Annotated in this window: 110 protein-coding genes, 1 pseudogene and 1 riboswitch (2 of these 112 cut by a window edge); of the genes and pseudogenes, 61 read left to right on the forward strand and 50 right to left on the reverse strand. The window is 72.1% G+C overall.

Annotated elements, in window-relative coordinates:
• Positions 1-1,116: the 3' end of a glycoside hydrolase family 3 N-terminal domain-containing protein gene (locus tag FF096_RS18435; RefSeq protein ID WP_155220173.1), read on the forward strand. 1,221 nt of this gene lie to the left of the window's left edge; only the last 1,116 of its 2,337 coding nucleotides appear in the window; its start codon lies beyond the left edge, outside the window; its stop codon occupies positions 1,114-1,116.
• 106 nt (positions 1,117-1,222) lie between these two features.
• Here FF096_RS18435 and yidC read toward each other — a convergent pair whose 3' ends face one another.
• The 20 genes from yidC to FF096_RS18535 form a co-directional block, all read right to left on the reverse strand.
• Positions 1,223-2,176 carry a membrane protein insertase YidC gene (yidC, locus tag FF096_RS18440; protein ID WP_155220375.1) on the reverse strand — a complete coding sequence of 318 codons (954 nt, stop codon included), beginning with the start codon at positions 2,174-2,176 and terminating at the stop codon, positions 1,223-1,225.
• Between the two features lie 253 nt (positions 2,177-2,429).
• A complete protein-coding gene (locus FF096_RS18445; protein ID WP_309223552.1) occupies positions 2,430-2,714 on the reverse strand; it encodes a DUF6412 domain-containing protein in 285 nt (94 codons plus the stop codon).
• A gap of 138 nt (positions 2,715-2,852) precedes the next feature.
• Complete coding sequence (locus FF096_RS18450) at positions 2,853-3,290, reverse strand: hypothetical protein (protein ID WP_155220174.1); 438 nt, start codon at positions 3,288-3,290, stop codon at positions 2,853-2,855.
• A 145-nt stretch (positions 3,291-3,435) separates the two neighbouring features.
• On the reverse strand, positions 3,436-4,206 hold the full coding sequence (locus FF096_RS18455) for a hypothetical protein (RefSeq protein WP_155220176.1): 771 nt from the start codon (positions 4,204-4,206) through the stop codon (positions 3,436-3,438).
• Positions 4,207-4,209: 3 nt separating this feature from the next.
• The gene (locus FF096_RS18460) at positions 4,210-4,665 is read right to left on the reverse strand and encodes a hypothetical protein (RefSeq protein ID WP_155220178.1); all 456 of its coding nucleotides are present in this window, start codon (positions 4,663-4,665) and stop codon (positions 4,210-4,212) included.
• A 61-nt stretch (positions 4,666-4,726) separates the two neighbouring features.
• The gene (locus FF096_RS18465) at positions 4,727-5,650 is read right to left on the reverse strand and encodes a hypothetical protein (RefSeq protein WP_155220180.1); all 924 of its coding nucleotides are present in this window, start codon (positions 5,648-5,650) and stop codon (positions 4,727-4,729) included.
• Positions 5,647-6,252 carry a phage tail protein gene (locus FF096_RS18470; RefSeq protein WP_155220182.1) on the reverse strand — a complete coding sequence of 202 codons (606 nt, stop codon included), beginning with the start codon at positions 6,250-6,252 and terminating at the stop codon, positions 5,647-5,649. The genes FF096_RS18465 and FF096_RS18470 overlap by 4 nt, the downstream gene beginning before the upstream one ends.
• Complete coding sequence (locus tag FF096_RS18475) at positions 6,233-8,830, reverse strand: putative baseplate assembly protein (protein WP_155220184.1); 2,598 nt, start codon at positions 8,828-8,830, stop codon at positions 6,233-6,235. Before FF096_RS18475 ends, FF096_RS18470 begins: the two co-directional genes overlap by 20 nt.
• A complete protein-coding gene (locus FF096_RS18480; RefSeq protein WP_309223553.1) occupies positions 8,827-9,303 on the reverse strand; it encodes a GPW/gp25 family protein in 477 nt (158 codons plus the stop codon). Before FF096_RS18480 ends, FF096_RS18475 begins: the two co-directional genes overlap by 4 nt.
• On the reverse strand, positions 9,300-9,638 hold the full coding sequence (locus FF096_RS18485) for a hypothetical protein (RefSeq protein ID WP_155220187.1): 339 nt from the start codon (positions 9,636-9,638) through the stop codon (positions 9,300-9,302). The genes FF096_RS18480 and FF096_RS18485 overlap by 4 nt, the downstream gene beginning before the upstream one ends.
• The gene (locus FF096_RS18490; RefSeq protein ID WP_309223554.1) at positions 9,638-11,233 is read right to left on the reverse strand and encodes a phage baseplate assembly protein V; all 1,596 of its coding nucleotides are present in this window, start codon (positions 11,231-11,233) and stop codon (positions 9,638-9,640) included. Before FF096_RS18490 ends, FF096_RS18485 begins: the two co-directional genes overlap by 1 nt.
• On the reverse strand, positions 11,230-11,991 hold the full coding sequence (locus FF096_RS18495) for a hypothetical protein (protein ID WP_155220189.1): 762 nt from the start codon (positions 11,989-11,991) through the stop codon (positions 11,230-11,232). Before FF096_RS18495 ends, FF096_RS18490 begins: the two co-directional genes overlap by 4 nt.
• Positions 11,991-12,170: a hypothetical protein gene (locus FF096_RS18500; protein WP_155220191.1), complete on the reverse strand. Its 180-nt coding sequence runs from the start codon at positions 12,168-12,170 to the stop codon at positions 11,991-11,993. Before FF096_RS18500 ends, FF096_RS18495 begins: the two co-directional genes overlap by 1 nt.
• 1,213 nt (positions 12,171-13,383) lie before the next feature.
• Positions 13,384-13,863, reverse strand: coding sequence for a phage tail protein (locus FF096_RS18505; RefSeq protein WP_155220193.1), 480 nt, complete (start codon positions 13,861-13,863; stop codon positions 13,384-13,386).
• A 1-nt stretch (position 13,864) separates the two neighbouring features.
• On the reverse strand, positions 13,865-15,094 hold the full coding sequence (locus FF096_RS18510) for a phage tail sheath subtilisin-like domain-containing protein (RefSeq protein ID WP_155220195.1): 1,230 nt from the start codon (positions 15,092-15,094) through the stop codon (positions 13,865-13,867).
• A gap of 22 nt (positions 15,095-15,116) precedes the next feature.
• Complete coding sequence (locus tag FF096_RS18515; RefSeq protein ID WP_155220197.1) at positions 15,117-15,806, reverse strand: carboxypeptidase-like regulatory domain-containing protein; 690 nt, start codon at positions 15,804-15,806, stop codon at positions 15,117-15,119.
• The gene (locus FF096_RS18520; protein ID WP_155220199.1) at positions 15,803-16,411 is read right to left on the reverse strand and encodes a glycine zipper family protein; all 609 of its coding nucleotides are present in this window, start codon (positions 16,409-16,411) and stop codon (positions 15,803-15,805) included. Before FF096_RS18520 ends, FF096_RS18515 begins: the two co-directional genes overlap by 4 nt.
• Positions 16,412-16,423: 12 nt before the next feature.
• Complete coding sequence (locus FF096_RS18525; protein ID WP_155220201.1) at positions 16,424-16,759, reverse strand: hypothetical protein; 336 nt, start codon at positions 16,757-16,759, stop codon at positions 16,424-16,426.
• An 82-nt stretch (positions 16,760-16,841) separates the two neighbouring features.
• Positions 16,842-17,648 carry an LppM family (lipo)protein gene (locus FF096_RS18530; protein WP_155220203.1) on the reverse strand — a complete coding sequence of 269 codons (807 nt, stop codon included), beginning with the start codon at positions 17,646-17,648 and terminating at the stop codon, positions 16,842-16,844.
• A gap of 173 nt (positions 17,649-17,821) precedes the next feature.
• Positions 17,822-18,805 (reverse strand): LacI family DNA-binding transcriptional regulator, encoded by a 984-nt coding sequence (locus tag FF096_RS18535; RefSeq protein ID WP_155220205.1) that lies wholly within the window; start codon positions 18,803-18,805, stop codon positions 17,822-17,824.
• Between the two features lie 158 nt (positions 18,806-18,963).
• Between FF096_RS18535 and FF096_RS18540 the strand changes: the two genes are divergently transcribed.
• On the forward strand, positions 18,964-20,223 hold the full coding sequence (locus FF096_RS18540; RefSeq protein ID WP_309223555.1) for an MFS transporter: 1,260 nt from the start codon (positions 18,964-18,966) through the stop codon (positions 20,221-20,223).
• Positions 20,224-20,436: 213 nt separating this feature from the next.
• Here the strand turns inward: FF096_RS18540 and FF096_RS18545 are convergent, their stop codons facing one another.
• On the reverse strand, positions 20,437-21,195 hold the full coding sequence (locus FF096_RS18545; RefSeq protein ID WP_155220207.1) for a class I SAM-dependent methyltransferase: 759 nt from the start codon (positions 21,193-21,195) through the stop codon (positions 20,437-20,439).
• A 268-nt stretch (positions 21,196-21,463) separates the two neighbouring features.
• Between FF096_RS18545 and paaI the strand changes: the two genes are divergently transcribed.
• A complete protein-coding gene (gene paaI, locus FF096_RS18550; RefSeq protein ID WP_155220383.1) occupies positions 21,464-21,904 on the forward strand; it encodes a hydroxyphenylacetyl-CoA thioesterase PaaI in 441 nt (146 codons plus the stop codon).
• Positions 21,905-22,670: 766 nt separating this feature from the next.
• Here paaI and FF096_RS27515 read toward each other — a convergent pair.
• A pseudogene (locus FF096_RS27515) lies at positions 22,671-23,921 on the reverse strand (AAA family ATPase); the annotation flags it as partial.
• Positions 23,922-24,115: 194 nt separating this feature from the next.
• Here FF096_RS27515 and FF096_RS18560 point away from each other — a divergent pair.
• The 5 genes from FF096_RS18560 (at position 24,116) to FF096_RS18580 (ending at position 32,628) form a co-directional block, all read left to right on the forward strand.
• Complete coding sequence (locus FF096_RS18560) at positions 24,116-26,989, forward strand: helix-turn-helix transcriptional regulator (RefSeq protein ID WP_155220211.1); 2,874 nt, start codon at positions 24,116-24,118, stop codon at positions 26,987-26,989.
• 183 nt (positions 26,990-27,172) lie between these two features.
• Positions 27,173-27,952, forward strand: a complete 780-nt coding sequence (locus FF096_RS18565; RefSeq protein ID WP_155220213.1) for a DUF5995 family protein — start codon at positions 27,173-27,175, stop codon at positions 27,950-27,952.
• A gap of 330 nt (positions 27,953-28,282) precedes the next feature.
• Positions 28,283-28,696, forward strand: a complete 414-nt coding sequence (locus tag FF096_RS18570) for a hypothetical protein (RefSeq protein ID WP_155220215.1) — start codon at positions 28,283-28,285, stop codon at positions 28,694-28,696.
• A gap of 86 nt (positions 28,697-28,782) precedes the next feature.
• Entirely contained in the window at positions 28,783-30,873 is a 2,091-nt protein-coding gene (locus tag FF096_RS18575; RefSeq protein WP_155220217.1) for an amino acid transporter, read from the forward strand.
• Between the two features lie 192 nt (positions 30,874-31,065).
• Positions 31,066-32,628 (forward strand): hypothetical protein, encoded by a 1,563-nt coding sequence (locus FF096_RS18580; RefSeq protein ID WP_230462739.1) that lies wholly within the window; start codon positions 31,066-31,068, stop codon positions 32,626-32,628.
• A gap of 139 nt (positions 32,629-32,767) precedes the next feature.
• Here the strand turns inward: FF096_RS18580 and FF096_RS18585 are convergent, their stop codons facing one another.
• From FF096_RS18585 to FF096_RS18610, 6 genes are all read right to left on the reverse strand, one after another.
• Positions 32,768-32,974 carry a hypothetical protein gene (locus tag FF096_RS18585; RefSeq protein WP_155220219.1) on the reverse strand — a complete coding sequence of 69 codons (207 nt, stop codon included), beginning with the start codon at positions 32,972-32,974 and terminating at the stop codon, positions 32,768-32,770.
• Positions 32,975-33,059: 85 nt separating this feature from the next.
• Positions 33,060-34,259 (reverse strand): low temperature requirement protein A, encoded by a 1,200-nt coding sequence (locus tag FF096_RS18590; RefSeq protein ID WP_309223557.1) that lies wholly within the window; start codon positions 34,257-34,259, stop codon positions 33,060-33,062.
• A gap of 160 nt (positions 34,260-34,419) precedes the next feature.
• Positions 34,420-35,139, reverse strand: coding sequence for a helix-hairpin-helix domain-containing protein (locus tag FF096_RS18595; RefSeq protein WP_309223558.1), 720 nt, complete (start codon positions 35,137-35,139; stop codon positions 34,420-34,422).
• 225 nt (positions 35,140-35,364) lie between these two features.
• Positions 35,365-36,714, reverse strand: coding sequence for an NAD(P)/FAD-dependent oxidoreductase (locus tag FF096_RS18600; RefSeq protein WP_155220221.1), 1,350 nt, complete (start codon positions 36,712-36,714; stop codon positions 35,365-35,367).
• A gap of 12 nt (positions 36,715-36,726) precedes the next feature.
• A complete protein-coding gene (locus FF096_RS18605) occupies positions 36,727-37,074 on the reverse strand; it encodes a TcmI family type II polyketide cyclase (RefSeq protein ID WP_155220223.1) in 348 nt (115 codons plus the stop codon).
• Positions 37,075-37,199: 125 nt separating this feature from the next.
• Positions 37,200-38,009 carry a BTAD domain-containing putative transcriptional regulator gene (locus tag FF096_RS18610; RefSeq protein ID WP_309223559.1) on the reverse strand — a complete coding sequence of 270 codons (810 nt, stop codon included), beginning with the start codon at positions 38,007-38,009 and terminating at the stop codon, positions 37,200-37,202.
• 403 nt (positions 38,010-38,412) lie between these two features.
• On the opposite strand from FF096_RS18610, the gene FF096_RS18615 reads away from it, so the two are divergent.
• The 12 genes from FF096_RS18615 (at position 38,413) to FF096_RS18670 (ending at position 48,249) form a co-directional block, all read left to right on the forward strand.
• On the forward strand, positions 38,413-38,739 hold the full coding sequence (locus FF096_RS18615) for a TcmI family type II polyketide cyclase (protein ID WP_155220225.1): 327 nt from the start codon (positions 38,413-38,415) through the stop codon (positions 38,737-38,739).
• Complete coding sequence (locus FF096_RS18620; RefSeq protein WP_309223560.1) at positions 38,736-40,436, forward strand: acetyl-CoA carboxylase carboxyltransferase subunit alpha; 1,701 nt, start codon at positions 38,736-38,738, stop codon at positions 40,434-40,436. Before FF096_RS18615 ends, FF096_RS18620 begins: the two co-directional genes overlap by 4 nt.
• Complete coding sequence (gene accB / locus FF096_RS18625) at positions 40,433-40,951, forward strand: acetyl-CoA carboxylase biotin carboxyl carrier protein (RefSeq protein ID WP_309223561.1); 519 nt, start codon at positions 40,433-40,435, stop codon at positions 40,949-40,951. The genes FF096_RS18620 and accB overlap by 4 nt, the downstream gene beginning before the upstream one ends.
• Positions 40,952-40,964: 13 nt before the next feature.
• Positions 40,965-42,344 (forward strand): acetyl/propionyl/methylcrotonyl-CoA carboxylase subunit alpha, encoded by a 1,380-nt coding sequence (locus FF096_RS18630; RefSeq protein ID WP_155220228.1) that lies wholly within the window; start codon positions 40,965-40,967, stop codon positions 42,342-42,344.
• On the forward strand, positions 42,341-43,054 hold the full coding sequence (locus FF096_RS18635; protein ID WP_155220230.1) for an SRPBCC family protein: 714 nt from the start codon (positions 42,341-42,343) through the stop codon (positions 43,052-43,054). Before FF096_RS18630 ends, FF096_RS18635 begins: the two co-directional genes overlap by 4 nt.
• On the forward strand, positions 43,047-43,445 hold the full coding sequence (locus FF096_RS18640; protein WP_155220232.1) for a cupin domain-containing protein: 399 nt from the start codon (positions 43,047-43,049) through the stop codon (positions 43,443-43,445). Before FF096_RS18635 ends, FF096_RS18640 begins: the two co-directional genes overlap by 8 nt.
• On the forward strand, positions 43,442-44,716 hold the full coding sequence (locus FF096_RS18645) for a beta-ketoacyl synthase (RefSeq protein ID WP_155220234.1): 1,275 nt from the start codon (positions 43,442-43,444) through the stop codon (positions 44,714-44,716). The genes FF096_RS18640 and FF096_RS18645 overlap by 4 nt, the downstream gene beginning before the upstream one ends.
• A gap of 37 nt (positions 44,717-44,753) precedes the next feature.
• Complete coding sequence (locus FF096_RS18650; protein ID WP_155220236.1) at positions 44,754-46,004, forward strand: beta-ketoacyl synthase N-terminal-like domain-containing protein; 1,251 nt, start codon at positions 44,754-44,756, stop codon at positions 46,002-46,004.
• Entirely contained in the window at positions 46,001-46,312 is a 312-nt protein-coding gene (locus FF096_RS18655) for an antibiotic biosynthesis monooxygenase (protein ID WP_155220238.1), read from the forward strand. The genes FF096_RS18650 and FF096_RS18655 overlap by 4 nt, the downstream gene beginning before the upstream one ends.
• Positions 46,313-46,539: 227 nt before the next feature.
• On the forward strand, positions 46,540-46,737 hold the full coding sequence (locus FF096_RS18660; protein WP_155220240.1) for a hypothetical protein: 198 nt from the start codon (positions 46,540-46,542) through the stop codon (positions 46,735-46,737).
• A gap of 73 nt (positions 46,738-46,810) precedes the next feature.
• Positions 46,811-47,908: an alpha-hydroxy acid oxidase gene (locus FF096_RS18665; protein WP_375335356.1), complete on the forward strand. Its 1,098-nt coding sequence runs from the start codon at positions 46,811-46,813 to the stop codon at positions 47,906-47,908.
• An 80-nt stretch (positions 47,909-47,988) separates the two neighbouring features.
• Entirely contained in the window at positions 47,989-48,249 is a 261-nt protein-coding gene (locus FF096_RS18670; protein WP_155220244.1) for a hypothetical protein, read from the forward strand.
• A gap of 363 nt (positions 48,250-48,612) precedes the next feature.
• Here FF096_RS18670 and FF096_RS18675 read toward each other — a convergent pair whose 3' ends face one another.
• Positions 48,613-50,049, reverse strand: coding sequence for a glycine hydroxymethyltransferase (locus tag FF096_RS18675; RefSeq protein WP_155220246.1), 1,437 nt, complete (start codon positions 50,047-50,049; stop codon positions 48,613-48,615).
• Between the two features lie 18 nt (positions 50,050-50,067).
• Positions 50,068-50,157, reverse strand: a riboswitch (ZMP/ZTP riboswitch).
• Positions 50,158-50,234: 77 nt separating this feature from the next.
• Here FF096_RS18675 and FF096_RS18680 point away from each other — a divergent pair.
• The 3 genes from FF096_RS18680 (at position 50,235) to FF096_RS18690 (ending at position 52,507) form a co-directional block, all read left to right on the forward strand.
• Positions 50,235-51,104, forward strand: coding sequence for a metallophosphoesterase (locus FF096_RS18680; RefSeq protein ID WP_155220248.1), 870 nt, complete (start codon positions 50,235-50,237; stop codon positions 51,102-51,104).
• 90 nt (positions 51,105-51,194) lie between these two features.
• Positions 51,195-51,425, forward strand: a complete 231-nt coding sequence (locus FF096_RS18685) for a hypothetical protein (protein ID WP_155220397.1) — start codon at positions 51,195-51,197, stop codon at positions 51,423-51,425.
• Positions 51,426-51,535: 110 nt separating this feature from the next.
• Entirely contained in the window at positions 51,536-52,507 is a 972-nt protein-coding gene (locus FF096_RS18690) for a DNA primase small subunit domain-containing protein (protein WP_309223562.1), read from the forward strand.
• A 4-nt stretch (positions 52,508-52,511) separates the two neighbouring features.
• Here FF096_RS18690 and FF096_RS18695 read toward each other — a convergent pair whose 3' ends face one another.
• Complete coding sequence (locus FF096_RS18695) at positions 52,512-53,018, reverse strand: Lrp/AsnC family transcriptional regulator (protein ID WP_155220251.1); 507 nt, start codon at positions 53,016-53,018, stop codon at positions 52,512-52,514.
• A gap of 104 nt (positions 53,019-53,122) precedes the next feature.
• Here FF096_RS18695 and pdhA point away from each other — a divergent pair, with 104 nt between their 5' ends.
• From pdhA to FF096_RS18720, 5 genes are all read left to right on the forward strand, one after another.
• Positions 53,123-54,289, forward strand: a complete 1,167-nt coding sequence (pdhA, locus tag FF096_RS18700) for a pyruvate dehydrogenase (acetyl-transferring) E1 component subunit alpha (protein ID WP_309223563.1) — start codon at positions 53,123-53,125, stop codon at positions 54,287-54,289.
• Positions 54,289-55,305 (forward strand): alpha-ketoacid dehydrogenase subunit beta, encoded by a 1,017-nt coding sequence (locus FF096_RS18705; RefSeq protein ID WP_155220253.1) that lies wholly within the window; start codon positions 54,289-54,291, stop codon positions 55,303-55,305. The genes pdhA and FF096_RS18705 overlap by 1 nt, the downstream gene beginning before the upstream one ends.
• Positions 55,302-56,645, forward strand: coding sequence for a dihydrolipoamide acetyltransferase family protein (locus tag FF096_RS18710; RefSeq protein ID WP_155220255.1), 1,344 nt, complete (start codon positions 55,302-55,304; stop codon positions 56,643-56,645). The genes FF096_RS18705 and FF096_RS18710 overlap by 4 nt, the downstream gene beginning before the upstream one ends.
• A gap of 323 nt (positions 56,646-56,968) precedes the next feature.
• On the forward strand, positions 56,969-58,228 hold the full coding sequence (locus FF096_RS18715; protein ID WP_155220257.1) for an Ig-like domain-containing protein: 1,260 nt from the start codon (positions 56,969-56,971) through the stop codon (positions 58,226-58,228).
• A gap of 275 nt (positions 58,229-58,503) precedes the next feature.
• On the forward strand, positions 58,504-58,854 hold the full coding sequence (locus FF096_RS18720) for an STAS domain-containing protein (protein WP_155220259.1): 351 nt from the start codon (positions 58,504-58,506) through the stop codon (positions 58,852-58,854).
• 96 nt (positions 58,855-58,950) lie between these two features.
• Here the strand turns inward: FF096_RS18720 and FF096_RS18725 are convergent, their stop codons facing one another.
• Together FF096_RS18725 and FF096_RS18730 are read right to left on the reverse strand one after the other, a co-directional pair.
• A complete protein-coding gene (locus FF096_RS18725; protein ID WP_155220261.1) occupies positions 58,951-59,328 on the reverse strand; it encodes an FKBP-type peptidyl-prolyl cis-trans isomerase in 378 nt (125 codons plus the stop codon).
• A gap of 103 nt (positions 59,329-59,431) precedes the next feature.
• Positions 59,432-59,989 carry a DoxX family membrane protein gene (locus tag FF096_RS18730; protein WP_196222576.1) on the reverse strand — a complete coding sequence of 186 codons (558 nt, stop codon included), beginning with the start codon at positions 59,987-59,989 and terminating at the stop codon, positions 59,432-59,434.
• A gap of 281 nt (positions 59,990-60,270) precedes the next feature.
• On the opposite strand from FF096_RS18730, the gene FF096_RS18735 reads away from it, so the two are divergent.
• Positions 60,271-61,131: a DUF2726 domain-containing protein gene (locus FF096_RS18735; protein ID WP_155220263.1), complete on the forward strand. Its 861-nt coding sequence runs from the start codon at positions 60,271-60,273 to the stop codon at positions 61,129-61,131.
• Between the two features lie 302 nt (positions 61,132-61,433).
• On the forward strand, positions 61,434-62,687 hold the full coding sequence (locus tag FF096_RS18740) for a hypothetical protein (protein WP_155220265.1): 1,254 nt from the start codon (positions 61,434-61,436) through the stop codon (positions 62,685-62,687).
• A gap of 140 nt (positions 62,688-62,827) precedes the next feature.
• On the opposite strand, the gene FF096_RS18745 is transcribed toward FF096_RS18740, so the two are convergent.
• Positions 62,828-63,175: an Lsr2 family protein gene (locus FF096_RS18745; RefSeq protein WP_155220267.1), complete on the reverse strand. Its 348-nt coding sequence runs from the start codon at positions 63,173-63,175 to the stop codon at positions 62,828-62,830.
• Between the two features lie 273 nt (positions 63,176-63,448).
• Between FF096_RS18745 and lon the strand changes: the two genes are divergently transcribed.
• A complete protein-coding gene (gene lon, locus FF096_RS18750) occupies positions 63,449-65,785 on the forward strand; it encodes an endopeptidase La (RefSeq protein ID WP_155220269.1) in 2,337 nt (778 codons plus the stop codon).
• Between the two features lie 186 nt (positions 65,786-65,971).
• Here the strand turns inward: lon and FF096_RS18755 are convergent, their stop codons facing one another.
• Positions 65,972-67,663, reverse strand: coding sequence for a DEAD/DEAH box helicase (locus FF096_RS18755; protein WP_155220271.1), 1,692 nt, complete (start codon positions 67,661-67,663; stop codon positions 65,972-65,974).
• Between the two features lie 239 nt (positions 67,664-67,902).
• Between FF096_RS18755 and FF096_RS18760 the strand changes: the two genes are divergently transcribed.
• Positions 67,903-68,496: a TetR family transcriptional regulator gene (locus FF096_RS18760; RefSeq protein WP_155220273.1), complete on the forward strand. Its 594-nt coding sequence runs from the start codon at positions 67,903-67,905 to the stop codon at positions 68,494-68,496.
• A gap of 31 nt (positions 68,497-68,527) precedes the next feature.
• Here the strand turns inward: FF096_RS18760 and FF096_RS18765 are convergent, their stop codons facing one another.
• A complete protein-coding gene (locus FF096_RS18765) occupies positions 68,528-69,424 on the reverse strand; it encodes an alpha/beta fold hydrolase (RefSeq protein WP_230462740.1) in 897 nt (298 codons plus the stop codon).
• Between the two features lie 186 nt (positions 69,425-69,610).
• Between FF096_RS18765 and FF096_RS18770 the strand changes: the two genes are divergently transcribed.
• Positions 69,611-70,567 carry a DUF5715 family protein gene (locus FF096_RS18770; protein ID WP_155220275.1) on the forward strand — a complete coding sequence of 319 codons (957 nt, stop codon included), beginning with the start codon at positions 69,611-69,613 and terminating at the stop codon, positions 70,565-70,567.
• Positions 70,568-70,570: 3 nt separating this feature from the next.
• Positions 70,571-72,181, forward strand: coding sequence for an asparagine synthetase B (locus FF096_RS18775; RefSeq protein ID WP_155220277.1), 1,611 nt, complete (start codon positions 70,571-70,573; stop codon positions 72,179-72,181).
• A 55-nt stretch (positions 72,182-72,236) separates the two neighbouring features.
• On the opposite strand, the gene FF096_RS18780 is transcribed toward FF096_RS18775, so the two are convergent.
• From FF096_RS18780 to FF096_RS18795, 4 genes are all read right to left on the reverse strand, one after another.
• On the reverse strand, positions 72,237-72,458 hold the full coding sequence (locus tag FF096_RS18780; RefSeq protein WP_155220279.1) for a DUF2188 domain-containing protein: 222 nt from the start codon (positions 72,456-72,458) through the stop codon (positions 72,237-72,239).
• Positions 72,459-72,577: 119 nt separating this feature from the next.
• On the reverse strand, positions 72,578-74,014 hold the full coding sequence (locus tag FF096_RS18785) for an LVIVD repeat-containing protein (protein WP_375335357.1): 1,437 nt from the start codon (positions 74,012-74,014) through the stop codon (positions 72,578-72,580).
• A 211-nt stretch (positions 74,015-74,225) separates the two neighbouring features.
• Complete coding sequence (locus FF096_RS18790) at positions 74,226-75,488, reverse strand: nucleotide sugar dehydrogenase (protein WP_309223565.1); 1,263 nt, start codon at positions 75,486-75,488, stop codon at positions 74,226-74,228.
• A 105-nt stretch (positions 75,489-75,593) separates the two neighbouring features.
• Positions 75,594-76,964 (reverse strand): protein kinase, encoded by a 1,371-nt coding sequence (locus FF096_RS18795; RefSeq protein WP_309223566.1) that lies wholly within the window; start codon positions 76,962-76,964, stop codon positions 75,594-75,596.
• A gap of 339 nt (positions 76,965-77,303) precedes the next feature.
• Here FF096_RS18795 and FF096_RS18800 point away from each other — a divergent pair, with 339 nt between their 5' ends.
• From FF096_RS18800 to FF096_RS18840, 9 genes are all read left to right on the forward strand, one after another.
• Complete coding sequence (locus tag FF096_RS18800; RefSeq protein ID WP_309223567.1) at positions 77,304-77,933, forward strand: RNA polymerase sigma factor; 630 nt, start codon at positions 77,304-77,306, stop codon at positions 77,931-77,933.
• A 1-nt stretch (position 77,934) separates the two neighbouring features.
• Positions 77,935-78,699 (forward strand): hypothetical protein, encoded by a 765-nt coding sequence (locus FF096_RS18805; protein WP_155220285.1) that lies wholly within the window; start codon positions 77,935-77,937, stop codon positions 78,697-78,699.
• Positions 78,700-78,974: 275 nt separating this feature from the next.
• A complete protein-coding gene (gene egtA, locus FF096_RS18810) occupies positions 78,975-80,210 on the forward strand; it encodes an ergothioneine biosynthesis glutamate--cysteine ligase EgtA (protein WP_309223568.1) in 1,236 nt (411 codons plus the stop codon).
• A complete protein-coding gene (gene egtB, locus FF096_RS18815; RefSeq protein WP_309223569.1) occupies positions 80,207-81,541 on the forward strand; it encodes an ergothioneine biosynthesis protein EgtB in 1,335 nt (444 codons plus the stop codon). Before egtA ends, egtB begins: the two co-directional genes overlap by 4 nt.
• A gap of 19 nt (positions 81,542-81,560) precedes the next feature.
• Positions 81,561-82,307, forward strand: a complete 747-nt coding sequence (gene egtC / locus FF096_RS18820) for an ergothioneine biosynthesis protein EgtC (protein ID WP_155220287.1) — start codon at positions 81,561-81,563, stop codon at positions 82,305-82,307.
• Between the two features lie 65 nt (positions 82,308-82,372).
• Positions 82,373-83,338, forward strand: a complete 966-nt coding sequence (gene egtD / locus FF096_RS18825) for an L-histidine N(alpha)-methyltransferase (RefSeq protein WP_155220289.1) — start codon at positions 82,373-82,375, stop codon at positions 83,336-83,338.
• Positions 83,339-83,578: 240 nt separating this feature from the next.
• A complete protein-coding gene (locus tag FF096_RS18830) occupies positions 83,579-84,166 on the forward strand; it encodes a TMEM165/GDT1 family protein (protein ID WP_155220291.1) in 588 nt (195 codons plus the stop codon).
• 76 nt (positions 84,167-84,242) lie between these two features.
• A complete protein-coding gene (locus FF096_RS18835; RefSeq protein ID WP_309223570.1) occupies positions 84,243-84,590 on the forward strand; it encodes a DUF1622 domain-containing protein in 348 nt (115 codons plus the stop codon).
• Positions 84,590-84,880: a DUF1622 domain-containing protein gene (locus FF096_RS18840; protein WP_196222577.1), complete on the forward strand. Its 291-nt coding sequence runs from the start codon at positions 84,590-84,592 to the stop codon at positions 84,878-84,880. Before FF096_RS18835 ends, FF096_RS18840 begins: the two co-directional genes overlap by 1 nt.
• Before the next feature lie 7 nt (positions 84,881-84,887).
• Here FF096_RS18840 and nhaA read toward each other — a convergent pair whose 3' ends face one another.
• Positions 84,888-86,219, reverse strand: coding sequence for a Na+/H+ antiporter NhaA (gene nhaA / locus FF096_RS18845; RefSeq protein WP_309223571.1), 1,332 nt, complete (start codon positions 86,217-86,219; stop codon positions 84,888-84,890).
• Between the two features lie 363 nt (positions 86,220-86,582).
• Between nhaA and FF096_RS18850 the strand changes: the two genes are divergently transcribed.
• Entirely contained in the window at positions 86,583-88,049 is a 1,467-nt protein-coding gene (locus FF096_RS18850; RefSeq protein ID WP_155220293.1) for a polysaccharide biosynthesis tyrosine autokinase, read from the forward strand.
• Here FF096_RS18850 and FF096_RS18855 read toward each other — a convergent pair.
• Positions 88,030-88,584 (reverse strand): low molecular weight phosphatase family protein, encoded by a 555-nt coding sequence (locus FF096_RS18855; RefSeq protein ID WP_155220295.1) that lies wholly within the window; start codon positions 88,582-88,584, stop codon positions 88,030-88,032. The genes FF096_RS18850 and FF096_RS18855 overlap by 20 nt on opposite strands.
• Before the next feature lie 162 nt (positions 88,585-88,746).
• On the opposite strand from FF096_RS18855, the gene FF096_RS18860 reads away from it, so the two are divergent.
• The 3 genes from FF096_RS18860 (at position 88,747) to FF096_RS18870 (ending at position 92,499) form a co-directional block, all read left to right on the forward strand.
• Positions 88,747-89,994: a glycosyltransferase family 4 protein gene (locus FF096_RS18860; RefSeq protein WP_309223572.1), complete on the forward strand. Its 1,248-nt coding sequence runs from the start codon at positions 88,747-88,749 to the stop codon at positions 89,992-89,994.
• Between the two features lie 80 nt (positions 89,995-90,074).
• Positions 90,075-91,859 (forward strand): DUF4012 domain-containing protein, encoded by a 1,785-nt coding sequence (locus FF096_RS18865; RefSeq protein WP_309223573.1) that lies wholly within the window; start codon positions 90,075-90,077, stop codon positions 91,857-91,859.
• A gap of 13 nt (positions 91,860-91,872) precedes the next feature.
• Complete coding sequence (locus tag FF096_RS18870) at positions 91,873-92,499, forward strand: hypothetical protein (RefSeq protein WP_155220299.1); 627 nt, start codon at positions 91,873-91,875, stop codon at positions 92,497-92,499.
• Between the two features lie 85 nt (positions 92,500-92,584).
• Here FF096_RS18870 and gdhA read toward each other — a convergent pair whose 3' ends face one another.
• On the reverse strand, positions 92,585-93,922 hold the full coding sequence (gene gdhA / locus FF096_RS18875; protein ID WP_155220301.1) for an NADP-specific glutamate dehydrogenase: 1,338 nt from the start codon (positions 93,920-93,922) through the stop codon (positions 92,585-92,587).
• 301 nt (positions 93,923-94,223) lie between these two features.
• Here gdhA and FF096_RS18880 point away from each other — a divergent pair, with 301 nt between their 5' ends.
• The gene (locus tag FF096_RS18880; RefSeq protein ID WP_155220417.1) at positions 94,224-95,174 is read left to right on the forward strand and encodes a pirin family protein; all 951 of its coding nucleotides are present in this window, start codon (positions 94,224-94,226) and stop codon (positions 95,172-95,174) included.
• Between the two features lie 320 nt (positions 95,175-95,494).
• Here the strand turns inward: FF096_RS18880 and FF096_RS18885 are convergent, their stop codons facing one another.
• Positions 95,495-95,767 (reverse strand): DUF2795 domain-containing protein, encoded by a 273-nt coding sequence (locus FF096_RS18885; protein WP_155220303.1) that lies wholly within the window; start codon positions 95,765-95,767, stop codon positions 95,495-95,497.
• 155 nt (positions 95,768-95,922) lie between these two features.
• Here FF096_RS18885 and FF096_RS18890 point away from each other — a divergent pair, with 155 nt between their 5' ends.
• The gene (locus FF096_RS18890; RefSeq protein ID WP_155220306.1) at positions 95,923-96,336 is read left to right on the forward strand and encodes a DUF2267 domain-containing protein; all 414 of its coding nucleotides are present in this window, start codon (positions 95,923-95,925) and stop codon (positions 96,334-96,336) included.
• Here the strand turns inward: FF096_RS18890 and FF096_RS18895 are convergent.
• Positions 96,329-97,495, reverse strand: coding sequence for a CaiB/BaiF CoA-transferase family protein (locus FF096_RS18895; protein ID WP_309223575.1), 1,167 nt, complete (start codon positions 97,493-97,495; stop codon positions 96,329-96,331). The two genes, FF096_RS18890 and FF096_RS18895, sit on opposite strands and share 8 nt — an antisense overlap.
• 244 nt (positions 97,496-97,739) lie before the next feature.
• On the opposite strand from FF096_RS18895, the gene FF096_RS18900 reads away from it, so the two are divergent.
• The 5 genes from FF096_RS18900 to FF096_RS18920 all read left to right on the forward strand — a co-directional run bounded on the left by FF096_RS18900 (position 97,740) and on the right by FF096_RS18920 (position 101,836).
• On the forward strand, positions 97,740-98,753 hold the full coding sequence (locus tag FF096_RS18900) for a TerC/Alx family metal homeostasis membrane protein (RefSeq protein WP_155220310.1): 1,014 nt from the start codon (positions 97,740-97,742) through the stop codon (positions 98,751-98,753).
• 76 nt (positions 98,754-98,829) lie between these two features.
• Entirely contained in the window at positions 98,830-99,429 is a 600-nt protein-coding gene (locus FF096_RS18905; RefSeq protein ID WP_309223576.1) for a sulfite oxidase-like oxidoreductase, read from the forward strand.
• The gene (locus FF096_RS18910) at positions 99,426-100,160 is read left to right on the forward strand and encodes a ferredoxin reductase (RefSeq protein ID WP_155220312.1); all 735 of its coding nucleotides are present in this window, start codon (positions 99,426-99,428) and stop codon (positions 100,158-100,160) included. Before FF096_RS18905 ends, FF096_RS18910 begins: the two co-directional genes overlap by 4 nt.
• A gap of 12 nt (positions 100,161-100,172) precedes the next feature.
• Positions 100,173-100,454: a DUF6510 family protein gene (locus tag FF096_RS18915; protein WP_155220314.1), complete on the forward strand. Its 282-nt coding sequence runs from the start codon at positions 100,173-100,175 to the stop codon at positions 100,452-100,454.
• An 80-nt stretch (positions 100,455-100,534) separates the two neighbouring features.
• Positions 100,535-101,836, forward strand: coding sequence for an NAD(P)/FAD-dependent oxidoreductase (locus tag FF096_RS18920; RefSeq protein ID WP_155220316.1), 1,302 nt, complete (start codon positions 100,535-100,537; stop codon positions 101,834-101,836).
• 89 nt (positions 101,837-101,925) lie between these two features.
• Here FF096_RS18920 and FF096_RS18925 read toward each other — a convergent pair whose 3' ends face one another.
• A complete protein-coding gene (locus tag FF096_RS18925; RefSeq protein WP_155220318.1) occupies positions 101,926-102,906 on the reverse strand; it encodes a DUF2267 domain-containing protein in 981 nt (326 codons plus the stop codon).
• A gap of 214 nt (positions 102,907-103,120) precedes the next feature.
• Here FF096_RS18925 and FF096_RS18930 point away from each other — a divergent pair, with 214 nt between their 5' ends.
• Positions 103,121-103,423 carry a hypothetical protein gene (locus tag FF096_RS18930; RefSeq protein ID WP_155220320.1) on the forward strand — a complete coding sequence of 101 codons (303 nt, stop codon included), beginning with the start codon at positions 103,121-103,123 and terminating at the stop codon, positions 103,421-103,423.
• A 66-nt stretch (positions 103,424-103,489) separates the two neighbouring features.
• On the opposite strand, the gene FF096_RS18935 is transcribed toward FF096_RS18930, so the two are convergent.
• Positions 103,490-103,852, reverse strand: coding sequence for an STAS domain-containing protein (locus tag FF096_RS18935; protein WP_155220322.1), 363 nt, complete (start codon positions 103,850-103,852; stop codon positions 103,490-103,492).
• Positions 103,853-103,926: 74 nt separating this feature from the next.
• The gene (locus FF096_RS18940) at positions 103,927-104,310 is read right to left on the reverse strand and encodes an STAS domain-containing protein (RefSeq protein WP_196222578.1); all 384 of its coding nucleotides are present in this window, start codon (positions 104,308-104,310) and stop codon (positions 103,927-103,929) included.
• A 210-nt stretch (positions 104,311-104,520) separates the two neighbouring features.
• Between FF096_RS18940 and FF096_RS18945 the strand changes: the two genes are divergently transcribed.
• The 3 genes from FF096_RS18945 (at position 104,521) to FF096_RS18955 (ending at position 107,877) form a co-directional block, all read left to right on the forward strand.
• Positions 104,521-106,275: a PP2C family protein-serine/threonine phosphatase gene (locus tag FF096_RS18945; RefSeq protein ID WP_309223577.1), complete on the forward strand. Its 1,755-nt coding sequence runs from the start codon at positions 104,521-104,523 to the stop codon at positions 106,273-106,275.
• On the forward strand, positions 106,272-107,303 hold the full coding sequence (locus FF096_RS18950; protein WP_309223578.1) for a cobalamin B12-binding domain-containing protein: 1,032 nt from the start codon (positions 106,272-106,274) through the stop codon (positions 107,301-107,303). The genes FF096_RS18945 and FF096_RS18950 overlap by 4 nt, the downstream gene beginning before the upstream one ends.
• A 127-nt stretch (positions 107,304-107,430) precedes the next feature.
• Complete coding sequence (locus FF096_RS18955; RefSeq protein WP_155220326.1) at positions 107,431-107,877, forward strand: response regulator; 447 nt, start codon at positions 107,431-107,433, stop codon at positions 107,875-107,877.
• Positions 107,878-107,898: 21 nt separating this feature from the next.
• Here FF096_RS18955 and FF096_RS18960 read toward each other — a convergent pair whose 3' ends face one another.
• The 3 genes from FF096_RS18960 to FF096_RS18970 form a co-directional block, all read right to left on the reverse strand.
• Positions 107,899-108,765, reverse strand: coding sequence for a hypothetical protein (locus FF096_RS18960; protein WP_309223579.1), 867 nt, complete (start codon positions 108,763-108,765; stop codon positions 107,899-107,901).
• A 359-nt stretch (positions 108,766-109,124) separates the two neighbouring features.
• Positions 109,125-109,547: an OsmC family protein gene (locus tag FF096_RS18965; RefSeq protein WP_155220328.1), complete on the reverse strand. Its 423-nt coding sequence runs from the start codon at positions 109,545-109,547 to the stop codon at positions 109,125-109,127.
• A gap of 60 nt (positions 109,548-109,607) precedes the next feature.
• Positions 109,608-110,555: a serine/threonine-protein kinase gene (locus tag FF096_RS18970; RefSeq protein WP_155220330.1), complete on the reverse strand. Its 948-nt coding sequence runs from the start codon at positions 110,553-110,555 to the stop codon at positions 109,608-109,610.
• Positions 110,556-110,720: 165 nt separating this feature from the next.
• Between FF096_RS18970 and FF096_RS18975 the strand changes: the two genes are divergently transcribed.
• The 3 genes from FF096_RS18975 to FF096_RS18985 all read left to right on the forward strand — a co-directional run.
• Entirely contained in the window at positions 110,721-110,945 is a 225-nt protein-coding gene (locus FF096_RS18975) for a hypothetical protein (protein WP_155220332.1), read from the forward strand.
• A gap of 115 nt (positions 110,946-111,060) precedes the next feature.
• Positions 111,061-111,804: a response regulator transcription factor gene (locus FF096_RS18980; RefSeq protein WP_155220334.1), complete on the forward strand. Its 744-nt coding sequence runs from the start codon at positions 111,061-111,063 to the stop codon at positions 111,802-111,804.
• 17 nt (positions 111,805-111,821) lie between these two features.
• Positions 111,822-112,766: the 5' portion of a HAMP domain-containing sensor histidine kinase gene (locus FF096_RS18985; RefSeq protein WP_155220427.1), read on the forward strand. 513 nt of this gene lie beyond the right edge of the window; only the first 945 of its 1,458 coding nucleotides appear in the window; the start codon lies at positions 111,822-111,824; its stop codon lies beyond the right edge, outside the window.

Below are 112,766 nucleotides of genomic sequence, written 5' to 3' on the forward strand. Positions count from 1 at the left end.
GTCCTGGTCGCCAACCAGGACGCGTTGCCGCTGCCGGCGGGTCGCCGCATCGCGGTGATCGGGCCGAACGCCGACCGGCAGAGTGCTCTCTTCGGCTGCTACTCCTTCCTCAACCACGTGCTCGTGCAGCACCCCGACGTGGAGACCGGCCTCGAGGTGGCGACCGTCCTCGACGCGCTGCGTGCCGAGGTCGGCGCTGACCTGGTCACCTCGGCCAAGGGGTGCGAGGTGGACGACGACGACCGGTCCGGCTTCGACGAGGCGGTGGCTGTGGCCGCCGCCGCCGATGTCGCCGTGCTGGTCGTCGGCGACCACGCGGGACTCTTCGGGCGCGGCACCGTCGGCGAGGGCTGCGACCGCGACGACCTGGAGCTGCCGGGTGTGCAGCGGGAACTGGTCGAGGCGGTGCTGGCCACCGGCAAGCCGGTCATCCTGGTGCTGCTCACCGGCCGGCCGTACGCGATCGACTGGGCGCTGGAGCGGTGCGCAGCGGTGGTGCAGACGTTCTTCCCGGGCGAGGAGGGCGCCGGTGCGATCGCCGGAGTGCTCACCGGGCGGGTCAACCCGTCGGGTCGGCTGCCGGTCAGCCTGCCCCGGTCGGCGGGCGCGCAGCCGTACTCGTACCTGCACCCCACGCTCGGCGACGGCAACGAGGTGACCAACCTGCTGGCGACGCCGGTCGCGCCCTTCGGCCATGGGCTGTCCTACACGACGTTCGAGTACGCGGATCTGTCGGTGCCGGCGACCGTGCCGACCGACGGGGCGTTGACGGTGAGCGTACGCGTCACCAACACCGGCGCGGTGGCCGGCGACGACGTGGTCCAGCTCTACGGCCGGGACGTGGTGGCGTCGGTGACCCGACCGGTGGCGCAGCTGCTCGGCTACCAGCGGGTCCACCTGACGCCGGGCCAGTCGGTCACGGTCACCTTGACGGTGCCCACCACCCGGCTCGCCTTCTCCGACCGGTCGCTCAACCGGGTGGTGGAGCCCGGTGACGTCGACCTCTGGGTCGGCACGAGCGCACGTCGGGACGTGGCGGCGTCGACCACGCTGGTCGGCGAGGTCGCACCGGTCACCAACGCCTCGGCCCGTTGGACGACCGCCGAGATCAGCTGATCCCTGCCGGCCTCCACCGTCGAGGTGCCGGCCGGCCCAGCGACCCAGGGCAGTTCCCGGTCACCGGGAACTGCCCTGGTGCAGCTGCGATCGTGGTGAGCGCGACTCAGCCGGCACGCCCGCGACGGCGGTGCCGGTTCGGTTTCGCCCCGACCTTCGGCGCGGCCCGCCGACCAGCTTCGTCCGGTACCCGGGCGGCGGCGACCTGCGTGCCCCCGGGTGCACCGTCACCGGTCGCGCCGCTGGGCGTACCGGAATCTGTCGCGCCGCCGGTCGGCGGCGGATACCTGCGCAGCATCCAGGTCTGCTGACCGAGCGAGAAGAGGTTGGTGGTCACCCAGTAGATGATCACGCCGATCGGGAAGATCAGCCCGGAGACGAGCAGCGAGGCGGGGATGCCGTAGAGCATCAGCCGCTGCACCAACCGCTGCTGCGGATCCTGGGCCCAGCCGCTGCGCAGGATCAGTTGACGGCTGGACAGGTAGGTCGTGACGATCATCGCCGCGATCAGCACGGCGGCGACGACCCGGACCGTGGCGGTGTCACCTCCGAGCAGAGCCACCTGGGCCCCGGTGGAGCGGAAGGTACCCGCGATCGGGGCCCCGAACAGGGTGGCCGACGAGGCGCTGTCGAACTGGGCGACCGACCAGCCGTACAGCGTCTTCAGGTGTTCCGGCATGGTCGGTTTGAGATGACGCAACACGTGGAGCAGACCGAGGAACACCGGGATCTGCACCAGCATCGGTAGGCACCCCATCAGCGGGTTGGCCTTCTCCACCCGGTACAGCTCGACGATCTCCTTCTGGAGGGTCTCCCGGTCGTCACGGTGCCTGGCCCGCAGTTCGGCGATCCTGGGCTGCAACGCCTGCATCGCCCGCTGCGACCGGATCTGCTTGACGAAGACCGGGAACAGGATGATCCGGACGGTGAGCACCAGGAAGACGATGCCCAGCACCCAGGACCAGGTGGTGCCCAGCGCGGAGGCGTCGCCGAGCAGCCGCTGCCAGACGCCGTGCCAGAACAACAGGGTCGCGGAGATCGCGTGGTAGATCACCGCCATCAACGAGCCGACCAGGCCGGTCACCGGTCGGCTCCGGTGACGAGCGGACATCCGACGGCAGGCCGACCGTCGAACACAGAATTGGACATGAGTACACCCCTCGACATGCGACTACGACTGACGTGAGCGAAAACGGTCACCAGCGGTCGCCGAGGAGCGGCAGAGATGGAGGTGTCCGGCCGGGACGGTGACGACGGGCGCAGCGGGGCCCGTCAGCCGCGTTGCCGGGTCTCTCCGAGTGACGTGTGAAGGCTCAGGCGACCGCGCGGGTCGCCGTGGTGGGCGCTCTGGGGCGGGCCCGGCCGGCAGCGTCCGGATCGCGGTGTCGGGGCACGCCCGTACGGCCGGAGCGTTCGCGTAGCGTCCGGCGGGTGATGCGGAGGGCGGGCCCGGCCGTCGCCCCGGGGAGCAGGGCCGTGGTGGCGAGCAGGGCGGCCAGCAGCACACCGGTCACCGCCGCCGTGCCGGAGAGCGCATCGCCGGCACCGACGTCGGCCAACACGCCGACCAGGTACCAGAGCACGCCGAGCCCGATCACGAGGGCAACTGTACCCTGCCCACCCCAACGGCGGCCTCCGCCGAGTGAGCCGGTGCAGTTCCCGGGTTACCGGGAACTGCACCGCGCCGTACCTTGCGCTGCCGCGGATACGTCGGTCCAGCCGTGGCGCAGGATCAGTCAGATGGTGCCCAGGTGGCGGCAGACGGCGCGGGTCTCACCACCGACCGTGCGCTGCCCCAGCCATTTGATGGCGAAGTACGCGGGAGCCTGGGTGTAGGCGCCGAAGCCCTCGGGCGGTTGCGGAAGGCCCGCCGCGGCGGTAACCCACGCGACCACGTCTCTGGTCTTGGGGCCGTACTTGCCGTCCTGGACCAGGTTGCCCCCGTGACACCGGTTGAGACTGCCCTGAAGTACGAAGACCGCCGACTGCACTCCGCCGCCGTTGTAGCCGTCGTTCAACTTCAGTACGCAGTTGAAGGCACCCGAGTTGCGACCGATGGATGGAATCTCGAACCGGTAACCGTCTGCGGCGAATTTCGTGGTCCACGAGTTGCAGGTGGCGGCCGCCGATGCTGTCGACGCCGGCGCGACGAGCGCCGTCGTCATCACCGTCACACCGACCGCTGTAGCCAAGATGCGTCTGAGTCAGGTTCGCATGATCACTCCAAAGAACGACGGATGAGACAGGCCACAGTTATATCGACATTTCCCTATGGGCTCCGTCAGTCGTCCGACAATCGTCAAGCTTTCGGACGTCGACTCAGCCGTGCGGGTCCGGTTCGGCGCGGAGCGCGGCGGTGGCCCGCACCGCCTTGACGATCGCCGGAATCGCACCGATCAGCAGGACCAGCGCCCAGACGATCGCGACGATCGCGAAGACGAGGGCACCCACGGCATCGAGGATGCTCACCAGGATCACCGGCACCAGGTGGTGCAGGAACTCCAGCAGCACCGGGCAGCACAGGCTGGTCAGGATCAGCAGGACCAGGCCCTTGTTCTGGAGGAACTTCGGCTGAGCCATGATCAGCAGCCCGGCCCAGGCGAGCTTGAGCAGCAGCACCAGGCCGAGTAGTACGGCGGCGTCGCCGACCGGGAAGAAGCCCCACAGTGCCAGGTAGGCCAGTGTGCCGAACGGCGGGGCGAGGAACAACGACACCATGATCATCAGCTCGACGAAGGTGAGGACCAGCGCCAGCAGGGCAACGATGATCAGGATGATGGAGAAGACCAGGGTGGCGACGCCCTGGATCCGGCCGTGCAACCGGTCCGGCAGCACCAGGCCCAGACAGAACAGCCCGGTCGTCCAGAGCGCCACCGCGTCGACCAACGCCAGATAGCCGGTACCCCGGCCGGAGGGTTCGCTGACCTGCCCCACCTCGCCGACGTCGACACCGAGGTCGACGGCGCTGCCGACCAGTGCCGCGCTGGCGTCACCGCCGCCGAGCAGCAGCCCGGCACCCACCTCCACGCCGACCGCCAGCACCAACGCCAGCATCGCCAGCAGCAGCAACGGCTTGCGCAGCGCACCCATGGCTCAGTCCCGCGCGATCGTGACGAGGCACTCGACCGGACAACTCACCAGCACCGTGGTGGCCCGGTCGACGGCGACCCGGGCCACGGCTCCGCTGCCGTCGGCGGCCGGGTCCACCTCGTCGGTGACGGTGACGTCGGCGTCACCCGGAGCCGTGGCCCGCACCCGGAACGCCTGCGGGCTGCGCAGCACCAGCACGCGCAACCCGCCCGGGTCGGCGATGCGCAACTCGCAGCGCCCGTCGACCAGCAGCCGCCCGACGTCCTCGGCGCAGTCCGCGTCCACGTCGGCGGGATCGACGACGCGGTGCCCGCCACCGGCCCGCCCCAGCAGGTCGACCAGCGGATGCCGGGCCGCCGGGTCGCCATGGTCGTCGCGACCCGCGCCCACCGCCACCGCGAACAACACCACCAGCAGTACGCCCAGCGCCGCCAGCAGCGCCTTCTGTTGCCCGCTCATGCCGTCCTCCATCCACCGATCCGTCGGCCCACCACGGATCGCCGACCGGCACCACGGTCGGTCATCGTTGGTCGTCCGGCGTGACCTCGGTGAACCGGAGCATGTCGATGCCGGCGAAGTAGCGGTTCGTGCTCTGCGTCTTGCCGACCACGACCAGGGTGATCTCGTGAGGTCCGGCACCGAGGCGCACCCGGCCCACGTCGACCCAGTCGGTGACCCGCACCTTCGGCGTGAACCCGATGAACGGGTCGCCTATCTGCCGGCCGTCGATCAGGAAGACCGTGTTGGCGTAGTCGAACGACGTGGTCAGCACGGCGGAGAACTGCCAGGTCGCCTCGGCGGGCAGCTCCACCGCCACGGTCACCCGGTCGTTGACCGCCTGACCGAGGAAGAACAGCTGGGCGTTCTGCGACCAGGTCACCTCGCAGCAGTTCTGCTGCACCGTCACGGTCGCGCCGGAACCGGAGGGCGACTCGACCCGGGCGCCGGTCACCAGCGTCTCCGCCTCGACGGTCACCACCCGTGCCGGTGGTGGCGGCTCGTCGTCGCGGGCCACCAGGAACACCACCACCGCCGAGACCACCAGCACCAGGGCCGCCGCCGCGGCGATCCAGGGCCAGGGCGTACGCCTCGGCGGTGCCACCGCGCGTACCTCGTAGGTGACCCGGCCGCTGGACCTGGAACTCTCCTCCGGCGCCGTGTTCGCCGAGTACGCGAACCCGGTCATGTCGTAGCGCCGCGGTGGCGTGCCCGGCGGCACCGCCAGCCGGACCAGGAACGACACCGAGCCCTGGGCGGGCACCACCCGCTGTGGCTCGGTGACGGTGAACCACGACCGTTGCGTGCCCTCGCCCGGCGCCACGTCGAACACCACGGTGTCCGGTGCGACGCCGGGGTTGGAGACGGTGAAGGTCAGCTCGCCGGTGTTGCGGACGTCCAGGGTGAACTGCTCGGCGGCGGCGACGACGGTCCATTCGGTGGTCATGGCGGCTCCTCGACGGCGGTAACGGGGGAGGCGGGAGCAGACGGGACGACGGTGGGCGGCGGCACGCTGGCCCTCCCGACCGCCCGCTCGGCCGGGACATCCTCGACCGTGATCTCGGCGGTGACCGCGGCCGGCTTCTCCGCCGCCACGATGCGGTCGACCAGGGCCAGCTGGTCGGCGGCGGCCGTGGGCACCCGCACGACAAGGTGGAAAGGCCGGTCGGTCGGCTCGTCGAGCACGAACCCGGTGACCCCGGTGGCCAGTTCGAGGGCCGTCCGCAGCCCGTCCGGCGTGCCCCGCCAGGCGGCGAGCGCGGCCCCGTGCGCCACCAGGTCGCGCAGCCGGTGCAACGACAGCGGCAGGGGGGCGTCCCGCCGGGGCGCGGTGACCAGGTGGTCCATCGCCACCCACCGGGCCAGGTAGGCCGTCATCGGTGCCGGTGCCCGGTACGGCGCGAAGAGCGCGTCGACCTCGGCCAGCACCGCCTCGTCCGGGGCGTGTAACGCCTCCATCACGTCCAGCAGCGCCCACAGCACGCTGCCCGGCCCGGCCGCCCGCTGGTAGGCCGCGGGCAGCAGCCGCTCAATGGCCGCTCGTCGCATCCTGCCGCACCACCTCGATGTCGTGTTCGCCGGAGCAGAGCAGCCAGGTGTCCGGGACGGTCACCACGTCGGCCGTGGACTGGTTGGCACTGGCCGACCACTGCACCGCCTGCTCGCTGCGGTGCACGCCGCGTTCCCCGCCGGCCAGCACCAGGCGGTCCGCCGCACCGGTGGCGGCGACCGCGTCCACCGGCATGAACCGGGTCCGGTCCCGAAGCGGCAACCCACAGTTGACCGACGCCGACGTCCACTGCGGCTGCGCGGGAAGCGAGTCCAGCCGGAGGACCCCGCCACTCTGGGTCGCGGCCAGCGCGAGCGAACCGCTGAAGGCGAGATCCCGGCAGGTGCCGCCGAGCCATCCCGCCGACAGCGCCTGCCACTTCACGTCGGATTCGAAGAGGCGGGCGCGGAAACATCCCTGGCCGGGCTTGTTCGGATCCGGCTCACCGGCACCGCTCCACAACAGGGTGGCCGGTCCGTCGTACTGCACCGCGAGCACCCGGTTGTCGACGTTGGCCAGACCCACGTGGTGGAAGCTGCCGGGACGACCGGCGTTGTGGGACAGGTACACACCGAACCCGGCCTGGGCGGCCACCGCCACCCCGGCCGCCCCGCGCTCGGAGACGAACGCCCGTACCGCGTAGAAACCGCGGTCCGCGTCGGCCGGGTCGACCAGGATCTGCAACGGCACCGCACCCGGCAGCAGGGACACCTCGTACAGACCGGTGTCGGTGGCGACCAGCAGCGCTCCCGCGCCGTCCCGGTCGATCCAGGCCAGGTCACCGATCCGCGAGTCCAGGTCGGCCAGCAGCGACCACGTCTCACCCAGGTCGGTGCTCAGGTGCACCCGTGAGCCGCCGCCGGTACGCACCGTCGCCACCGCCACCGAACCGGGTCGGGGCGCGATCCCCGGCCGCACCGGCGCGGGCGCCGGCACCACCCGCTGGACGGTCTCCCCGTCGAAGCGTCCCGCCGGTTCCCAACCGGCACCGGCGTTGGTGGAGCGGAACAACACCGCCCCGCTGCCGGCGTACCAGGTGCGTGGCTGGTACTGGTCGACGGCGAGGGTACGCACCTGCTTGTCCGGCGCCTCGTCGACCTCGAACCGCACCGACTCGACGTAGCGCACCCCCGGCTCGGCCTGCTCCAGCAGGCGGTACACGTTGGATGCCCGCAGCGGCTCGCCGAACGCCCAACCGGCCGGGTTGAGCGCGGTCGGCAGCGGGCTGAGCGTCTGGTGCAGGCGGTCGTGGATGCGGCGGCGGACCGCGTCCACATCCTCCTCTCGGCGGACCACCACCCGGGCCCGGATCGACACCGCCTTGTACCGCGCCCAACCGGCCCGGCAGGTCGTCCCCAGCGAACGGCGACGTTCCAGGTCCGCCTCGACCCGTAGCCGGATCTCCTCCACCTCGTGTTCGCGGAGCACCGTCACCGGCAGCCGACCCCCGGGCCGCGCGTCGGTCGGCACGTGCGGCACCAGTACCACCTCCACCTCGCCGGGGCGGGCGAAGCTGTAGACGGCGGCCCGGGTGAAGGCGCGGGCCCGGCTGACCCCGCCGGAGGCGGTGGCCAACACCTCGAAGTCCCGGGCGGTCACCGCCCGCTGCTGGGCGAAGAAGGCGTACGGGCCGCGCAGCAGCACCGACTCCATGTCCTCCATCTCCCGCCCACCGGCGGCCGGCAGCGGGTTGACCACCTTCACCCCGGGCAGCGGGTCACGCAGGTTGGTCAGGGTGCCGGCGGCCACGTTGCCGGCCGGTCCGCCGCCCGCGCGATACCACAACCGAACCTGTCGCCCGGCCGGTGGCACCGCCGCGACCGCGCCGTCGCCGGAGGTCGACGTGCGGCCGTCGGCCTGGCGAAGGTCCAGCGCCGGGGCGAAGGTCACCGTGCCCGAGCACCGGTCCACCAGGTACGCCTTGTCCTGCGGGCCGAGACCGGCGAAGCTGTCCACCGCCCGCCAGATCTCGAAGGTGCGTCCGTCGTGTTCCCGGGCCGCGGCGCCCAGTTCCACCGAGCCGGCCGGCACCTCGACGCCGAGCAGCAGGTCCAGTGGTTCGGCGGTACGCGCCAGCGGCGCGCGTTCGGCGCGGAACACCTGCCCGGGCTGCCCGGTCCCCACCCCCAGCAGCTCCGCCTCCACCGGCTCGCAGTGGTGCATCCGGACGGTCACCTCACGCTGCCCGGCGGCGAGCAGCGCCGGCTCGCAGGTGACGAAGACCACCGGCCGTGGATCGGCCCCCCGGGCGGCGGCCACCCGGGTCCCGGCGGGGATCCGCAGCGGACCGTCGTCGGTCCCGGTGCGGACGAACCGGACGTCCGCCCAGGCCGCCGCCGGTGGGTGCCGGGTGACGCCGAGCAGGTTGAGGAAGGCGACGTACGCCTTCTCCGGCAACTGGTTCAGCCGGTAGATCATCACCTCGGTCAGATGCGCGAACGCCTCCACCAGCGCGATTCCGGGGTCGTGTGCGGACAGGTCCGTCCACTCCGGGCAGGACTGCCGGATCCGGTCCCGCGCCTCGGTGACCAGGTCGAGGAAGGTCCGATCGTCCAGGTGCGGCACGGGCAGCGTCATCGTGCCTCCTCGGTGTCGTCGGTGTCGTCGGTGGGACCGGTCACCGGCCCGACGGGCGCGTCGTCGTCGGCGGGCAGCAGGTCGACCGAGAAGACCAGCTGGCCGGGGGTGAGACTGGCCCGGATCCGGTAGTCCAGCCGGATCACCAGACGCCACGGGTCGTCCGGATCCGGCCCGGCGTCGACGTCGAGCACGTCGATCCGAGGTTCCCAGCGGGCGATGGCGGCGCGGACATAGTGGATGGCCAATCCGGCGGTGGTGTCGTCGTTCGGCGCGAAGACCAGCCGGTGCAGGCGTGAGCCGTACCCGGGGCGCATCAGCCGTTCGCCCGGCGTGGTCGACAGCAGCAGGAACAACGCCTGGCGTACCGTCTCGTCGCCGTCGGTCATGGCCAGGCCGCCGGCGGCGGTCAACCCGAGCCCGCCGCTCTGCCCCGGGTCGAAGCCGGCACCGACGAACCGGATGGCCCTCACCGGTCGGCCCCCACGAACCGCTGCCGGGGATCGCGTACCCGGTAGGTGAACTGACCCGGCGGGCTGCCGTTGGTGAAGCCGGACAGGTGTGACAGCACGACCGGTCGGCCGCCGACGCGTACCCAGTCGCTGTAACCGGCCCGCACCGCCTCGGTGCCGGTGCACGGCTTGACCGTGGCGCCGTAGTTCGGACAGGCCACGATCTCCCGGCCCTTCGGGTCGTCGGCCACCAGCACCGGTACCCCGCTGACCGTCACCCACTTCTGGGACGCCCGGTTGCGGACCCGGCCGTCGTGGCTGCACCTGATCACCGAGTCGCGGTGGATCCAACGCATCAGCGGCCTCCCTCGTGGTGGGCGCGGGCGAGCACACGGGCCCGCTCGGCGGCGGTTTCCGGGTCCTCGACGGTCTCGGCGTGCAGGAAGTCGACGCTGCGGGCGCGGACGACCATCGCCCGGCCCGGCGCGGACAGCACCAGATCGGTGGCGGCGTGCAGGGTGGCCAACTCCGGGGTCAGTTCCAACCAGCTGCCGCCGTCGGTGCTCAGCCGCAGGCTGCGCGCCACGTCGTCGACCACCAGCTGCTGACCCCCGGCGGTACGCAGCGACCACCGGCGGGCTCGCCCGTCGTCGATCCCGGTGTCGTACGGCTCGACGGTGCCGAACAGCGAGCCGAGCACCACCGCGGACGCCGGCTCGCCACCGGGCAGCACCACCAGCACGGTGTCCTGCGGGTCGGGCAACGCGACCAGCCCTTTGCCCCGGCCGGCACCCGGGCACAGCACCGCCAACCAGCCGGCGTCGGCGTCGCCGTACGCGGGCAGCTCCACCCGCACCCGGCCCAGACCGTCCGGGTCGGACACGTCGGTGACCACACCGAGCGTGACCACCGCCGGGGCCGGTGACGCGGTGCGTGGCATCGGCGGCGGCATGGTGGAGAAGCGGCTCAGGTGACCGTTCGCGTCGACCGTGTGGATCACCTCGGTCAGCACGTACGTCCCGGCGACCGGTTCGGCCACGCCGGTCAGCTGGATCCGCCGGCCGGGTCGCAGCGCCGGATTGCCCTCGGCCGTTCCGTCGGCGGTGACCAGGGCGGCGGCCCGGGTGTCGAGCCGGGCCTGGGCCAGCGCGGCCAGTTCGTCGTCGCTGCGTCCCGGCTGGTCCAGGGCGGTACGAGGGCCGTCCGCGCCGACGTCGGCCGGGTCGGGTGCGGCCGGGGTGCGGCGTCCGCAGCGGGGACTGCCGACGCTCTGGGCGATCGGCTCGGCCCGCTGCGGGTGCCAGCCCAGCGCGGCGCTCTCCCCGGCGGCGCTGTCGGCGTTGACCGACAACCGGAGGCCGTGCACGTCACGACCCAACTCCAGGGCGATCACCTCGCCGTGTCCGTCCAGGGTGACCAGCCGCAGCAGGTCACCGTCGAGGCTGAGGTGCAGCCCGGCCCGCCCGGCCACCTCGACCAGCAGGTCCAGGTCGCTGGGCCGGTGGTGCGGCAGCCGGTCCAACTGCGGACCGTCGGCCTCCGCCTCGACCCGCAGCCCGAGGTCGGCGCAGAGTTCGGCGGCCAGGTCGGCGGCGGTCACCGACTCGAAGACCTGGATCCGCTGCCGCTTGCGCAGCCGGTGCAGCAGGTCGTACCCGCGCACCCGCAGCGTGGCCGTACCGTCGGCGGCGTACTCGACCTCGACGGCGGTCACCTCTCCGCCGAACAGCGCCTCCGCGTGCCCGGCGAGGCGGACGTCGAGGCTCGCGCCGACGTTCACCGGACCGGTCAACGCGGCGGTGCCGGGGTTGGTGCGCAGCGCCACCTCGCACTGGGTGGGCCGGTCCAGGCGGGCGGCCACCCGCACCGAGGTGACCCGTCCGGCCACCGCGTCGGGCAGGGACCTGCCGTCTATCAGCACGGTCAGCGCCCGGGGCGCGACGGCGGTCACGACCCGGTCCCGGGCGAGGTGGCGGGCGCGGGCGCCGTCGGGGCGGTGCCGGGCAGCGGCGGTACGGCCAGCACGGTGCCGGCGGGCACGGCCAGTGGGTCGGTGATCCGGTTGTGCTCGGCCAGCAGCCGCCACCGCAGGGGGGAACCCAAGGCGTCGTGGGCGAGCAGGTCGAAGCGTACGCCCGTGGTGTCGGCGGTGGCGGTGCCGTCGCCGGCCGCCACCACGGCCGTGCCCGGCGCGACGGTGGGGGTCTGCGCGGCGGCCAGTTCCTCGGCGAAGCCCTCCTCGGCGCGGCGGGCGTCCTCGGCCACCCGGACCAGCTTGAGCCGCAGCCAGGACCGGCGCGGCGAGCCGGTGGCGGTGAACGCGTCGAAGCGTTCCGCCACGGCGACGATGACGCCGGGCACGTTCCACGTCTTGCCCCAGACCATCCGTACCAGCGGTGGCCGTAGCCAGCCGTGTTCCACCGCCGAGTTCTCCGCCAACATCCACAGTGGTCGGGTCAGCGCCCGGACGTCGGTGGGTCGAACCTGCCCCTCGGCGAAGTCGATGTCGAAGAGGAGGTCCAGCACGAGTTCGGTGCGTCCGCCGCCGGTGAACAGCAGCGGGTCGTCGGCCAACCCGGTGCCGGTGAGTTGGCCGTCCGGGCCGCCTCGCCGGCGCACCCCGGCGAGGCGGGTCACCTGCACGGTCTCCGGGTTGAGCAGGCAGTCGATCCGTTCTCCGGTGTCGATGAGGAAGGCCACCCGTTGCATCAGCCACCTGCCTGTTCACCGTCGAGCCACCGCGCCCGCTGTTCGTGGGCTTCGGACGGCTCGGGCGCCGCCCACAGTGCCCGGTCGTCGGGAAGGGCCGGCCACGGATCCGGGCCGGTACGCCCACCGCGTGACGGCGGTGGTGACTCCAGTTCCGGCCAGCGGGGACGCACGCCCACCGGCCAGCACCCTTCGCCGGTGGGAAGCCCACCGCCGGGCGGCAATCGGAGCACCCGCCCGGCGGAGGCGTCGGTCACGCCCGTCTGCGGGCCCGGTCGGTCACCGTGTTGGGTTGCCGTGCCGGTGCGTGGGCTCGTGGTGTGTGCGCTCGTGGTGTGTGGGCCCGGCTTGTCGGCGTGCCGGGGCCGCGCCAGCGGTGCCTCGGCCCGGGTCGGAGCCGCGTCGGCTCGTCGTGCCGGGATGCGGAACCGTGCTCTGCTCGTGTCGAGCTCCAGCTCCGCCGACCGTCCTCGGGACGCGGCCGAGCCTGGCCCCGGTGCCGACGCGCCGCCCCCGTCGTGGCCATCCGCATCGGTCGTCGCCGGGCCTGCCCGCCGCTGGCGAACGTCGTCCAGCCCACCCCGTCCGCCCGGCCCGCTCCGCCCGGCCATACCGCCCGGCCCGCTTGCGCCGGCTGACCCGCCTGCCTCCGCTGGCCCGTCCGGGTCGCACAGCCAGGCAGATCCGCGTAGCCCGTCTGGTTCGCGTAGCCCGGTGGGTCTGGCTGGTCCGGTGGGTCTGGCTGGTGCGGCCGGTTCCGGGCCGGGGCGGGACATGCTCCTGTGGTCCCTTTGCTCTGCTTCAACCGGCGCACTGGCCGCTATCCGGATACCGGGCGTCGGGGGTTGCGTGGGGTGAAGCAGAGCAAAGGACGCGGGGGAGTGGTCGGTCGGAGGTGGCGTGGGCGGGCGGTGGTCCGTCGGCCGTGGGTCGGCGGCGTCGTTCGGCGCGGGCGCGGACGTCGCGCCGGGTGGCTGAGCGGATCGACCTGGCCAGGCGGACGCGCTCGGCCGGGCGGGGTGACCTCCCGGGTCGGGCGGCGGGACGTACCCGTGTGTGGGGCTGACGGGGTCGGTGGCCGGCTGGCCGTCGTGGTCTGCTTCGGAGGGCTCCGGCCCTTCGAACCACGCGTGGGCGGGCCCGGAGGCTGGCGGTGGGGCCAGGGCCAGGTCCCGCAGCAGGCCGGGGGCATGGGCGGTGACGATCCGTAGCCAGTGCTCGGGTGGCTGCCCGGGCCGCCGGAGGTCGGCCTCGGGCTCGTCGTCGGTACGGCCGACGGGCCCGGGCATCCTGCCCGACGTCACCGGCGGCGTCTCTCGGGGGGAGGAATCCACCGCACCGGCGAGCCGGTCCACGGCGGCCGCCGCGGACCGGAGGCGATCGGCCAGCCAGTCACGCGGGCGTCGGCGCGGCACCACCGGCCTCCAGTTCCAGGCTCTCGTAGCGCAGCGTCAGCGACGCGATGGCGATCTCCTGGCCGAGGGTGTTCAGGTGCGCCCCGCGCCAGTTGCTCGGCCAGGCGTTGATCAGGTTCCAGCGCAGCACCTCCGCCGTGCCGGCGGCGTCGAGCAGCACCACGGAGACGTTGCGGCGGTCGACCGTGCCCCGAGCGACCGCGTGCACCCAGTCCCACAGCTCCCGTGAGGCGGTGAGACCGAAGTGCAGGGTGACCGGGCCGTACTCCACCTGACCCGGGACCATCCGGACCCGGTCGTTGCCCTGCTCCCGGTACGGCACCGCGGGGATGTTCACCTCCAGGCCGCTGATCTCGGTGAAGTGGCCGTTGGTGACCCCGTTGACCAGCAGCTTGAAGTTGTAGGCCCGATACGGGTCGACCGGCGTACCCGGCTGCGGAGTGGCCGTGGTCGGCATGTCAGCCTCCAATCGTCTCGGTCTCGGTGCCGCCGGCCCACTGGCTCAGCTTGAACACCACGAACTCCGCGGGCTTGACCACGGCGATGCCGATGTGCGCGACCACCATTCCGGCGTCGCGGACGTCGGCCGGATTGGTCTCCTCGTCGCACTTGACGAAGAACGCCTCCTCGGGAGTCCGGCCCAGCAGCGCCCCGTCGCGCCACACGCGCGTGAGGAACGCCCCGATGTCCCGACGGATGGAGCGCCACAGCGTGTAGTCGTTCGGCTCGAACACCATCCAGCGGGTGCCGTTGGCGATGGCCTGTTCGATGGCGATGGACAGCCGCCGGACATTGAGGTAGCGCCACTCGCTGGCCTCGGCGGCGAGGGTCCGGGCCCCCCAGACCCGGATGCCCTCGCCCGGGAAGTACCGGATGACGTTGACGCCGCGCGGGTTGAGCACGTCGTGCTCGGCCCGGGTGACCAGGTGGCCCAGGTCGACCGCACCCCGGACCGGCTCGTTGGCGGGCGCCTTGTGCACCCCTCGCAGGGCGTCGGTGCGCGCCCAGATGCCCGCGATGTGCCCGCTCGGCGGGGTGAGCACCAACTCGCCGCTGAGCGGGTCACGCACGCGCAACCACGGGTAGTAGAGGGTGCCGAAGTCCGACTGCCGGGGGCGGTGCGCCGTCGGCCCGCCGGCTGCGGACCCGGTGGCGGTGTCCGACTCGGTGTCACTCGGCTTCGCCGGGCGGGTCGACGCGGGGGTGGCGACCCGGGTGAGGGTCGAGATGTCGTCGATGTCGGGCGCCGGATCGCAGATGGCGACCATGGTGCGGGTTCGTTCGGCGAGGCTCAGCAGCGCCTCGTGGGAGACCGGGTCGTGGAAGCCGGGGGCGGCCACGATGGAGATCTCGTCGATCGCCTCCAGCAGGTCCAGGCCCGCGCGTTTGCGCCCGGTGCCGGAGATGGCGTTGCCGTCGCCGACGTTGACCACCCAGCAGCGGGTGCCGCCGTTGTCGAAGAAACCGAACACGGCCCGCGCCAGCGGTGTGCTCTCCACCTGGTCACCGTCGGCGTACAGCCGGAGGAAGTCGGTCCAGTTGTTGACCGCGAGGGCCTCGCCGACGTGGGCGTTGCGGTTGGGTCCGCGACCGACGAGGGCCGCCGTGCTGGTCCCGGCCGGCCCGATCGGCCGGGCGCCCCGGGGCACCTCCTCGACGTAGATGCCGGGCGAGAAGTAGGTGGGCATCGGTCCTCCCGTGCTGGTCGGATCAGTGGGTCGGCGGCGCGCAGACGATGACGATGTCGGGTTCGGTGGGGTCGACCTCGGTGGTGAGGACCTGCCCACGGCCGGTGAGTCGGAGCCGGACCGGTGTCGGATGGTCCGGGTCGTGCGGCACGCCGACGATCCGGAAGCGGCCCGCCGGGTCGGTCTGCGTCGCGTACGGCTGACCGACGACCTCCACCCGCATCGCCGCGAGGGGCTGCTCGGCCGGGCCGACGACGCGACCGTCGACGGTCAGCATCTCCAGTTGGCGCAGCCGCAGCGGGCGCAGCACCGGTGCGGCCGGTCGGGCCGGGTGGGTGACCTGGACCGGCACGTCGATCAGCAACGCGGGCCGGGGAACTGCCCCGAAGGCCGCCCACAGGGCCGGGTCACCGGCCTCCAGCACCAGCGTTCGTCCGGCCGCGCCGGTGGCCGCGACGAGCACCCGGTCCAGCGCGGCCAGGGCCTCCGGGCCACCGGCGGCCAGCAGGTAACGCACCGTGAGTCGGTAGGGTTCCGGCCCGCTGCTGCCCCGGGTCTGCCGGGCCGGTCGTAGCTCCAGCGGCCACAGGGCCAACCGGCTCGGGTCGGCGTCGGGCCGGGGCGGGCCGACCGGGACGGGGTCACCCACCGCCCCGGCCAGCCACGCCGCCAGCTCGGCGGTGGCGGCGCGGATCGGACCGTCGTCGCTCATCGCGGCGGCGTCCCCTGGATCCGGTACGCGATGGCCTCGTTCCACACGTGCGGATAGACGCCGATCTCGAAGTACCGGGTGAAGCGGTTGATCGGCGCACCCGCGTGGTCGTGGTACAGCAACCAGATCGGGGCGATGGTGAACAGGACGTAGTTGGCCGCGACCAGCGGGATGTACAGCGGGCCGAGCAGCCGGGCCTGGAGGATGTGCACGTCCTCGTGTCGCTGGATGCCGGGACCGGAGCCGGCGCAGACCGTGCCGAGCGTCGTGGCGTACCGGGGAGAGACCCCCTCGACCACGTTCACCCGGCAGCTGTGCCGGGAGGTCGACCGGTCCAGTGAGTGGCCGAACACCAGGTGCACGGCCAGGTAGCTCGCGCCGACGAGGGTGTTCAGCAGGCTCCAGGTGTGGTCGACGACGAAGAGGAACACACCACGCGGGCCGGCGGCGTAGACCTCGGCCGCGGCGACGGCCCAGCCGAAGACCCCGCCGACGAGCAGGCCGACGCTCGCGCCGACGAGCAGGCCGACGCCGCCGCCGAGGAGCTGACCGAGCACGGCGCCCGCGGCGACGTGGACGGCGGCGCTGAGGATCCCGAAGACCATGTCCGGCTCCTCTCACGCCCAGGAGCGGATGAACCGGGGCTGGTTGCCCTGTGCCAGCTGAACCGGCGTGGCCTGCCGGTTGCCGGGCGGCAGCTGGTTGACGCCCAACGCCGCGGAGAAGATGACCAGCCCGTTGAAGAACGCGATGAACCACTTCTCGGCGCCCGCCTCGGTGGCGAAGGCGGCGGTGAGGTACGACAACGCGAGCGCGATGCCCAGTGCGATCCACTTGCGGGCCTTGTCGGCCTTCGGGCCGATGAGTCCGCCGATGACGTTGGTGGTGAGCAGCGTCGCCGCGCTGGCTCCGGTGAGGCTGCCCAGGGCCGCCCAGCTGAAGAGATCGTTCATCGCCGATCTCCCTTCGGTGTTGCGTACTGCGGGGTGGGGGTGGTGCGGTGCCGCCCGTGGTGCACGGACGGCAGGCCGGCGGTCAGCCGACGCCCGGCGGGCCGGGATTCGTGGCGGCCGGTGTCACCGGTGCGGATCCGCCGGCCGGCGGTGTCGCGCTCTCGGACGGTGCACCGCCGGTCCGGGAGCGGCGGAGCAGGACGGCCACCAGCGCCGCGACGAGTAGCAGAGCCACCACGCCGACGACGATCAGCAGCCACGGGAAACCGTTGTCGGGGTCGGCTCCGGCCGCCGGGGACGGTCGGGGCGGAGCCTCGGCGACAGCGCGCAGTTCGGTCGGTTTCTGTTCGTTGGGCTTGACCCGCCAGCTGACCGTCCGGTCGACGACCTGAGCGCCGCTACTGGCGTCCAGGACTCGGCCGGGGAACGTCACGGAGATCTCGAACGACATGAGCAACATGAATCGTTCTTGATTCTTCGGGTCCTGCTCGGCCACTTTTCCGCCGTACTTCTTCGGGTCCAGCGGAAGGATGAACACGTATCGGTCGCCGGTGCGGACGATGCTCAGGCTTTCGCTGTCGAATTGGTGCAGCGGCACGTTCCGATAGTTGATCAGAGAACCGAAGTGGGTGGCGTCCTCGTATCGGGTCTCGGGCCCGGCGGGAAGCGCCGGTATGTTCTGCCGGAGTTCGGCGAAGCCCGTCTCGACCGGCTTGTTGTTCACGGTCAGGACGTTCCGCTCGGCCGTGAGTAGAAGTTGACCGCTCACCGTGTCGTCGGCGTTGACGGTCAACCCGGCATTGAGTTGCATGCAGCCGGAAAGGGCCGCCACCAGCACGAGACACGCCGCCGCGCGAAGTGTTCTGATGCCCCTGAGCCCCGCATTCATTGGCTCAGTGTGTGCTCTTAACGGCAGGGCCATCAGTCAGCGATCGGTCACATACAAGTCGCCGATCTTACCGGGAGGTCGTCACATTCGGCTGAGGCTGGGAACCGACGAAATCGATATTCTGAAAGGTTGACCGCAATTATTGATCGAATTGTGGATCGAGGCGGGAGAGGTCAGGCGCTGGCGCGCCGGACCAGCGCCGACGGGAACACCGTCGGCGCTGCCGCCGGGTGTTGCTCCAGCACCAGGCTCGCCGCCGCCGTGGCGATGTGGCGTACCGGGTGACTGGCCGTGGTCAGGGCCGCCACCGAGGCCATCGGGACGTCGTCGAAGCCGGTGACGGCCACGTCGTCGGGAACTTGGATGCCGTCGGCGCGCAACTGGCTGATCACCCCGAACGCGGTGGCGTCGCTGATCCCGACGATCGCGTCGGTGTCCGGCCAGCGGCGCATGACCTCCCGGGCGGCGGCGTGCCCTCGGGCCACGCTGAAGTCACCGACCACCTCCCGGACCGGCAGGCCGGCGTCGTGCAACAACCTGCGGTACGCCTCGACCGAACGGTTGGCGCAGGCCAGCCAGCGCGGACCGGTCACCATGGCGATCCGCCGCCGACCGGTGGCGAAGAGGTGGCGGACGATGGCCGCGGTACCGCCGCCGTTGTCGATGTCCACCGACGGCACCGTTGCCGAACCGATCCCGATCGAGACGGCCCGGCCGTGCAGCCGCCGTGGCACCAGGTCCAGCAACGCCTGGGTGGTGTTGACCAGGATCAGCCCGGCCACGCCCCGGTCCTCGGTGAGTCGGGTCAGCCGGCCCGGCGCGTCCAGCGGAATCCACTGCACCGCCACGCCCATCCCGTGCGCCGTGCAGATCCGCGCCACCGCGGCGACCACCTGGTCGACGTAGCTGTCGTCCAGGGCGGCCGGGCTGGTGCCGGAGACCACCACCAGCAGGCGTACGCCGGATCCCTGCACCAGGGCCCGCGCCGCCGGATTCGGCACATAGCCGAGCACGTTCACGGCGATGCGTACCCGCTCTCGTGCGGAAGGTGACGCGAATCCGGTGCCGGCGATGACCCGTGACGCCGTCGAGCGGGACACCCCGGCGGCTCGGGCCACGTCGTCCAGGGTCGCCGGCCGGCGTGCTGCCGTCGTCATGATCTTTCTCCCCGTTCCCGTCGCCCGGCCTGGTACCCGGACGCTCACCAGCATCATGCCCCGCGCCCCGGCCTGCGGTAAGGACCGGGCGCGGATTGTGGTGGTAGCGATCCCAGGTGTGTGATCGTCGTAGTACCGAGGAGAGGACCGGAACCCACGTGGACCCCGCCGTCACCACCCCTGTCACACCGCCGGCCGACTCCGGCCCGTCCCGCGCCGTGTTGGCCGCCCGCAACGGTGTGGCGGTCGTGTTCGCACTCAACGGCCTGGCCGTCGCCTCCTGGTTCGCCCGGGTGCCGGCGATCCGCGACGGGCTCGGCCTCACCCCGGGGCGCCTCGGCCTGCTCCTGCTCGCCATGTCGATCGGCGCGATCGTCGCCATGCCCACCGCCGGGCTGGTCACCCAACGGCTGGGCGCGGCCCGATCGGTGGTGCTGGCCACCCTGCTCGTCGCGCTCGGACTGACCATCGCCGGGGTCTCGGCCAGCGTCGCCGCGTGGCTACCCGGGGTGGCGGTGGGACTGTTCGCGCTCGGCTACGGCTCCGGCAGCTGCGACGTCGCGATGAACATCGAGGGCGCGGCGGTCGAACGGCGGCTCGGCTGGACCGTGATGCCACGATTCCACGCCGCCTGGAGCCTCGGCTCGGTCACCGGTGCCGGCATCGGCGCGGGAGCGGCCCGGCTGGGCGTTCCGGTCGCCGTGCACCTCGGTGTGCTGGCCGCGCTGGTACTCGGCGGCACCCTGCTCGGTGCGCGCGCCTTCCTGCCGGTCGAGCCGGAGGCTGACGGTGCCACCCCGGCCGGTCGTCGCCGTCGACTGCTGGCCGCGTGGCGGGAGCCCCGAACCCTGCTCATCGGCCTGCTGGTGTTGGCGGCGGCGTTCGCCGAGGGCAGCGCCAACGACTGGCTCGCGGTGGCCTTCATCGACGGCTACGACTTCAGCGAGGCGGCGGGGGCGGCCGTCTTCGGCGTCTTCGTGGTGGGCATGACGCTGGGTCGCACCGTCGGCACCGTGGCACTGGACCGTTGGGGACGTGGGCCGGTGCTGACCGCGACCATCCTGCTCGCCGTCGTCGGCGCCGGTCTGGCGGTGCTCGCCGGGTCCGGTCCGGTCGCGGTGGTCGGCGTCGCGTTGTGGGGGATCGGCGCCTCGCTCGGCTTCCCGGTGGGGATGAGCGCCGCCGCCGACGAGGAGGAGCACGCACACGTACGGGTCAGCGTGGTCGCGGTGATCGGCTACACCGCGTTCCTGGCCGGGCCGCCCCTGCTCGGCCTGCTCGGCGACCACGTGGGCACCCTGCGGGCGCTGTTGGTCGTACCGCTGCTCCTGCTGCCGACGCTGCTGCTGGTCCCCGCCGCCCGTCCGCCCGCCGCCGTCGGCGCGGGAGCGTCGGTGCGGGCGGGCTCCGACGCGTAGCGGGGGTCGGGTACCCGGACCGGACGGGCCACCACGACGGTCGAGTCCGGCGCGTGTCGGCCGCCGACATGGCGCAGCAGCCGAGGGGTGCGGCGTACCTCCTCGCGCAGGCACCCCGGACGTGGTCCCAGTGGTGGTGGGTGTAGACCAGCTCATCCCGCGCCCTAACCCCCACCCCGTTTCCACGCCCGCCGCCCGGGCCGGGGACGGGTGTCAGCGGAGGGCGGCCACCGCGGCGTCGGCGGCACCGCGCCAGAGGGTGCCGACCTCGGTGAAGCCGGCGTCTCGGAGCGCGGTGAGGTGCCAGGAGACCGGTGGCGTCCACTCCGGACTGTGCCCGGTCGGGTAGATGGCGTGGCGTTGCCGCACCAACGGGGCGAGCGTCGGGTCCTGCTCTGCCTGGTGCCACCACTGCGACCAGGACAGCACGGCACCGGCGGCGTGACGGGCGCTGCGGTGCTCCTCGGCGCGGGCGAGCAGCCGCTTGGTCAACTCGGGCAGGCCGTCGTCGGGCATGTGGTCGGCGTTGACGAACAGCCCACCGGGCCGGAGCAGGTCGCGCAGCTCCGGGTAGAGGGCGGACAGCCGGTCGGCGGGCAGCCAGTGCAACGCGGTGGCGGTGAGTACGGCGTCGTAGCCCCGGTGTGGCAGGGCCTCGGCCCAGTCGGGTCGACTGAGGTCGGCGGTGACGATGGTGGCCCGGTCACCGAGGGAGGCGGCGGCGAGGGCGAGCAACGCCGGATCGAGGTCGACCAGGGTCACCTCGGCGTCGGGGAAGCGGTGCAGGGCGCGCAGGGAGATGGTGCCGGTGCCGCCGGCCAGGTCGAGCAGTCGGGGCGGGGTGTCACCGCGTACGGCGTCGACCGCGTCGAGCATGGCGGCGAACCGGTGCTCGCGGTCGGGCAGGTACGCCTCCTGCTGGCGGTCCCAACTCTCCTGCCAGGCGGCGACATTGCTGATGTAAGGACTCATGAACTAAACGCTAGTTACTACTCGGATTCCTTGTCCAGACTTGTTGCCAATTATTTGCAACTACGAGAGGATGGCGAAGCGATGATCGGCTCGGGTCGGACCGGTCAACCGGTCCGACCCGATCGCCCTCGACCGACGCCCACGCCCCGGGTGGGCCTACCCGACCGGTCGCCGACCGCCGGTGTCATGATGTCCCTGGCCGGGCCGGGTGCGCCCGGCCGGAACGGACTGCAAGCACGTGGATCCCCAGCGCACCGCCGCGCACGAGATGTTCGACGCCGACGTCGCCTCCAACCGCCTCGGCATCGAGTTGGTCAGCGCGGCCGAGGGCAGTGCGGTGGCCCGGATGCGGATCACCGACAGCATGGTCAACGGCCACCACATCGCGCACGGCGGGTTCGTCTTCCTACTGGCCGACACCGCCTTCGCGCTGGCCTGCAACAGCCACGGCCCGGCCACCGTCGCCGCCGCGGCCGACATCACCTTCGTCCGTCCGGCCCGACCGGGGGACACGCTGGTCGCGCGGGCCAGCGAGCGCACCCGCTACGGCCGCAGCGGCATCTACGACGTCACCGTGAGCCGGGAGGACGGGGAGGTGGTCGCGGAGTTCCGTGGCCAGAGCCGGACGCTGCGCCCGGTGCCCACGCCCGACGGCGTACCCGCACCGGGGGAGCGGGACCGCCCACCGGCGGCCAGCCGGGGACACTGACCCGAGACCCGGCACCGCCCGTCCGGCCGGCCTTCGGCCCGCCCAACCGCGACCGGCCCGCCCGCCACGGCGTCGACGACCCGCCTTCCGGACGCCGCCGCCACCGGCCGATCCGGTGGTCCGGAACCGGGTCCCGACGTTCCACGCCCGCTGACCCGGCTGCTGATCGGGACAACCCGGCGCAGGCACGCCGTGCCGGGGCCATCCGTCCCGGTGACGCCTCCGCCGTCGCGGTGCCGTCGTCGTCCCGCCGACCGTAGGCGGCGCGTAGCGCGCGGGGCAGGCGGGCGCAGGCGACCTGTCGCACGACCGGATCGGGCACGTCGTAACCGCCGGTCGGCAGCGGGGCCAGCAGGCCGTCGTCGGTCAGGGAGGTCACCTCCGCCGCCGCCCAGGCGGGCGGCCAGTCGAGCACGTCGGCCAACTCCGTCACGGTGCGTCCCGGCGCGAGCGCGGCGGCCATCAGGACGGCCCGCGCACCGCCGTCGAGACGGTCCAGCCGGGCTTCGACGATGCGCCGGACCGAATCCGGTACGGGCAGCTGCGCGGGGTCGGCTCCGGCCAGCGCGCGTACGTAAGCCACCGCGCGTGCCGGGTTGCCACCGGTCACGGGGATCAGCCGGGCCGCCAATCCGGTCGGCTGACCGGCCCGACGCAGCAGTCGGCGCAGGAGCCGACCGGTGGTGATGGTGTCCAGCGGTGGCAGGCGCAGCCGGGCCACGCCTCGACCGGGCACGTTCAGCTCCTCGGTGCCGGTCGCGACGAGCACCAGGGGCAGGTCGTGCTCGTCGGCCAGGTCGACCAGCGTGGTCAGGTGGCGGCGCAGCGCCGGTGCGGCACGGTCGAGGTCGTCGACGGCGACCACCACCGGCTGCCGTCGCGCCATGCTCAGCAGCACCTGCCGCCAGTAGGCCAGGGCGCGAGCCTGGGCGTCTGCCGGCGACCGGGGCGGGTCCAGCCGATCTTCGCTCGCGCCGGGGCGGTCCACCCGCCGGACCGGATCGATGGCCGCCCCGAGCAGGTCACCCACCGTGTCCAGGGCGACCGCGAGCAGACCGGTGGGCACCACGTGCGTCAACGTGGCCGCGAGTCGGCGACGTACCGTCTCGGGGTCGTCGTCGGCGCGGGCGCGGGCCAGCGCGCGGACCAGGTCGGCGGCGGGCCCCAGCGGCCCGTCCGGGTAGGGCGGGCAGGCCGTCGGATACCACCGCACCGGAACCCCGTCCACCGTGCGGGTGCTGCGGACCAGTTCCCGCAGCAGCCGGCTGCGTCCACTGCCGGGTGCTCCGAGCAGCAGCACCCGACGGGCGCCGCGCCCGCGTACCGCTTCGGCGAGGTGCTCCCGGGCGACGGCCAGCTCCCGTCGGCGACCGATCAGCGGGCCGTCGTGCCGTGGCGGCCGGGGGCGCTCCACACCGGTGGCGTGCCACACGTCGACCGGCAGTGCCTTGCCGGACAGCGTCACCGACGGCACCCGACGCTGCGCGATCAGCCCGGCGACCGCCTGGTGCGTGGCCGGGCAGAGCGCCACCCCGCCGGGCGGGGCGTGCTCCTGGAGCCGGGCCGCCAGGGTGATGACCGCGCCGCTGGCCACCCCATGCCCGCCGTCGTGGCCGACCGAGAGGTCGACCACCGCCTCGCCGGTGGCGACGCCGACCCGGACCCGCAGCCGTGACGACAGGCCCGTCGGATGGCGGTCCAGCGCCTGCTGGATCTCCAGCCCGGCGCGCACCGCCCGGTACGCGTCCCACCCGTCAGCGCGGCGCGCGCCGAACAACGCCATCACGGCGTCGCCGACGTACTTCTCCACCGCACCGTTCCACCGTCGCAACACCGAGGCCACGGTGCAGAAGTAGGCCCGTTGCAGGGCGCGGACGTCCTCCGGGTCGAGCCGGTCGACCAGTCGGGTCGAACCGACGATGTCGACGAAGAGGACCGTGACGATCCGCCGCTCCTCCGACACGGGCCAACGGGTCCGCCTGACGGCTATCGGACCTGCGACAACAGAACTGGGCATCGAGATCTGACCTGCCTCTCCCCCCGTGCGTGCCGACGATGCCCCGGAGCCTGTCACCGCTGGTCCGACGGCGGATCGGCAGAACGACGTATGTCGGCCGGACGCAACCTTTGGTCGCAATGTCGACGCGATGAGGAGGACAGAGCCGAGGCACCTGTAGAACGGGGACGGACCCTGTGACTAGGCTGCGAGCCATGGCCAGCGACGTGGACACCGCACGGCTCGTCGGTCGGGACGACCTGGTGGCGACGGTACGCTCGGCGTTGCTCGACGACGTGACGCCCGGGCATACGGCGGCGGTGTTCCTGACCGGCGAGAGCGGCGTGGGCAAGACCCGGCTGCTGCGCGAGGTCGGTGCCCGGTTGGCCGACGCGGGGGCGCTGGTGCTCACCGGGTCCTGTCTGGACATCGGCGACGCGTCGCCGTTGCACCCGCTGCGACAGGCGCTGCGCCGCCTCGACGCCGACCTCGCCCCGCCGGCCGCCGCGTCCGTGCGCGCGCTGCTCGGAGTGTTCGCCGAGGACCGGGCCGGCCCGGACGGCGCGGGCGCGTTGCTGGAGCGGGTGTCCCGTGGGCTGAACGTGATCGCCGGCGGCCGTCCGCTGGTGCTGGTCCTGGACGACCTGCAATGGGTCGACCGGACCACCCGCCAACTTCTGCTCTATCTGCTCGCCGGCCTCGGTGACCTGCAACTGTCGGTGCTGTCCGCGGTGCGGTCGGAGTCGTTGCAGGGCGCGCATCCGTTGCGCCGGGTGCTCACCGAGCTTCGCCGGCTGCGCTCGGTGCGGGTGCTGGATCTGGCCCCATTGGACCGGGCCGGTACCGAGGAGTTGGCCGCCGCCGTGCTGCGCCGGCCGTTGGCGGCCGAGGCGGCCGAGCGGTTGTGGCAGCGCAGCGGCGGCAACCCGTTCGTCATCGAGGAACTCTGCCGGGAGCTGCGCGACGGTCGTGACGGGCTCTCCGACACCCTCCGCGAGGTCTTCCTGGCCCGGGTGGACGCGCTGCCCCGACCGGCCCACCGGGTCGTCCACGCGGTCGCCGCCGGTGTCGAACCGGTCGAGCACTGGCTGCTCGCCCAGGTGGTCGGGCTTCCGGAGCACGAGCTGCTCGACGCGGTCCGGGCGGCGGTGTCGCACCGGCTGCTGGTCGGCTCCGACGACGGCTATCGGCTCCGGCACCGGCTCGTCGCCGAGGTGCTGGAGGACGAGCTGCTGCCCGCCGAGCGGGCGGCTCTGCACCGCCGCTACGCCGAGGCGTTGACCGCCGCGCCGGCGGAGTTGCACCAGGCCCGGTTGGCCCATCACTGGCGACTGGCCGGTGAGCCGGAGCGGGCGTTGCCGGCCGCGGTGGCCGCCGCCGAGGAGGCGGAGCGGCTGTACGGCTACGCCGAGGCGCATCGACACTGGTCGGTGGCGGTGCAGTCGGCCGAGGGACTGCCTGGTGTCGACCGGGCGGCGTTGCTCGGGCGGGCGGCCGAGGCGGCCCACCACTGTGGTGAGTACGCTCGCGCGCTGGCGCTGCTGGAGGAACTGGCCGGTGCCGACACCGACATCCCGGCCTGCGAGCTGCACATCCGGCGGGCCCGTTATCTGGCCGCCGCCGGTCGTTCCGCGTTGGCGGAGGTGGAGTACGAGCAGGCGCTCGCCGTCGCCGACTGCACTCCCGGGCAGCGGGCCACCGCCGCCGCCCGGTTGGCGGAGCTGCTGCTGCAACTGGGCCGGTACGCCGAGGCGGGCGAGCGGGCGCGCGAGGCGCTGGCCCTGGCCGAGCAGGTGGACGGTGCGACCACCGAGGTGGTGCTGGCCAGTGCCGCGCTGGGCTTCTCCGAGGCGTACCGTCAGGATCCGGAGGCGGGTCTGGCGGTGCTGCGGCGGGCGCTGGCCACCGCCGAGCGGGCCGGTCGCCCGGAGGACGTCGCGTTGGCCTACCTGCATCTGGCCGAGCTGCTGACCGGGCCGTTGAACATCCTCGAGGAGGGGGTGGTGGTGGCCCGCCGGGGTGCCGAGCGGGTCGCCGAGCTGGGGTTGGGGCGTTCCTACGAGACCCGCCTGCTGGCCATCGCCACCAACGGGCTGTTCCGGGTCGGACAGTGGGCCGAGGCGGAGAAGGTGGTCGCCTCGGCGCTACGGCACCGTCCCTCCGGCGCGGACGCCGTCGAGTTGCTGCTGGCCCGCTGCCGCCTGTCGGTCGGCTACGGCGACGTCGAGGCGGCCGACCGGGACCTGGACGCGGTGGCGACGATCCTGGCCGGCGGTGGTGCCCGGCACGTCATTCCGCTGCTCACCCTGCGAGCGGGGTTGGCGATGTGGCAGGGACGCCATGACGTGGCCCGGCACGCCGTGCAGCGGGGGCTGACCGAGACCCGCTCGGACGACCTGGTCATCCTCGCGGTGCTGGTCTGGCACGGGCTGCGCGCCGAGGCCGAGGCGCACGCCAGCCGTACCGTCGCCGTCGACGACAACGCGGTACGCCGGCTGCGTGACATCGCCGACCGGGTGGCGGCGCGTAGCGAGCGGGCGGCCCGGCCGGTGCGTTACGTGGTCGACGGATATCTGGCGTTGTGCGCCGCCGAGGTGAGCCGGCTCGACGGGGCGGATCCGGAGCTGTGGGCGCGGGCGGCGGCGGAGTGGGACCACCGTAATCACCCGTATCCGGCGGCGTACGCGCGGCTGCGTCAGGCCGAGGCGTTGCTGGCCAGCCGGCGTAAGGCGGCGACCGCAGGCAAGCTGCTGCGCGAGGCGTACCAGATGGCGCAGTCGCTGGGCGCGGTGCCGTTGACCGACGAGATCCGTACGCTCGCCGGGCGGGCCCGGGTGACGTTGGAGGAGCGCGGGGTGATCGGCGCGCCCGAGCCGGACGGGGCGGGCGGTGAGGAACTCGCCACCCTGACCGCCCGCGAGCGTGAGGTGCTGGCCGCGGTGGCCGAGGGGTTGACCAACAAGGAGATCGGCCAGCGGTTGTTCATCAGCGAGCGGACCATCGGCGTCCACGTGTCGCACATCTTCGACAAGCTCCAGGTACGTACCCGGGTCCAGGCCAGCGCCATCTTCCTGCGTAGTCGCGGGTAGGTGTCGGATACGTCGTTCTACTGATGTCCGCGCAGCGGGCGCCTGACAGGCTGGGTCCGACGTCGCAGGGCACGACGACGTCGGCGAGTAGCTTGGAGGGGACATGCGCGAGCGCCACGAGCGGATCACCAGGTTCGGCATTGTGACGCGCCAGATCGGTACTCGGCGCGGCGGGGCGTCGGCATGAGTGGGTGTGGCGAGCCGGTCTGGGGGCCGGTGCACCGGGACATCGTCGACCTGCTGGCCGATCACCCGACTGACGTGCCCGCCGTCGTCGACCACCTGACGAAGCTCCAGGACATGCTGGTCCGGCTGCCTCCGCTGTTCGACAGCTGCCCGTTGGCCGACTTCAACAAGCTGTACCTGACGATCACCACCAGCGTGCTGGACGGGCTCTACTCCGACCGGTTCGTCGACCCGGTCTTCCTGTCCCGGCTGGACGTCGAGTTCGCGGCCCGCTACTTCGACGCGTTGCGGATGTGGAGCGACGCCAGCCCGAGTACGCCCCGGGCCTGGGCCTGCCTCTTCGAGCGGATGCGCGGACCGGACGCCCGTCCGCTGCCCTCGGCGGCGGCCGGCGTCAACGCGCACATCAACTTCGACCTTCCGTTCGCGTTGGTCACCACCTTCGACCACCTGGAGTCCGAGCCGGTCGACGGCAGCGACCAGCATCGCGACTACCTGGAGATCAACAAGATCTTCGCTGACAAGATCCCCGGCCTGCGTCGGGGCTACCTGGAGCAGTGGCAACTGCTCATCGACATGCTCAACGGTCAGATCGACGACTGGTACCAGGGCGAGCTGATCCAGTACACGCGCGATGTCGCCTGGCGCAACGCGCAGCGGATCTGGCAGTGCCGGCACGACCCGCACCAGCACGAGCGCGAGCGCAGGCGGCTCGATGACACGGCCGCCGCGCTCGGTCGGTTGCTGCTGTCGCCCCTCGGGGCGTTCTTGCAGTAACCGGGACGGGGGGTCCCCGCGCCCGGCCCGCCGGCGGGGCGCGGGGACATCGGCCCGGACCGGGCGGCAGGCCACGGGGAAGCACGGGGGACCGACGGGGAACGCGGGGGACTGACGGGGGGAACACGGGGGAACACGGGGGAGCGGGGGAACACGGGGGGGGGAAGCAGGGGTCGGCCGGCCCGGGGGGTGTCGGCCGGCCCCTGCGGGGTACGCCGCGCCCATGACCGCTGTGTCCCGGCGCCGTCCCGCCGCCCGGCCGCGACCGCGCCCCGCCACCCCACCCCGCCCCGCGCGCCCGTCAGACCGCGCCGGTCGGGGAGCCCGGAGATGACCGCCCGGGTATTCGAGTTCCGCTTCGAGTCGCGTTTCCGCAGGCCACTGGCCTTGATCGGGGTCCGGCCGGACACCGCCTGGGTACGCATCGACGCGGACCATCTGCTGGTCCGGTTCGGGCCGTGGCGGTTGCGTACCGAGCGGAAGAACGTCGCGGGTACCGAGACCGGTGGTCCGTACCGCTGGTGGCGGGTGATCGGAGCGCACCTGTCCGGCTCCGACACGGGCGTCACCTTCGGCACCACCACCGCCGCCGGGCTCTGCGTCCGGTTCGTGCGCCCGGTGCCCGCCCTGCTACCCGGCGGTTGGCCGCGTCATCCCGGGATGACGGTCACCGTTGCCGAGCCGGCCGAACTGGCCCGAGCGCTGGCCCCACCGACCGGGGCCGACGGGGAGCGGACCGGCTGACCGAGCGACGCGGTCGGGTACCGACCGTCGCGGACGGTGGCCCGACCGAGCCACCACGGGTCGTCGACAACGGTGAGGCGGGGGCAATGGGGGACGGTACGACAGCGCGACGAGGCCGGGACCGCCGTCGCCCGGCGACCGGAGCACCGGAGCCGGGGCTGCGGGCCGCGCGGGATCCCCGGCGCAAGGGGGAACGGGCCGGACGGGCGGTCACCGTCCCGGAGCGGGTGGCCGTGCCGACCGGCCCGGAGGCATCGGAGAGCCGGCTTCGTCGGTGGTTGCTCGTGCACCGGGTGCAGCCGGTCGGACCGGAGACGGCCGAGGGGCAGAGCCGGTCGTACCCCTGGTGGCGGGTGATGTGTCTGACCGGCGTCGACTACTTCTCCACCCTGTCCTACCTGCCCGGTATCGCCGTCCTGGCCGCCGGTGCGCTGTCTCCGGTGGCGACCTTGCTGATCGTGGCGCTGACCCTGTTCGGGATGTTGCCGATGTACCGCCGGGTGGCCCGGGACAGCCCGCACGGCCAGGGCTCGGTGGCGATGCTGGAGCGGCTGCTGCCGTTCTGGCGCGGCAAGTTGTTCGTACTGGTGTTGCTCGGTTTCGTCGCCACGTCGTGGATCGTCACGATCACCCTCTCCTCGGCCGACGCCACCGTGCACGTGTTGCAGAACCCGTACCTGCCGGAGTCGTTCGGCGGGACCGGCGTCGCGGTCGGGGTGACCGTGGTCCTGCTGCTGATCCTCGGCGCGGTCTTCCTGCTCGGCTTCCGGGAGGCGGTGGCGGTGGCCGTCCCGCTGGTGGTCGTGTTCCTCGGACTGAACGCGGTGGTCGTCGGGGTGTCGTTCGCCGAACTCGCCGGTGACCCCCGCCCGTTGGCCGACTGGACCGCGACGTTGACCGCGGGCGGCGGTCCGGGCCAGGTCGCGCTGACCGCAGCGCTGGCGTTTCCGCTGCTGGTGCTGGGTCTGTCCGGGTTCGAGACCGGGGTGAGCATGATGCCGCTGGTGGCGGGGGAGGGACGTGACGCACCGGCCCGGTTGGCCGCCCGGATCCGCAATACCCGGCGGCTGCTCACCACCGCCGCGTTGATCATGTCGGTGTACCTGCTCTCCACCACCTTCGTCACCGCGGTGCTCATCCCGCCCGAGGCGAACGCCTCGGGCGGCGCTGCCAACGGGCGAGCGCTGGCGTACCTGGCGCACGAGCAGCTGGGTGAGGGGTTCGGCACCGTCTACGACGTGAGCAGCGTGCTGATCCTCTGGTTCGCCGGCGCCTCGGCGATGGCCGGGCTGATCAACATCGTGCCGCGTTACCTGCCCTCGTACGGGATGGCGCCGGAGTGGGCGCGCGCCGTGCGCCCGGTGGTGATCGTCTACACGCTGGTCTGCGTCCTGTTGACAGTCGTGTTCCGCGCGGACGTCGACGCGCAGGCGGGCGCGTACGCCACCGGGATCCTGGCGATGCTGGTGTCGGCGGCGGTCGCGGTGGCCATCGCCGCCGCCGGACGCCGGCAGCGGCTGGTCGCCGCCGGCTTCACCCTGCTCACCCTGGTGCTGCTGTACGCGCTGGTGGAGCACGTGATCGCGAAGCCGGACGGGATCGCCATCTCCGGGTTGTTCATCCTCGGCATCATCGCCGTGTCGCTGGTGTCCCGGGTGACCCGGACCACGGAGCTGCGGGCGGAGCGGGTCGAGTTCGACGAGACGGCGCGGCGGTTCATCGCCGATTCGGTGGCCCACGACGGTCGACTGCACGTGATCGCCAACAAGCGGCGCCGCGGGGCGGTCAAGGAGTACACGATCAAGGAGCGGGCGCAGCGAGGGCTGAATCCGGTCCCCGGGGCGACCGATGTGCTCTTCCTGGAGATCGACGTGGTGGATCCCTCCGGGTTCCGTCACGTGTTGCGGGTCTGCGGCGTTGAGGTGGGCGGTTACCGGGTGCTGCGGGCCAGCAGTCCGGCGGTGCCCAACGCCATCGCGGCGATCCTGCTGGCACTGCGGGACGCCACCGGGGTACGCCCGCACGCTCATTTCGAGTGGTCGGAGGGGAACCCGATCGCGCATCTGCTGCGCTATCTCATCCTCGGTCAGGGGGACACGCCGCCGGTGGTGCGGGAGATCCTGCGCAAGTCCGAGCCCGACCCGGCCCGCCGTCCGGGTATCCACGTCGGCGGTTGAGTCGGGCGGCCGGGATCCCGCGACGTAACCCGAGGGTAGATGTGAAGCCGAATGGCTTACTCATTCACTTATGCCCCGATTCACGCCATGTGTCGCCGTACGGTGGCCTCTGGTGACCGACGCGAGGTCGGTCACCCCGCGCCCGATTCGGTGCGGCCGTGTTTTGCGCACGCACGAGAGGCAGGAACGCTGATGTCCACGTACGAAGGGGGCCGCGGGTCAGCACGACCCGGTCGGCGGTCCCGGTGGTTGCTGGCCGGTGGCCTGGTGGCGGGCAGCCTGGTGGCCGGAGCGGCGGGCTTGTCCGCCGTCACCGCCTCGGCCGCCGACCGTGACCCGGCGGCGCCGAACCCGGGCCAGCCTGTAGCCATGTTTCAGCACGACGTGCCAGGAGTCGACGAGTCACCGCGAGGGAAGGACCAGCAGCGCCCGCAGTGGCGGCACGACCCGGGCACGAATCCGGACCGCGACGGGGCGGCCGACCGGCCGAGTGGTCACCAGGGACGCGCGCGGGACGACACGGTGGTGCCGGTGCCCTGTGACTCCGCCCGGCTCATCGCGGCGCTGGTGCGAGCGAACGCCGAGGGTGGCGCCACGCTGCGGCTCGCGGAGAAGTGCACCTACACCTTGACCCACGCGTTCGCGCAGCCCGACGAGTACGACGGCGGCATCCGCGACGCGCGGGAGGCCGCCGACGCCGCCGAGAACCCCGGTGACGCCGAGGCGCCGCCGCGCAACCCCGCCGACGACAAGGCCGGCCTGCCGGTGATCTACCACCGGATCACCATCGAGGGCTCCGGCGCGACCATCGTCCGGGGAGTCGACAGCCCCGACTTCCGCTTCTTCACCGTCCGTGACGGCGGCGAGTTGACCCTGCGGGACGTGACCCTGCGTAACGGTCGCTCGGCGGCGGAGGGTGGCAGCATCCACATCGTGCACGGTGCCACGGCGGTCGTCGAGCGGGTCACCGTTCTCGGCAGCACCTCGCTGTCCGCCGAGGGCGGTGGCGGTGGCATCTTCAACGACGGGAATCTCCAGATCAGCGACAGCAAGCTGATCGGTAACCGGGCCGCGGGCACCCAGGGCAAGGGCGGGGGCCTGCTCAACGGTGGTGTGATGGTCATGCACCGCACCGAGTTCCGGCACAACAGCGCGGTCAGCTACGGCGGTGGCCTGGCCAACTTCCGGGCCGCCGGCGACGTCTACTCCTCGGCCTTCGTGCAGAACAACGCCGGGCAGGGCGGTGGGATGGCCAGCTTCTCCGCCCGGACCAAGGTCTTCGACACACTGGTGGCGCAGAACAGCGCCGAGGTCGGCGGTGGTCTGGCCAACTCGGACGCGGTGCTGGTACTGCGGCAGCTGACGGTCCGCGACAACATCGCCACCCTCAAGGGCGGCGGTATCTCCACCACCCAGGGTCTGCTGCCGTTGGACGACAGCGTGGTCAGCGGTAACACCACGCGCGGCAACGGTGGCGGTATCCACTCCGAGAAGTCGAACCTGCTCGTGCGCGGCAGCGCCGTCAAGGGCAACGCCGCGGTCGGCAAGCGGTCGCAGGGAGCGGGGCTGTTCGTGACGGCGGGCTCGACCTCGCTCTACCGCAGTCACGTCGTCGGCAACACGTCCACGCTGAAGGCCGGCGGGATCCAGGCCGAGCGGGCCCAGGTCAAGATCGATGACGAGAGCATCGTCGTCGAGAACAACCCGACCAACTGCGAGGGCAGCAAGGTGCCGGTGGCGCACTGCTTCCGCTGACCGCCTCACCGTGCCAGGGGCGCGTCCGGCCGTCGTCCGCGAACCGAGCGGAGTGGCCGGACGTGCCCCCTACGCGTACGACCTCCCGGGACGACCGAGGCCCGTGTCCGACTCGACACGGGCCCGGTTTGCCGGGGGGTCACTGAGACGGCTGGGGCAGCTCGCAGTCGACCTTCGGGTTGGCGCCGACGTAGTTCAGGGGGCCGGCGGCGATGGTCACCAGGATCGTACCGACCTCGGCGCAGTTGGCCTCATCGTCGCTGTAGTAGCCGCGCTGACCGGCGGCGACGGCGCCGATGACGAGCCAGATCACCACGAGGACTCCGAATATCGACGTGCCGCGCATGGTTTCCTCCACGATTCGGGGGTGGGTTGCAAGGTGTGGGCTTTGTACCCAGCCGCGCCGAGCGGCTAACGGAGGACGGCGTGGCCTACGGCGGTGTGGGCAGCTCGGGCGGCCGACCGAGGGTGCGGCGCAGATCGGCGAGCGCCACTGCGGCGAGCACCAGCATGGCGGCGAGCGACGCGGCCAGTGTGGGCAGGAACAGCACCGCCGGCGCGACAGTCGACAGGGCCAGCACGCCGACCGGCCGCGACGGCGACACCCGGTTGAACACCTCGTACTCGAAGAAGGCGCGGCCGGTCAGGAACAGCGCGGGACCGCCCAGGATGACCGCCGCCCAGGCGGCCGGGGTCGGCGTGGGCAAATCGTGCAGCACCAGTTCGAAGCCCGCCGCGGTGGTGACCACCCCGGCCACCATCAGCAGATGGCTGTACGGGGCGGTGTTGAGGAACCGGGCCGAATCCCTCGACAGCCGCAGGGCGAGCGGCAACATTTCCCCGGACTTGTGCACGTAGATCCGCCACAGCAACAGGGTGGTGACGAAGGCGAGCAGGAGCGCGACGGTGTTCTCGGCATGCGCGTGCTCCCGGCTGTAGGCCATGCCGGTGACCAGGATCAGGTCGCCGAGGGCGATGGTGTAGAACTGCTGGTACCGCTCGGCGAGATGTTCGGCGATCACTCGCAGTTGGCTGCCGGGAACGGTGCCGATCCCGGGCACCGGATAGGCCAGCCGGAGCCCCAGATAGTCGATGCCGACGGCGAGCAGCCACAGCGCCATCCGGATGTCGTCCGAGGCGAACGCACCGGCGATCCAGGGCACCGCGGAGAGGGCGAACCAGCAGAGGACCCGGATCGCCCGGCGCTGGATGACCGGGTCGTCGCGCAGCGTCGGCACGAGGATCAGCCCGCGTCCGAGGTGGATGACGACGTACGAGCCGGCGAAGATCAACCCCCGGTCGCCGAACGCCTTGGGGATCGCGGTGCTCATCATCAGCACGCCGAACATCGCCGCGACGAGCAGCACCTTGATCTCGACGCGGTCAGGGTCGTACAGGTCGGCGACCAGAGAGGTGAGGGTCCAGGTCCACCAGACGGCGGCCAACAGGATCAGCCCCTGCCCGGCCTGGTACCAGGTGATCTCGCCGGCCAGGTCGCGCGAGATGAGCGCCAACGCGACGACGTAGACCAGGTCGAAGAAGAGTTCGAGGAGGGTGACCCGGCGTGGGGTGGACGGGCCACGGGTGGGGGGTCGCCGTGGGCCGCCGGGTTGCTGCTGGGCGAACGACACGGACGGCTCCCGGCAACCGGCGACAGTTCGGCGGACCGGCACGGCCGGCGTACTGACCGTAACCGTGCGTTCGTCGGTGCGTGCCCTGACCGCCGCCGATCACCGGAAAGACGTACCGGCCGACGCGGGCTTCGCGAGCCCCACGCCGGCCGGTCGGGTGTCAGCCCTCGGCGTCGGCCTGGGCGGCCAGCACCTTCGCCTGCTGGGGCCAGGTGACCAAGCTGGCCGTGGCGCGCAGCCCGGCGCTCTTGATGGTCGCGCGCAGCGCCGCCTCGTCCAGTTCGGCCAACTGCCGGTAGGTCCGGATCCCCGCGCCGTGCAGCGCCGCCGCCATCTTCGGCCCGACCCCCTGGATCTTGCGGAAGTCGTCGACATCGGTGCCGGCCGCCGCAGTCGCCGTGGCCGGCTCGGCCACCGCCACGGGCTCGGCCACCACCACGGGCTCGGCCACCACCACGGGCTCGGCCACCACCACGGCGGGCTCGGCTGCCGCCACCGGCTCAGCCACGGCGGCGGGCTCGGCCTCCGCCGTGGCGGGCTCGGTCGGTGCGCTGGTGGTCGGCTCGGTCGCGGCGGAGACCGCCGTGGCCTCCGTGAGGTCCGGCTGCGCGGTCGTGTCCGCCGACGGCTGGTCGAGGGCCGGTGCCGGTTGGACATCAGCCGTGGGTGCTTCGACGGGCTCACCGGTCGTCGGCTGTTCGGTTACGGTCGGTTCGGTCGCGGCGGTGTCGGCCTCGGCCGCCGCAGTGGTGTCGCTGGTGGTCGCGCCGCTCGCCGACGCGGGTGGTTCCGTCCGCCGGCGCAGCAGCATCCAGCCCACCGCCAGCCCTGCCAGCAGCGCCACGAGCAGTATCAGCCAGTTCCCGAAGGACTCGCCCACGGTAACCCTCCCTGAGGTTCACGTCCGGATTCGTCGCGAGAAAAACTCGCCGCAGCTTCGCACACGCGCGGCCGGGGCGACAGGCAGGCCGGGTAACAGTCCGTACCGGACGCGTGGGGGCTACGGCAGGTGGCCGACCCTGGACACACCGTGCGGTCGGCGGGAGTCGCGGCTGGACACGCCGCAGCCCCGGCACCGTCGCGGGTGCCGGGGCTGTGATCGGGATCAGTCCTGCTCGCCTCGGTAGGTGTAGAAGTCGTCGACGAACTTGCGTCGCAGCCGGGGGACCCGGCTGGTGACCCGGAAGTATCCTCTGGCACCGAGGAGCGCGAGCCGCCCGAACACCGGTTGGTACATGCGGTCGTCGCCGCTGGTCCCGCTGCGCCCGAGCGAGTCGGCGACCCGGGCGAAGCCGTAGGGCACCATCGCCGCCTCGTAGTCGGCCACCGCCTGCACCAGGGTCTTCTCACCGGTGGTGGCGAGGATCAGTTGCCGCCGCAGCAGGTTCGCGTCGCGCAACGCGGTGTTGGCGCCCACGCCCCGCCCCGGCGTCATGGTGTGGATCGCGTCGCCGAGGAGGGTGACCGTACTGCTCTTCCAGGGTGGCACCGGCTCCGAGGTGGACACCCGGATCGGCAGGGCGCTGTCCGGGTCCGCCAGGCTGAGCAGTTGTCGCAGGTGAGGGTGCCAGTTGGCGGTCAGGTCCAGGGCCACCCGGAGCAACTCCGTACCCCGGCGACTCATCACGTCCGACGGGAACCGACGGGCGGTGCTCCACACCACCAGGTTGATGTTGTCGCGGGTGGGGTCGTGGCCCAGCCCCGGCCAGTCGGCGAGCAGTTTCGCGTCGGCCGAGCTGACCTCCGGTTTGAGACGTCCGTCGCGGTCCCACTTGAACTCCATCACGTGCAGCACCCCCATCACCCCGCCGGTGCCGAAGATCAGCGAGATGCCCCGCTGCACGGTCTCCGGCAGCAGGGACCGGGTGTGCTCGGTGAGCGGTACCCGGGTGGCGATGTTGATGGTGCCGGCGTCGCGGATGACGGCGTGCGGCAGATACTGACGCCGCACCGCCGAGTGGGTACCGTCCGCCGCCACGAGCAAGTCACCGGTGGCGGTCGTGCCGTCGGCGAAGTGCGCGGTGACCGTGCCGTCGTCGTGCTGGTCGTACCGGGTGAAGGTGCGGTCGAAGTGCACCACGTCCTCCAGGCCGGTCAGCAACACCTGGCGCAGCGTCATCCGGGCGACGGACCGTTCCGTGTCGACCGGGTGGGTGTCCGGCCGCAGCGGGAAGGACGCCGTGTGGCGCATCTTCTCGCTGAGCACGTTGAAGTAGCGGGGCGAGCGGGCGCAGGTGGCCAGGTAGATCTCGAAGAGCTCCGGCGGCAGACAGTCACGCAGGGCCCGACTGCCGGTGGGGCCGATGCCCACCCGGTAGCCGAGTAGTCCCTCGCCCCTGCTCCGGTGTCGCTCGTAGACGTCGACGCTGATGCCGGCCCGGCGCAACCCGTGCGCCAGGCAGAGGCCACCGGTGCCCGCGCCGATGACCAGGACGTGCGGTGCTCGGGGTGCCATGTGCCGGCCCGGTCAGCCGGCCACGCGCGGTGCCGGAACGTCCGCGCCGTCCCAGCGGTAGAAGCAGTTGGCGATCGCGTCGCGTGGTGAGCGCCAGGTGGGCAGGTACGGCGAGGTGTGTGCCGACAGGCGCTCGTTGACCTGTTGGAACAACGGATGGTTACGGGCCGCCGCGAGGGCGTCCGCGCCGACGTCGTCGGTCTCCATGAGGTGTACGCACAGGTCGTGCAGGCAGTACAGGGAGCGGTGGCGTACCCCGGTCAGACTGGGCAGCTCGGTCTCGTCGGACTCGGCGAAGATCTGCGCCACGCGCCCCTCCGCGCCCGGGATGATTCTGCTGACGATGACTAGACGGCTCATCGGATCCCTCTCACCGGTGGGTTCGGCCCGGACGGACACCGGGTCTCGGGCCGGCTGTTTCCCCACCTTGTCGCCCGCGCAGTCACCTCTCCGTCAACGACCGGGAGCGCCACGGTGACGCGTCGTCACCGGTCCTGCGACGGTGTGCGGGTGACCAGGTGACGGTGTGGGCCGCCGGTCGGGCGGCTGGCCCGGCGGATCGGATCGAGGGTCTCGGCGAGCAGCGCGCTCATCGCGGGCGACGGCTCCAGCCGCAGCTCCCGCAGCAGCAGGTCCCGGTAGACGTAGTAGGCGTGCACCGCCTCGAAGGCGTTGCCCTCGGCGAGGTGGATGCGGACGACCAGTCGGTGTGGTGTCTCGCGCAGGGGCTCGGCGGCCATCGCCTCCAGCGCCGCCTCCAGCGCCTCGCCGTGCCGTCCGGCGGCCAGGTGTTGACCGGCGACCTGTTCCAGCATGTGCAGCCGGAGTTGGCGCAGCCGTTCCCGGTCGGCCAGCACCCAGTCGTCGTACCAGCCGGGCAGCAGGTCGTGTCGACCGGCGGCGATGGCCTCCGCGGCGTCGTCCGGAGGGTGACCGTCCCGCACCCGGGCGGCGGTGTCGACGAGCAGGTCGACGTCGACCCGGACCGCCGGGTCGAGGCGGACGGTGTCGGCGGCGGTGGTCAGCGGGCAGTAGGGATCCTGGCGCAGCCGCCACAGCGCGGTCCGCAGTGAGGACAGTGCCCGTTCCTCGGTCGCCTCCGGCCAGAGCAGGCCCGCGAGGTGGGTACGGGTGGCGCCCGGCCGCAGCCCGATCAGCGCGATGATCCGTTGCAGGCCGCGCGGCACCACCACCGGGGTGTCGCCGTGCGTCAGACGGAACCCGCCGAGCAGGTGTAACCGGATGTCGGCGTCGGGACGTGGGCTGGTGGTGGGCGTGGACGGAACAGCGGCCACGGCGGCACCCCCTGCGGAACGCGTCGGTTGCGTGTCTCGGCCGGCTCCCGGTGTGGCCGCCGTGACGCCACTGTCGACTCGCTGGGCCGCCGCACACGGGGCGCGGTGCCGGGTCTGACCGCCGCGAAGATTATCAATCGCAGTTACTCTGGGTCAACAACGTTGTCGGCAATGCAACCCGTCCGACTCTTGTGAGACCGCCTCTGAACTGGACAATCGTGTGGATCATGCTGGTCGTGATCGCTCAGCTGAACCACAGATTGCGTCAACTCAGCGTCACCAACCCTAGGTCTTTCCGAAGGTGTCGGTGACGCCCGGGTGACGCGGTGCTCCGCATCGTGGGCGACAGCCGTCCGGGCACATCCGGTGGCGTCGCCACCGACCCCATGGGGGGAGTACCAGCATGGACCGAACGCTGATCGTCGCGAAGGTGGACCCCGCCGCCGAGTCGGCGGTCGCCGAGATCTTCGCCGAATCCGACACGACCGAACTGCCCCGCCTGGTGGGGGTCCGGCATCGGTCGCTGTACCGCCTGCACGACCTGTACGTGCACCTCATCGAGACCGACTCGGCCGGTGATGGTGCCGTGGAGGCGGTTCGGGAGCACCCCGAGTTCGTCAGGGTCAGTGGCGAGCTGAGCCGCTACATCTCGCCGTACCTGCCGCAGTGGCGTTCGCCCCGGGACGCCATGGCACGCTGCTTCTACCGATTCGACGGGGGTCGGCCGTGACGGCCACCGCGCCGTCGGGCGAGACCCTGTGGTCCCGGTGCGGCGGCTGCGCCGCGCTGCTCTACCGCAAGCGGCTGCGCCGGAACCTCGACGTCTGCCCGGAGTGCGGCCTGCACGCCCGACTCTCCGCGCCCGAGCGGGTCAGCCAACTTGTCGACCCTGGGTCGTTCCAGCCGCTGCCGGACCGCGCCGTCGAGGTGGACCCGATCGGGTTCGTCGACGTCCTGCCGTACCCGCACCGGCTCAGCGCCGCCCGTGCCGACACCGGTCTGCCGGAGGCGGTGCTCTGCGGCACCGCCACGGTGGCCGGGTCGCGCTGCGCGCTCGCGGTGATGGACTTCCGGTTCCTCGGCGGCAGCCTGGGCTGCGCCGTCGGCGAGCTGATCACCCGTACCGCCGAGCAGGCGCTGGACGCCGGTGTGCCGCTGGTCCTGGTCACCGCCTCCGGTGGTGCCCGGATGCAGGAGGGTGCCCTGTCGTTGATGCAGATGGCCACGGTCAGCCAGGCGATGGCCGCGCTGCGCGAGGTCGGGCTGCTCACCGTCAGCGTGCTGACCGATCCCACCTACGGTGGCGTGGCGGCCTCCTTCGCCACCAGCGCCGACCTGGTCCTCGCCGAGAGCGGCGCCCGGATGGGCTTCGCCGGGCCCCGGGTGATCCGGCAGGTGACCGGCCGGAGCCTGCCGGAGGGATTCCAGACCGCCGAGTTCCTACTGCGGCACGGTCAGGTCGACATGGTGGTGCCGCGGCACGCGCTGCGTGCCCGACTGGCGACGCTGCTCGCGATGGCGGGCACCGGCCGGCGCGCCACGAGACGGTCCGGAACACCCGCCCCACCGACCACGGTGGCCCGGCCGGTCGAGGCGACCCGGGCACCGGCCCGCGACGCCTGGGAGACGGTACGCCTGGCCCGCCACCCCGGCCGCCCGACCACCCTGGACTACCTGGAGACCTGCTTCGACGGCTTCACCGAACTGCACGGCGACCGGCTCGGCGGCGACTGCCCGGCGGTGGTCGGCGGACTGGCCCGGCTCGACGGCCGGTCGGTGATGGTGGTCGGCCACCAGAAGGGACACACCACCGCCGAGCTGGCGGCCCGCAACTTCGGTATGGCCACCCCGGCGGGGCATCGCAAGGCGTTGCGGCTGATGCGGCTGGCGGCCCGGCTCGGGCTGCCGGTGGTGACCCTGGTCGACACCCCGGGCGCCGATCCGGGCGTGGCGGCGGAGGAGCACGGACAGGCGGCGGCCATCGCGGAGAACATCCTGACCCTGAGCATGCTGCCCACGCCGGTGGTGACCGTGGTGACCGGGGAGGGCGGCAGCGGCGGCGCGCTCGCCCTGGCGGTGGCCGACCGGGTGTTGATGCTCCAGCACGCGGTCTACTCGGTGATCAGCCCGGAGGGCTGCGCCGCGATTCTCTGGCCCGGTCGTACCGCCGCCCCGCAGGCCGCCCGGGCCCTGCGGTTGACCGCGCCGGATCTGTGCCGGCTCGGGGTCGTCGACGAGGTCGTCCCCGAGCCGGACGGCTCGGCCGCCGACGACCCCGAGGCGACCGCGCAGGCCGTCCGCCAGGCGCTGCTGGCGAACCTGCTGCCGCTGCTGGAGGTGCCGACGGAAACCCTCGTCCAACGGCGGCGGCGGCGCTTCCGCCGCTTCGGTGCCGCCCGTTCCGCTGCCTCGGCGGGTGCCCGGTGAAGGCCGCGCCCACGGTCGTCGGTCCGGAACCCGATCGGTGCGTCGACACCGACCCCGCCCTGGTCGAGCTGCGCCGACAGGCCCGCGAGTTCATCGCCGAACTGGCCGCTCCGGTCCGCCGGCTGCGGCTGCGCCTCGGCGACGCCGAACTGGAGGTGGAGTGGGACCGACCGACCGGACCGGACCTGCCGTCGCGCCCGGCCGACGCCACGGCTCCCGCGCCACGGTCACCGACCGATTCCGCCGTGGCGGCACCGCTGCCGGCACCCGCGCCCCGCATCAGCGTGCGCTCGCCGATGGTCGGCACCTTCTACCGGTCGCCGCAGCCCGGTGCCGCGCCCTTCGTGGCCGTCGGCGACCTGGTCCGACCCGGGCAGGTCGTCGGCATCGTCGAGGCGATGAAGCTGATGAACGAGATCGCCGCCGACCGACCCGGCCGGGTGGTCGAGGTGCTGGTCGCCGACGGACAACCCGTGGAGTACGACCAGCCACTGGTCGCCCTGGACCCGGTCTGAGAGCGGGCTGTCGATGTTCTCCAAGGTGCTGATCGCCAACCGGGGCGAGATCGCGCTGCGCATCCTGCGCGCGTGCCGGGAACTGGGCATCCGTACCGCCGTGGTCTACTCCACGGCGGACGCCGACTCGGCGGCGGTGCGGCTGGCCGACGAGGCCGTCCGGATCGGCCCCTCGGCCAGCCGGCGTAGCTACCTCAACGCCGCCGCGGTGGTGGAGGCCGCCCGCAAGGTCGGCGCCGAGGCGGTGCACCCGGGGTACGGCTTCCTCTCCGAGGACGCCGACTTCGCCGAGATCTGCGCGGACAACGGGCTGACCTTCGTCGGCCCGCCACCACACGTGATGTCCACCCTGGCCGACAAGTCCTCCGCCCGTGCGTTGATGAGCCGGGCCGGTCTGCCGCTGGCCCCGGGCGCCGTGCAGCCGGTACCGACCGCCGGCGAGGCCGCCGCCATCGCCGCCGAGGTGGGCTACCCGGTCATCATCAAGGCCACCGCCGGGGGAGGCGGGCGGGGCATGGCCGTGGTCCGCACCCCGGCGGACCTGCCCCGGGCGTACGCCCGCACCCGCGCCGCCGCCCAGGTCGCGTTCGGTGACGACCGGGTGTACGTCGAGCGTTACCTGACCGACGCCCGCCACGTCGAGGTCCAACTGCTCTGCGACGCGCACGGCAACGGTGTGCACCTGGGCACCCGGGACTGCTCGGTGCAGCGGCGGCACCAGAAGCTGGTCGAGGAGGCGCCCGCTCCGGCGTTGCCCCCGGCGACGCTGGACGCCATCGCCGAGACCGCCCTGCGTGGCGCGCTCGACGTCGGGTTCACCGGTGCGGGGACGGTGGAGTTCCTGGTCGACGCCGAGGAACGGTTCCACTTCCTGGAGATCAACTGCCGGATCCAGGTGGAACACCCGGTCACCGAGATGATCAGCGGCATCGACCTGGTGCACGAGCAGTTGCACGTCGCCGCCGGCACCCCGCTGCGCTGGCGTCAGGAGGACGTCCGGTTCTCCGGGGTGGCCATCGAGTGCCGGGTCAACGTGGAGGACCCGGAGCGGGGGTTCACCCCGACGCCCGGCCGCCTGGACCGGTTCGTGCCGCCCGGCGGGCCGTTTACCCGGGTCGACACCCACGGCCACGCCGGCTACCTGGTCGGGCCGCACTACGACTCGCTGCTGGCGAAGGTCGCGGTCTGGGCCCCGGACCGGGAGCTGGCGTTGAGCCGGCTCGACCGCGCGCTCGGCGAGTTCGACGTCTCCGGACCCGGGATGCGGACCACCATCCCGTTCGTCCGCCGGGTGCTCGACGACGCCGAGTTCCGCAAGGGGCGGCACTCCACCGGGCTGGTGGACCGCCTGCTCGCCGCACCGAAAACCGCAAACCCGAGGAGGAAACGATGACCGTCACCGACGGGCGTTCGCTGACCGCCGAGATAACCGACATCCTGGTCACCAACTGCGGACTCGACCCGGACACCGCCGCCCGAGCGCCGGCCGCCTCGCTGGAGGAACTGGGCATGGACTCGCTCGCCCTGCTCGAACTCTCGGCCGTTGTCGCCGACCGGTGGCAGGTACGCATCCCGGAACAGGCCGCCCAGTTGAGCATCTCCGCCGTGGCCGACCTGGTCGCCCGGCGGACCGACCCGCCCGGGCACACCGAGAACAGCATCGTCGTCGCCGCGCCGATGGACCTGGTCTGGAGGGTGACGAACGACGTGGCGGGCTGGCCGGACCTGTTCACCGAGTACGCCCGCGCCGAGATCCTCGACCGGGACGGCGACACCGTCCGGTTCCGGCTCACCATGCATCCCGACGAGAACGGCGTCGCGTGGAGCTGGGTCAGCGAACGCACCGCCGACCCGGCCACCCGGCAGGTGCGGGCGCGCCGGGTGGAGACCGGGCCGTTCGAGTACATGCGGATCCACTGGACCTACACCCAGGAACCCGGCGGGGTCCGGATGACCTGGGTGCAGGACTTCGCCATGAAGCCGACCGCGCCGGTGGACAACGCCGGGATGACCGAACGGATCAACACCAACAGCGCGGTACAGCTGGCCGTGATCAAGGAGCGCCTCGAACGGCTCGCCGGGACGGGAGCCGACGATGAGTGAGCTCACCCTGGTAGCCGCCCGGGACGTGCCCGCCGACCGCCGTCGCGGCGGCGAACTGCGGGTCCTGCTCGGTCCGCGTACCGTCGGCAGCACCTCGGGGTTCATGGGCGTGGCCACCATGGCGCCGGGGGAGCGGATCGCCGAGCACTACCACCCGTACAGCGAGGAGTTCCTCTACGTCGCCCGGGGCGCCATCACCGTCGACCTGGACGACGAACCGGTGCCGCTGGCCGCCGGTGAGGCGCTGTTCGTGGCCCGCAACGTCCGGCACCGGCTGCGCAACACCGGCCACCTACCCGCCGAGGTGGTCTTCCACCTCGGGCCGCTGGCCCCGCGCCCGGAACTCGGCCACGTCGACACCGAGCTGGTCGACCAGCGGGACGGGTCATGACCACCCGGCGCACCGTGGTCACCGGCGTCGGTGTGGTGGCCCCCGGTGGGGTGACCCGGGACCGGTTCTGGAAGAACATCACCGAGGGACGTACGGCGACCCGACGGATCAGCTTCTTCGACCCGTCGCCGTTCCGGTCGCAGATCGCCGCCGAGTGCGACTTCGACCCGGACGCCGCCGGACTCGTCCCCGCCCAGCGGCAGCGCGCCGACCGGTACGTGCAGTTCGCGTTGGCCTGTGCCGCCGAGGCGATCGCCGACAGTGGACTGGAACTCACCGACGCCGAACGCGACCACTCCGGCGTGGTGCTCGGCACCGCGGTCGGCGGCACCACAGCGCTGGAACAGGAGTACGTGACGGTCAGCGACAGCGGCCGGCACTGGTTGGTCGACGCGGCGCTCGGCGGCCCGTACCTCTATCCGGCGTTGATGCCCAGCAGCCTGGCCGCCGACGTGGCGTGCCGCCACGGCCTGCACGGTCCGGCGCAGGTGATCTCCACCGGCTGCACCTCCGGCATCGACGCCATCGGGTACGCCCACCAACTCGTCGCCGACGGCGAGGCCGACATCGTGCTCGCCGGGGCCGCCGACTCACCCATCTCCCCGGTGACCGTGGCCTCCTTCGACGCGATCAAGGCGACCAGTCCGGACAACCACGACCCGGCACACGCCTCCCGCCCCTTCGACGCCGACCGGCACGGCTTCGTGCTGGGCGAGGGGGCGGCGGTGTTGGTGTTGGAGGAGGCGGGACACGCCGCGCGGCGCGGCGCACACGTCTACTGCGAGGTGGCCGGTTATGCCAGCCGCAGCAACGGCTACCACATGACCGGGCTGCGGCCCGACGGACTGGAGATGGGGCTGGCCATCACCGACGCCCTGCGGCAGGCGCGGCTGGCTCCCGACGACGTCTCCTACATCAGCGCCCACGGCTCCGGCACCCGGCAGAACGACCGACACGAGACGGCCGCGTTCAAGCGGTCGCTCGGGTCGGCGGCGCACCGCGTGCCGATCAGCTCCATCAAATCGATGATCGGGCACTCGCTCGGCGCCATCGGGGCCATCGAGATGGCGGCGTGCGCGTTGGCCATCGAGTTCGGGGTGGTGCCGCCGACGGCCAACTGGACCACCCGGGATCCGGAGTGCGACCTGGACTACGTGCCCAACGAGGCACGGGAGGTGCCGGTGGACGTGGCGCTCTCGGTGGGCAGCGGGTTCGGCGGCTTCCAGTCGGCCATGCTGTTCCGCCGGTTGGCCCGGGAGGTGACCCGGTGAGTGGGCGTCGGGTGCGGACAGTCGGCACGGTGACGACATGACCGGCGGACGGGCTGTGGTCACCGGCATCGGGGTGGTGGCACCCACCGGTGTCGGTGCGGAGGCGCACTGGCGATCGGTGCGCGCCGGTCGCCGCCGTACCGGACCGATCACCCTCTTCGACGCCTCCGGGTACCCGACCCGGTTCGGCGGCGAGGTGGCGGACTTCGACCCGGCCCGGTACGCCGACAACCGGGCTCTGGTGCAGACCGACCGGTGGACGCACCTCGGGTTCGCCGCCGCCTCGCTGGCACTGGACGACGCCGGCCTGCCGGAGCAGGCCCCCGACCCGTACGGCTGGGCGGTGACCCTGGCCAGCGCCTCCGGCGGCAACCTGTTCGGGCAGCGGGAACTGCAACGCCTCTGGTCGTCACCGACGCGGACCGTCGGCGCGTACCAGTCGATCGCCTGGTTCTACGCGGCCAGCGTCGGGCAGCTCTCCATCCGGCACCAGGCCAAGGGCCCGTGCGGGGTGGTGGTGGCCGAGTCGGCCGGTGGGCTGGACAGCCTCGCCCACGCGGTGCGGACCGTCCGGCGGGGTACCTCGGTGGTGCTCGCCGGTGCGACCGAGTGCCCGCTGAGCCCGTACGCGCTGGCCTGCCAGCTGCGGTCCGGGCTGCTCAGCGAGGTGGCCGATGCACAGTGGGCCTACCGGCCGTTCGACGCCACCGCCAGCGGCTACCTGCCCGCCGAGGGGGGTGCGGTGTTCGTGGTGGAGGAGTTCGGCCACGCCCGAGCCCGAGGCGCGCGGATCTACGGTGAGGTGACCGGTTGGGGCACCACCCACGACGCGGCGCACACCACCGCGGACGGTGCCGGCAACCCGCACCAGTACGCCCGCGCCATTCGGCTGGCCCTGGGGCGGGCCGGAGTCGAACCGGACGAGGTGGACGTGGTGGTCCCCGACGCGCTCGGGGTGCCCCGCTACGACCGCTCCGAGGCCAGCGCGTTGCGTGCCGTCTTCGGTGCCCGCACACCGCCGGTCAGCACCCACAAGGAGCTGACCGGACGGGCGCACCAGGGTGGGTCGGCACTGGACGTGGCCACCGCCCTGCTCGCGTTCGCACACGACACGCTGCCCGCCTCGGCCGGGCCGGATGTCGTGGCCGAGGGCTGTGAACTGAACTTCCTGCGGGCCGAGCGTCGCCCGCGTACCCGGATCGCGTTGGTCTGCGCCCGGGGCTTCGACGGATTCAACAGCGCGCTGGTGCTGCGCGGCGCGCCACCGGCCGGACAGGAGTGGCTATGACACGAGCACGGGTGGTCTTCCTGGTCCGGGTGCCCGACGAGCGCACCGGGGACTTCCTCCGGGCGTACGAGGCGGTCCGGCATCTGGTCGCCGAGGGGGTGCCGGGCCACCTGGTCGACCAGGTGTGCCGCTCGTCGACCGACCCGGAGCAGTGGCTCATCACGAGTGAGTGGACCAGCCTGGCCCACTTCGAGGCGTGGGAGCGCAGCCCGGAGCACCGCGAGTTGGTCCGGCCGATGCGGGAGTGTTTCACCGACGCCCGGTCGCTGCGTTTTCACATCCACGCGCAGACCCCGGTGCCGGCCTGACCGGCCGGCACGCTCGGTGGCGCGGCGTTCACCAACGGTCGACACACGGATTCGATCATCCTCGCCGGGTGGCCCGGCGACAATCCGGTCAGTCGCCCGTTTTGGGGCATCCATTTGCATGAAGCAATGTTCACCGGGCCTGCCGTAGGGTTCCCGACAGTACCTCGCCGAGGTGACCTGCGGCCCGCACGCACGTCGGTGAGGTTGACGTTGGGGGTGGAGAGGGCATGACCGGACCGCTGTTCTCGCCGGGCGAGACCGACCGGCGGCCGCCGGTCGGTCTGTCGCCCTCCGTCGACGCCCGCCTCGACCCGGCGCGCGGTGGCGATCCGCTGGCCCGACCCGTCGCCGACCGGTCGGCTGGCCGTGGACGGTCGTGGCGATCGGGGGCGTCGGCGTCACCCGAGGTCGACTCGGCCGGCTGAACGCGACCGGGCCGCCGGCCCTCGCGCGGACCGCGCTGGCGCACCGGGCCCCGGGTCGGCGATGGTGGACCGCATGGAGATCACGTCCGGTCCGCCTCCGGCCTGTCTGGCCGACTACGCCGGTCTCGCCCGGACGGTGCTGCCGCCGGATGTCTGGGACTACCTGGACGGTGGCAGCGGCGCCGAGGTCACCCTCGGCGGCAACCGCAGCGCCCTGGATCGGGTCGGTGTGCTGCCGAGGGTGTTGACCGGGGTCACCGCACCGAGGCTACGGACCCGGTTGCTCGGTCGGGACTACGCGATGCCGGTGGGGGTCGCGCCGATGGCTTACCAGCGGCTGGTGCACCCCGACGGTGAGCCCGCGCTGGCCACGGCGGCCCGGGAGGCCGGGGTGCCCTACCTGGCCAGCGTCCTCGGCAGCACACCGATCGAGCAGGTCACCGCGACCGGTGCCGACGTCTGGTTCCAGCTGTACTGGCTACGCCACCGGTCCGTGGTCTCCGACCTGCTGGCGCGGGTCCGCGCGGCCGGCTGCCGGGCCCTGGTGGTCACGGTGGACGTGCCGGTGCTCGGCCGCCGGTTGCGGGACCTGCGCAACGCCTTCCGGCTGCCACCGGAGTTGGTCCCGGCGAACCTGCCGGGTGGTCGCGACGACCTGGCCCACGGCGGTACGCCGGGCGTCACCCCGCTGTCCGCGTCGCACGACGCGGCCTTCACGCCGGCACTGACCTGGGCGGATCTGCGGTGGCTGCGGGAGCGGTGGGAGCTGCCGTTGGTGGTCAAGGGCATCCTCGATCCCGCCGACGCGGTGCGCGCCGTCGACGTCGGCGCGCAGGCGGTGGTCGTGTCCAACCACGGCGGTCGACAGCTCGACGGGGCTCCGGCCAGCGCCACCATGCTGCCCGAGGTGGTCGCGGCCGTCGGTGGTCGGTGTGAGGTGCTGCTGGACAGTGGGATCCGAGGCGGCGTCGACGTGCTGCGCGCGCTGGCCATGGGCGCCGACGGTGCCCTGGTCGGTCGACCGATGCTCTGGGCTCTGGCGGTCGGTGGGCGACGTTCGGCCGGTGCCGCGTTGACCCTGCTCGCCGACGAGTTGCGGGACGCGTTGGCCCTGGCCGGTTGTGCCGATCCGGCGGCTGCCCGAGCGCTGCGTACGGTGCAGGTGGGCTGACCGCGTGCGGCGACTCATCGCGTTCATCCGTTCGCAATCTGTGACGCCCACCCTGCCGCCGTCCTGCGTGGACGGTCATAATGGTCGACATGGTTGCCTGGGAGTACGCCCTGCTGGTCCGCCGCTACCAGGGGCAGGGCCGCAATTTCCATGTCTCGTTCGTCTGGTACGGCCCCGACGGGTCTCGCAAGGACATCACCGCGTACGGCGACACCGCCATCGCGCATCTCAACCGCGCCGGGCGCGACGGTTGGGAACTCGTCTCCGCCGCCGAGGATGTGAACAACGTGCAGGGCAGCACCGAGGTGCACCGCTACCACCTCAAGCGCCCGCTCGCCTGATTTGCGGGCCGGGTGCTCGGCGTCCCCGAGTGCCCGGCCCCCCGACCTGGTGCGGCCGAGTTCCTGGTGGTTTGCCGGGATGGCAGCGCGCTCTGATCCAGTGCCGTTTGACAGCAACCGAATGTTAGCGTGAACATAGAGGTCAGTTAGTGCAGACCTGTCGGTCGTCGCCGGATGTCCGCGCGCGAACGCCCGGCACGCCTGTGGAAGGACCGGACGTTCTCCGCCCGTCGCCGCGGGTGACCGTGACCGCACCGTCCGGTGAGTCGCCACGTCCGCCGGTGTCGGCGCCCGGCTTGGGCGGGCGCCGACACCGGCGGAACTGGCTGTCACGGTTCGCGAGGTCCTCGACGGCGCTCGCCGTCAGCCCAGCTCGACCTCCGGGTAGAGCGGGAAGCCGCCGAGCAGTTCGCCGGCCTGGCGGCTGACCTTGTCCGCGAGGGCCGGGTCGAGGACGAACTTGGCCTTGGAGGCGGTGCCGTCCGGGTTCGCTCCGGCGCTGGTCTGGCTCAACACGGTGTGGATCAGCTCGGCGGTGGTGTCCATCTCCGCCGTGCCGAGGCCGCGGGTGGTCAGGGCCGGCGTGCCCACCCGGATGCCGGAGGTGTACCAGGCACCGTTGGGGTCCTGCGGGACCGCGTTGCGGTTGGTGACGATGCCCGAGTCCAACAGCGCCTGCTCGGCCTGTCGGCCGGTCAGCCCGTAGCCGGTCACGTCGATCAGCACCAGGTGGTTGTCGGTGCCGCCGGTGACCAGCGTGGCGCCCCGACGCAGCAGCCCCTCGGCGAGCGCCTGGGCGTTGTCGACGACCCGCCGCGCGTAGTCGGCGAAGTCGGGCCGGCGAGCCTCGGCGAGGGCCACCGCCTTGGCGGCCATCACGTGCGGCAGCGGACCGCCGAGCACCATCGGGCAACCCCGGTCGACCTGGTCGGCCAGCTCCGGACCGCAGAGCACCAGACCACCACGCGGACCACGCAGCGACTTGTGGGTGGTGGTGGTGACGATGTGCGCGTGCGGCACCGGGTCGAAGTCGCCGGTGAAGACCTTGCCGGCGACCAGGCCCGCGAAGTGGGCCATGTCCACCATGAAGGTCGCCCCCACCGAGTCGGCGATCTCCCGCATGATCCGGAAGTTGACCCGGCGCGGGTACGCCGAGTAACCGGCGACCAGCACCAGCGGACGGAACTCCCGCGCCGCCTCGGCGACCTTGTCGTAGTCGACCAGGCCGGTGGCCGGGTCGGTGCCGTAGCTGCGCTGGTCGAACATCTTGCCGGAGATGTTCGGCCGGAAGCCGTGGGTCAGGTGCCCACCGGCGTCCAGTGACATGCCGAGCATCCGCTGGTCGCCCAGCTCGCGCCGCAGCGCGAACCAGTCCGACTCGGTCAGGTCGTTGACGTGGCGTGCCTGCGCCCGCCGCAGGGCCGGTGCCTCGACCCGGTCGGCGAGGATCGCCCAGAACGCCACCAGGTTGGCGTCGATGCCCGAGTGCGGCTGCACATACGCGTGCGCCGCGCCGAACAACTCCCGGGCGTGCTCGGCGGCGAGCGCCTCCACGGTGTCCACGTTCTGGCACCCGGCGTAGAACCGACGCCCGACGGTGCCCTCGGCGTACTTGTCGCTGAACCAGTTGCCCATGGCCAGCAACGTGGCCGGGGAGGCGTAGTTCTCGCTGGCGATCAGCTTGAGCGACTCACGCTGGTCGGCCAGCTCCGCCCCGATCGCGTCGGCGACCCGTGGCTCGACACCTCGGATCACCTCGAGAGCGCTGCGGAAGGCGGCGGATTCGACGTTGCGCGGCATGTGACCTCCAGATGACGTGCGGAAGGCCCAGGCGCTCGGCATGCGTCCTTGTGACGGGGCCGCTCCCCGATGGTTCTCCATCTCCATGCGCCAGTCACGGCCCGAGGGGGATCCTACCGGGTACGCCGACGCAGCGGGTCGCAGCGCCGTCGGGCGCGTTCGCCCGTGTCACTACGATCGATCGCATGGCGGGAACGGACAGTGCGGGCAGGCTCCTGGCCATCAGCGACCTGCACGTGCGGCATCCGGAGAACCGGACGATCGTCGAGCAGCTGCGTCCGGGGACGCCACAGGACTGGCTGCTCGTCGCCGGAGACGTCGGCGACACCGTCGCCGACGTGGAGTGGGCGCTGCGGTTGCTGGCCGACCGCTTCGCCCGGGTCGTCTGGTCGCCGGGCAACCACGAGCTGTGGACACCTCCCGGCGATCCGGTGACGTTGCGGGGTCAGGCGCGCTACGCGCACCTGGTCGAACTCTGCCGTGACCTCGGCGTGGTCACCCCCGAGGACCCGTACCCGGTGTGGCAGGGGCGCGGTGGCCCGGTGACGGTGGCACCGTTGTTCCTGCTCTACGACCACAGCTGGCGACCGGACGGGTTCGACACGCCCGAGGCGGCGCTGGCCGAGGCGTACCGGACCGGCATCGTCTGCACCGACGAGTTCCTGCTGCACCCCGACCCGTACGAGAGCAGGTCGGCATGGTGCGCGGCCCGGGTGGCCGAGACCGCCCGTCGGCTCGCCGAGCGCGATCCGGCGCTGCCGACGGTGCTGATGAACCACTGGCCGTTGGTCCGGGACGTGACGCGCGTGCTGCGGTACCCGATCTTCGCCCAGTGGTGCGGCACCGATGCCACCGCCGACTGGCACGTACGCTTCGACGCCGCCGCGGTCGTCTACGGCCATCTGCACATCCCGCGTACCACCTGGCACGACGGGGTGCGCTTCGAGGAGGTGTCGGTGGGCTACCCGAGGGAGTGGCGGTCCCGTCGCCTGCCGCCGGGCCGGTTGCGGCAGATCCTGCCGACGCCCGACGGGGTGCCGCCGACCGCCTGGTGACGGCATCGCCGCACCTCGGGCGCGTGTGCCTGCCTCGACCGAGGGTATGCGGGCGGGACCGAAACGAGTGGGAGGTGAGCCGTGACCACGATGGTGCAGCGACCGGCCAGCCCGGTGAAGGACAAGAACTACGACCTGATTCACGCGTTGCAGCTGTCCCTGGAGCACATCTGGCGCCTGGAGACCTACATCGCCGATGCGGACGCCCAGGGCGACGAGGAACTCGCCTCCTGGTTCCGCAGGATCCAGGAGAACAACCAGAAGGCGGGCGAGCAGGGCAAGCAGATGCTGGTCGAGCGCCTGCAACGTGAGAAGGGCTGATCCGTGCGACGCCGGGTGGGCCGGGTGCGGTTGCGCACCGACCCACCCCGGTCACCCGAACAACCGTCGGTGACCCGCCCGGCCGGCCACCGCGTCGTACGCTCTCAAGCGTGGCGACGGCGGCGAAGGAGATCCAGGTCGGGCGGCGGACCGTCCGCGTCTCCAGCCCGGACAAGCCGTACTTTCCCGAGCGGGGCCTGACCAAGCTCGACGTGGTGCGCTACTTCCTCGCCGTCGGCGACGGCATCCTGCGTGCGCTGCGCGACCGTCCGACCATGCTGGAACGCTGGCCCCGGGGCGTGTTCGAGGGCGCGACCGTCGCCACCCGGCAGGACGGTGGCGGCGACGCGTTCTACCAGAAACGGGTACCCGCCGGGGCGCCCGACTGGGTGGGCACCGCCCACATCACCTTCCCCAGCGGACGCACCGCCGACGAGATCGCCCCGGGGGAGTTGGCCGTGGTGGTCTGGGCGGTCAACCTGGGTACGCTGCGTTTCCATCCGTGGCCGGTGACCCGGGCCGACGTCGAGCGCCCGGACCAGCTGCGCATCGACCTGGATCCACAGCCCGGTGTCGGGTTCGACCAGGTGGTGCCGGTGGCGCAGCAGGTACGCGCCTTCCTCGACGAGTTGGGCCTGGTCGGCTATCCGAAGACCACCGGCGGGCGTGGGCTGCACGTCTACGTCGCCATCGAACCCCGGTGGAGCTTCGGCGACTGCCGCCGCGCGGTGTTGGCGCTCGGGCAGGAGATGCGCCGACGCCGACCGGACCTGGTCACCACCACCTGGTGGCGCAAGCAGCGGGACCGGCCGGTCTTCGTCGACTACAACCAGATGGCCCGGGACCACACCATGACCTCGGCGTACTCGATCCGGCCGACGCCCGCCGCGCTGGTCTCCGCGCCGCTGGACTGGTCGGAGCTGGACCACGCCCGGCCGGAGGACTTCGACGTGACCACCATGCCGGCCCGCTTCGCCGAGCGCGGCGACCCGCACGCCGGCCTGGACGAGCGACGCTACTCGCTGGAACCGTTGCTGGAGTTGGCCGACCGGGAGGGCCTGGAACCACCGCCCGAGCGTTGAGCGGTCACGCCCACGGGCTGCGTACCCCGTCGTACTCCTCGAAGACCAGCCAGCTGCGGGTGGCGAGCACCCCGGCGATGTGTTGCATCCGGTCCAGCACCACGTCCCGCAGGGTGGCGTTGTCCGGCGCGCGGACCAGCGCGAGCACGTCGTGCTCGCCGCTGAGCAGCGCGACGTGCTCGACGTAGCGCACCTGGGCCAGCTCCGCCGCGACCTCCCGCCAGGTGTTCTGCCTGATGGTCAGGGCGATGTACGCCGAGGTGCCCAGACCGGCCGCCTCCGGGGCGACCCGCGCGGCGAACCCGGTGATCACCCCGTCGCGCAGCAGCCGCTCGACCCGGGCGTACGCGTTGGTCCGCGAGACGTGCACCCGCTCGGCGAGGGTTCGGATGGAGAGCCGACCGTCGCGGGTCAGCTCGTCGAGGATGCGCCGGTCGACCTCGTCGAGGCCGACGGCCGAACGTCCCGTTCCGACCCGCCGGTCGGCTTCCTCGGCGACCTCTTGGCCCATCCCAACCTCCTGTTGAAGCCAATCATCCCGCGTTTACCGGGCATCTTGAGTCAATCATCCATCAGCAGGAGCATAGGGCCACCACACGTCCAGGAGGTTCCGCCGTGACCACTACCCCCCAGGCGGCCCGCAGGGCATCACCGCGCAGCCGCCGGCCGGCCACCCGTACCGCGTCGAACCCCGCCGCCGGTCTGCTGCCCGAGGCGGAGCCGGTCCGGTTGCTGAACCCGGACGGCACCCTGCTGCCGTCCCGCGCCGACTACCCCGAGCCGCCCGTCGAGGCGCTGCGCGAGATGTACCGGCGAATGGTCGTCGGCCGGCGCTTCGACGCACAGGCCACCGCGCTGACCAAGCAGGGTCGGCTCGCCGTCTACCCGTCCTCCCGGGGCCAGGAGGCCTGCCAGGTCGGGGGCGTCCTGGCGCTACGCGACGACGACTGGGTCTTCCCGACCTACCGGGAGTCGATGGCGTTGACCGCCCGTGGCATCGACCCGGTCGAGGTGCTGACGTTGCTGCGCGGCGACTGGCACTGTGGGTACGACCCGGCCGCGCGGCGCACCGCACCACAGTGCACGCCGCTGGCCACCCAGTGCGTGCACGCCGCCGGGCTGGCCTACGGCGAGTCGTACCAGGGGCGCGACACCGTGGCGCTGGTGTACATCGGCGACGGCGCCACCAGTGAGGGCGACTTCCACGAGGGCGTCAACTTCGCCGCCGTGTTCAAGGCCCCCGTCGTCTACTTCGTGCAGAACAACCGGTATGCCATCAGCGTCCCGTTGTCCCGGCAGACCGCCGCCCCGTCGCTGGCCTACAAGGGCGTCGGATACGGCATCCCCAGCGAGCAGGTCGACGGCAACGACCCGATGGCCGTGCTCGCCGTGCTCACCCGCGCGGTCGCGCACGCCCGCGCCGGAAAGGGACCGTTCCTGGTCGAGGCGCACACCTACCGGATGGAGCCGCACACCAACGCCGACGACGCCTCGCGTTACCGCGACGCCGACGAGGTCGAGGCGTGGCGCGAGCGTGACCCGCTCACCCGGCTGGAGACCTATCTACGCGGTCGGGAAGCGCTCGACGACGCGGCCGTCGCCGACATCGCCGAGCAGGCCGAGACGTACGCCGCCCAGCTGCGTGACCGGATGAACAGCCAGCCCACGGTCGATCCGCTGAGCCTCTTCGAGCACGTCTACGCCGAACCCACCGCGCAGTTGGTGGAGCAGCGGGAGCAGGTGCGCGCCGAACTGGACGCGGCAGCGGAGGGGGACGCCTGATGGCCACCATGACCATGGCGAAGGCGCTCAACGCCGCGCTCGCCGACGCGATGCTCGACGACGAGCGGGTGCTCGTCTTCGGTGAGGACGTCGGCCAGCTCGGCGGGGTCTTCCGGATCACCGACGGGCTACAGGCCCGCTTCGGCGACAAGCGCTGCTTCGACACCCCGCTGGCCGAGGCCGGCATCGTCGGCTTCGCCGTCGGGCTGGCCATGTCCGGACTGCGTCCGGTGGTCGAGATGCAGTTCGACGCGTTCGCGTACCCGGCGTTCGAGCAGATCGCCTCGCACGTGGCGAAGCTGCGCAACCGCACCCGGGGCGCGTTGAGCGTGCCGATGGTGATCCGGGTTCCCTATGCCGGCGGCATCGGCGGCGTGGAGCACCACTGCGACTCCTCGGAGGCGTACTACGCGCACACCCCGGGTCTGAAGGTGGTCACCCCGGCGACCGTCGACGACGCGTACTCGCTGCTGCGGGAGGCGATCGACGACCCCGACCCGGTGGTCTTCATGGAACCGAAGAAGCTCTACTTCGCCTCGGCCGAGACCGCGCTGCCGACCCGTACCGAGCCGTTCGGCCGGGCGGTCGTGCGCCGACCGGGCCGCGACGCCACCGTGGTGGCGTACGGTCCGGCCGTGCCGGTCGCGTTGGAGGCCGCCGAGGCCGCCCGCGACGAGGGGTGGGACCTGGAGGTAATCGACGTACGCACCATCGTGCCGTTCGACGACGCCACGATCGCCGCCTCGGTACGGCGTACCGGGCGGTGCGTGGTGGTGCAGGAGGCGCAGGGCTTCGCCGGGGTGGGCGCGGAGATCGCCGCCCGGGTCCAGGAACGCTGCTTCCACGCCCTGCACGCCCCGGTGCTGCGGGTGTCCGGGCTGGACATCCCGTACCCGGCGCCGATGCTGGAGCACACCCACCTGCCCTCGGTCGACCGGGTGCTCGACGCGGTGGCCCGGTTGCAGTGGGACGACCAGCCCGACCGGCGCTGGCTGACCGAGGGCAGTGCGGCATGACCGAGAAGGTCTTCCTCCTGCCCGACCTCGGTGAGGGACTCGCCGAGGCGGAGATCGTGCAGTGGCGGGTGGCGGTCGGTGACACGGTCACCGTGGACCAGACCGTCGTCGAGGTCGAAACCGCCAAGGCGGTCGTCGACGTGCCCTGCCCGTACGCCGGTCGGGTCGTCGCCCTGCACGGCGCCGAGGGTGAGGTACGCCCGGTCGGCCAACCGCTGATCACCATCGCCGAGCCGGTCGCCGAGCGGGCCGCCGCCACCGAGCCGGCCGGACACGCCGTCTACCGCGAGGAGGAACGGGCCGGCTCCGGCAACGTCCTGATCGGCTACGGCACCGGACACGGCGGTGCCCGGCGGCGACGTCGGCCCCGGCTGGTGGCCGTCGACGCGCCGACCACCCCGGCGAGTGCGCCGGCGGTGGCCGGAGCGCTGCCGGCGCTGGTCATCTCGCCGATCGTGCGGCGACTGGCCCGCGAACACGGGGTGGACCTGCGCACCCTGCGGGGCACCGGCCCCGGCGGTGTGATCAGGAGGGCCGACGTGCAGGCGGCGGTCGACACCACCGCCGACCCGGGCCACGGCCCGGCGACGCGGTCCGAGCCGGAGCCGCGTACCGGCGGGCCGGCGCCCGTGGGCGCGACCGACGTGCGCGACGTCGTCATCCCGTTGACCGGGATCCGCCGGGCCATCGCGGACAAGCTCTCCCGGAGCCGCCGGGAGATCCCCGAGGTGACCATCTGGGTCGACGCCGACGCCACCGCACTGCTCCAGACCCGAGCCGAGATCAACGCCGCCCGGCCGGAGCAGCCGGTCAGCATCCTGGCCCTGCTCGCCCGGATCTGCCTGTCCGGTCTGCGTCGGTACCCGCAGCTCAACGCGCGGGTGGACACCGAGGGGCAGCGGATCGTCCAGTCCGCCGGGGTGCACCTGGGTATCGCCGCCCAGACCGACCGGGGGCTGGTGGTGCCGGTGCTGCGGGACGCCGAGCGGCTCACCACCACCGAACTCGCCGCCGAACTCGCCGCCACCACCGCCGCTGCGCGGGCCGGTGAGCTGCCACCGGCCCGGCTCACCGGGGGCACCTTCACGCTGAACAACTACGGGGTGTTCGGCGTCGACGGTTCCACCCCGATCATCAACCACCCGGAGGCCGCGCTGCTCGGCATCGGCCGCATCGTGGACAAGCCGTGGGTCGTCGACGGCCAGCTCGCGGTCCGGAAGGTGACGCAGCTGAGCCTCACCTTCGACCACCGGGTCTGCGACGGCGGTGTGGCCGGGGGGTTCCTGCGACACGTGGCCGACTGCGTCGAGCAGCCCGCGTTGCTGATCGCCACCGTCTGACGGCGGGCGTCGACCGAGGGGCTCGCCGACCCGTCCCGCTGGGGACGGGTCGGCGTACCCCGCGCGTCTGAGTCCGCCGACCGCGTCCGAGTCCGCCGCCCCGGCTGACGCGAAGGTCGTCTCGTGGCATGGTGCGGGACAAAGCGCCACAAGCGCACGCAATCACCCGCAACGTCGTCGTCGGCATTTTCCGTTCGCCCTTGTGCGATTACGGGAAAAGGTCCTTCACATCATGTCCCCGCTTTGGTCGAAACCACGAAAACGTCGACGTCGGCCTAGAGAGAATGTGGCGGAGGAAGCGGCGATAACGGGGGAGACGCATCATGATGTTGAGGCGGCGACTGACGCTGTTGGCGGTGAGCGTCGCAGCGGCACCGTTGGCGCTCGGGGCATGCACCGGCGACGGCCGGGCGGGGCAGGGCGCCGAGGCGCGAGCCAACCCGGAACTGGTCGTGTCACCGGCCGAGGGAACCCGCGACGTGCCGCTCAGTGGGGAGATCGGCACCGTGGTCAAGCACGGTCGGGTCACCGACGTGCGGATCACCGACGACAAGGGTGCGACAGTACCGGCGGAGCCCCGCGAGGACGGCACCAGCTGGGTGCCGAGCAAGACGCTGGAGCCGAAACGGACGTACACCGCCGAGGTCACCGCGACCGGCGACTCCGGAAAGACGGTGACCCGTAGGACGACTTTCACGACGCAGTCGAAATCGTCCAAACCGGCGGTCGTGAGCACATTGTATTTCGGTGACAAACGGACGTACGGCACGGCGATGCCGGTGACCGTCGCCTTCGACCCGCCAATTCCCAAAGAGGCGCGAGCGGATGTGCAACGCCGATTGTTCGTCAAGACGGACCCGCCGCAACCGGGCACCTGGTCCTGGGTCTCCGACGGCAGCCAGGTCTACTACCGGGCACCTGACTTCTGGCGGCCGGGCACGACGATCAAGGTTCGCGCCGCACTGGAAGGCCTGCCGATCGGCCGGGAGAGCGTCGGTGACGCCGACCGGCGGGCCACCTCGAAGATCGGTCGGCACGTCCAGTTGGAGATCGACAACGCGAGCAAGCAGATGTCGGTGATCCAGGACGGCAAGCTGCTGCGCAAGCTGCCGGTCAGTCTCGGTAAGCCGAGCACCCCGACGTCCAGCGGCAAGATGGTGATCATGGAGAAGCACGACTTCACCACCTTCGACACGCGGGGCTCGGCCGACCCGTACGTGGTGGACGTGGAGGACGCGCAGCGACTCACCTGGGGTGGCGAGTTCATCCACGGCGCACCCTGGTCGGAGGGGGACCAGGGGTACGCCAACGTGTCGCACGGGTGCACCAACCTGTCGGCGGCCAACGCGGACTGGTTGATGGGCGTCACCCAGGTCGGTGACCTGGTGACCGTCAAGGGCACCGAGGTCCAGCTCACCGAGGGCAACGGCTGGACGGCGTGGAACGTCAGCTGGGAGGAGTTCGTCAAGGGCAGCGCGCTGCCGGTGCCCGCCGATCTGCGGCCCGCGCCGGCTCAGGCGCTGGACCCGGGGGCGGTGGCCGGCGAGTCGCCCGAGCCTCAGCCGTCGGCGAGCGGCGGCTGACCCGACCGGGGTGCCGGGCGCCCCGGTGCGGGGCGTTCCGGCACCCCGTCCCGCCCTTGAACGACCGGTCCGGCCCCGCGTCCCGGTCCCGGATCGACGGGTCCGGCCCCGGGCCCGGCGGCACCTCCGCACCCGCCCGCCCCGGACGGTGTCGCCCGGGGATGCGGGATGGTCCCTAGGGTGGACGCGACCGGCGTGCGGGTCATGCCCTGGGCTTACCCGGAACCCCACTCCAGCAGGGTGGAAGTGTCGGTGGTGGGGGATAGGTTCTCGATATGCGACAGCGCGAGGAGCGGTTCCACGTCGAGACCAGCGTCTCCGACGAGGCGGTGTGCGTCCGCGTCGTCGGCGTGATCGACATCGCCACCGTCGCGGCGTTCCGCGCTGCTCTGTGGGCGGCTCCCACCCGCACCGAGCTGCGGGTGGATCTCTCCGAGGTCCGGCTGCTCTCCGCAGCCGGGGTGCGCACGCTGGTCGCGGCCCGACTCTGGGTGCGGTCGCAGGGTGGTGAGCTGGTGCTGGTCGACCCGCCGCCGGTGGTGGAGCGGGTGCTGCGGGCCACCGGCCTACGGCGCGTCATCCCGGTCGTCGACCACACGCCACAGCGGATGCTCGCCGCAGTGTGACACGTCCGCCGCGCCGTCGGTGGGCGACGTGACCGGAACGGGGGGCGAGCATCCGTCCGGCGCCGGGCACGGGGCCGGCGCCGGACGGGTGCTCGGTCAGCGGACGCCGAGTAGATCGACCACGAACACCAGGGTCTCGTTGGGCTTGATGACGCCACCGGCACCCCGGCTGCCGTACCCGAGGTGCGGCGGGATGGTCAGGCGGCGTCGGCCACCGACCCGCATACCCACCACGCCCTGGTCCCATCCGGCGATGACCCGTCCGCCGCCGAGCGGGAAGTCGAACGGCTCGCCCCGGTTCCAGGAGGCGTCGAACTCGGCGCCGGTGGAGTGCGACACCCCGACGTAGTGCACCCGGGCCACCTGCCCGGGCTCGGCCTGCGGGCCGTCGCCCACGGTGATGTCCTCGATCACGAGGTCGGCGGGCGGGGCGCCCTCGATCGGGCCGATCTCGGGCTTCGCTGCCTGGTTCATGGAAACTCCTGGTGCCTCGGTTCTGGTCAGCACAATCCTGCCGTACGTGTCACGGCGGGCGTCACCGGTAGGTGACGCCCGCCGAGGGGGAGGGTGAGCAGGGTCAGCGGAGCCAGCCGAACCGACCGACGATCGGCAGCCGGGCCCAGGTGCGGCCGAGGCCCCAGGTGTCACCGGCGTTGGTCACCGCGAGCAGGGCCAGCACACCGGCGTAGACGAGGTGGTCGTCCATGAAGGGGTTGTTCGCCGGAGGCAGGACGGCCGTCCACATCAGCACCAGCAGCAGACCGCCGGCCGCCGCGGCGAGTCGGATCCCGATACCGAGCAGCAGTGCCGTACCGATCGCGGCCAGCCCGAGCATGAAGAGCCAGTCGGCCCAGGCCGCTCCGGCGATGCCGTTGTAGAAGCCCTGGAACGGGCCGGCGGTGCCGAAGGTGAGGAATCCCTTGGTCGGGCTGCCTCCGTTGAGCCAGGCGTTCTTCGCCTCGGTGGCGAAACCCAGGCCGAACAGCTTGTCCAGGAAGGCCCAGAGGAAGATCCAACCCAGCGCCAGCCGGAGACCGGCGAGCAGGTAGCGGGTGGCCCGCGTCCGGTGGTTCTGCTCCCGGCCGGTCTCGGCCACCGGGGCCTTGGCGGTGTTCCGCTCGATCATCGCGGTCATGATGTCCACGTCCCTTCTCTGCTTCGCACCGCGTGTCCCGGTGGCACTTCTATTGGACGCCCGCGCGGCGAGCCGGGTCAGGGTCGGCGGGCCGGTGCCGACCGGGACCTTCGACCTGTCTTCACCGGGAGCACGACCGCTCCAGGGGAGCCGTCGTCATGATCGTCGCCCTAGACTCGGTCGGCCGGTGCGAGGCAACCCGTGTCGACCTGTTCGCGCGACCGTCGTCCGACGCCGGCAGCCGGCCGACAGGGAGAGGCTGAGGACTCATGGGTACGACGATGACCGCTGACCACGACCGTGCGCTGTCCCCGGTGCCGCCGGAGGCCGGGCGCGGACCGGTGTTGGTCCGCGCGGCGCAGCGGGTGCACGCCGGGCTGCGGCTGGGCGAGATCGTCCGGCGTCGCCCACCGGGCCTCACCGCGAGCCAGTGGAACACGGCCAGCCGGGCAGTTCTCGACCATGTGGTCTGCTCGGCGGCGAGCGGCCTGCCCGAGTTCGCCGTCGAGTTCCGGTCGCCGTCGACCGACGCCACCACCAGGCGGGCCGAGCGGACCACGCAGGCCGTGGCCGCCGCGATCGGCCTGCCGCTGCTGCGGATCGTCTCCGCCACCCTGCGCGACACCGGACACGGCCCGCGGATCGTCTCGTACGTCGTCGACGCCCGCCGTTACGCCATCGGTGCCGCCGGTTCGGACGTGCCGGCCGTCGGGTTCCGGGACATCGTCGGTCGGCTGCCCGACGGGCGTGAGGGTGCGGTCAACGACCTCGGCGCGCTCGCCCGCGCGGAGGCGGTGGAGGCGTACGTGGCGCGGCGGCTGACCGACCCGATCCTGCGGGGGCTGCACGTGCGCTGGCGCGGCGGCCCGGTCGAGGGCTGGAGTTGGGCCGAGGTCCGCCCGGGCGAGGTGCTGGTGGAGCGGGTGAGCGTGCGGGTTTTCGACCTCTGCTGCGGCGTCGATCCCGCCCGGTTCGCCGAGGACCTCGCCGTTCTCGCGGTCGGGGAGCGGCTGCGGACGATCGAGACCGATACGCCGTCGCTACTGCCGCGTGGGGATCTGCTCACTGACATTCGGCGGCTGCGGGATCGCCACGAGGAACTCGTCGGCGACTTCGCCTACGAGCATCTCTGCCAGGAGTAAACCGGTTCCGCAGCGTCGCCCGGTCGAGCGGGCGGACGGTGACCGGCCGGACGCGGAAAGAAACATCGGAAAAAATTCGGCCGCCTTTGAACCGCTGTCGGAGCGGACCCGTACCTCACCGGGAATGGACAGGATCTCCCCAACCCGCACCGGCAGGCGCGGGAGACGGTGCGGAAAGGGCATCGTCGTTTGTCGACGTGCCACCGGCGCGTTCAGGCGGTCCCCGTCGAGCGTGCCACCACGATTCCGTTCGGTCCGTCGAGTCACGAATCAGGAACCGGATCGAGAAGGAGAGCAATTCGATGCGCAGGTCAACCCGGTCGCGCCGACCATCCGGTAACGCGCGGACCAAGCGACTTCTGGCCGTCGGTGCCACGCTCGCTGTCTTCGGCGGCGTCGTCGCCGTGACCCAGATCTCGTCGGCCGGCGACCGACGGTCACACCAGCAGAAGCGACCCGTGGCCGCCGAGTGTGTCGCACCCAGCCCCGGTGCCACCGCGCCCACCGCCCGCGGCGCCACCACCACCCGCACCTGGCAGAACGGTCGCTGGGTGGTCAACCACTGGGGCGACGGGCAGCAGACCATCGAGGAGTGCCAGGAGACCCGCAACGGCGGCGGAGCGACCGCCGGGGCCTTCGCCGTGGCCTGCCCGGACGTGGTCAGCCGACTGCCGCAGGTGCCCGACCGGGCCCGCGCCGAGGTGGACCGGAACCTGAACGCGTTGCAGACCCAGATCACCGAGGCGGACGCGCGACTGGCCGCAGAGGGCAATCGCGGCCAGCAGTTCATCCGTAACGCCATTCTCAACCCGCTGGCCAGCAAGCGTCGGGCGACCCTCGACCGGATCACGATCGCCATCGACCGATTCGGTCCCCGGCCACGCGGTCTGGCCAATCTCGCCACCTGCCAGGTGCAGCCGGTCGACAACAACAACGGCGGCGGCAACGGTGACGGCGGCGACAACGGCGGCGGTGGCGACAACGGCGACAACAACGGCGGCGGCAACAATGGACTCGACGTGCTGGCGAACAACTGCGACAACAGCCAGCTCCAGGCGCACGACGGTTTCCAGAACGGCAACCGGTGCATCAGCACCGCCTTCGGCGAGGTCGGTGCCGCGGCCAACAACCCGTCCCTGCTGATCACCGACTTCCCGCAGCAGATCAACCGCAACGAGGGCTTCTCGATCCGGGTCAGCACCCGCAACCTGGTCCGGGACCGGTTCCTGCCGGCCGGTCAGGGCGGCTACTACCTGGAAAGCTCGCTGCTCGACGGGCAGGGGCTGACCCGGGGACACTTCCACACCGCCTGCCGGATGCTGAACAACACGAACGAGGCCCCCGCGCCTGACCCGGTCCCGGCCTTCTTCGTGGCCACCGAGGACGGTGGCGGCGGTGCCGAGCCGGACGAGGTGACGATCCAGATTCCGGGTCTGCCGGAATCCGGTACCGCACAGTGCGCGGTCTGGGCCGGCGACGGTTCGCACCGCATCCCGATGTCGGAGCGGGCCAACCAGACCCCCGCCTTCGACGCGGTGCGCATCCAGGTCAACTGACACGCGGGCGGAGGCCGTGGGCCGACGCCGAACACTGCGGGGCCGCCCGGATCAGTCCGGGCGGCCCCGCCGCATGTGGAAGAACTGGTGTGACTCGTGCCAGAACACCGGCACCAACCGCGCCAGGTGGCATCGACGTATCAGCGGTTCCGGTACGCCTCGACCACCTCGACCGGGATTCGACCGCGTTCGGAAATCTTGTAGCCGTTCCGGAGCGCCCATTCGCGGACGGCGCGGTTCTGCTCACGGTTCATTCCTGAAGTGCCCGAACCGACACCGCGACGTGGGTTACGGCCAGTGTCGGCGGCGCCACGCCCCAGACGCCGACCCGCATTGATAAACGGATCCAACGCCTTGCGCAGGACACCCGCGTTCTCGTCGGAAACGTCGATGGTGTACGCCACGCCATCCAGGCTGAACTCCACCGTACGGTCGGCCTTTCCGCCGTCGAGGTCGTCGGTCAGCACCGTGATTACTTGTTTAGCCATCGTTCATTACTCCCTGTGTCTGACGGGGTGTGCTCAAAGTTTGACTGATCATCCGCCAATTGCGCAACAAAAGTGTGTGTCGCAGCGGTTCGCGTTTTGCGTCGCATCGAAATCCCGATTCTGGATCTGCCCGCCGTGGCACGGTGAGCCGATGGCGAGATCACCATCCGCGTCCGTACCGCGCCGGGGTGTGCTGGGTCACACCGAGGAACAACCTGGTCGTGCTGCGACTTGAGCCTGACACGCTCAACTCAATGCGATAGCAGGTGTTCGATGGCAACTCTCCCGGTACTTCCACTGACCGACGCCGTACTACTGCCCGGCATGGCCATTCCGGTGACCCTCGACCCGACCACCCAGGCCGCGGTAGACGCGGCCCGTGCCACCGGCGATCGCACGCTGCTCGCCGTGCCGCGCCTGGACGGCGAGTACGGTTCCGTCGGCGCGATCGCCACCATCGAGAAGGTGGGGCGACTGCCCAGCGGTGAACCCGCCGCCGTCATCCGTGGCCTCGCCCGCGCCCGTATCGGCTCCGGGGTGCCCGGTCCCGGCGCCGCCCTCTGGGTCGAGGCGACCGAGATCGACGAACCCGCTCCGGCCGGCCGGGCCCGCGAACTCGCCCGCGAGTACCGCGCACTGGTGACCTCCGTGCTCCAGCAGCGGGGCGCCTGGCAGGTCATCGACGCGATGGAACGGATGACCGACCTCTCCGAGCTGGCCGACTCGGCCGGCTACGCGCCCTGGCTGAGCCTGGGACAGAAGACCGAACTGCTGGCCGCGCCGGACGTCACCGCCCGGCTGGAACTGCTCGTCGGCTGGGTCCGGGAGCACCTGGCCGAGCAGGAGGTCACCGAGCAGATCAACTCCGAGGTCCGCGAAGGGCTGGAGAAGTCGCAGCGGGAGTTCCTGCTGCGCCAGCAACTCGCCGCGATCCGCAAGGAACTCGGCGAGGACGCCCCGGAAGGCTCGGCCGACTACCGGTCCCGCGTCGAGACCGCCGACCTGCCCGAAAAGGTACGCGAGGCGGCGCTGCGCGAGGTCGGCAAGCTGGAACGGGCCAGCGACGCCTCACCGGAGGCGGGCTGGATCCGTACCTGGCTCGACACGGTGCTGGAGATGCCGTGGAGCACGCGTACCGAGGACAACACCGACCTGACCGCCGCGCGGGCCGTGCTCGACGCCGACCACGCCGGGCTGGCCGATGTGAAGGACCGCATCCTGGAGTATCTGGCGGTGCGCAACCGGCGCGCCGAGCGTGACCTCGGTGTGGTCGGCGGCCGTGGTTCCGGTGCGGTCCTGGCCCTCGCCGGTCCGCCCGGGGTCGGTAAGACCAGCCTCGGTGAGTCGGTCGCCCGAGCGCTCGGCCGCAGGTTCGTCCGCCTCTCCCTCGGCGGCATCCGCGACGAGGCGGAGATCCGGGGCCACCGGCGCACCTACGTCGGCGCGCTGCCCGGCCGCATCGTCCGGGCGTTGCGCGAGGCGGGCTCGATGAACCCGGTGGTGCTGCTCGACGAGGTCGACAAGCTCTCCGTGGGGTACGCCGGAGACCCGGCCGCAGCCCTGCTGGAGGTGCTCGACCCGGCCCAGAACCATACCTTCCGGGACCACTACCTGGAGGTCGACCTCGATCTGTCCGATGTGCTGTTCCTGGCCACCGCCAACGTGGTGGAGGCCATTCCCGGCCCGCTGCTGGACCGGATGGAACTGGTCACCCTGGACGGGTACACCGAGGACGAGAAGGTCGCCATCGCCCGTGACCACCTGCTGCCCCGGCAACGGGAGCAGGCCGGACTGACCGCCGACGAGGTCGACGTGGACCCCTCGGCGCTGGGCCGCATCGCGGGGGAGTACACCCGGGAGGCCGGCGTACGGCAGTTGGAACGGGCCCTCGCGAAGATCATGCGCAAGGTCGCGGTGGCGCTCACCGACGACCCGGCACCGGTCCGCGTCGGCGTCGACGACCTGGTCCGCTACCTCGGTCGGCCGAAGCACACCCCGGAGTCGGCGGAACGCACCGCGACCCCGGGCGTCGCCACCGGCCTGGCGGTCACCGGCGCCGGGGGAGACGTGCTGTTCATCGAGGCGACGAGCATGGAGGGCGAACCGGGACTGACCCTCACCGGTCAGCTCGGCGACGTGATGAAGGAATCGGCACACATCGCCCTCTCCTACCTGCGCGCCAACGGCCGTCGCCTCGGCCTGGACCCGAACGCCCTCGCCGGGCGGCGGATCCACCTGCACGTCCCGGCGGGCGCGGTGCCCAAGGACGGCCCCAGCGCCGGCATCACGATGGTCACCGCCCTGGCGTCGCTGGCCAGCGGTCGCCCGGTACGCCCCGAGTTCGGGATGACCGGCGAGGTGACCCTCTCCGGTCGGGTGCTACCCATCGGCGGGGTGAAGCAGAAGCTCCTCGCCGCCCACCGGGCCGGCCTGACCGAGGTGATCATCCCGGCCCGGAACGAGCCGGACCTGGACGACCTGCCGACCGAGGTACGCGAGGCGTTGACCGTGCACGTGCTGGCCGACGTCGCCGACGTGCTAGCCCTAGCGCTGCGACCGGCCGAGATCGACCCGGCATCACTGCCCAACCACCACCTCACCACCACCTGATGTGGAAGGAAGGGCACCTTATTAACGCCTGCGGTAGAGCAGGGGCCCCTTTTTAACAGGATCGTTCGGCGACTGGCGCCACCTCGGCAGGGGTGGCGCCAGTCGCCGAACGGCTGGGGTGGTGTGGTGAGAAGGGTTCCCCTCTATACACCAGGCGTTAATAAGGTGCCCTTCCTTACTCCCGGCTCAGCGGCGGTCGCGGCGGACGGTGGCCTTGCGGCCTTTGATGGTGCTGCCACGCAGCCCGGCGATCACCTCGTCGACCACCGCCACGGGCACCTCGACCAGCGAGAAGCGGTCGGCGATCTCGATCGACCCGATGTCCCGGCCCCGGACTCCGGTCTCCCCGGTGATCGCGCCCACCAGATCCTGCGGCCGCACACCGGCCCGCCGGCCCACGCCGATGAACACCTGAGTGGTGCCGGCGGTGCGGGGACGCGACGGCCGACGCTCGCCCCGGCTGTCGTACCCACCCGGCCGACCTTCCCGAGGCGGACGGACCGCGACCTGCGGGATCTCCTCCTCGGCCTCGTCGGAACCGGGCAGGGTCGCCTCGTGAGCGAGCTTCACCGCGGCGAGCGCCACCTCCATCAGGTCGAACTCGTCGCTGAGCGTCTCGACGATCACCCGGAACGGGTCGAGGTCGTCCTCCAGCAGGCTCTCCCGTAGCGCTGCCTGGGTCAGCTCCAACCGACGAGTCCGCAGATCGGCGACCGTGGGGATCTTGTCGATGGTGATCCGTTGCCCGGTGACCCGCTCGATGGTCTTGAGCATCCGGTGTTCCCGGGGCTCCGCCAGGGTGATCGCCACACCCTCGCGTCCGGCCCGACCCACCCGGCCGATGCGGTGCACGTACGACTCCGGTGCCGACGGCACGTCGAAGTTGACCACGTGACTGAGTTGCTCGACGTCGAGCCCACGGGCCGCCACGTCAGTGGCGACCAGCAGATCCGCGGTGCCGGCACGCAGCCGCCCCATCACCCGGTCCCGCTGTTCCTGGCTCATGCCGCCGTGCAGCGCCTCGGCCCGGTAGCCGCGACCGTTCATCGTCTCGGTGAGCCGGTCGACCTCCTCCCGGCTGCGGCAGAACACGATCGCCGCGGTGGGCGACTCGACGTCCAGCACCCGCCCCAGCGCCGCCGGCTTGTGTGCCCGCGCCACCAGGTACGCGCTCTGCCGCACCCGGGGTGCCTCACCGGCAACCGGCTGCTCGCGGGCGATGAGGATGCGTACCGGGTCGGTCAGGTGGGCGCGGGCCATCCCGTCGATCCGGGCCGGCATGGTGGCCGAGAACAGCACCGTCTGCCGCTGCTCGGGGGTGTGTTCGAGGATCGCCTCGATGTCCTCGGCGAAGCCCATGTCGAGCATCTCGTCGGCCTCGTCGAGCACCACCGTGGCGAGGTTGCCCAGTCGCAGGGTGCCCCGGGCGATGTGGTCCAGGGCGCGGCCGGGAGTGGCCACCACCACGTCGATGCCCCCGTCCAGGGCCCGCAACTGCCGACCGATCGGCTGCCCACCGTAGATCGGCAGCACCCGCGCGCCGAGGTCCTTGCCGTAGCGGTGGAACGCCTCGGAGACCTGCACCGCGAGTTCCCGGGTCGGCACCAGGACCAACGCGAACGGGTCGTGGCCCGCTCGGTCGTCCGGCATCCGCTGCAACAGCGGCAGCGCGAACGCCGCCGTCTTGCCCGTGCCCGTCGCCGCCTGGCCGAGCAGGTCCCGACCGGTCAGCAGGGGCGGGATCGCCTCGCGCTGGATCGGGGTGGGCTCCTCGTACCCGAGCGTGGCGAGCGCGGCGAGCAGTTCGGGCCGTAAGCCGAGATCGGTGAAGGCGGACGGCTCGGCGGGCGGATCGGGCAGCACGTGCGTGGAACTCATGGGGTCAAGCCTTTCACTACGTCCAGCGGTCCGCTGCGGCGACCACCCGAACTTGTGCGCGGGGTCGCCGACGGCGACCCCGCACGCCCGCCCGGGCCCGTCACCCGGTGAGCAGCGCCAGCATGATGGTGACGCCCAACACGACGTCGATGACCGCGCGGCACTCGACGTAGGCTCGCGGCACCAACCCGTCGGTGCTGGTCCAGAAAGGTGGATCGGCCCTGACCTAGCATCGGGTGGTGACAGTCACCGTGCCGGCCGACGCGCCGCAGGAGGCTCTCCTGCGGCGGGTGATCGCGTACTTCGCCGTCAACGGCGTCGGCGACACCAGCCTGCGTACGCTCGCGGCGGAGATCGGCACCAGCCACCGGATGCTCCTCTACCACTTCGGCTCCCGCGAAGGGCTGCTCACCGCGATGGTCGAGGCCGTCTGGCGGGGCCAGCAGGAGCTGTTCGACTCGCTGCTCCGCGAGGCGGTTCACGACCCCTACGACGGCGCCTGGCGTTTCTGGCAGCGGCTCGCCGACGACCGGGCGTTCGCGCCGCTGTTCTTCGAGATGGCGGCGGCGGCGATGCAGGGGCACGCGTGGGCCAGTGCGTTGCGCACCTGGATCACCATCTGGACCGATCGGCTCGGCTCGTTCTTCGAGGAGGTGGGGAACCCGCCGGAGCAGGCACGGACCCAGGCGCGGATGGCGCTGGCGATGACCCGGGGTGTCCTGTTCGAGCTGGCGCTCACCGGCGACCGGGCGACAGCCGACGCCACCATGGCGGCCTTCCTGGATTCCACCCGGCCGACCAGCCGAGCGGGTGACGCGCCGCAACGGCGCTGACCGGCGGTGCGTCCGGGCCAGTGGGCGGGGCTCAGGGGCGCGGGCCGCGCACCTCGGTAGTGACGAACCGGACGAGCTCCGCCGCGAGCCGGCGGGGTTGGTCCTCGGGTACCAGGGTGTAACTGTCGTCGATCTCCACCAGCCGACCCCGGGGAAACAGCGCCGCCAGCCGGGGCCCGTGCGACGAAGGCATGAGCTTGTCCTCGCGGGCCCAGGCCACGAGCACCGGACGGTCGAATGACGCCAGCCGGCTCGGCAGGGCCCGCAGTTCCGCCTTCGACGGGGTGGACAGCGCGAAGCTGCGCAGGTCCCGTCGGATCGCCCGGTCCTGCCGCGCCGGTCGGAACCAGGCGTCCATCACCTCGTCGGGGATCGGGTACTTGCTCATCCATCCCCAGGCGCCGGGGGCACGCCGGAACCAGCCGAACCGTTGGAGTTGCATCGACAGCCACAGCGCGCCGGGAACCCGCGCGCTCATCGCCACCGCCTTGCCCGGCTTTCCGGGCGGGAAGTTGTCGAACGCCTCGCAGGCGACCAGCGCCAGACCGGCGATCCGGTCGGTCGGACCGTCGGCCACGAGGAACTGGACGCCACCCCAGTCGTTGGCGACCAGGGTCACCTCACGCAGGTCCAGTGCGTCGAGCAGTTCCCCCACGAGCGCGGCGACGCCCCGGTGGGTGACCAGTTCCGGCCGATCCATCGGTCGCCGGTGGCTGCCGAGCGGCAGGGTGGGACAGACACAGCGCACCGTCGGACCGACTTCGGCGACCACCCGACGCCACAGACTCGCGTCCATGTTCACCCCGTGCAGCAGCACCATGACTGGTCCGTCGCCGCCGGTATCGGTGTAGTCGATCGTTCCCGCGGTCAGGCTGATGGTCGGCATCGACGTCCCTCCCGTCGACCGCACCTCCTCGGCGCGGCGCATGTACCAAATGGTACATGCAGTTGTCCGGCGAACCCCGCCTGGTCTGGGCACCGCCGGGGCGACCAGCGCCTGTCCACGAGGTCTGCCATGCGTTAGGGGGATACGGGAGTATTGCTCGTACTAATCCGGATTGGTGTGGTTACCGTCTGTCGCAGGCGATCATCGCGGCGGCAGAGAGGACCGATCATGCGAGTGCCCAGCCGAAGTCCGGGACACCGGCCCGGTCCTCCCGTCACTCCGGCCCGCCGCCGCCCACGAGGTACGGCGCGCCCGCTCATCGTGGCCGCGCCCGACCTGGCGGCCTACCGCGACGCCGTGGCCGAACTCCTGGTCGAGGTGAGCGCACTCGCCGGGACGGGCAGCACGAAGGCGCGGCAGGTGCTGATCGACCAGCGGCTGCGGGAACCGGCCATCATGCAGGTGCTGGAGGCCACCTCCCAGGGGCTGATCGGCGCTCGGGAGACCCTGCTGCTGGAGATGGCCCGGTACCAGCCGAACGAGCGCAGTTCCGCCGGTGACCTGACCGCGTTGGTGCGCATCTACCTGCTGTCGCGCATCGACGTGATGTGGTGGCGCGACGCCACCACCTTCCTCACCGACGAGGAGGTCAACCACAGCGTCGAGCTGGTCGACCTGGAATGGCTGCGGCGGCGGGGACTGCTGCGCTTCCAGTACACCGAACAGCCCCGCACGGTGGTCGGTCGGGGCGTACGCGCGCTGCGCCGCCGGATGCTGCCCGACGCCACTCCGCGTACCGCCGGGTTGCTGTTCCGGCGGGCCCGCCGTGAGGTCGTCGCCCTGCTCAACGACATCGGTCGGGAGTTCGCCGCGGCCACCCCGGCGGGCACCCCGCCGCTGTGGGTGACCAGCCTGGTCCGCAGCGCCGAACACCAGTACCGGTTGCGGCGTCTGGGGTACTCCGCGATGGTGCCCAGCGGTCACTGCCTGGGCTGGGCGGTGGACGTGGAGATGGCCTGGTTCGACCGCTTCGGAGCCCGGGACACCCTGGCCGGGCTGCTGCTGAACCGGCAGCGGGCAGGCGAGATCAACGTGGTGGACGAGGGGCAGGCGTGGCACGTCTGTCTCGCACCGGCGGCGACCCTGCGGCTGCGCCGGGCGTACGAAGCCGAGATGGGGATCTGACCGATGTGCGGGATCATGCTCTGCGTCGGCCCGGAGGCGGATCCGGCGATCTTCCGGCGGATGCTCGGCACCCTCGTGCCCCGGGGTGAGGTGACCGAGACCCGGCACGAGAGCGGGCTGCTCGCCGGGGTCCGGCGGCTGCGCGTGGTCGACCGCGAGCGTGCCGTGCAGCCCTGGGTCTCCGCCGACGAGCGCTGGCTGCTCTGTTACAACGGCGAGGTCTTCAACCATCACGAACTGCGCTCCGAGTTGACCGCGCTCGGTCACCGGTTCCGCAGCGCCAGCGACACCGAGGTGGTGCTCGCCGCCTTCGAGCGCTGGGGCGAGCAGGTGGTCACCAGGTTGCGTGGCGAGTACGCCTTCACCGTGGTGGAACGGGCCACCGGGCGGGTGTACCTGGTCCGGGACCCGCTCGGCGTCAAGCCGCTGTACTGGGCCCGGACGCCGGGATGCCTGCACCTGGCCAGCGAGGTCAAGGCACTCGTGCGGCTGGGCGCGCCGGTGACCGAGGTGCCACCGGGGCACCACGGCTGGGCCGACGCCGACGGCGAGCCGCAGCTGCGGCCGTACGTGGATCTGCTCGCCCTCGGTGCGGGCGCGCCGGTGGTGGCGGACCCGGACGAGGCCGCCCTGCTCGTCCGTGCCGCCCTCACCGACAGCCTCCGGGCGCGGCTGGACACCGACCTCACGGTGGGTGTGGTGCTCTCCGGCGGACTGGACAGCTCACTGGCGCTGTTGCACACGGCACAGCGGCACCCCGACTGTGTCGCCATCACCGTCGGGGTGCCGGAGAGCCCGGACCTCGCGTACGCCCGGCGGTTGGCGAAGGACCTCGGCGTGGCACACGAGGTGGTGGAACTGCGCCCGCGCGACATCCGGCTCGCCGACGTGCGGGAGGCGATCCGGATCTCCGAGCTGACCGAGTACGGCGACATAATCAACGCGATCGTCTCGGTGCCGATCTTCCGACGGCTGCGGCAGCTCGGGGTCAAGGTGGTGCTCACCGGCGACGGCTCGGACGAGCTGTTCGGTGGCTACCCGATGTACCACCAGGTCGGCCCGGAGGCGTCCCGCCGACTCTTCCTGCACAAGATCCGCAACCTGTGCCGGACCGAGTTGCAGCGGGTCGACCGGACCAGCATGGCCTTCGGCGTGGAGGCGCGGGTGCCCTTCCTCGACCTCGCGCTGGTCGAGCTGGCGATGCGGCTGCCGATCGAACTGAAGCTGCGGGACGGTCAGGAGAAGTGGATCGTCCGGCGGGCCTTCGCCGACATGCTGCCCGACTACATCCGCCGCCGGCCGAAGAACCCGATGTCGTACTCCTCGGGCTTGCACGAACGGGCCCGGCTGTACAAGCCGCTCTTCGCCCGCGTGCACCGCTCGTTCGGTTACCACCTGCTGGAGCCGGTCCGTCGGGACTTCGACAGCGTGTTGACCCGTTGTGGCAACGACCTGGACGCGGCGCTCGCCGCCGGTCGGGCCAGACCCGACTACACCGTGCTCGAACACGCCCGTGACCTGGTCGGCGCGGCGAAGTGGAACGCCACGCCGATCGTGCGCCGCCTGGTGTCTCCGCGCCGCAACCGGGGCGACGAGGCCCCGCTACCCGGCTGAGTCGTCGCCGGCACCCGAGCGGTGCCGGCGACGACCGGTCGCCTCGGGTCGGCCCTCAACCGGCGGGCGGGTACGGGTCGTCCTGGTAGGTGTACTCGGTCTCGATCCGGCCGTCGGCCGTGTGCACCACGAGCTGGCTCGGCTCGTTGCCGTGCGCCACCTCGCGCCCGGCCTCGATCGCCCGCTGCTTCGTGTCGTACGTGCCGACGACGGTGCCGCCTCCCTCGACCTTCCAGCCGTCGCCGTCGGGCACCACGTGGTACTCGTTGCGCGCCATCACCGACTCCTTTCCTCCGTGACGCACGAGGTACCCGGGACGGATGGGGGAAAACGCGACCCATGTGATCGGGCCCGGCCACCCCTGCGGGGAGGCCGGGCCCGGTCGACGCGTCGGCCCTACCAGCTGAGGTAGCTGGGCTGGGTCTGGACGTTCAACTCGCGGAAGGTGACCAGCTTGGCCGTCAACGTCCGCCAGTCGTTGAGTTCGAGCACGTCGAGCCCCTTCTGGATGTCGGAGGAGTAGATGTGCCCGTTGTAGTAGTAGGCCGACCAGGAGCCGCCCACGATGAGCTGGCTGTCCGACAGCGGGCCACGCTCCCAGAAGCCGATCTCCTTGGGCTTGCGGGAGTTGGTGAAGTCCCACACCGAGACGCCGCCCTGGTACCAGGCCTGGACCATGATGTCCTTGCCGAGCACCGGGATCAGCGAGCCGTTGTGCGCCACGCAGTTCTCGGTGTCGCCGTTGGTCCGGGGGATCTTGAAGTAGCTGCGGAACTCCAGCTTGCGTTTGTCGCCCCGGCCGGTGAGGTCGTAGATGGCGTTGGCGCCACGCTCCGGGCCCACGGCCTCGTTGCAGGTGGCACCGCCGCCACCGCCCAGTTCGTCGGTGAAGACCACCTTGGTGCCACGGTTGTTGAAGGTGGCCGAGTGCCAGAACGCGAAGTTGGTCGTGTCCCGCACCGTGTGCAGCACCCGCGGTGCCTCGCGCTTGCTGATGTCGAGCAGCACGCCGTCACCCATGCAGGCACCGGCGGCGAGGTCCTTCGCCGGGTACGCGGTGATGTCGTGGCAGCCCGACGTCGCCGAGCCGCCGGTGCGACCCTCGTAGCCACCGTCGGGGAAGAGGTTCGGTGTGGCGACGACGGCCGCGTCGGTCGGCTTCTTCAGCGGCACCTTCACGATGGAGATCGAGTCGTGCGGCGGTTGGCAGTCCGGGAAGGTGTCGTTCGGGCTGTACGAGGAGACGTACAGGTAGACCGACTTCTTGTCCTTCGCCGGCACCAGGGTGTGCGTGTGCGATCCGCAGGCCGTCTCGACCGCCTTGATGTACCGGGGGTTGGCCTTGTTCTTGATGTCGAAGATCTTGATGCCCTCCCACGATTCCTTGATGGTGGCGGGCTGGGAGACGCTGCTGCACGAGTCGTCGCTGCGGGACGCGTCCGTCGACAGGAACAGCAGGTCGCCGTAGACGGAGATGTCGTTCTGCGCGCCGGGACAGAGCACCTGGGAGACGATCTTCGGCTTGCTCGGCTTGGCGATGTCGTAGATCACGAAGCCGTCGTAGTTGCCGACGAACGCGTACTTGCCCTGGAAGGCGATGTCGGTGCCGAGCGCCGCGGTGGTGTTGAACGGCGCCTGCTTCGGCAGGTTGGCGATCAGCTTGAGGTTGGGGCTGCTGGCGATCTCGTCGACACCGAGCGGTGCCTCGACGGCCGTGGCGGCCTCGGGGGCCGCGTGCGCGTTGCCGGGGGAGGCAACGGCGATGCTGGCGAGGAGGAGCCCGGCGGCGGCCACACTGACGATACGCAGTTGCCGCCCCCGTGGCAGGGTCATTCCGACCATCGGCTACGCCCTTCGAGAGGGAAAGTGACGTTGGCCGTACACTACTCGCAGTCGAGACTCATCGATGTGACATGGATCACATTCAGTGGCCGGGGTCGATGGCGATGATCGCGGCGACCTTGGCCCGGACACGGTGTCGCATGACCGACCGGCCCGATCGAATGCCCGCCCCGTCACATCGCCGCGGGTTGGCTCCCGGCGTTCAGAGCCGCTCGACGTTGGCCCCGGTGCAGCGGTTGCGGGTGTCGAAGACGTACCGGGCGTGCCGGACCACGAGGTCGTAGTCGAACACGTCGTGGTCGGTGACCACCACGACGCCGTCGGCCGCACGCAACTCGCGCTCGGTCAGGTCCACGATCAGCACCCCGTCGGGCAGGTGGTGCGCCTCGGCGTACGGCTCGACCGCCCGGACCTCGGCGCCGAGTTCCCGTAGCCGCCGGGCGACCTCGACGGCCGGTGAGTCGCGCATGTCCCCGGTGTTGCGCTTGTACGCCAGGCCGAGCAGCAGCAGTCGCGCGCCCTTGACCGCCCGCCCGGAACGGTTCAACCCGGCCATCACCCGCTGTGCCACGTGTTCGGGCATCTCGTGGTTGACGTCGTTGGCCAACTCGATGAAGCGGAACTGTCGGCCGAGGCGGCGCTTGACCTGCCAGGACAGGTAGCAGGGGTCGATCGGCAGGCAGTGCCCGCCGACGCCCGGACCGGGCCGGAACGGCATGAACCCGAACGGCTTCGTCTCGGCCGCCTCGATGGCCTGCCACACGTCGATGTCCAACTGGTGCGACAGCATCGTCAGCTCGTTGACCAGGGCGATGTTGACCTGGCGGAAGGTGTTCTCGATGAGTTTGGTCAGCTCGGCCACCCGGGTCGAGTCCACCGGCACCGTCCGCTCCACCAGACGCCGGTAGAACGAGTCGACCCGGGCCAGCGCCTGCGCGTCGACCCCGGAGACCACCTTCGGGGTGTTCGCCAACCGCCAGGTCGGGTTGCCCGGGTCGATGCGTTCGGGGCTGTAGCCGAGGTGGAAGTCTCCGGGGCTGCGCAGTCCGCTGGCCGACTCCAGCAGCGGGCGGAGCAACTCCTCGGTGGTGCCCGGGTAGGTGGTGGACTCCAGGATCACCGTGCAACCCGGGCGCAGGTACGGCCCGATCCCCGTACCGGCCTGCTCCACGAAGCTCAGGTCGGGGGTGCCGTCGCGCAGCGGCGTGGGCACGGTGATGACGCAGATGTCGAAGTCCTTGGCATCGGCGTACTCGCTGCTCGGCTGGTACCGGCCGCTGGCCAGGGCCCGGCCGAGCCGGTCGGCGGGAATGTCGGACACGAACGACTCGCCCAGCGCCAGTCGCTTGACCCGGTCGGCGTCGACGTCGAGGCCGACCACGTCCAGGCCGGCTTCGACGGCCTGCATGGCCAGCGGCAGTCCCACGTAACCCTGGCCGACGACGACCAACTTCTCCACGCTCACCCGAACTCCCGAACAGTAGGAGATAACTGCTGGTGAGGAGCCTAGAGGGCGGTACGGTGCCGTACGTCCGTTTCGGGGATTTAGGGAAGGTTGAGGCTGCTGGGGTCAGCCGCCCTCGCCCTCGCCGGTGTCCGGCGGCTCATCCGCGGGCGCGGTGGTGGGTGTCGACGAGGTGGCCGATGCCGACGGTGTGGGGTTGCTGGGCGGATCCGACGGCTCCGTGGTGTCGGGGGCGGAAGGGCTCGGCGACTCCGGCGTCGTGGGTTCGCTGGACTCGCTGGGTTGCGGCGAGGGCGGCTCCGGCGACGGGGAGTCGGTGGCCTGAGTCGTCGAATTGGCCGGGCGCAGCGACGGCGCCCGCACCGGAGCACTCTCCTGGGTGCTCGGTGGTGCCGCCGCGTCACTGGGAAGGACGGTCGGTGCGGTGGTGGGTACCTTGACCGCCGGCGTGTCGGCCTCCTGGGCGGCGCCCAGCGCCACGCCGAGCGCTGTCATCCCGACCAGTACGGCGGTCATCGCGCCGACCAGCTTGCCGCGGCGACGTCGACCCGCCAGCGGTGCGTCGATCGCCGGCATTCCGGTGCGGGTGTCCGGCCCCGCGTCACGCAGTGCCGCGGCCATCGGGACCACCGTGGTGGGCAGGGTGCCATCCGACACGGCCGTCCGCGCCGCCTCCGCCATCGCCGCGCCGCTGCTGAACCGGTCGGCCGGATCCTTGGCCAACGCCCGTTCGACCAGCACTCGTACGGCTTCGGGGATCTCGTGCGGCAGTTCCGGCGGAGGGTCGTCGAGATGCCGGACGGCGACCTGGAGGGGATTGTCACCGGTGAACGGCGGGCTGCCGGTCAGGCAGCAGTAGGCGACCGCGCCGAGCGCGTACAGGTCGGTCGCCCCGGAGACCGGCCGCCCGGCGGCCTGCTCCGGTGCCATGTAGAGCGCGGTGCCCGGGACGGCGTTGGTGCTGGTGATGCTGGTGACGTTCGTCGAGCGGGCCACCCCGAAGTCCACCAGGACCACGGTGCCGTCCTCCTGCATCAGCAGGTTGCTCGGCTTGACGTCACGGTGCACGATCCCGCCGAGGTGGGCGGCGTGCAGCGCCTGGGCCGCCTGCGCCACCACCGACATGGTCACACCCACGTCGAGGCGTCCCTCGGCCTCGATCCGCTTGGACAGCGGCTGACCGGTGACGAACTCCATGACCAGGTAGTCGGCTCGGCCACCGCCGGGCAGGTCGTCCTCTCCGCAGTCGAAGACCTGCACGATGCCCGGGTGCCGCAGCGCCGCCATGATCCGAGCCTCGGCGCGGAACCGGGCGATGAAGTCGGGGTCGGAGACGAGTGACGGCAGCAACACCTTGACGGCGACCTGTCTCCCGAGGATCAGGTCGGTCCCTCGCCAGACGTCGCCCATGCCACCGGTGGCGATCCGCTCGTCCAAGCGGTACCGACCGCTGAGTACGACCTCCGAAGACAACACGGCACCACCGTACCCACTGTCGGCTGGTCCGGCGCGACGGCGGGTGGCCCGCGCCGAGCGATGACGGCGAGTGACTATCGAGGCGCTGCTCCGGGTGATCATGGCGTGACAGCGGGTCGGTGTAGCCGCCACGTCGCCGCGGTGGAGATCGTGCCGTGCGATTCAGGTTGTGGTCCTCGACGTTGTCGGCGAGAATCCGCTACCGGGCCGTATGGCCCGGTTCGGTTCGGGCGACGGGGGCGGTGTGCGAATCGAGGTCCGGCGCGTGAAACGGGCCGAGCCGACGCCTGCCCGCCCGGCGTACGTCCGTGCCGTGGCCCGGTCGGGGGCGGTACGGCGGTGAGCGGCGAGCTGGACCAGCAGGTCGAGGCCGCCCGTAGAGGTGACGAGGATGCCTTCCGTCACCTCTACCGCAACCTCCAGCCGGGACTACTGCGGTACCTGACCGCCCTGGTCGGGGCCGATGCCGAGGACGTCGCGTCGGAGACCTGGTTGCAGGTGGCCCGCGACCTGCCCAGCTTCACCGGTGGCGAGTTCCGGGCCTGGGCCGTCACCATCGCCCGTAACCGGGCCATGGACCACCTGCGTCGCCAGCGCCGCCGCCCGGCGTTGGCGGTGCCGGTGCAGGAACTCAGCGAACTGGCCGGTGACTCCGACACCGCCGAGCGGGCGGGGGAGAGCATGGGTACCGAGGCGGCGCTCGCGATGATCGCCAGCCTGCCACCCCGGGAGGCCGAGGCGGTGCTGCTGCGCACCGTGATCGGGCTCGACGCCGAGACCGCCGGACGGGTGCTCGGCCGCCGGGCCGGTGCGGTGCGTACCGCCGCGCACCGTGGCCTGCGTCGGCTCGCCCGGCTGCTGGACCAGCGAGCCGCCGCCGCGGCCGCGCGGGACGACGTGCCCACCATCGACGCCCGGCCGTGCCAGCGTGCCGGCCTGCCGCCCCGGACCGAGCCGGTGGACGGCTGACATGCGCGGACTTCGGCTGATGTTGCGCCGGTCGGCGCGCGGCTACCACGAGCGACTGCTGGACGCCGTCGTCGACACCCGGCGCGGGCAACCGCCGACGGGTCCGGTCGACCCGCTCGCCGAGCTGTTGCGGGCCGCCGCCGCGCCGGCCCGGGATCGGGAACTGGCCGGCGAGGAGGCGGCAGTCGCGGCGTTCCGCAGCGCCCACCGGCCGGCGGCATCGACACCCCGGCGGCGACGACACCGGTTCACCGCCGGTGCCGTGGCCTGGATCGCCGGGCTGGCGGCCACCGCCACCGCCGGTGCCGCGCTGGCCGCCGTCGGTCTGGACCGCTCCGGTCCGCCGCCACCGGTCGCCACCAGCCCGGCCGCGCCGCCGTCCACCACGGTGGTGGACACCCCCACCGGCGAACCTGCCACGACGTCGGCCGCGCCGACCGCCTCGGCCGCGCCGACCGCCTCGGCCGCACCGAGCGCCTCGGCCGGTGCCGCGACCGTCGTCCCCCGCCGGCCGACGCCGAGCGCCTCGCCGCCACCGGAGCCGGTGGCCACCTCGCCCGTCGGTCCCGGCAACTCCGACAACACCGAGGACCGGCCCGGCCTCTGCCAGGCCTACCTGGCCATGCCGGAACGACAGCGGGAGCGGGCGCTGCGCACCCCCGCCTTCCGCGAACTGGTCGTCGCGGCCGGCGGCGCGGAACACGTCGAGGAGTACTGCCGGGGTCTGCCGGCCGAACCGGACGCGAACCCGCCCGCCGAGCCCTGAGCGACGGCGTCCCGTCCACCGGGTCGGCACCTGCGGCGACGAAACGTGGCCGAGTCGTGAATTTCGTTCGACGTGCCGGATGCTCCTGCTACACAGATGGTGGCGGGAGTCGTCCGTGGCCGAGGCGGGTCAAGCCCCTCGTCAGGCGGTTGCCGACGGCGATGTGCCGGCGGGCGAAAGACGGTGCGTCGGTGCCGTGCGGTTCACATTCACCCCGGTTCGATGTCAGTGGGCTGGGTTACCGTGGCGACGGATCCGATCGGAGGGAGCCTCACGTGGTGATGTCACCGGAGGTGGAGCGGATCCCGGTGCTGCGGGACCGCGCCGCCGCTGCCCGACACCTCGCCCGGATCTGCTTCAAGACCGGTCCACCCACCCTCACCGGGGTCGAACTGGAATGGACGGTCCACGACGCGGCCGATCCGACCCGCCCCGTCGACGCCGCACGGCTACGCGCGGCACTGGGGCCGTACGCCCCCACCACGCTGGACCCGACCAGCCCCGCCCTGCTCCTGCTCCGGGGCGGCGCGATGACCGTCGAGCCCGGCGGGCAACTGGAGATCTCCACCCCACCGCACACCCGGATCGCCGCGCTGATCGAGGCCACCCGTTCCGACGCGGCGCAGGCCACCAGATTGTTGAGCGCCGCCGGGCTGACTCTCGGCCAGGCCGGCATCGATCCGTACCGACATCCCCAGCCGGTCATCGACACGCCCCGCTACCGCGCCATGCGCCACGCCTTCGACCGCCACGGGCCGCACGGGCGGACGATGATGTACAGCACCGCCGGCTTGCAGATCTGCCTCGACGCCGGGCAGCCGGATCAACTCCCGGCGCGGTGGCGACTGGCCCACACGGCCGGACCACCCCTGCTCGCCGCCTTCGCCACCGCCGATCGACACGCCGGCCGGCCCACCGGTTGGACGTCAGCCCGGATGGCCGCGTGGTGGCGCATCGATCCGGCCCGCACCGCCCCGGTCTGGACCCCCGCGCAGGCCGACCGGGACCCGGTCGCCGCCTGGACGGCGTACGTGCTGGCCGCGCCGCTGCTCTGTGTGCGGGAGGCCGGTCCGGACTGGACGGCCCCGCCGGACGTGACCTTCGCCGACTGGCTGGACGGGGCGCTGCACCGGCCGCCCCGCGTCGACGACCTGGAATACCACGTCAGCACGCTGTTCCCACCGGTACGCCCGCGCGGCTACCTGGAGATCCGCTACCTCGACGCGCAACCCGGCACCGACTGGATCCTGCCGTTGGCGATGCTCAGCGCGCTGTTCAGCGACCCCGACACGACCTCGGCCGCGCTGGACGTGACCGCACCCGTCGCCGACGCCTGGCACCGCGCGACACGGTACGGCCTGCGGGACGTCACCCTGGCCCGAGCCGCCACCGGTCTGTTCGATCTGGCTCGCGGCGCGCTGCCCCGGCTGGACCTGCCGCCGTCCCTGCACCAGGAGATCGACCACGGATTACGACGGCGGCGCGACGCCGCGGAGAGGAGTCAGCGGTGACCGACATCGGCATCGACCGCGACACCGAGGGGTTGCGCGACCGGATCGCGGCGGAGTTGGAGCGGACCCGGGCCCGCACCGCCCTGCTGACCGAGGCGGTGGACGACGCCGACCTGGTCCGGCAGCACTCGCCGTTGATGTCCCCGCTGGTCTGGGACCTGGCGCACGTGGGAAACCAGGAGGAACTCTGGCTGGTCCGCGACGTCGGCGGGCGGGAACCGCTGCGGTGCGACATCGACGACCTGTACGACGCGTTCAAGCAGCCACGTCGGGACCGTCCCTCGTTGCCGCTGTTGCCGCCGCCGGAGGCTCGCGCCTACGTGGCCACGGTCCGGGAGAAGGTGTACGACCTGCTGGACCAGGTCACCTTCGAGGGTCGTCGGCTGGTCACCGACGGCTTCGCCTTCGGGATGATCGTGCAGCACGAGCAGCAGCACGACGAGACGATGCTCGCCACCCACCAGTTGCGCTCCGGTCCCGCCGCGCTGCACGCGCCGCCGCCACCCGAGCCGACGGTGCGGGTACCCGCCGAGGTGGTGGTGCCCGCCGGTCCGTTCGTGATGGGCACCGACACCGACCCGTGGGCGCTGGACAACGAGCGCCCGGCCCACCGGGTGGACCTGCCCGCGTACGTCATCGACGCCGCCCCGGTGACCAACGGCGCGTACCGTGCGTTCATCGCCGACGGTGGCTACGACGACCCGCGCTGGTGGACCGAGGCGGGGTGGCGGCACCGCCAGCAGGCCGGGCTCAGCGCGCCGATGCACTGGCGGCGGGACGGCGACGACTGGGCCTACCTGCGGTTCGGCACCTGGGCCCGGGTCCGCGACGACGAGCCGGTGGTGCACGTCTGCTTCCACGAGGCACAGGCGTACGCCAGCTGGGCGGGCAAGCGACTGCCCACCGAGGCGGAGTGGGAGAAGGCCGCCCGCTGGGACCCGGCGACCGGCCGGTCCCGGCGCTACCCGTGGGGTGACGACGACCCCACCTCCGCGCACGCCAACCTGGGCCAACGGCACCTGACGCCGGCACCGGTGGGCGCCTACCCGGCGGGTGCCTCGCCGCTGGGCGTGCATCAGCTCATCGGTGACGTGTGGGAGTGGACCGCCACCCCCTTCCGGGGCTATCCGGGCTTCGCCGCGTTCCCGTACCGGGAGTACTCCGAGGTGTTCTTCGGCGACGACTACCAGGTGCTGCGGGGCGGGTCGTTCGGCACCGACCGGGCCGCCTGCCGTGGCACGTTCCGCAACTGGGACTACCCCATCCGGCGGCAGATCTTCAGTGGCTTCCGCTGTGCCCGTGACGCCGGTGCCGACGAGGCCCAGCGGTGACGTTCCGGCAGGTCGGCTGATGTGCCGGCACCTGGCCTACCTGGGCCCGCCGCTGACCCTGCGGGAGCTGCTGTTCGATCCGCCGTACTCCCTGTTCCGTCAGTCCTGGGCACCCCGCGACATGCGCGGCGGCGGGACCATCAACGCCGACGGTTTCGGCATCGGGTGGTACCCGGACGGTGCCGCGCCGGTGCGGTACCGCCGGGCACAGCCGATCTGGAGCGACCCGACCATCGCCGAGCTGGCGGCGGTCACCTCGGCGGGCGCGGTGCTGGCCGCCGTCCGCTCGGCCACGGTCGGCATGGCGATCGTCGACGCCGCCGCCGCGCCGTTCGCCGAGGGGCGGTGGCTGTTCAGCCACAACGGCGTGGTGCGGGGCTGGCCCGACTCGATGGTCCCGCTCGCCGCCGAGCTACCCGTACGGGACCTGCTCACGCTCGACGCGTCGACCGACTCGGCGTTGCTGTGGGCGCTGGTCCGGCACCGGTTGCGCGCCGGTGTCGCACCGGCGCGGGCGGTCGCCGAGACGGTGACCTCGGTCGCCGCGGCGGCGCCCGGATCACGGCTCAACCTGCTGCTGACCGACGGGCACACGGTGGTGGCCAGCGCGGCCGGGCACGCGCTGTCGATGCGGGTCACGCCGACGTCGGTGCTGCTGGTCTCCGAACCACACGACGACGGCCCGGGTTGGCGCGCGGTGACCGAGGGGCAACTCGTCCAGGCCAGCGCGACCGAGGTACGCCAGCGGGACCTGGCGGCGTGGTGAGCCGCCGCGCCACGGCCCGCCCGGATCCGGACACACCAGCCACACCCGACGAAAGGGGACAGTAGATGGGCGCCGAGCCACTGGAGATCCACCTCGACGACCAGGACATCCAGCACAGCCTGCGGCGGGACGTCCGCGTCGGGCTGACCGCCTCGGCGAAGTGGCTGCCGCCGAAGTGGTTCTACGACTCCCGGGGCAGCGAGCTGTTCGACGAGATCACCCGCCTGCCGGAGTACTACCCGACCCGGGCCGAGCGGGCCGTCCTGGCCGAGCAGGCCACCCAGATCGCCGAGTTGACCGGCGCGAAGACGCTCATCGAGCTGGGCTCCGGGTCCTCGGAGAAGACCCGCCTGCTGCTGGACGCCTTCACCCGACGCGGCGGGCTCGGGACGTTCGTGCCGCTGGACGTGTCGACCAGCGCGCTCGCCGCGTCCACCGCCGCCCTCGCCGCCGACTACCCGGGGCTGCGGGTACGTGGCATCGTCGGGGACTTCACCCGCCACTTGGCGCAGCTGCCGACCGGCGGGCGGCGGCTGGTCATCTTCCTCGGCGGCACGATCGGCAACCTGCTGCCGGTCGAACGGGCGGAGTTCCTCACCGGGATGCGGGCCGCGCTGGAGGTGGGTGACTGGCTGCTGGTCGGCACCGACCTGGTCAAGGATCCGGCGGTGATGGTGCCCGCGTACGACGACGCGGCTGGCGTGACCGCCGAGTTCAACCGGAACGTGCTGCGGGTGCTCAACCGGGAACTCGACGCCGACTTCGATCCGGCCGCGTTCGACCATGTCGCGCGCTGGAATCCGGAGCACGAGTGGATCGAGATGCGGCTGCGGGCGGAGCGCCCCATGCGGGTGCGGGTGCTCGACCTGGAGGTCGACTTCGCCGCCGGGGAGGACCTGCGGACCGAGGTGTCGGCGAAGTTCCGCCCGGAGGGCATCGCCGACGAGTTGGCCGTGGCGGGTCTGCGTACCGAGCGGTTCTGGACCGACCCGGGTGGTCTGTTCGGGGTGACCCTCGCCCGTGCCGAGTGAGCGGGCTGACCCGGCCGACGCCCGTCCTCGCCGGGCCCCGGTGATGCCTCGGGGGCGATCGGCTAGGCTGGGTGCAGCGAAGGGGAGTAGCCCATAACGTCGTGGTCGACATACTGGTGCCTCGTGCATCCGGCCACCCGGCCTCGTTCCGACGAGGCGGGCGAGACCTTCGACCAGGCTGTCGCAGCCGGGTCGAGGGCGTCCCCACACCTCCTCCCGGCCTGATCCGGGAAGGACATCATGGACGGGTTCCTCGCCGCGCTGGTGATCAGCTTCGGCGTCATCTTCGTCGCCGAGCTGGGAGACAAGTCCCAGCTCATGGCGCTGGCCTTCGCCACCCGATACCGCACGATGCCGGTGCTGATCGGCATCACCGTGGCCACCGCCGTGGTGCACCTCGCCTCGGTGGCGATCGGTCACGGCCTCGGCGCGGCACTGCCGACCGGTTGGATCTCGCTGCTGGCGGGTGTCGCCTTCCTCGGGTTCGGCGCATGGACGCTGCGTGGCGACCGGCTCACCGAGGAGGACGAGCGCCGAGCCGCTCGGGGCGGCAGATCGGCCGTGATCACCGTCGGTGTCGCCTTCTTCCTCGCCGAGTTGGGTGACAAGACGATGCTCGCGACGATCACCCTGGCCACCCAGTACGGCTGGTTCGGCACCTGGCTCGGTTCGACGGTCGGCATGGTCGCGGCGGACGCGCTGGCCATCGTCGCGGGCCGGCTGCTCGGCCGGAAGCTGCCCGAACGAACCATCAGGTACGGCGCGGCCGTCCTCTTCGCCATCAGCGGCGGGTGGCTGATCCTCGACGCGGTGAACCAGCTGCGCTGAGCCCGACGGCCGCGCGTTGCGGTGCCCGTGGGCCCCGGCGTCGACTACCCGGCTGCTGGCCGGGTAAGGCGCCGGGGTGGACGTCGAGGTGATCCTCCAGCAGGGCCACCACCTGCTGGTGACCGCGGTGGAGATCCTGGGCGCGCTCGTCATCGCCATCGGTGCGGCCCTGGCCGCGCTGCGGTTCGTGGTCGACGGGGTGCGCCACCACGACGCCGCGGTGTTCACCCGGATCCGGCTGTCCCTGGGGCGCTTCCTCACCCTGGGTCTGGAGTTCCAGCTCGCGGCGGACATCCTGCGTACCGCGCTCTCGCCGACCTTCGCGCAGATCGGTCAGCTGGCGGCCATCGCCGCCATCCGGACGGTGCTGAACTACGTGCTGGGTCGGGAGATCGAGCACGAGAAGCGGCAGGTCGAGCGTTGATGGGGACGCTCGTGGCCGCCGTCATCACGGCGCTGGCCGTGCTCGCCGCGATGGTGGTGCTGCTGGCCACCGGCTCCCGCGCGACGGCCCTGGGGGTGCTGCTCGACCTGCTGCTCGCGGCCGGTCTGGTGCGGTTGACCGGGAACCAGACCTGGACCGAGATCGTCGTCCTGGTGGCGATCGTGGCGGTGCGCCTGTTGGTGCGTACCACCCTGATCGAGGATTTTCGGCGGTGGTCGCCGGATGCCGGCCGCCCGGCCGAGCGGGCCGGCCGGGCGGCCGAGGCGTGAGCGGCGGTCAGACGCCAGATTTCTGGTAGACGTCCGGTACCCCGTCCTGGTCGAGATCGAGTTGTTCCTTGATGGCGATCGCCCGGTAGATCCGGTTGCGTCGCCGCAGCACGATGGTGGCCAGCAGCGCCGAGATCAACGAGCCGGCCAGCACGGCCGCCTTGACGTTGGCTCCGTCGGTGCTCTCGGAGCCGAAGGCCAGTTCGCCGATGAGCAGCGACACGGTGAAACCGATACCGGCCAGCAACGACAGGCCGAACAGGTCGGACCAGCTGATGTCGTCGTCCAGGCGGGCCCGGGTGAACCGGGCGAGCAGGAAGGTGGAGCCGAGGACACCGACGCACTTGCCGACGACGAGGCCGAGCACGATGCCGAGAACGATCGGGTCGGTGACGATGGCACCGAGGTCCGCCCCGCGCAGCGACACCCCGGCGGCGAAGAACGCGAAGATCGGCACCACGAAGCCGGCGGAGACGGGCCGCCACACGTGCTCCAGACGTTCGGCGAGACCGGGCATCGGACGGCGACCGTCGCGGTGTGGGCGGGCGAGCACGGGCACGGTGAAGCCCAGCAGGACGCCGGCCACCGTGGCGTGCACCCCGGAGGCGTGCACCAGGGTCCAGGCGGCCACGGCGAGTGGGATGAGCGCCCACCACCAGGTGCGGCGGCGCTGCACCAGCAGACCGAACAGGGCGATCGGGGCCAGGGCGCCGAGCAGTGGGAGCAGGCTGAAGTCGTCGGTATAGAAGATCGCGATGACGGTGATCGCCAGCAGGTCGTCGACCACGGCCAGGGTGAGCAGGAAGGCCCGTAGCCCCTGCGGCAGGTAGGCCCCGATCACGGCCAGCACGGCCAGCGCGAACGCGATGTCGGTCGCGGTCGGGATCGCCCAGCCGCGCAGGCCGTTTCCACCACCGGCGAGGGTGACGGCCACGAAGATCAGTGCCGGGGCGGCCATACCGCAGACCGCCGCCACCACCGGTAGCGCCGCCCGTCGTGGATCACGCAGTTCACCGGCGACGAACTCGCGTTTGAGTTCCAGGCCGACGACGAAGAAGAAGATCGCCAGCAGTCCGTCGGCGGCCCAGGTGGCGAGGTCGAGGTCGAGATGCAATGCCGCGCCGCCGGAGAACGGCACCCACCGCCCCAGTTCCGCGTAGGAGTCGCCCCAGGGGGAGTTGGCCCAGACCAGCGCGATCACGGCGCCGAGGAGTAGCAGGGCGCCACCGACGGTCTCCGTGCGTAGTACGTCGGCCAGGAAACGCGCCTCCGACCAGGAGGTACGCCTGAAGAGGCGGCCTACGCCGCGGCCTGCTGGGCGTGGGGTCTGGTCGGTCACGGGTGGCTCCGCCTCGTCGATCGAAGGGCAACGCACATCAGCGCCGACCAGGCTTCCCGGCACACCAATGCCGGGACTCTACCCACTGCTGGCAGTCGTTGCGAGTGCGGCGACGCGACCTGTTCGCCGCGGGACGAGTCACAGGAGCGCTCGGTGGGGACAGCGCAATTTTTTCCGGGCCGGAGCGATTCCGACGGACCGTCGGCCCGGTTGGTCACTGCGGGCGCGATCCGCCATTAAGAAAATACCTAACTCCGGACATAAGCCGCATGAGCCGCTTTAATGGTTTCACGAGATTGAGTCGACCTTGGGGGTTTTCGTGAAGTTCTTTGGCGTTACCGGCCCGGTACGGAGGCCCGCCTGATGGACCTGTACCGCCAACTACGCCTGGTACGCCGGCACTGGTGGATCGTCCTGGTCACCTTCATGGTGGCGCTGGGCGTCACCGCGCTGGTCACCGTGCGGGCCCAGCCGCGCTACGTCGCCTCGGTGACCTTCTTCGTCACCACGCCGAGCCAGGGCGTCACCGACGCCTACCAGGGTGGGCTCTTCCTCCAGCAACGGGTGAAGTCCTACGCGGAACTGCTGACCAGCGACCGGCTGGCCCAGGCGGCGGTGGCCGACAACCAGCTCGGGCTGACCGCCGAGGAGATCCAACGCCGGGTCAGCACCTCCACCGAGACCGGCACCGTGCTGCTGCGGGCGTCGGTGACCGACACCGACCAGACCCGGGCGTTGCGGGTGACCGAGGCGCTCTCGGCGAAGTTCGTCGAGCTGGTGCAGAAGGTCGAGACGCGACCGGACGGCAGCCCCGGGCCGATCAAGATCGAGGTGGTGAGCGGTCCACGGGTGACCCCGACGCCGGTGTCGCCGCAGCCGGTCCGCAACACCATGATCGGTGCCCTGCTCGGCCTGCTGGCCGGCGTCGGTCTGGCGATCCTGCGGGGCATGGCCGACGTGCGGTTGCGCGACGCGGCCGGCCTGCAACGGGTGACCGGCAGCCCGCTGCTCGGTGAGATCCCGATCGACGCCAGTGCCCGCTCGGCTCCGTTGATCGTCGGTGACGCCACCACCTCGGCACGGGCCGAGGCGGTCCGCAAGCTCAGGACGAACCTGCGTTTCGTCGACGTGCACGAGCCGGCCCGGGTCATCGCGGTGACCAGCGCCCTCCAGGGCGAGGGCAAGACCACGCTGTCGTGCAACCTGGCGATCGCCCTGGCCGAGGCGGGCTGGCGGGTGCTGCTGGTCGACGCCGACCTGCGCCGCCCGAAGGTGGGCGACTACCTGGGCATCGACCAGGGGGTCGGGCTGACCGACGTGCTCGTCGGCGACGTGCAGGTGGGCGACGTGGTCCAGCGTTGGGGAGACAAGTCGCTGCTCGTCCTGCCCAGCGGTTCAGCCCCGCCCAACCCCAGCGAGCTGCTCGGGTCGAAGGCGATGTCCGACCTACTGCTGGCCCTGCGCGAGTCCGCGGACATCGTGATCATCGACACCGCGCCGCTGCTCGCGGTCACCGACGGCGTGGTGGTCGCGGTGCAGGCCGACGGTGCGCTGCTGGTCACCCAGCAGGGGCGTACCTCGCGGGCCCAGGTGGCCGCTGCCGCGCGGGCGCTGCACTCGGTCTCGGTGCGGTTGCTCGGCTGTGTGCTCAACATGGCCCGGGTACCCAAGACCGAGGCGTACCAGTACGAGGCCTACCGGGTGGTGGCAGCCGCCACCGGTGCCCAGTCGGTCCCGACCGACGCGAGCCGGACCGGCCGGCACGCCGAGCGGGCCCGCGCCGGCGAGGTGAGCGACCACACCCAGGAACTCACCCGGCTGTCCCGATGAGCGTCGCCAGAGGGCGCAGCGCCCGCTCGATCTCCTCCGCGCAGCGTCGGAAGTCCTCTGGGGTGCCCCCGACCGGGTCTCGTAGGTCGTCGTCGTCCCCGGGGGCGGGCTGCAACCGCCCCCGGGCCAGGGCGGCGGCGGCCACCGCGGCCCGCACCGGATCGTCCTGCTCGTCCGGCGGTGGTTCGGCCGCCGTCGCGAGCCGGCCGAACTGGCGCAGGGTGAACGTCCGGTGCAGCGCCGCCGGCGCCAGCGCGGTGCAGATCGAGCGCTGGCGCCGGGTGGCGGTCAACACCAGCACCGCGTCGGTGAGGTGTTCCGGCAGCAGCCGCCGGCTGCGGAACGACGTCGGATCGTCGCCGGTCTCCGCGGCGATCGCCGCCGCGTACGGATGCATCGCCAGCCCCTCGACGGCGTCGGTGCCGGCGCTGGCCACCGTCACCGGCGCTCCGGCGAGCAGGCTACGCGCGCGGAACTCGGCCATCGGCGACCGGCACAGGTTCGCGTGGCAGACGAACAACAACCCGCTGAGCATGTGGAACCCCCTGGACGACGCGGTCGCGGGCGGCGGCGCCGCGACGAAGGGCGGTCGCCGACGGCGTCCGACCCGTGAGGGGTTGTCGAGATCGTACGCAGTAGTCGCCGCCACGGTCCCGGGCGGCACGCCGAACCACTGGTCGGGGACGGGGGTGTCCCGGTGCGAATCGGGATCCTGACGTTCCACTTTCCGCCCGAGCCCGCGTTCATCCCCGGCAGCCTCGCCGAGGAGTTGGCCGCGCGGGGCCACGAGGTACGGGTGCTCACCGGCTTCCCCGACTATCCGGGCGGGCACATCTACCCCGGCTGGCGGCAACGCTGGCACCACGAGACCCGCAGCCGGGGGCTGACCGTGCGTCGGGTGCCCCGGTACAGCGCCGCCGACGCGACCGTACGTGCCCGGATGGCCTCCTGGCTCTCCTTCGCCGGCAGCGCGGCGCTGGTCGGTCGCCGGTTCCTGGCGGGTGTCGACGTGCTGTACGTGCACCAGCCGCCGGCCGCCGCGTTCGCCTCGGCGGCCCTGCTGCGGCTGCTCGGCCCGGTGCCGCTGGTGTTGCACGTGCCGGACGTCTGGGCCGAGCAGGTTCCCGACTCCGCCGACGACGGCCGGTGGGCGGAGCGGGTGCGGTCGGCCATGGTGCGTACCTACCGGGCCGCCGGTCGGATCGCGGTGACCGCACCCTCCCTGCGGGACACGCTGGTGGCCGACGGGGTCGACCCGGAGCGGATCCGGGTGGTGCTGAACTGGACCGACGAACGGATCTTCCGCCCGGCGTCGGCCAGCCCGGCCGCACGCCGGCTGGTCCGCCGCGACGAGCGGTGTGTGGTGATGCACGCCGGCACCATCGGGGCACGGCAGGGACTGGACACGGCGGTACGGGCGGCGGCGACGCTGGGTGACACGGTGGACCTGGTCCTGGTCGGCTCGGGCCCCGACGAGCGACGGGTGCGCGGGCTCGCCGCCGAGCTGCGCGCCGACAACGTCCGGTTCGTGGACCGGCGGTCCCCGCTGGACATGCCCGAGCTGTACGCCGCCGCGGACTACCAACTGGTGACGGTGCGCGATCTGCCGCAGCTGCGTGGCAGCGTGCCGGACAAGCTCCAGGCCGCCCTGTCCTGTGGCGCACCGGTGGTCGCCTCGGCCGGCGGGGACACCGCGCTGCTGGTCGAGCGGGCTCGGGCCGGTCTGTCCTGTCCGCCCGAGGACTGGGCCAGCCTGGCCGACCGGTTCTGGCTGGCGGCGCAGATCCCCGCGCCGACGCGGGTCGAGATGGGGCGGCGGGGCCGGGAGGCGTACCTGCGGGACATGTCGCTGCCGTCGGGTGTGGACCGGATCGAAGGGCTGTTACGGGAGGTCGCCGCGACCGGACGTGACGCAAATGGTGAACGAACCTTTCATAACGCCTGATGTCGTTATTACCGCACCAATTTGTCCGTTAGGTGTTAAGAACAATGTGGTCTTCTGTCCGTTTTCGGAAGAGGTGAGATGTGACGGAGAGCGAAAGCCCTCGACGGCGGCGTAGCCGTTCCCGCCGTCGCCGGCGCGCGCGGCTGCGTCGCATCCTGCTGACCACGTTGGTGGTCGGCTCGCTGCTGCTGGGTCTCGGTGGCTGGGTCGGTTTCCGGGGCTGGCAGGCCCGCGCCCACCTGGTCAACGCCGCCGGCCTCGCCGGTGAGTTGAGCGCCCACCTGGTCGGTGGCGACACCGCCCGCGCCCAGCGGACCCTCGCCGCGTTGCAGGAGCAGGCCGGCGCGGCGCGCCGGGCCACCGGCGACCCCGGCTGGTGGCTGGGCCGGCAGACCCCGATCGCCGGGGCGAACCTCACCGCGATCCGGCAGATCGCCATCGCCATCGACGACCTGGCCCGCCAGGCGTTCCCCGCGCTGCTCCGGGTCGACCTCGGCGGACTGGTGCCGCAGGAGGGTCGGCTGGACCTGACCGGCCTGCGCGCCGTCGCCGACGAGCTGGTCGCGGTGCACGACACGGTGCAGCAGACCCGCGCGCGGCTGGTCGAGGTCCCGGACGACCGCCTGGTCGGGCAGGTCCGGCAGGCGTTGGCGGACCTGCGCGGCGAGATCGACCGGCTGGCCGCGATGACCTCGGCGGCGAACAAGGCCAGCAAACTGCTGCCGCCGCTGCTCGGCGTCGACGGGGCGCGCACGTACCTGCTGGTGTCGCAGAACTCCGCCGAGCTGCGCGCGACCGGCGGCATGTTCGGCGCGTACGCCGTCATCGAGGCCAACAAGGGTCGGGTGAAGATGGGCGCCCAGGGCAGCAGCTCGAGCTTCGGCCGGTTCACCGATCCGCTGAAGGTTCCCGCCGAGGTGCGTGCCCTGTGGGGGGAACTGCCCGGCATCTACCCGGCCGACGTCAACCTCAGTCCGCACTTCCCGACGGCCGCGTCGCTGTACCGGGAGATGTACCGCCGGCACAGCGGGGAGACGGTCGACGGCGTCCTGGCCGTCGATCCGGTGGTGCTGTCGTACCTGCTGAAGGCGACCGGCCCGGTGCGGACGCCGGGTGGGGTGGCGCTGAGTGCCGAGAACGCGGTCCAGACCCTGCTCAGCGACGCCTACCAGCGGATGAGCCCGAAGGAGCAGGACACCTTCTTCGCGGCGGCGGCGGCCGCGGTGTTCGACACCCTCTTCGCGAGGAACGTGCACCCGAATGGGTTGTTGTCCGCATTTGACCGCTCTATACGAGAACGTCGGATACTGTTCTGGAGTGCCCGACCGGAGGAACAGCGGACGTTCGACGACAGTCGGATGGCCGGGACGCTCCCGGAGACGGACACCGTGCCGACGGTCGGCGTGTTCCTCAACGACGGCAGCGGCGCGAAGCTCGGCTACTACCTGCGACAGTCCGCTGACCTCACGGTCGGTGACTGTCACGCCGACGGCCGTCGGGAGCTGAACCTGCGGGTGACGCTCCGGTCCACCGCACCGGCCTCGGGGCTCAGCGAGTCGGTTCTCGGCCTCGGCCGGGCCGGGGATCCCTACACCGTCCGGACACTCGTGTCGGTGTACGCCCCGGCCGGCGGGGCGGTGCTCGACACCCGTCTCGACGGTGCCGAGACCTCGGTGGGCAACGGCACCGAGCGGCGACGTCAGGTCGCCGTCGTGAACGTCGAGATCGGACCGGGCGGGACTCGCACGTTGGAGATCTCGCTGCTGACCGGGAAGACGGAGAGCGGGACGGCTGAGCTGTGGCTGACCCCGACCGCCACCCCATGGACCACCCATGTTGTTACCGCACCAAGCTGTTCTCAGTAGGAGGGAACGAACCATGCGGCTTTCCCGCATCATCATGGCGCTCACGGTCGGTCTGGCCGTGGTGGCCGTGCCGACCGCGGCGGGGGCGGCCCAGCCGCAGCCGGCGCCATCTGTCGACGGTACGCCCCAGCCACCGCCCTATCCGCCGGTGCTCGCCTCGCTGACGGTGAACCGACCCACCATCTTCCTCGGTGAGACGGTCATCCTGACGGGCCGCAACTTCGGGCCTAACGAGACGGTGGACATCGTCGTCTCGGTGACGCCGTTGGCCGCACCGGCCGCCGGTACGGCGCGTCGCAGCGACGGCAGCACGGTCGCGATGACGCCCGTGGCCTTCCAGGCCGGCGCGCCGTTGAGCTTCACCGCTCGGACGAACGCGCAGGGTGTCTTCACCCGGCGGTACACGCCGTCGGTGACGGGCCTGCTCACCTTCACCGCCACCGGCCGGGAGTCCGGGCGTACCGCCACGAGCGAGCTGCGGGTGCTGCACAAGAAGAAGCCGCACCTGCCGGTCACCGGCAGCAGCCTCGACACGCCGATGAAGGTCGGCGGCGGGCTGGTCGCCGCCGGTGCCGTCCTGCTGCTCGGCACGCTCGCCTGGCGGCGGCGGAACCGCTTCGGTGCGGGTGGCGCCAACTGATCCACCATTCCGGGCAGGGCCCGGAGAAGACAGGTACCGGTGCCCGCCGCTCGGCGACGGGCACCGGTACCTGTCTGTCCAGCCCCTACACCAGGCCGTGCGCCAGCATCGCCTCGGCGACCCGGCGGAAGCCGCTGATGTTCGCGCCCGCCACGTAGTCGCCCGGCAGGCCGTACTCCTCCGCGGTGGCCCAGCAGCGGGCGTGAATGTCCCGCATCGTCTCCTGCAACCGCCGTTCCGACTCCGCGAACGTCCACGACTGGCGGCTGGCGTTCTGCTGCATCTCCAGAGCACTGACCGCCACACCACCGGCGTTGGCCGCCTTGCCGGGCGCGAACCGCACGCCGGCCCGCCCGAGGATGCGTACCGCCTCGGGCGTGGTCGGCATGTTCGCCCCCTCCACCACCGCGGTGCAACCCCCGGCGACCAACTGGGCGGCCTCCGCGCCACCGATCTCGTTCTGGGTCGCGCAGGGCAGGGCCAGGTCGCACGGCACCTCCCAGGGGGTCCGGCCGGGGACGCTCACCGCGTGCGGGACCTCGGCCACGTAGTCGGCGAGCCGGCCGCGTCGCTGTTCCTTCAGCTCCCGCAACACGTCGAGGTTGACGCCTTTCTCGTCGAGCAGGTAACCAGCGGAGTCGGAACACGCCACCACCCTGCCGCCGAGCTGGTGGACCTTCTCGATCGCGTAGATGGCCACGTTGCCGGAGCCGGAGACCACCACCCGCCTGCCGTCGAGGCCGTCCCCGGTCTGCCGCAGCATCTCCTCGGCGAAGAACACCGCGCCGTACCCGGTGGCCTCGGTGCGTACCTGCGCGCCGCCGTAGGCCAGGCCCTTGCCGGTCAGGACACCCGACTCGTACCGGTTGGTGATCCGTTTGTACTGGCCGAACAGGTAGCCGATCTCCCGGCCGCCCACCCCGATGTCGCCGGCCGGCACGTCGGTGTGCTCGCCGATGTGCCGGTACAGCTCGATCATGAAGCTCTGGCAGAAGCGCATCACCTCCCGGTCCGAGCGGCCCTTGGGATCGAAGTCCGCGCCGCCCTTGCCGGCGCCGATCGCGAGCCCGGTCAGCGCGTTCTTGAAGATCTGCTCGAAGCCGAGGAACTTGACGATGCCCAGGTACACCGAGGGGTGGAAGCGGAGGCCACCCTTGAACGGGCCGAGAGCGCTGTTGAACTCGACCCGGAAACCCCGGTTGACCTGGATCCGACCCCGGTCGTCCTCCCAGGGCACCCGGAAGATGACCTGTCGTTCCGGTTCGCAGATCCGTTCGATGATCTGGGCCTCGGCGTACTCCGGGTGCCGGGCCAGCGCCGGTCCGATGCTCTCCAGCACCTCCCGTACGGCCTGGTGGAACTCGGGCTCGCCCGGATTGCGGGCGACCACGCTCGCGAACACCGACTCGACTGTCTCCGGCATCACCGACACGTCCTTTCCGGTTCAGGGCCGGCGCCGTTGCCGGACCCTGGCGACGACCTGCGTCGACCCCCCGGAACACGGTTCCCCACCTTGTTCCGGTTCATCGCGCCCGGGTGGACCAACGTGCAGTCGAATCCGGCGTCGGGTCCGGTGGCCCGTGGTGCCGTCTGCTCTCACGTGGCCGTCGAAGGGATGCCGATGGCCGGATCGGTGCAGAACGGACAGGGCCGGGTCGGCTCGCCGACCGGCGGGCGGGTGCCCGGAGCGGGCGTAGAGTCGAGCCGTGGAGCGTGCCGAGACGATGCCTGCCGAGACCCGTCCGCCAGGTGTGGCGACCGCCGACCCGGGCAGTGTGCTGTTGCCCGGTCACGACGTGCCGCTGGGCCGCTACACCACGGTGCGCCGGTTGCTGCCGCAGCGCACCCGCCGGATGGTCGGCGCGTGGTGCTTCGTCGACCATTTCGGACCCGACGACGTGGCCGAACGCCCCGGCATGGAGGTGCCCCCGCACCCGCACACCGGTCTGCAGACCGTGACCTGGCTGCTCGACGGCGAGATCCTGCACCGGGACAGCCTCGGCAACAAGCAGCCGATCCGCCCCGGTCAGCTCAACGTGATGACCTCGGGCCACGGCATCGCCCACTCCGAACGCTCACCGGCGGCGCACCCACCCCTGATGCACGGGGTGCAGCTGTGGGTGGCGTTGCCGGACGAGGCCCGTGGCGGTGCGCCCGACTTCGTCCACCACGCGGAGTTGCCCCGGTGGCGCGATGCGGACCTGGACGTCACCCTGCTGGTCGGGGAACTCGCCGGGGAACGCTCACCGGCCCAGGTGTACACCCCGTTGCTCGGCGCCCAACTGGAACTCGTCGCCACCGAGGCCGGGCTGCCGCTGCGGCCCGACTTCGAGTACGCGTTGTTGGCCCTCGACGGCACCGGCGAGGTCGACGGCCTGCCGCTGACCCCCGGGACGCTGCTCTGGCTCGGCACCGGGCGGGAGGCGCTGCGGCTGCGCGGCACGCCCGGCAGCCGGTTGATGCTGCTCGGCGGCGCGCCCTTCGAGGAGCCGCTGGTGATGTGGTGGAACTTCGTCGGCCGTGACCACGAGGAGATCGTCGCCGCCCGGGAGGACTGGATGGCCGGACGGCGGTTCGGAGTGGTCGCCAACGACCCGGACCCACCGCTGCCCGCACCGGCCCTGCCCACCGTCCGGCTCAAGGCCCGTGACCGCACCGGCGGCTTCCACGACTAGCGCCTGCGCACCGGCCCTGGCCGGTGCCCTGACGGGGTCGCGCCGGAGGAGGTTCGGACGCCCGAGGCGGCGGATGAAACCGTTCGACGGCACCCACTGTCCGTTCGGCTGATGGCGTGCGGTAAACTCGCCGCAGTAACAGCAGTCGCCCGGTGCGGGTGGCTGTCGCCGCCTGGTGGTCGCGACCCGGTTCGGGCGTTCCGCCGCCAGGGCAGGCGGTTACGCAGGGGCGCCCCCGGCTGCGGTTCGTGGTCGGGGCGCCCCCCTGCATCGGCCCCCCGGGTGCGCCCGCCCGATCCGACGGGCCGGCCCGGTACGGCTCAGATGCCACGCAGATGCTGTGACACCCGTTGGTGACGCTTGTCGCGTGCCTGGGCGGCGCGCTGCGAATCGGTGATCCCGTCAGCCGCGTCGATGCCGGCCGAACGGGCCACCTGGTTGCCGTTGGCGTAATCCACCGGAGGCAGCGCGCGTAGGGCCTGCAACACGTCTGGCGGGGCCCCTTCGCGTTCGGCCTCGCGTACCACCTCGTCCTTGCCCGCGGGGTAGTCCAGGCTGGACAGGTATTGCAGGACGTCGGCGTAACTCGCCATGGTGTCGGCTCCTCCCGGCTTCGATCCGGCCACGACCGGGCGCGGATACCCGACCCGGGGCCGCTCACGCACTCGGGTCCGGTGGGAAAAACCGCCGGCGGCCGCCGTTTTCCCCGCAGGTCGGGTGGGTAAGCGCCGGCCGGAGGGGATGGCCGATGAACTACGACACCTTCGTCGACCAGGTCGCCCAGCGCGCCGGGACGTCGTCGTCGCGGGCGGTGGAGCTGATCCGGGCGACGCTGGAGACGCTGGCCGAGCGGCTGACCGGTGGCGAGGTGCTCGACCTGGCCGTACAACTGCCCGCCCCGCTGCGGCTGCCGCTGCGTCCCACACCGGACACCGAGGCGGCACAGCGGTTCGGCGCGGCCGAGTTCGTCGCCCGGGTGGCCCTGCGCGCCGGGATCGAGGAGCGGGCCGCCCGGGACGCGGCCCGTGCGGTCTTCATCACGCTGCGGGAGGCGGTGACCGGCGGAGAGTTCGACGAGTTGGTGGTCCAGCTGCCCCGCGACTACCGCGACATGGTCGAGCCCGCCCTGGCGCCCGGGGCGACGCTGCGCCGCGCTACCTGACCGCCGCCGTCGCCCGGAGCCGGGTGATCCGGTCCTGGTCGAAGCCGATCTCGGCGAGGATCTCGTCGGTGTGCTCGCCCGGCCACGGGGGTGGCCGGCGGATCGCGGTCGGGGTGGCGGAGAACCGAGGCGCCGGCGCCGGCTGGACGACGCCGTCGCGGAGCACGAAGGTCTCCCGGGCGGCCAGGTGCGGGTGCTCCGGTGCCTCCCGCCAGTCCAGCACCGGCGCGACGCAGGCGTCGGAGGTGGTGAGCAGCGCCGCCCACTCGTCGCGGGTCCGGGTGCGGAACAGGCGCGCCCAGGCCGCCCGCAACGCCGGCCAGTTCGCCGGGTCGGTCCGGTCGACCGGCTCGTCCGGGGGGAGCGGGAACCCGGTGAGCCGGACCAGTTCGTCGTAGAAGCGCGGCTCCAACGCGCCCACGGCGAGGTAGCGCCCGTCGGCGCACTCGTAGGTGTCGTAGAACGGGGCGCCCCCGTCGAGCAGGTTGACCCCGCGCGGTTCCTGCCACATGCCGAGCTGGCGCAGCGCGTGGATCTGGGTGCTGAGCACGGCGACACCGTCCACGATGGCGGCGTCGACGACCTGGCCGGTGGCCCCGCCGCGCACCGCGTACAGCGCGGAGACGACACCCAGCGCGAGCATCATGCCGCCGCCACCGAAGTCGCCGAGCAGGTTCATCGGTGGCACCGGCGGCTCACCGGCGCGGCCGATGCCGTGCAACGCGCCGGTCAGCGCCAGGTAGTCGATGTCGTGCCCGGCGTACGGGGCGTTCGGGCCGTCCTGACCCCATCCGGTCATCCGGCCGTAGACCAGCGCCGGGTTGACCGCGTGGCAGTCGGCCGGGCCGACACCGAGCCGCTCGGTGACCCCGGGCCGGAACCCCTCGATGAGGGCGTCGGCGCCGCCGACCAGGGCCAGCACCACCTCGCGCCCCTCGGCCGACTTCAGGTCCACCCCGATCGAGCGGCGTCCCCGGTTGAGCAGGTCGGGGTGCGGGGTGCCGAAGGCGCTGGTGTCCACCTCGGTGGCCCGGTCGACCCGGATCACGTCGGCTCCCAGGTCGGCCAGCATCATGGCGGCGAACGGCCCCGGTCCGATCCCGGCCAGCTCCACCACGCGTACGCCGGCCAGCGGGCCGGTCGGCAGGTCTGCGCTCACCCGGTCACGATAGGCGCTTGCCGTGGTGCTGCTTTCCGGGGCTGTGACCTGCGGCATCCGGTACCGCGACGCCCCGCATGGCGGGCGGGATCGGGCTGCCCTAACCTTGTCACCACGAGGGGAGTACTTCCTACGAACCATGCCGGTCAGTACGGCGCGCCCGGAGCGTGCCTCGGGTGGTTGCCCACGAAATCGTGGGTGAAGGAGACCTCGAACATGACACGGTGTTCGAGGAGGCCCCCCTATGTCCGATTTGTCGCTCGCGGCTGGTCTGCAGACCATCGGCACGCCCTCGCTCTGGGCGATCACCCTCGCCGGGGTCGTCGCCCTGCTGGTGCTCGACTTCGTGGTCACGCGTCGCCCGCACGAGGTGTCACTCAAGGAAGCGCTGGGCTGGTCGGCCTTCTACATAGCCCTGCCGCTGGCCTTCGGCGCCTGGGTCTGGTCCCAGTACGGGCGGCAGGAGGGCATCGACTACCTCGCGGGTTATCTCGTCGAGAAGTCGCTGTCGGTCGACAACCTCTTCGTCTTCATGCTGCTGCTGGCGGCCTTCGCGGTGCCGTCCGTGCTGGCCCAACGGGTGCTGCTGTTCGGCATCACCGGAGCGTTGGTGCTGCGCGGCATCTTCATCGCCCTCGGCGCGGCAGCCCTGCAGACCCTGGACTTCGCCTTCCTGATCTTCGCGCTGATCCTGCTGTTCACCGCCGCAAAGCTGCTCCGCGACGCGTTCACCGGACACGAGCAGTCGGTGGACATCGGCACCATGCGTTCGGTGCGTCTGCTGCGCCGCTTCATGCCGGTGGTCAACGAGTACCACGGCACCAAGATGACGGTGCGGGTCGACGGGCGGCGGGCGCTCACCCCGCTCGCGCTGGTGGTGGTGGCGGTGCTCGCCACCGACGTGGTCTTCGCCGTCGACTCGGTGCCGGCCGTGTACGGCATCACCGAGGACCCGTACCTCGTCTTCGCCACCAACGCCTTCGCCCTGCTCGGCCTGCGGGCGCTGTACTTCGTGCTGCACGCGGCGCTGAGCCGCCTGGTCCACCTCACCTACGGTCTGGCGATCATCCTGGCCTTCATCGGCGTCAAGCTCGGTCTGCACTGGGCGCACGGCATCTGGGAGGGCGTGCCGTTGATCCCTACCGAGATCTCCCTCGGGGTCATCGTCGTGGTGCTGACCGTGGTCACCATCACCAGCCTGCGGGCGACCCGCAACGTGGTGCCGGGCTCCAAAGAGGTCGTCACCGAGCGGAAGTGAGTCCTCCGGACCGCACGGGCCGCCCGGGTGGGTCGAACCGACCCGGGCCCGGTGATCGCCGTGGTAGGACTGAGCGGTGGGTATCGTCACGCCGGGCTTCACGGGTCGACCCCGCGCCGAGGCACCGGATCTGCCTCCCGGCCAGTATCTGACGCCGGACTTCCCGGTGCTCTCCGCCGGCCCGACCCCACGGGTGCCACGTGACCAGTGGGAGTTCGTGATCAGCACCGAGACGGGTACGGAGCACCGGTGGAGCTGGGACGAGATGATGGCGCTGCCGCAGCAGACACCGACCGTCGACATCCACTGCGTCACCCGCTGGTCGAAGCTCGGCACCACCTGGCGGGGCGTCTGCCTGGACACGCTGCTCGACGGCGTGGACACCGCCGCCGACTACGCCCTGGCCCACTCCTACGGCGGCTACACCACCAACCTGCCGTTGGCGGACCTGCGCGACCGGCAGGCCTGGTTGGTGCACACCTACGACGGCGAGGACCTGCCGGCCGAGCACGGTGGGCCGGCCCGCCTGCTCGTACCCCACCTCTACTTCTGGAAGTCCGCCAAGTGGGTGCGCGGCCTCCGCCTCACCGTCGAGGACACCCCCGGCTTCTGGGAGACCGCCGGCTACCACGACTACGGCGACCCGTGGCGTGAGCAGCGGTACCAGGGCGATTGAGCGGTCGGACGAGCTGGCGCGCGGCCCGGTTGGTGGACCACCGGGCCGAGACGCCGACCGCGCGTACCCTGGTGCTGGAGGTGCCGGGCTGGCCGACCCACCTGCCCGGCCAGCACGTCGACATCCGGCTCACCGCGCCGGACGGCTACCAGGCCGCCCGGTCGTACTCGCTGGCCGACTCCGCCGACGGCGACCGGATCGAGGTGTGCGTCCAGCGGGTGACCGACGGCGAGGTGTCGCCGTTCCTGGTCGACGACTACCGCGTGGGTGACCCGGTCGAGGTACGCGGGCCGATCGGCGGCTGGTTCGTCTGGCGGCCTCAGCAGACCGAGCCGGTGCTGCTCGTCGCCGGTGGATCGGGGGTGGTGCCGCTGATGGCCATGATCAGGGCCCGTCGGGCGGCCGGGAGCCGGGTTCCGTTCCGGCTGATCTACTCCGTACGCACCCCCGACGACGCCTTATACCCCGACGAACTGCGGCGACGGGTACGCGACGACGCCGGGCTCGACGTGGCGTACGTCTACACCCGGCGGACGCCCGACGGGTGGCGCGGCGAACCCCACCGGCTCGGCCTCGCCGACGTCAACACGCACGGCTGGCCGCCGGAGCTGGAGCCGTCGGTGTACGTGTGCGGACCGACAGGGTTCGTGGAGGCCGTCTCCGACCTGCTCGTCGGCCTGGGCCACCCGGCGCGCCGGATCCGCACCGAACGCTTCGGCCCGACCGGCTGAGAGGAGACGCGGATGACCGCGCTGCCCTATGTGGACGGCAACATGCTCGACGGCCCGTTGGGGGAGGTGTTCGCGGTCGACCTGAGCACCGCCACCGGCCGATGCGCCCACTGCGGCACCCCCGGCCCGATGGCGGCGCTGCGGGTCTACCCGTACGCGCCCGGCCTGGTGGGTCGCTGCCCGACCTGCCTCGAGGTGATGCTACGGCTGGTCCGTGCCCCGGACCGGGCCTGGCTGGACCTGCGCGGAGCCACCGTCCTTGAGTTCCCGATGCCGCTCGACCGGCCACGCTGACGGTAGGCCGCTCGGGGCCCACGGCCCGATCGACTGGGCGGACGACGTTTGTCGGCACGTACGGCGGGAACCGGGCCGAAATGACGAAGCCTCGTGTGGTGATCGTGGGGGCCGGGTTCGCCGGGTACCACGCGGCGAAGACGTTGAGTCGGCTGGCCCGCGGCCGAGCCGAGATCGTCCTGCTGAACTCGACCGACTATTTCCTGTACCTACCGCTGCTGCCGGAGGTGGCGGCCGGGGTGGTGGAGCCGGGCCGGATCGCGGTGCCGCTGGCCGGCACGCTGGACGGCGTACGGGTGGTCATCGGTGAGGCGGACAGCGTCGATTTGCAGAACCGGTGGGTCGGCTTCACCCAGCCGGAGGGCGAGCGCAACCGGCTGGCGTACGACCGGCTGGTCCTGGCCGTCGGCAGCGTGAACAAGCTGCTGCCGATCCCCGGCGTGACCGAGTACGCCCACGGCTTCCGTGGCCTGCCCGAGGCGCTCTACCTGCACGACCACGTGGTCCGGCAGATCGAGTTGGCCGAGCAGGCCGAGGATCCGGCCGAGCAGCAGGCACGGGCCACGTTCGTGGTGGTCGGAGCCGGCTACACCGGCACCGAGGTGGCCGCGCACGGCATCCTGTTCACCGACGAACTCGCGGCCCAGCGCCCCCATCTCAAGGTCCGACCCCGGTGGATGCTGCTGGACGTCGCCCCCCGGGTGCTGCCGGAGCTGGACCGTCGGATGTCGGTCACCGCGGACCGGGTGTTGCGTCGCCGTGGGGTGGACGTGCGGATGGGCACCTCGGTCGCGGTCGCCACCTCCGACGGGGTCAAGCTCACCGACGGCGAGTACGTGCCCACCTGTTCGCTGGTCTGGTGCGTGGGCGTACGACCTGACCCGTTCGTGGCGGAACTGGGTCTGCGGACCGAGAAGGGGCGGCTGGTCGTCGACGAGTACCTCAACGTCCCCGGGTTCCCCGAGGTCTACGCCTGCGGTGACGCCGCCGCGGTGCCCGATCTGACCCGCCCCGGCGAGATCTGCACCATGACGGCCCAGCACGCGCAGCGGCAGGGCAAGCTGGCCGCGCACAACATCGCCGCCTCGTACGGGCAGGGACGTCGTCGGCCGTACAAGCACCACGACCTCGGTTGGGTGGTGGACCTCGGCGGCAAGCAGGCGGCGGCGAACCCGCTGAAGGTGCCGCTGTCCGGCCTGCCCGCCAAGGCGGTGACCCGTGGCTACCACCTGCTCGCGATGCCCGGCAACCGGGCCCGGGTGAGTGCCGACTGGGTCCTCGACGCGGCGTTGCCCCGGTCGGCGGCACAACTCGGACTGATCTCCGCTGCCGCCGTACCGCTGGAGAGCTCGTCACCCGAGATGCCGGCGCGGGTCCACTGACCTCGGGTGGCCCCTCGCCCGCGTCGGCACGCGGGTTCGTGCGGTCGTGGGCGCCGCGCCCACGACCGCACGAGCGACGTCACGCCGACTCAGCCGGCGGCCATTCCGGCGCCCGCCTCGTCGACGGCGTCATCGACCGCGTGTGCCAGGTCGATGTCGCTCGCGGTCACCGCCCCGGCGTTGCCGGAGGTCACGGTCAGCACCGCGGTGGTCGGGTCGGCCCGGCCGATCCGTGGCCCGCGCCCCAACTGCTGGCGGAGCAGGTCGAGCCGGTCCAGGACCCGGTCGAGGTTGCTCGGCGGCAGCTCCAGGGTGCGCGACAGCGCGTTGCCGTCACCGGACCAGTAGGGCAGGTCGGCCAGGGCGGCACGCAGCTCGGCCGCCGACAACGGCGGGGTCGAACCGACCACGCCGACGACGCCGCCACCGGCCGGCGGTGGCTCCAGCAGCTCCCGCAGCTCGTCCGGTACGTGCAGCGACTCGATCAGGTCACCGTCGTGCTCGGCGAGTGCGGCGAGCGTCGCCTGGGCCTGATAGCGGGCCTGCTCCGGGGTGCGACCACTGATCCGGGCCACCTCGGACAGGAAGCCACCCAGATCCTGGTGCCGCTCGATGCCGTCCACCGGGACCACGTCGTGCAGTGTGGTGGGGACGGCCTCCAGCAGCCGACGACGTTCGCCGTCCTGGAGGGCCCAGGCCAGGACGAGCACCGTCGACTCGACCCCGACCTTGGCGGTGCGGAAGTCGACGCCGGAACGGCGGACGACGTCCTCGACCAGGTCGCGGTAGCCCACCGTGGTGATGCCCGGCGCCGACAGACCCGGCTCTGGAAGGGGCCGGGGCGCCTGCGGGACCCCGGCGGGCGGAGGAGCGGGGCCGCCGCGAGTGGTGTCCGGTTTGTGGCGGGCACCGACCGGCGCGGGGCCGGCTCGCCGGCTCTGGTCGAGGTGGGTGAGCTGCTTGGACGCGCTCAGGCTGGCCCCGGTGTCGGCGGCTCGCATACCACGTTCCCGGGCCTGCCGGGCCAGGGCCCGACGGCGCTGGTTGTCACCCTCCATCTGTTTACGCATGGCGTACCTCGCTTCCGTTGGTGTCGGCCGCTTCGTCGATGGCCTTCCCGGCCGCCGCCGGGGCGAAACGGCCGGGGCGCAGCGGGCAGGGTGGCCCTCGGCCGGTGTCGGCCGGGCTTCATCCCGCCCGGGTGAGGGTCCGTCACCCGGGCGGGGCCGACGATCGTGGTGGCCGGAGATCTTCCGAGAGACCCGGCGGAAGGGCAGGTCCGTGATGAAGCGGATAGTCGAGATCGTCCCTGCTCGACCCGGTTGGTACTCCCGGTGGCAGGTGGAGCCCGAGCGCACCCGCTGCTACCCGGTGAGCCTGTGGGCGCTGGTGGAGGAGAGCGACGGTGGGGGTCGCGAGGTGATCGGGGTGGACTGCGTCGGTCAGTGGCCCGGAGCACCGGACGACGGGACGGATGCCGAGTTCGTCCGCTATCTGTTCAGAACTCCCGATTCGGGCCCGCCGGAGGACGCGGAGCCGACCACCGAGCCCCACCGCGTGGGTCCGTACCCGGTCCCGGCCCCCTGAGCCACCCTCCGGCCCCCGACCCCTGGTCCCAGGGTCGGGGGCCACCCCTCGGGTGGCCCGGCCGGCTCAGCCGGCCGCCGGCACGTCGCTGTCCCCGACGACGTCGGATCCGGTGGCCGGCGGAAGCTCCAGCAGGTCGGCGAGGCCGGTGCGGTCCAGCAGGTGGCGCAGCACGGCGTTGACACCGGTCAGTCGCAGCGGCGCCGAGCCGCCTCGATGCGCCAGCACGAAGGCGCTGAGCCCGGAGGAGTCACACAGACCCACCCCGGTGAGATCGATGACCAACTGCCGGTAGCCGTCGCGGCGCAGCTCGTCGACGGCGTCGACGAGCTCCGGCGCGCTGTCGAAGTCCAGGTCGCCGGTCAGCCGCAACTCGGCCCGCCCCGCGTCGCGCCGGTCGATCTCGATGACCAACAGCTGTGCCGACATGACTTCATGCTCCCAGGACGCCGACCGGGCGCAAGTCGCGGGGTGGGACAGGCGGCGGTGCCGAGGAGACGTCGCTACGCGGTGGCCGGAGACTGGTCGTCGGGCGCGGCGTCGGTGGGCTCGCGGGCCAGCAGGCCGGTGACCCCGGTCATGTCGAGGATGGCCTGGAGGAACCGGGGGACCGCGTGCAGCCGCAGCCGGGTGTCCCGCTGCTGCCCCTCACGCCAGGCGTGCACGATCACGCTGAGTCCGGTGCTGTCGACGAACTGGAGGCCGCCGAAGTCGAGCACCAGCGTGGCCGGGGCGGTGCTCACGATCTGGTCGATCTCGCGCCGCAGCGACTCGGCGGAGGCGTACGCGAGGTCACCGGCGACCCGGATCACGGGTGCGTCGGGGTCGGACCGGTCGACGGACACGCTCAGCGGCGAGGTCTCGGGTCTGCGACCGTGGGACAGCAACGATCACGCCTTCCGCAGGTGGCGGGCGGGCAGGGGCGCTCGGATCGTAACAACGTCGAGCTGAGCCGCGTGTCAGGCGGTCGTCAGCGTCCGACGGCCGCCTCAGCCGGGTGGCACCACCCGCCAAGCCGCGTAGGCTGGGTGCGGGACATGACCAAGCAGGCCGCTCGACGCGGCTGCGGAACGCGACAAGGAGCGAGGCTCAAGCTGGTGACAGGTGCCGACGTCAGGGACCTCGACCCCGGCGACGGACGGTCTTCCACACCGAGTGTCGCCCGGGCCCCGGCCTGGCGCGCGTCCACCTCCCGTCCGGCTGCCGGGCTGCCCGCGCTGGACCGGCCCCAGGGCCAACTCGCCGCCGACTGGCCCGACGTCGCCGAGCATCTCCGCGAAGGCGTGGTGGTGTGCGGCCCGGACGGTACGGTCCGGTACCTCAGCCCGGTGGCGCAGCGGCTGCTGCCGGAAGTGGTCGTCGGCGGCACCCTCGCGGTGGTCGAGCGGCTCGCCTCGGCAGATCCACACCTGCGCCATCACGGCCGACGGTTGCGGGTGCGTCGGGTCGCCCTGTCCGCCGGGCGGAGCTGCTGGTACGTCGAGGACGTCAGCGACAGCGAACAGCGGGCCGAGGAACTGGCCGCCGAGCGGGCCAGGTCGTCCTTCCTGGCCGTGGTCGGCGACAAGCTGGGCAACCCACTGCACCCGGATCGGGCCGCCGCCGCGGTGGTCCGCCTCGCCGTACCCACCCTGGCGGAGGTGGCGGTGCTGGTGTTGGCACCCCGCTCCGGCCGGGCCCGATGGTGGCGTGCCCGCCAGGGCCCGGACGCCACGCCCACCGTCGACCACGGCGTACTCGGCGCGACGGAACTTCCCCCGGCGATCGCCGAGAGCCTGCGGGGCACCCAGCCGCAGACCGTGGACTGGCTGGTCGAGCAGAGCATCGACGCGGGTTGGCTGCCCGGTGTCGCCGCCACCGAGGTGGCTGCCCGCCTGGTGCCGTTGCCGGGCCGGGACGGGCCCGCCGGGGTGCTGCTGGTCGCGCGGGGATCGGGTGACTGGTACGGCGAGGACGACGTCGACCTGGTCCGCGCCTTCGCCGGCCGGGCCGGTGCGGCGTTGACCACCGCGCTGCTCTACCGCGAGCAGGCCGAGGTGGCCGACATGTTGCAGGCCAGTTTGCTGCCCGTCGAGCCGACACCGGCACCGGGTGTGCAGTGGGGTACGGCGTACCGCCCGGCGCAGGCCAGTCTGCGCATCGGCGGTGACTTCTACGGCTCGCACCGGCTGCCCGACGGCGGTTCGGTGTTCTACCTCGGCGACGTCTCCGGCAAGGGGGTCGAGGCGGCGGTCTTCACCGGGCAGCTGCGTCAGTGTCTGCACGCGTTGCACCGGGTCGAGCACCAGCCCGCCAAGCTGTTGCGGCTGCTCAACGACGCCCTGCTGGAGACGACCCTGGCGCACGGTCAGGGTCGGTTCGCCACCATGGTGCTGGGGGTGGTCCGTCCTGACCGCGACGGTGGCCTGTCGCTGACCCTGGCCGGCGGGGGGCACCTGCCGCCGCTGGTGTTGCGCAACTCCGGCGAGGTGGAGCAGGTGCCGCTGAACGGCATGCTCATCGGCGTGGTGCCGGACCCACGGATCGGCCAGGTCACCACCCGGCTGGCCCCGGGCGAGACCTGCCTGCTCTACAGCGACGGAGTCACCGAGGCGCGGGGCGGGCGGCGGGGTGAGGAGCTGCTCGGCACCGATCGCCTGATCCAGGCGCTCGACGGGTGTCACCGGATGCCGGCACCCGCGCTGGCCGAGCGGATCGAGCAGATCACCTGCGACTGGCTGGCCCAGCGGGACCACGACGACATCGCGGTGCTGGCGCTGCGCGCCGCCGGAGCGGGTGGCCGCCCCCAGCGGCACCTGCACGCGGTCCCGACAGCGGTCGAGTCGCAGCCGCAGGAGAGGATCGCCCGGTGACCACCGCGACGAGGGACACCGTGCCCGGGGCCGTCTACCAGGATTACCTGCACTGTCTGGCCGAGGCCGACGAGTACGGCGCGATCGAGGTGGCCCGCGGACTGCTCGCCACCGGCGTGGCCGCCGATCGCGTCCTGCTGGAACTCGTGGCACCGGCGCAGGCCGAGGTGGGGGAGCGGTGGGCCCGCAACGAGTGGAGCGTGGCCCAGGAGCACGCGGCGACGCACATCAGCGAACGGGTGGTGGCGGCGGTCGCCGCGTACGCGGACGTCCGTCCGACCCGCCCCCGGATCGTGGTGGCCTGCATGGACGGCGAGTGGCACGCGCTGCCGGCGCGGCTGGTCGCCGAGGTGCTCCGGCTGCGCGGTTGGCAGGTCACCTTCCTGGGCGCCAGCGTCCCGGCCGCCCACCTGATGTCGTATCTGCACCGGTACGACGCCCACGCGGTGGCGCTCGCCTCCGCGCTGCCGATGCGGTTGCCCCACGCGCACCGGATGATCGAGGCGTGCCGGCGTTCGGACGTGCCGGTCCTGGTCGGCGGGCGGGGCTTCGGCACGGACGGCCGGTGGGCGCGGCGGCTCGGCGTGCCGTGGGCCGCCAACGCCGTCGACGCCGCCGCCCTGCTCGACGACGAGCGGGCCCTGCGCGCGTCGACACCGGCGGCCCTGGCGCACCTGGGCGACGACGAGTACGCCGGTCTGGTCAACCGTCGTGGCGAGCTGATCGACTCGGCGCTGGTCGAGTTGGCGCGGCAGTTCCCGGCCATCGGCGGCTACCGGCCCGCCCAGCTGGACTCGACGATCAGCGACCTCGGGTACATCCTCGACTTCCTGGCCGCCGCGCTCTACGTCGACGACGGATCGCTGTTCGCCGAGTTCATCGAGTGGCTGGCCACCATCCTGGACAGCCGTGGGGTGCCGGCCGCGACGGTGGACGCCGCGCTGGCTCACTACGGGCGGGTGTTGCACGACTTTCCCCGGGCGGTGGAGCACCTCCAGGGTGGCCGCGCGGTGCTGTCGGCAGGTTGACCGAACCGGGCGCGACCCGGCTGCGACACGCCGGACCCCGGCGGACACCGACCGTCCGACGATGGGCTAGATTTCCGCCAGCGCGGGGCCGGCAGGTTCCGTCCTGGCCGACCTGAGGCAGGTAGAGATGGGCGCACACACCCTCGCTCCGGTTCGTATTCTCGTCGTCGACGACGACCCGGGCGACGTGCTCATGATCGAGGAAGCGCTGGCCACCTCGGACGTCGAGAAGGTGATCGACGTGGTCGGTGACGGCCAGGAGGCGATGGAGTTCCTCCGCCGCGAGGGCCGTCACAGCGACGCGCAGCGGCCGGACGTGATCCTGCTCGACCTCAACATGCCGAGGATGGACGGGCGTCAGGTGCTCGGAGAGGTGAAGGGCGACGAGGATCTGCGGACCATCCCGATCGTCGTGCTCACCACCTCGAACGCGGACACCGACATCATCAGCAGCTACACGTTGCAGGCCAACGCGTACGTGACCAAGCCGATCGACCTGGACGACTTCAACGACGTGGTGCACCGCATCGACGAGTTCTTCGGTCGGGTGGTGGTGTTGCCCAAGCGGAGCTGAGCCGCCGTCTCCGGCTTCGGCTCAGGTCAGTGCCGCCACGACGGTCGCGGCCCGCTCCTCGTGCTGGGCGTAGGCGTACGGGTAGGCGGAGATCTGCACGGCCTGGGCGGCCAGGGTCAGGCTCATCTGCTGCCAGCCGGGCACCTCCAGCAACGCCTCGTAGAACGCGCGGGCCGCGTACGCCGGCCGCATCAGGTCCCGTACGGTGCCCCACCCGCTGCTGGGCCGCTGCTGGAACAACCCGACGGAGTCGTGGTCCCAGCCGATGGCCTGGTGCGGGTAGTTCTGCGACTCGGGCAGCACGCCGCTGGCGTAGTTGAGCAGGGTGCTCTCCTGCATCGCGGTGGCGACCGCGATCACCAGCCCCTGGCGGGGGATCTGCATGTCGACGCCGACGTCCACGATCGTCTTGGCGTTGTCCATCTGTGCCTGGCTGAGCCCGGCGACCGGCCGGGGGCGCGGTGGCTTGGTGGGGGCCTTCTTCTTCGTCGCCTTCGGCTTGGGACTGGCCGACGGCTTGGCGGTCGGGGAGGCCGACGGGCTGGCGCTGGTCGACGGCGGCGTGGGGCTGCGGTCGAGGGATCGGGAGGCGGCCTCGTCCTGGGCGGCCAGGGCGCGGTCGGTGAGTGCCTCGGTCACCTGCCGTGGCGGTGCCTGCTCGCCGTCGGACCGGGTCGCCACCACGGCGGTCGCGCCGAGGCAGCAGGTCACACCGGTGGCCAGGGCGACCCGGACGGGGGTGGAGGTGAGCGCCGCGCGAAGGCCGCGACGTGGCGTCGGTACGGCGCGATGTCGCCCCATCGGCTGTTCGGTGGAGGGATGATCGGCCGATGGGGTAGCCGATGCTTCGGGGGTCAGCGTCTGGTCGATGTCGTCGTCGGGATGCACCCGCCGAGGCTAGAAACTCAACGGCCGACTGCCATCGGCCCGGTTGGTGGCATGCGCCACATTTTGTGGCTATCCGCCAGGTGATTCTCCGTGGCGAGTATCAAACCGGAGGAGTATCTCTTGTCCGTCCCAGGGTAAATATCCGAAATACCCCTACAAAACAGGGCTAAAACTGGATCTTGCGGGCCGTTGTGGGTGCTGCCGGTGGCCTCCCCCGAACGGACGACGCGAGGTCGACCCGGCCGTGCGCCCGGGTGGGACGGTCGGGCCACACCGCCGATGATCCGCCTGGTACGGCGGCGTCCGACAGGCGGGGCGCTCCGGCGACGGCGACGAGCGCGCGACGCGCGCTCCCGGGATCAGTGTCGGCCGTTCTCCGCCGGGCTGACGGTGAGCCGGTGCCGCCCGTCGTCGACGCTGGAGAACGGCCACAGTCGGTCGGCGTGCTCGACCAGTTCGGCGAGCTGCTGTCGACTCAGCCCCACCGACGAGATCGAGGCGTGCACGTCGGCCCGGTACCGGCCGTCGTCGTCGCGTCCGAGTTTCGCCTCCGCGCGTACCTGCACGGTGTGCGCCTCGTCGGTGATGCCGCTGGCCGCCTCGACTGCCGCGTGGTGCAGGCAGGACGCGAACGCGGCGGCCAGCAGCTGCGACGGGGTCAGCCCGGTGCAGTGCGGTGCCAGCGGCGAGGCGAGGGCGGTCGACAGCGCCTCGTCGTCGGTGTGGATGTGACCGCCCTCGGCGGTCGCGGCGGCAACCTCGTTCAGCCAGGAACTCGGCATCGCGTTCCTCCCGTCACTCCCCGCCCGGCTACCCGGGGCCGGTCGGGTGAAACCGGGGAATCACCCGCCGTGCCGACTCCATACCGCGCCGGCCGCGGCCTCGGTGACCTCGGCCGCCGCGCGATCCGTCCACGGGCTGACCACCGGCCGTCGCTGCCGTGGCATCAGCGGCTCGTGCATCGGCACGTACACCCGGGCGTCGACCGCCTCGGCCAGCAGCAGCGCGGCCACCAGGCTGCTCGGCCGCCGGGTCGGGTCGTCGGCGAGGCAGCGCAGGCACAAATCGGCCACCTCGGTGGGCAGCCCGGGCAGGTCGGGCAGGGGGCGCGGCGCCTGGCGTCTCTGCCGTCCGAGCAGCTGAGCGACGGTGTCCGCCGCGTGCGGCAGGCGTCCCGCGAGGCAGTAGTAGAGCAGGACGCCGAGGGCGTAGATGTCCGCCGCCGGGGTCACCGGTGCCCGGTGCAGCTGCTCGGGCGCCAGGTACGCGGGCGTACCGACCACGACGCCGTCGGGCGCGGTGTCGGCGGCACCGGCCGGGGAGGCGATGCCGAAGTCGAGCACCTTCACCCCGGACGGGGTGAGCATCACGTTGGCCGGCTTGATGTCCCGGTGCACGATGCCGTGGGCGTGTGCCGCGGCCAGCGCGGCGCTCACCTCCGCACAGACGCGCACCGCGATCCGCCAGTCCAGCGGGCCGGCCCGCAGGTGTGCGGCCAGGTTCTGCCCCTCGGCCAGCTCCATCACGATGTACGGCAGTTCCTGCCCCACCCCGGTGCCGCAGGTGCCGAAGTCGTGCACGCTGGCCACGTTCGGATGGACCAGGCGGGCCGCGGAGCGGGCCTCGTCGCGGATCCGCTCCACCGCGGCCGTACCGTCCGGTTGACCGGGCAGGACCAGCTTCACCGCCACCGGGCGGTCCAGCACCGTGTCGTGTGCCCGCCACACCTCGGACATCCCGCCGATGCCGATGCGCCGTTCGAGCCGGTAGCGCCCGTCCAGCGTACGCATCGACCGCCTCCTGTCCTCGTGGTGCTCCACCCTTGGCGTGCGACACCGTGGCCTCGGCACGGTACCCCACCTCCGATCAGGGCAAACCCGCCTCGGACGGCGGCTGGTGCGTTAGCGTGCGAGCCGGGACGCCCGACGCACCGGGCGAGCTGGAGGCCGATCGTGATGAGTGAGGTGACCGTACGTTTCGTTGGTGGTCCGGCCCACGACCTGGTCCGGTCGTTGCCGGCCGGTCCGGACGGCACTCCGCCACGGCTGTGGGTGCTGCGTCGGCCGCAGGAGGCGCCGACGTCGGCGGCCGACCACCTCTACGTGCGGCAACGACCCGACGGATCGGGTACCTGGCACATGCGCTTCGTCCGTACCGATCCGGTCGGCGTGACCGAGTGATCCCGTGCCGACCCCGTCCGGCGGTGACCACGGCGGCCCGTCCGGCCGTGACCACACAGCCGGCACACAGCAGCCGCACAAGTGGGATCCAGTACGCGGCACCACCATGAGAACCATGACCATCGAGGGGGAGGCCACGCCGGGCCGGGTGGAGCTGCGGCGGCCGAACGGTGAACCGGTCCGGGTGCTGGTCGTCGACGACGAGCCGACCCTGACCGATCTGCTGTCCATGGCGTTGCGCTACGAGGGCTGGCAGGTGCGTACCGCAGGAGACGGCATGGCCGCGGTGCGCGTGGCCCGGCAGTTCCGACCGGACGCGGTGGTGCTCGACGTGATGCTGCCCGACCTGGACGGCTTCCAGGTGTTGCGCAGGCTGCGGGCGGACAACGAGACCGTGCCGGTGCTCTTCCTGACCGCCCGGGACGCGGTCGAGGACCGCGTCGCCGGGCTGACCGTCGGCGGCGACGACTACGTGACCAAGCCGTTCAGCCTGGAGGAGGTCATCGCGCGGCTGCGCGCGCTGCTGCGGCGCTCCGGCTTCACGGTGGCCCGGCCGGACGCGGTGCTCACCGTCGGCGACCTCACCCTCGACGAGGACAGCCACGAGGTGCGCCGGGACGGCCGGCTGATCAACCTGACCGCCACCGAGTTCGAGCTGCTGCGCTACCTGATGCGCAACCCCCGACGGGTGCTGAGCAAGGCGCAGATCCTCGACCGGGTGTGGAACTACGACTTCGGCGGCCAGGCCAACGTCGTCGAGCTGTACATCTCGTACCTGCGGAAGAAGATCGACGCCGGCCGCCAGCCGATGATCCACACGCTGCGCGGGGCCGGGTACCTGCTCAAGCCGGCCGAGTGACCGGCGTGCGTCGCTGGCTGGCGGGTTGGTCCCTGCGGGCCCGCTTGGTGGTCACCCTGGTGGCGCTGCTCGCCGTGGTCAGCCTCGCCATCGGCGGTTTCACCACCGTGGCGCTACGCCAGTTCCTGATCTCCCGGGTGGACGAGCAGCTCAGCTTCACGTCCGGCGGCCGGCCCGCCGTGGTCTGGGAACCCGGTCGCGGCCTCGGAGCCTGGGGTGACGTGCGGGTGCCGCGCGGCTTCCCGCCCGGCACCATCAGCGCGCAGGTCGTCGACGGCCGGGTCACCGAGGCGTGGACGCTGGTCGGTCGGCAGGAGCAGGCGGTACCGGTCGACGAGGTGGGTCGGCTGGCGACGGTCCCCACCGACGGTCGGGCCCACACCCTCAGCCTGGGGGAGCGGGGCAGCTACCGGGTGGTGGCCCGGCGGACGGTGACCGGGGCCGTGCGGGTGCTCGGCGTGCCGCTGGCCGACGTGCAGGACACCGTCTGGGCGATGGTGGCCGCCCAGGCCGGGATCACCGTCGTCGGGCTGCTCCTCGCCGGGGGTACCGGAGCGATGATCATCCGGGCCACGCTGCGTCCGCTGCGGCGGGTCGCCGCCACCGCCGCGCGGGTCAGCGAGTTGCCGCTCGACCGGGGCGAGGTGGCGCTCTCCGAGCGGGTTCCGGCCGCCGACACCGATCCACGTACCGAGGTCGGACAGGTCGGCTCCGCGCTCAACCGGCTGCTCGGTCACGTCGCCGCCGCGCTCGCGGCCCGACAGGCCAGCGAGACCCGGGTACGCCAGTTCGTCGCCGACGCCAGCCACGAACTGCGTACGCCGCTGGCCGCGATCCGTGGTTACGCCGAGGTGGCGCGTCGGGGGCGCGACGAGGTCCCGCCCGACGTGGCCCACGCCCTGCGCCGGGTCGAGTCGGAGAGCGCCCGGATGACCAGCCTCGTCGACGACCTGCTGCTGCTG

Origin of the sequence: Micromonospora sp. CP22 (assembly GCF_009712475.1) — a bacterium.
In the GTDB taxonomy this organism is placed as follows: Bacteria; Actinomycetota; Actinomycetes; order Mycobacteriales; family Micromonosporaceae; genus Micromonospora.

Coding starts and splice junctions, on each gene's coding strand:
- FF096_RS18930 (WP_155220320.1), top strand. CDS start 103,121: ATGAAGCGGATAGTCGAGATCGTCCCTGCTCGACCCGGTTGGTACTCC.
- egtC (WP_155220287.1), top strand. CDS start 81,561: ATGTGCCGGCACCTGGCCTACCTGGGCCCGCCGCTGACCCTGCGGGAG.
- FF096_RS18970 (WP_155220330.1), bottom strand. CDS start 110,555: ATGCGTACGCTGGACGGGCGCTACCGGCTCGAACGGCGCATCGGCATC.
- FF096_RS18545 (WP_155220207.1), bottom strand. CDS start 21,195: ATGAGTCCTTACATCAGCAATGTCGCCGCCTGGCAGGAGAGTTGGGAC.
- FF096_RS18850 (WP_155220293.1), top strand. CDS start 86,583: ATGGACCTGTACCGCCAACTACGCCTGGTACGCCGGCACTGGTGGATC.
- FF096_RS18830 (WP_155220291.1), top strand. CDS start 83,579: ATGGACGGGTTCCTCGCCGCGCTGGTGATCAGCTTCGGCGTCATCTTC.
- FF096_RS18605 (WP_155220223.1), bottom strand. CDS start 37,074: ATGAGCCGTCTAGTCATCGTCAGCAGAATCATCCCGGGCGCGGAGGGG.
- FF096_RS18670 (WP_155220244.1), top strand. CDS start 47,989: ATGGTCGACATGGTTGCCTGGGAGTACGCCCTGCTGGTCCGCCGCTAC.
- FF096_RS18680 (WP_155220248.1), top strand. CDS start 50,235: ATGGCGGGAACGGACAGTGCGGGCAGGCTCCTGGCCATCAGCGACCTG.
- FF096_RS18705 (WP_155220253.1), top strand. CDS start 54,289: ATGGCCACCATGACCATGGCGAAGGCGCTCAACGCCGCGCTCGCCGAC.
- egtD (WP_155220289.1), top strand. CDS start 82,373: ATGGGCGCCGAGCCACTGGAGATCCACCTCGACGACCAGGACATCCAG.
- FF096_RS18470 (WP_155220182.1), bottom strand. CDS start 6,252: ATGCGACGAGCGGCCATTGAGCGGCTGCTGCCCGCGGCCTACCAGCGG.
- FF096_RS18570 (WP_155220215.1), top strand. CDS start 28,283: ATGACCGCCCGGGTATTCGAGTTCCGCTTCGAGTCGCGTTTCCGCAGG.
- FF096_RS18785 (WP_375335357.1), bottom strand. CDS start 74,014: ATGACCCTGCCACGGGGGCGGCAACTGCGTATCGTCAGTGTGGCCGCC.
- FF096_RS18975 (WP_155220332.1), top strand. CDS start 110,721: ATGAGTGAGGTGACCGTACGTTTCGTTGGTGGTCCGGCCCACGACCTG.
- lon (WP_155220269.1), top strand. CDS start 63,449: ATGGCAACTCTCCCGGTACTTCCACTGACCGACGCCGTACTACTGCCC.
- FF096_RS18885 (WP_155220303.1), bottom strand. CDS start 95,767: ATGGCGAGTTACGCCGACGTCCTGCAATACCTGTCCAGCCTGGACTAC.
- FF096_RS18890 (WP_155220306.1), top strand. CDS start 95,923: ATGAACTACGACACCTTCGTCGACCAGGTCGCCCAGCGCGCCGGGACG.
- FF096_RS18735 (WP_155220263.1), top strand. CDS start 60,271: ATGACCGCTGACCACGACCGTGCGCTGTCCCCGGTGCCGCCGGAGGCC.
- FF096_RS18535 (WP_155220205.1), bottom strand. CDS start 18,805: ATGACGACGGCAGCACGCCGGCCGGCGACCCTGGACGACGTGGCCCGA.
- FF096_RS18520 (WP_155220199.1), bottom strand. CDS start 16,411: ATGGTCTTCGGGATCCTCAGCGCCGCCGTCCACGTCGCCGCGGGCGCC.
- FF096_RS18650 (WP_155220236.1), top strand. CDS start 44,754: ATGACCGGCGGACGGGCTGTGGTCACCGGCATCGGGGTGGTGGCACCC.
- FF096_RS18575 (WP_155220217.1), top strand. CDS start 28,783: ATGGGGGACGGTACGACAGCGCGACGAGGCCGGGACCGCCGTCGCCCG.
- FF096_RS18935 (WP_155220322.1), bottom strand. CDS start 103,852: ATGTCGGCACAGCTGTTGGTCATCGAGATCGACCGGCGCGACGCGGGG.
- FF096_RS18660 (WP_155220240.1), top strand. CDS start 46,540: ATGACCGGACCGCTGTTCTCGCCGGGCGAGACCGACCGGCGGCCGCCG.
- FF096_RS18675 (WP_155220246.1), bottom strand. CDS start 50,049: ATGCCGCGCAACGTCGAATCCGCCGCCTTCCGCAGCGCTCTCGAGGTG.
- FF096_RS18955 (WP_155220326.1), top strand. CDS start 107,431: ATGGGCGCACACACCCTCGCTCCGGTTCGTATTCTCGTCGTCGACGAC.
- FF096_RS18560 (WP_155220211.1), top strand. CDS start 24,116: ATGGCCAGCGACGTGGACACCGCACGGCTCGTCGGTCGGGACGACCTG.
- FF096_RS18915 (WP_155220314.1), top strand. CDS start 100,173: ATGACCGCGCTGCCCTATGTGGACGGCAACATGCTCGACGGCCCGTTG.
- FF096_RS18485 (WP_155220187.1), bottom strand. CDS start 9,638: ATGCGTTGGATCCACCGCGACTCGGTGATCAGGTGCAGCCACGACGGC.
- FF096_RS18510 (WP_155220195.1), bottom strand. CDS start 15,094: ATGCCCACCTACTTCTCGCCCGGCATCTACGTCGAGGAGGTGCCCCGG.
- FF096_RS18920 (WP_155220316.1), top strand. CDS start 100,535: ATGACGAAGCCTCGTGTGGTGATCGTGGGGGCCGGGTTCGCCGGGTAC.
- FF096_RS18740 (WP_155220265.1), top strand. CDS start 61,434: ATGCGCAGGTCAACCCGGTCGCGCCGACCATCCGGTAACGCGCGGACC.
- FF096_RS18475 (WP_155220184.1), bottom strand. CDS start 8,830: ATGACGCTGCCCGTGCCGCACCTGGACGATCGGACCTTCCTCGACCTG.
- FF096_RS18980 (WP_155220334.1), top strand. CDS start 111,061: ATGACCATCGAGGGGGAGGCCACGCCGGGCCGGGTGGAGCTGCGGCGG.
- FF096_RS18715 (WP_155220257.1), top strand. CDS start 56,969: ATGATGTTGAGGCGGCGACTGACGCTGTTGGCGGTGAGCGTCGCAGCG.
- FF096_RS18685 (WP_155220397.1), top strand. CDS start 51,195: ATGGTGCAGCGACCGGCCAGCCCGGTGAAGGACAAGAACTACGACCTG.
- FF096_RS18585 (WP_155220219.1), bottom strand. CDS start 32,974: ATGCGCGGCACGTCGATATTCGGAGTCCTCGTGGTGATCTGGCTCGTC.
- FF096_RS18720 (WP_155220259.1), top strand. CDS start 58,504: ATGCGACAGCGCGAGGAGCGGTTCCACGTCGAGACCAGCGTCTCCGAC.
- FF096_RS18855 (WP_155220295.1), bottom strand. CDS start 88,584: ATGCTCAGCGGGTTGTTGTTCGTCTGCCACGCGAACCTGTGCCGGTCG.
- FF096_RS18630 (WP_155220228.1), top strand. CDS start 40,965: ATGTTCTCCAAGGTGCTGATCGCCAACCGGGGCGAGATCGCGCTGCGC.
- FF096_RS18695 (WP_155220251.1), bottom strand. CDS start 53,018: ATGGGCCAAGAGGTCGCCGAGGAAGCCGACCGGCGGGTCGGAACGGGA.
- FF096_RS18765 (WP_230462740.1), bottom strand. CDS start 69,424: ATGCGCCGCGCCGAGGAGGTGCGGTCGACGGGAGGGACGTCGATGCCG.
- FF096_RS18635 (WP_155220230.1), top strand. CDS start 42,341: ATGACCGTCACCGACGGGCGTTCGCTGACCGCCGAGATAACCGACATC.
- FF096_RS18755 (WP_155220271.1), bottom strand. CDS start 67,663: ATGAGTTCCACGCACGTGCTGCCCGATCCGCCCGCCGAGCCGTCCGCC.
- FF096_RS18725 (WP_155220261.1), bottom strand. CDS start 59,328: ATGAACCAGGCAGCGAAGCCCGAGATCGGCCCGATCGAGGGCGCCCCG.
- FF096_RS18600 (WP_155220221.1), bottom strand. CDS start 36,714: ATGGCACCCCGAGCACCGCACGTCCTGGTCATCGGCGCGGGCACCGGT.
- FF096_RS18655 (WP_155220238.1), top strand. CDS start 46,001: ATGACACGAGCACGGGTGGTCTTCCTGGTCCGGGTGCCCGACGAGCGC.
- gdhA (WP_155220301.1), bottom strand. CDS start 93,922: ATGCCGGAGACAGTCGAGTCGGTGTTCGCGAGCGTGGTCGCCCGCAAT.
- FF096_RS18665 (WP_375335356.1), top strand. CDS start 46,811: ATGGAGATCACGTCCGGTCCGCCTCCGGCCTGTCTGGCCGACTACGCC.
- FF096_RS18730 (WP_196222576.1), bottom strand. CDS start 59,989: ATGACCGCGATGATCGAGCGGAACACCGCCAAGGCCCCGGTGGCCGAG.
- FF096_RS18805 (WP_155220285.1), top strand. CDS start 77,935: ATGCGCGGACTTCGGCTGATGTTGCGCCGGTCGGCGCGCGGCTACCAC.
- FF096_RS18640 (WP_155220232.1), top strand. CDS start 43,047: ATGAGTGAGCTCACCCTGGTAGCCGCCCGGGACGTGCCCGCCGACCGC.
- FF096_RS18775 (WP_155220277.1), top strand. CDS start 70,571: ATGTGCGGGATCATGCTCTGCGTCGGCCCGGAGGCGGATCCGGCGATC.
- FF096_RS18505 (WP_155220193.1), bottom strand. CDS start 13,863: ATGCCGACCACGGCCACTCCGCAGCCGGGTACGCCGGTCGACCCGTAT.
- FF096_RS18770 (WP_155220275.1), top strand. CDS start 69,611: ATGCGAGTGCCCAGCCGAAGTCCGGGACACCGGCCCGGTCCTCCCGTC.
- FF096_RS18925 (WP_155220318.1), bottom strand. CDS start 102,906: ATGCGTAAACAGATGGAGGGTGACAACCAGCGCCGTCGGGCCCTGGCC.
- FF096_RS18745 (WP_155220267.1), bottom strand. CDS start 63,175: ATGGCTAAACAAGTAATCACGGTGCTGACCGACGACCTCGACGGCGGA.
- FF096_RS18780 (WP_155220279.1), bottom strand. CDS start 72,458: ATGGCGCGCAACGAGTACCACGTGGTGCCCGACGGCGACGGCTGGAAG.
- yidC (WP_155220375.1), bottom strand. CDS start 2,176: ATGGCGGTGATCTACCACGCGATCTCCGCGACCCTGTTGTTCTGGCAC.
- FF096_RS18615 (WP_155220225.1), top strand. CDS start 38,413: ATGGACCGAACGCTGATCGTCGCGAAGGTGGACCCCGCCGCCGAGTCG.
- FF096_RS18565 (WP_155220213.1), top strand. CDS start 27,173: ATGAGTGGGTGTGGCGAGCCGGTCTGGGGGCCGGTGCACCGGGACATC.
- FF096_RS18530 (WP_155220203.1), bottom strand. CDS start 17,648: ATGAATGCGGGGCTCAGGGGCATCAGAACACTTCGCGCGGCGGCGTGT.
- FF096_RS18965 (WP_155220328.1), bottom strand. CDS start 109,547: ATGCCGAGTTCCTGGCTGAACGAGGTTGCCGCCGCGACCGCCGAGGGC.
- FF096_RS18840 (WP_196222577.1), top strand. CDS start 84,590: ATGGGGACGCTCGTGGCCGCCGTCATCACGGCGCTGGCCGTGCTCGCC.
- FF096_RS18525 (WP_155220201.1), bottom strand. CDS start 16,759: ATGAACGATCTCTTCAGCTGGGCGGCCCTGGGCAGCCTCACCGGAGCC.
- paaI (WP_155220383.1), top strand. CDS start 21,464: ATGTTCGACGCCGACGTCGCCTCCAACCGCCTCGGCATCGAGTTGGTC.
- FF096_RS18645 (WP_155220234.1), top strand. CDS start 43,442: ATGACCACCCGGCGCACCGTGGTCACCGGCGTCGGTGTGGTGGCCCCC.
- FF096_RS18515 (WP_155220197.1), bottom strand. CDS start 15,806: ATGAGCGACGACGGTCCGATCCGCGCCGCCACCGCCGAGCTGGCGGCG.
- FF096_RS18870 (WP_155220299.1), top strand. CDS start 91,873: ATGCGGCTTTCCCGCATCATCATGGCGCTCACGGTCGGTCTGGCCGTG.
- FF096_RS18900 (WP_155220310.1), top strand. CDS start 97,740: ATGTCCGATTTGTCGCTCGCGGCTGGTCTGCAGACCATCGGCACGCCC.
- FF096_RS18455 (WP_155220176.1), bottom strand. CDS start 4,206: ATGGGTGCGCTGCGCAAGCCGTTGCTGCTGCTGGCGATGCTGGCGTTG.
- FF096_RS18880 (WP_155220417.1), top strand. CDS start 94,224: ATGCCTGCCGAGACCCGTCCGCCAGGTGTGGCGACCGCCGACCCGGGC.
- FF096_RS18465 (WP_155220180.1), bottom strand. CDS start 5,650: ATGACCACCGAATGGACCGTCGTCGCCGCCGCCGAGCAGTTCACCCTG.
- FF096_RS18710 (WP_155220255.1), top strand. CDS start 55,302: ATGACCGAGAAGGTCTTCCTCCTGCCCGACCTCGGTGAGGGACTCGCC.
- FF096_RS18460 (WP_155220178.1), bottom strand. CDS start 4,665: ATGAGCGGGCAACAGAAGGCGCTGCTGGCGGCGCTGGGCGTACTGCTG.
- FF096_RS18495 (WP_155220189.1), bottom strand. CDS start 11,991: ATGCAACGGGTGGCCTTCCTCATCGACACCGGAGAACGGATCGACTGC.
- FF096_RS18580 (WP_230462739.1), top strand. CDS start 31,066: ATGTCCACGTACGAAGGGGGCCGCGGGTCAGCACGACCCGGTCGGCGG.